The 82,271-nt window shown below is 73.0% G+C and carries 73 protein-coding genes and 1 riboswitch (1 of these 74 only partly in view); of the genes, 24 read left to right on the forward strand and 49 right to left on the reverse strand.

Translation table 11 applies throughout. The features are described from left to right. The 3 genes in view from hisB to hisD are tightly spaced (at most 23 nt apart) and all read right to left on the reverse strand, a layout consistent with a single transcriptional unit that may run on beyond the window. On the reverse strand, positions 1 to 325 hold the 5' portion of the coding sequence (gene hisB / locus ACZ6EM_RS21860; RefSeq protein ID WP_049650368.1) for an imidazoleglycerol-phosphate dehydratase HisB. It extends 269 nt beyond the left edge of the window; only the first 325 of its 594 coding nucleotides appear in the window; it begins with the start codon at positions 323 to 325; its stop codon lies beyond the left edge, outside the window. 5 nt (positions 326 to 330) lie between these two features. Beyond that, positions 331 to 1,467, reverse strand: a complete 1,137-nt coding sequence (locus tag ACZ6EM_RS21865) for a histidinol-phosphate transaminase (RefSeq protein WP_452178448.1) — start codon at positions 1,465 to 1,467, stop codon at positions 331 to 333. A 23-nt stretch (positions 1,468 to 1,490) separates the two neighbouring features. Further along, a complete protein-coding gene (hisD, locus tag ACZ6EM_RS21870) occupies positions 1,491 to 2,798 on the reverse strand; it encodes a histidinol dehydrogenase (protein WP_465773043.1) in 1,308 nt (435 codons plus the stop codon). A 91-nt stretch (positions 2,799 to 2,889) separates the two neighbouring features. Between hisD and ACZ6EM_RS21875 the strand changes: the two genes are divergently transcribed. The 3 genes from ACZ6EM_RS21875 (at position 2,890) to ybaK (ending at position 5,858) form a co-directional block, all read left to right on the forward strand. After that, positions 2,890 to 4,470, forward strand: coding sequence for an oxidoreductase (locus ACZ6EM_RS21875; RefSeq protein WP_401053547.1), 1,581 nt, complete (start codon positions 2,890 to 2,892; stop codon positions 4,468 to 4,470). Positions 4,471 to 4,612: 142 nt separating this feature from the next. Further along, positions 4,613 to 5,341, forward strand: coding sequence for an LON peptidase substrate-binding domain-containing protein (locus tag ACZ6EM_RS21880; protein WP_380548708.1), 729 nt, complete (start codon positions 4,613 to 4,615; stop codon positions 5,339 to 5,341). A gap of 22 nt (positions 5,342 to 5,363) precedes the next feature. Beyond that, complete coding sequence (gene ybaK, locus ACZ6EM_RS21885) at positions 5,364 to 5,858, forward strand: Cys-tRNA(Pro) deacylase (RefSeq protein ID WP_401053545.1); 495 nt, start codon at positions 5,364 to 5,366, stop codon at positions 5,856 to 5,858. Between the two features lie 102 nt (positions 5,859 to 5,960). Here the strand turns inward: ybaK and ACZ6EM_RS21890 are convergent, their stop codons facing one another. The 6 genes from ACZ6EM_RS21890 to ACZ6EM_RS21915 form a co-directional block, all read right to left on the reverse strand. After that, a complete protein-coding gene (locus tag ACZ6EM_RS21890; RefSeq protein ID WP_452178449.1) occupies positions 5,961 to 6,764 on the reverse strand; it encodes a P-loop NTPase family protein in 804 nt (267 codons plus the stop codon). A gap of 148 nt (positions 6,765 to 6,912) precedes the next feature. After that, the gene (locus ACZ6EM_RS21895) at positions 6,913 to 7,722 is read right to left on the reverse strand and encodes an ABC transporter permease (protein ID WP_380355618.1); all 810 of its coding nucleotides are present in this window, start codon (positions 7,720 to 7,722) and stop codon (positions 6,913 to 6,915) included. After that, positions 7,719 to 8,717: an ABC transporter ATP-binding protein gene (locus ACZ6EM_RS21900; RefSeq protein ID WP_401049655.1), complete on the reverse strand. Its 999-nt coding sequence runs from the start codon at positions 8,715 to 8,717 to the stop codon at positions 7,719 to 7,721. Before ACZ6EM_RS21900 ends, ACZ6EM_RS21895 begins: the two co-directional genes overlap by 4 nt. A 78-nt stretch (positions 8,718 to 8,795) precedes the next feature. Then, the gene (locus ACZ6EM_RS21905) at positions 8,796 to 10,145 is read right to left on the reverse strand and encodes an NYN domain-containing protein (RefSeq protein WP_465773044.1); all 1,350 of its coding nucleotides are present in this window, start codon (positions 10,143 to 10,145) and stop codon (positions 8,796 to 8,798) included. Positions 10,146 to 10,467: 322 nt separating this feature from the next. Continuing rightward, positions 10,468 to 11,517 carry an aspartate-semialdehyde dehydrogenase gene (locus tag ACZ6EM_RS21910; RefSeq protein ID WP_359908324.1) on the reverse strand — a complete coding sequence of 350 codons (1,050 nt, stop codon included), beginning with the start codon at positions 11,515 to 11,517 and terminating at the stop codon, positions 10,468 to 10,470. A gap of 114 nt (positions 11,518 to 11,631) precedes the next feature. Further along, the gene (locus tag ACZ6EM_RS21915) at positions 11,632 to 12,519 is read right to left on the reverse strand and encodes a dihydrodipicolinate synthase family protein (protein ID WP_465773045.1); all 888 of its coding nucleotides are present in this window, start codon (positions 12,517 to 12,519) and stop codon (positions 11,632 to 11,634) included. Between the two features lie 93 nt (positions 12,520 to 12,612). On the opposite strand from ACZ6EM_RS21915, the gene ACZ6EM_RS21920 reads away from it, so the two are divergent. Then, a complete protein-coding gene (locus tag ACZ6EM_RS21920) occupies positions 12,613 to 13,500 on the forward strand; it encodes a LysR family transcriptional regulator (RefSeq protein ID WP_465773046.1) in 888 nt (295 codons plus the stop codon). 88 nt (positions 13,501 to 13,588) lie between these two features. Here ACZ6EM_RS21920 and dnaE read toward each other — a convergent pair whose 3' ends face one another. The 4 genes from dnaE to ACZ6EM_RS21940 all read right to left on the reverse strand — a co-directional run bounded on the left by dnaE (position 13,589) and on the right by ACZ6EM_RS21940 (position 19,149). Continuing rightward, the gene (gene dnaE, locus ACZ6EM_RS21925) at positions 13,589 to 17,122 is read right to left on the reverse strand and encodes a DNA polymerase III subunit alpha (protein WP_465773047.1); all 3,534 of its coding nucleotides are present in this window, start codon (positions 17,120 to 17,122) and stop codon (positions 13,589 to 13,591) included. 184 nt (positions 17,123 to 17,306) lie between these two features. Continuing rightward, entirely contained in the window at positions 17,307 to 18,368 is a 1,062-nt protein-coding gene (locus ACZ6EM_RS21930; RefSeq protein WP_465773048.1) for a hypothetical protein, read from the reverse strand. Between the two features lie 155 nt (positions 18,369 to 18,523). Next, complete coding sequence (locus ACZ6EM_RS21935) at positions 18,524 to 18,784, reverse strand: hypothetical protein (RefSeq protein WP_465773049.1); 261 nt, start codon at positions 18,782 to 18,784, stop codon at positions 18,524 to 18,526. After that, on the reverse strand, positions 18,784 to 19,149 hold the full coding sequence (locus ACZ6EM_RS21940; RefSeq protein ID WP_465773050.1) for an ATP-binding protein: 366 nt from the start codon (positions 19,147 to 19,149) through the stop codon (positions 18,784 to 18,786). Before ACZ6EM_RS21940 ends, ACZ6EM_RS21935 begins: the two co-directional genes overlap by 1 nt. 197 nt (positions 19,150 to 19,346) lie before the next feature. Here ACZ6EM_RS21940 and ACZ6EM_RS21945 point away from each other — a divergent pair, with 197 nt between their 5' ends. From ACZ6EM_RS21945 to ACZ6EM_RS21955, 3 genes are all read left to right on the forward strand, one after another. Next, positions 19,347 to 20,207: a helix-turn-helix domain-containing protein gene (locus tag ACZ6EM_RS21945; RefSeq protein WP_452180031.1), complete on the forward strand. Its 861-nt coding sequence runs from the start codon at positions 19,347 to 19,349 to the stop codon at positions 20,205 to 20,207. A 1-nt stretch (position 20,208) separates the two neighbouring features. After that, positions 20,209 to 20,400 carry a DUF397 domain-containing protein gene (locus tag ACZ6EM_RS21950; RefSeq protein WP_452180030.1) on the forward strand — a complete coding sequence of 64 codons (192 nt, stop codon included), beginning with the start codon at positions 20,209 to 20,211 and terminating at the stop codon, positions 20,398 to 20,400. 148 nt (positions 20,401 to 20,548) lie between these two features. Continuing rightward, positions 20,549 to 20,968 (forward strand): I66 family serine proteinase inhibitor, encoded by a 420-nt coding sequence (locus ACZ6EM_RS21955; protein ID WP_452180029.1) that lies wholly within the window; start codon positions 20,549 to 20,551, stop codon positions 20,966 to 20,968. A gap of 41 nt (positions 20,969 to 21,009) precedes the next feature. Here the strand turns inward: ACZ6EM_RS21955 and ACZ6EM_RS21960 are convergent, their stop codons facing one another. Continuing rightward, on the reverse strand, positions 21,010 to 21,513 hold the full coding sequence (locus ACZ6EM_RS21960) for a DUF3592 domain-containing protein (RefSeq protein WP_401047782.1): 504 nt from the start codon (positions 21,511 to 21,513) through the stop codon (positions 21,010 to 21,012). 99 nt (positions 21,514 to 21,612) lie between these two features. Further along, positions 21,613 to 22,278: an MOSC domain-containing protein gene (locus ACZ6EM_RS21965; RefSeq protein WP_465773051.1), complete on the reverse strand. Its 666-nt coding sequence runs from the start codon at positions 22,276 to 22,278 to the stop codon at positions 21,613 to 21,615. A 160-nt stretch (positions 22,279 to 22,438) separates the two neighbouring features. Here ACZ6EM_RS21965 and ACZ6EM_RS21970 point away from each other — a divergent pair, with 160 nt between their 5' ends. Beyond that, complete coding sequence (locus ACZ6EM_RS21970) at positions 22,439 to 23,218, forward strand: VOC family protein (RefSeq protein ID WP_465773052.1); 780 nt, start codon at positions 22,439 to 22,441, stop codon at positions 23,216 to 23,218. Between the two features lie 132 nt (positions 23,219 to 23,350). Further along, positions 23,351 to 24,145, forward strand: a complete 795-nt coding sequence (locus ACZ6EM_RS21975) for a hypothetical protein (RefSeq protein WP_465773053.1) — start codon at positions 23,351 to 23,353, stop codon at positions 24,143 to 24,145. Positions 24,146 to 24,230: 85 nt separating this feature from the next. On the opposite strand, the gene ACZ6EM_RS21980 is transcribed toward ACZ6EM_RS21975, so the two are convergent. From ACZ6EM_RS21980 to ACZ6EM_RS21990, 3 genes are all read right to left on the reverse strand, one after another. After that, on the reverse strand, positions 24,231 to 24,809 hold the full coding sequence (locus ACZ6EM_RS21980) for a dienelactone hydrolase family protein (protein ID WP_380548667.1): 579 nt from the start codon (positions 24,807 to 24,809) through the stop codon (positions 24,231 to 24,233). A 75-nt stretch (positions 24,810 to 24,884) separates the two neighbouring features. Continuing rightward, a complete protein-coding gene (locus ACZ6EM_RS21985) occupies positions 24,885 to 25,775 on the reverse strand; it encodes an ABC transporter permease (protein ID WP_401047787.1) in 891 nt (296 codons plus the stop codon). Next, a complete protein-coding gene (locus tag ACZ6EM_RS21990) occupies positions 25,772 to 28,543 on the reverse strand; it encodes an alpha/beta fold hydrolase (protein ID WP_465773054.1) in 2,772 nt (923 codons plus the stop codon). The genes ACZ6EM_RS21985 and ACZ6EM_RS21990 overlap by 4 nt, the downstream gene beginning before the upstream one ends. Positions 28,544 to 28,640: 97 nt before the next feature. Here ACZ6EM_RS21990 and ACZ6EM_RS21995 point away from each other — a divergent pair, with 97 nt between their 5' ends. Continuing rightward, complete coding sequence (locus tag ACZ6EM_RS21995) at positions 28,641 to 29,660, forward strand: mechanosensitive ion channel family protein (protein WP_380548658.1); 1,020 nt, start codon at positions 28,641 to 28,643, stop codon at positions 29,658 to 29,660. 161 nt (positions 29,661 to 29,821) lie between these two features. Here the strand turns inward: ACZ6EM_RS21995 and ACZ6EM_RS22000 are convergent, their stop codons facing one another. From ACZ6EM_RS22000 to ACZ6EM_RS22015, 4 genes are all read right to left on the reverse strand, one after another. Further along, positions 29,822 to 30,286, reverse strand: a complete 465-nt coding sequence (locus tag ACZ6EM_RS22000; protein ID WP_401047791.1) for a GNAT family N-acetyltransferase — start codon at positions 30,284 to 30,286, stop codon at positions 29,822 to 29,824. A 1-nt stretch (position 30,287) separates the two neighbouring features. Beyond that, positions 30,288 to 31,226 carry an RluA family pseudouridine synthase gene (locus tag ACZ6EM_RS22005; RefSeq protein ID WP_359908359.1) on the reverse strand — a complete coding sequence of 313 codons (939 nt, stop codon included), beginning with the start codon at positions 31,224 to 31,226 and terminating at the stop codon, positions 30,288 to 30,290. A gap of 52 nt (positions 31,227 to 31,278) precedes the next feature. After that, positions 31,279 to 31,929, reverse strand: coding sequence for a signal peptidase II (gene lspA / locus ACZ6EM_RS22010; RefSeq protein ID WP_452180037.1), 651 nt, complete (start codon positions 31,927 to 31,929; stop codon positions 31,279 to 31,281). 166 nt (positions 31,930 to 32,095) lie between these two features. Beyond that, complete coding sequence (locus ACZ6EM_RS22015; protein ID WP_359908365.1) at positions 32,096 to 32,560, reverse strand: TraR/DksA family transcriptional regulator; 465 nt, start codon at positions 32,558 to 32,560, stop codon at positions 32,096 to 32,098. 660 nt (positions 32,561 to 33,220) lie between these two features. On the opposite strand from ACZ6EM_RS22015, the gene ileS reads away from it, so the two are divergent. Then, entirely contained in the window at positions 33,221 to 36,352 is a 3,132-nt protein-coding gene (gene ileS, locus ACZ6EM_RS22020) for an isoleucine--tRNA ligase (RefSeq protein WP_452180024.1), read from the forward strand. Between the two features lie 486 nt (positions 36,353 to 36,838). Here the strand turns inward: ileS and ACZ6EM_RS22025 are convergent, their stop codons facing one another. From ACZ6EM_RS22025 to rsmH, 16 genes are all read right to left on the reverse strand, one after another. Beyond that, positions 36,839 to 38,191 (reverse strand): DivIVA domain-containing protein, encoded by a 1,353-nt coding sequence (locus ACZ6EM_RS22025; protein WP_401045137.1) that lies wholly within the window; start codon positions 38,189 to 38,191, stop codon positions 36,839 to 36,841. 59 nt (positions 38,192 to 38,250) lie between these two features. After that, a complete protein-coding gene (locus tag ACZ6EM_RS22030; RefSeq protein ID WP_030060143.1) occupies positions 38,251 to 38,532 on the reverse strand; it encodes a YggT family protein in 282 nt (93 codons plus the stop codon). Positions 38,533 to 38,630: 98 nt separating this feature from the next. Next, entirely contained in the window at positions 38,631 to 39,248 is a 618-nt protein-coding gene (locus ACZ6EM_RS22035) for a cell division protein SepF (RefSeq protein WP_224276937.1), read from the reverse strand. Positions 39,249 to 39,540: 292 nt separating this feature from the next. Next, positions 39,541 to 40,329 carry a YggS family pyridoxal phosphate-dependent enzyme gene (locus ACZ6EM_RS22040; RefSeq protein WP_401045141.1) on the reverse strand — a complete coding sequence of 263 codons (789 nt, stop codon included), beginning with the start codon at positions 40,327 to 40,329 and terminating at the stop codon, positions 39,541 to 39,543. After that, positions 40,329 to 41,060: a peptidoglycan editing factor PgeF gene (gene pgeF, locus ACZ6EM_RS22045; protein ID WP_380551098.1), complete on the reverse strand. Its 732-nt coding sequence runs from the start codon at positions 41,058 to 41,060 to the stop codon at positions 40,329 to 40,331. Before pgeF ends, ACZ6EM_RS22040 begins: the two co-directional genes overlap by 1 nt. Further along, positions 41,057 to 42,289: a cell division protein FtsZ gene (gene ftsZ, locus ACZ6EM_RS22050; protein ID WP_359912807.1), complete on the reverse strand. Its 1,233-nt coding sequence runs from the start codon at positions 42,287 to 42,289 to the stop codon at positions 41,057 to 41,059. Before ftsZ ends, pgeF begins: the two co-directional genes overlap by 4 nt. Before the next feature lie 364 nt (positions 42,290 to 42,653). Further along, complete coding sequence (locus tag ACZ6EM_RS22055) at positions 42,654 to 43,430, reverse strand: cell division protein FtsQ/DivIB (protein ID WP_401045145.1); 777 nt, start codon at positions 43,428 to 43,430, stop codon at positions 42,654 to 42,656. Beyond that, positions 43,423 to 44,529 carry an undecaprenyldiphospho-muramoylpentapeptide beta-N-acetylglucosaminyltransferase gene (gene murG / locus ACZ6EM_RS22060; RefSeq protein ID WP_359912813.1) on the reverse strand — a complete coding sequence of 369 codons (1,107 nt, stop codon included), beginning with the start codon at positions 44,527 to 44,529 and terminating at the stop codon, positions 43,423 to 43,425. Before murG ends, ACZ6EM_RS22055 begins: the two co-directional genes overlap by 8 nt. Positions 44,530 to 44,535: 6 nt before the next feature. Then, positions 44,536 to 45,849, reverse strand: coding sequence for a putative lipid II flippase FtsW (gene ftsW, locus ACZ6EM_RS22065; RefSeq protein ID WP_359912816.1), 1,314 nt, complete (start codon positions 45,847 to 45,849; stop codon positions 44,536 to 44,538). A 102-nt stretch (positions 45,850 to 45,951) separates the two neighbouring features. After that, positions 45,952 to 47,400 (reverse strand): UDP-N-acetylmuramoyl-L-alanine--D-glutamate ligase, encoded by a 1,449-nt coding sequence (gene murD / locus ACZ6EM_RS22070; protein ID WP_465773055.1) that lies wholly within the window; start codon positions 47,398 to 47,400, stop codon positions 45,952 to 45,954. Further along, positions 47,397 to 48,458, reverse strand: coding sequence for a phospho-N-acetylmuramoyl-pentapeptide-transferase (gene mraY / locus ACZ6EM_RS22075; RefSeq protein ID WP_359827635.1), 1,062 nt, complete (start codon positions 48,456 to 48,458; stop codon positions 47,397 to 47,399). The genes murD and mraY overlap by 4 nt, the downstream gene beginning before the upstream one ends. Beyond that, positions 48,458 to 49,861: a UDP-N-acetylmuramoyl-tripeptide--D-alanyl-D-alanine ligase gene (locus tag ACZ6EM_RS22080; protein WP_401045153.1), complete on the reverse strand. Its 1,404-nt coding sequence runs from the start codon at positions 49,859 to 49,861 to the stop codon at positions 48,458 to 48,460. Before ACZ6EM_RS22080 ends, mraY begins: the two co-directional genes overlap by 1 nt. After that, positions 49,858 to 51,510: a UDP-N-acetylmuramoyl-L-alanyl-D-glutamate--2,6-diaminopimelate ligase gene (locus ACZ6EM_RS22085; protein ID WP_401045156.1), complete on the reverse strand. Its 1,653-nt coding sequence runs from the start codon at positions 51,508 to 51,510 to the stop codon at positions 49,858 to 49,860. The genes ACZ6EM_RS22080 and ACZ6EM_RS22085 overlap by 4 nt, the downstream gene beginning before the upstream one ends. Before the next feature lie 7 nt (positions 51,511 to 51,517). After that, positions 51,518 to 53,752 carry a peptidoglycan D,D-transpeptidase FtsI family protein gene (locus ACZ6EM_RS22090; RefSeq protein ID WP_465773056.1) on the reverse strand — a complete coding sequence of 745 codons (2,235 nt, stop codon included), beginning with the start codon at positions 53,750 to 53,752 and terminating at the stop codon, positions 51,518 to 51,520. A gap of 73 nt (positions 53,753 to 53,825) precedes the next feature. Next, positions 53,826 to 54,362, reverse strand: a complete 537-nt coding sequence (gene ftsL / locus ACZ6EM_RS22095) for a cell division protein FtsL (RefSeq protein ID WP_387729413.1) — start codon at positions 54,360 to 54,362, stop codon at positions 53,826 to 53,828. A gap of 132 nt (positions 54,363 to 54,494) precedes the next feature. Next, positions 54,495 to 55,469 (reverse strand): 16S rRNA (cytosine(1402)-N(4))-methyltransferase RsmH, encoded by a 975-nt coding sequence (gene rsmH / locus ACZ6EM_RS22100; RefSeq protein ID WP_401053826.1) that lies wholly within the window; start codon positions 55,467 to 55,469, stop codon positions 54,495 to 54,497. 537 nt (positions 55,470 to 56,006) lie between these two features. Between rsmH and ACZ6EM_RS22105 the strand changes: the two genes are divergently transcribed. From ACZ6EM_RS22105 to ACZ6EM_RS22120, 4 genes are all read left to right on the forward strand, one after another. Further along, a complete protein-coding gene (locus ACZ6EM_RS22105; RefSeq protein WP_401051566.1) occupies positions 56,007 to 56,549 on the forward strand; it encodes a beta-class carbonic anhydrase in 543 nt (180 codons plus the stop codon). A 289-nt stretch (positions 56,550 to 56,838) separates the two neighbouring features. Next, on the forward strand, positions 56,839 to 57,888 hold the full coding sequence (locus tag ACZ6EM_RS22110) for an AAA family ATPase (protein ID WP_380357231.1): 1,050 nt from the start codon (positions 56,839 to 56,841) through the stop codon (positions 57,886 to 57,888). Position 57,889: 1 nt separating this feature from the next. Next, a complete protein-coding gene (locus ACZ6EM_RS22115; protein WP_401051568.1) occupies positions 57,890 to 59,212 on the forward strand; it encodes a DUF58 domain-containing protein in 1,323 nt (440 codons plus the stop codon). Further along, the gene (locus ACZ6EM_RS22120) at positions 59,209 to 61,638 is read left to right on the forward strand and encodes a transglutaminase TgpA family protein (RefSeq protein ID WP_465773057.1); all 2,430 of its coding nucleotides are present in this window, start codon (positions 59,209 to 59,211) and stop codon (positions 61,636 to 61,638) included. Before ACZ6EM_RS22115 ends, ACZ6EM_RS22120 begins: the two co-directional genes overlap by 4 nt. A 93-nt stretch (positions 61,639 to 61,731) precedes the next feature. Here the strand turns inward: ACZ6EM_RS22120 and ACZ6EM_RS22125 are convergent, their stop codons facing one another. From ACZ6EM_RS22125 to ACZ6EM_RS22135, 3 genes are all read right to left on the reverse strand, one after another. Continuing rightward, positions 61,732 to 62,121 carry a DUF3040 domain-containing protein gene (locus ACZ6EM_RS22125; protein ID WP_465773058.1) on the reverse strand — a complete coding sequence of 130 codons (390 nt, stop codon included), beginning with the start codon at positions 62,119 to 62,121 and terminating at the stop codon, positions 61,732 to 61,734. A gap of 498 nt (positions 62,122 to 62,619) precedes the next feature. Further along, positions 62,620 to 63,372, reverse strand: a complete 753-nt coding sequence (locus ACZ6EM_RS22130) for a methyltransferase domain-containing protein (RefSeq protein WP_359897125.1) — start codon at positions 63,370 to 63,372, stop codon at positions 62,620 to 62,622. A 67-nt stretch (positions 63,373 to 63,439) separates the two neighbouring features. Beyond that, the gene (locus ACZ6EM_RS22135) at positions 63,440 to 63,988 is read right to left on the reverse strand and encodes an SAV_6107 family HEPN domain-containing protein (RefSeq protein WP_401055113.1); all 549 of its coding nucleotides are present in this window, start codon (positions 63,986 to 63,988) and stop codon (positions 63,440 to 63,442) included. 616 nt (positions 63,989 to 64,604) lie between these two features. Here ACZ6EM_RS22135 and ACZ6EM_RS22140 point away from each other — a divergent pair. Both ACZ6EM_RS22140 and ACZ6EM_RS22145 read left to right on the forward strand, forming a co-directional pair. Continuing rightward, complete coding sequence (locus ACZ6EM_RS22140; RefSeq protein ID WP_387694812.1) at positions 64,605 to 65,213, forward strand: DUF4126 domain-containing protein; 609 nt, start codon at positions 64,605 to 64,607, stop codon at positions 65,211 to 65,213. 22 nt (positions 65,214 to 65,235) lie between these two features. Further along, entirely contained in the window at positions 65,236 to 66,753 is a 1,518-nt protein-coding gene (locus ACZ6EM_RS22145) for a phytoene desaturase family protein (protein ID WP_465773059.1), read from the forward strand. A gap of 49 nt (positions 66,754 to 66,802) precedes the next feature. On the opposite strand, the gene ACZ6EM_RS22150 is transcribed toward ACZ6EM_RS22145, so the two are convergent. Both ACZ6EM_RS22150 and metF read right to left on the reverse strand, forming a co-directional pair. Beyond that, positions 66,803 to 67,678 carry an aromatic acid exporter family protein gene (locus ACZ6EM_RS22150; protein WP_465773060.1) on the reverse strand — a complete coding sequence of 292 codons (876 nt, stop codon included), beginning with the start codon at positions 67,676 to 67,678 and terminating at the stop codon, positions 66,803 to 66,805. A 204-nt stretch (positions 67,679 to 67,882) separates the two neighbouring features. After that, a complete protein-coding gene (metF, locus tag ACZ6EM_RS22155; protein ID WP_359897118.1) occupies positions 67,883 to 68,797 on the reverse strand; it encodes a methylenetetrahydrofolate reductase [NAD(P)H] in 915 nt (304 codons plus the stop codon). 196 nt (positions 68,798 to 68,993) lie between these two features. On the opposite strand from metF, the gene ACZ6EM_RS22160 reads away from it, so the two are divergent. Continuing rightward, positions 68,994 to 70,124 carry a polyprenyl synthetase family protein gene (locus ACZ6EM_RS22160; RefSeq protein WP_359897116.1) on the forward strand — a complete coding sequence of 377 codons (1,131 nt, stop codon included), beginning with the start codon at positions 68,994 to 68,996 and terminating at the stop codon, positions 70,122 to 70,124. Between the two features lie 57 nt (positions 70,125 to 70,181). On the opposite strand, the gene thiE is transcribed toward ACZ6EM_RS22160, so the two are convergent. The 3 genes from thiE to ACZ6EM_RS22175 are packed head-to-tail and all read right to left on the reverse strand — an operon-like array spanning position 70,182 to position 72,451. Then, positions 70,182 to 70,835 carry a thiamine phosphate synthase gene (thiE, locus tag ACZ6EM_RS22165; protein ID WP_401049175.1) on the reverse strand — a complete coding sequence of 218 codons (654 nt, stop codon included), beginning with the start codon at positions 70,833 to 70,835 and terminating at the stop codon, positions 70,182 to 70,184. Further along, a complete protein-coding gene (locus ACZ6EM_RS22170; protein ID WP_189915099.1) occupies positions 70,835 to 71,200 on the reverse strand; it encodes an Rv2175c family DNA-binding protein in 366 nt (121 codons plus the stop codon). Before ACZ6EM_RS22170 ends, thiE begins: the two co-directional genes overlap by 1 nt. Positions 71,201 to 71,242: 42 nt before the next feature. Then, positions 71,243 to 72,451, reverse strand: coding sequence for an NAD(P)/FAD-dependent oxidoreductase (locus ACZ6EM_RS22175; RefSeq protein WP_452180510.1), 1,209 nt, complete (start codon positions 72,449 to 72,451; stop codon positions 71,243 to 71,245). A gap of 83 nt (positions 72,452 to 72,534) precedes the next feature. Then, a riboswitch (TPP riboswitch) is annotated at positions 72,535 to 72,647 on the forward strand. A gap of 3 nt (positions 72,648 to 72,650) precedes the next feature. Here ACZ6EM_RS22175 and thiO point away from each other — a divergent pair. The 4 genes from thiO to pknB all read left to right on the forward strand — a co-directional run bounded on the left by thiO (position 72,651) and on the right by pknB (position 76,716). After that, complete coding sequence (gene thiO, locus ACZ6EM_RS22180) at positions 72,651 to 73,826, forward strand: glycine oxidase ThiO (protein WP_465773061.1); 1,176 nt, start codon at positions 72,651 to 72,653, stop codon at positions 73,824 to 73,826. Then, complete coding sequence (gene thiS, locus ACZ6EM_RS22185) at positions 73,823 to 74,047, forward strand: sulfur carrier protein ThiS (protein WP_465773062.1); 225 nt, start codon at positions 73,823 to 73,825, stop codon at positions 74,045 to 74,047. Before thiO ends, thiS begins: the two co-directional genes overlap by 4 nt. Positions 74,048 to 74,050: 3 nt before the next feature. Next, complete coding sequence (locus ACZ6EM_RS22190) at positions 74,051 to 74,848, forward strand: thiazole synthase (RefSeq protein ID WP_401049181.1); 798 nt, start codon at positions 74,051 to 74,053, stop codon at positions 74,846 to 74,848. 80 nt (positions 74,849 to 74,928) lie between these two features. Beyond that, positions 74,929 to 76,716 carry a Stk1 family PASTA domain-containing Ser/Thr kinase gene (gene pknB, locus ACZ6EM_RS22195; protein ID WP_465773063.1) on the forward strand — a complete coding sequence of 596 codons (1,788 nt, stop codon included), beginning with the start codon at positions 74,929 to 74,931 and terminating at the stop codon, positions 76,714 to 76,716. A gap of 34 nt (positions 76,717 to 76,750) precedes the next feature. Here the strand turns inward: pknB and ACZ6EM_RS22200 are convergent, their stop codons facing one another. Continuing rightward, on the reverse strand, positions 76,751 to 77,380 hold the full coding sequence (locus ACZ6EM_RS22200; RefSeq protein WP_359897107.1) for a sulfite oxidase-like oxidoreductase: 630 nt from the start codon (positions 77,378 to 77,380) through the stop codon (positions 76,751 to 76,753). Positions 77,381 to 77,621: 241 nt separating this feature from the next. On the opposite strand from ACZ6EM_RS22200, the gene bfr reads away from it, so the two are divergent. Beyond that, the gene (gene bfr, locus ACZ6EM_RS22205) at positions 77,622 to 78,101 is read left to right on the forward strand and encodes a bacterioferritin (protein ID WP_380551976.1); all 480 of its coding nucleotides are present in this window, start codon (positions 77,622 to 77,624) and stop codon (positions 78,099 to 78,101) included. Between the two features lie 37 nt (positions 78,102 to 78,138). Here the strand turns inward: bfr and ACZ6EM_RS22210 are convergent, their stop codons facing one another. Together ACZ6EM_RS22210 and ACZ6EM_RS22215 are read right to left on the reverse strand one after the other, a co-directional pair. After that, on the reverse strand, positions 78,139 to 78,417 hold the full coding sequence (locus ACZ6EM_RS22210) for a (2Fe-2S)-binding protein (protein WP_452180507.1): 279 nt from the start codon (positions 78,415 to 78,417) through the stop codon (positions 78,139 to 78,141). 160 nt (positions 78,418 to 78,577) lie between these two features. Further along, positions 78,578 to 79,987, reverse strand: a complete 1,410-nt coding sequence (locus tag ACZ6EM_RS22215; protein ID WP_380357613.1) for a class II 3-deoxy-7-phosphoheptulonate synthase — start codon at positions 79,985 to 79,987, stop codon at positions 78,578 to 78,580. Between the two features lie 242 nt (positions 79,988 to 80,229). Here ACZ6EM_RS22215 and ACZ6EM_RS22220 point away from each other — a divergent pair, with 242 nt between their 5' ends. Beyond that, the gene (locus ACZ6EM_RS22220; RefSeq protein ID WP_452181079.1) at positions 80,230 to 82,167 is read left to right on the forward strand and encodes an anthranilate synthase family protein; all 1,938 of its coding nucleotides are present in this window, start codon (positions 80,230 to 80,232) and stop codon (positions 82,165 to 82,167) included. The last annotated feature ends 104 nt before the right edge of the window (positions 82,168 to 82,271 follow it).

Here is an 82,271-nt window from a genome sequence, read left to right on the forward strand (position 1 = left end):
CCACGGTGACCTGGGCGAGCGACTCGTCCAGCGGCACCGTGCAGTTGCCGAAGCGGTAGATGCCCACCTTGTCGCCGAGCGCCTGCTTGAAGGCGGCGCCGAGCGCGAGGGCCGTGTCCTCGATGGTGTGGTGGGTGTCGATGTGCAGGTCGCCGTCGGTCTTGACGGTGAGGTCGAACAGGCCGTGCCGGCCGAGCTGGTCGAGCATGTGGTCGTAGAAGCCGACGCCCGTGGAGATGTCGGTCCTCCCGGTGCCGTCGAGGTCTATCTCGACCAGGACCGAGGTCTCCTTGGTGGTGCGCTCGACGCGTCCGATGCGGGACATGGGGGTTACAGCTCCTTGATCACAGTGCGGACGGCGTCCAGGAAGGCGTCGTTCTCGGCGGGCGTGCCGGCGGTGACGCGCAGCCACCCGGGGACGCCGTTGTCGCGGACCAGGACGCCCTGGTCGAGGATGGCCTGCCACACCGCGTGGGTGTCGGCGAAGCGGCCGAACTGGACGAAGTTGGCGTCCGAGTCGGTGACCTCCAGGCCCATTCCCCGCAGCGCGTCGACCAGCCGGTCGCGCTCCTCCTTGAGCCGCCCGACGTACCCCAGCAGGGTGTCGGTGTGCTCCAGGCAGGCCAGCGCGGTGGCCTGGGTGACGGCCGACAGGTGGTACGGCAGGCGCACCAGCTGCACCGCGTCCACCACGGCCGGGTCGGCGGCCAGGTAGCCCAGGCGCAGCCCGGCCGCGCCGAAGGCCTTGGACATGGTACGGCTGACCACCAGGTTGGGGCGGCCCTCGATCAGCGGCAGCAGCGAGGCGCGGTGCGAGAACTCGACGTACGCCTCGTCCACCACCACCAGGCTGGGCCGGGCGGCCTGCGCGGCCTCGTACAGCCGCAGCACGGTGTCGGCGTCCACGGCGGTGCCGGTCGGGTTGTTGGGCGAGCAGACGAAGACCACGTTCGGCCGGTGCTCCGCGATGGCGGCGACGGCGGCGTCCACGTCGATGGTGAAGTCCTCGTTGCGCGGCCCGGAGATCCAGGCCGTGCCGGTGCCCCGGGAGATCAGCGCGTGCATCGAGTACGAGGGCTCGAAGCCGAGCGCGCTGCGGCCGGGGCCGCCGAAGGTCTGCAGCAGCTGCTGGAGCACCTCGTTGGAGCCGTTGGCCGCCCACACCTGCTCACGCCGGACGGGGAAGCCGGTGGTCTTCCCGAGGTACGCGGCGAGGCCCTCGCGCAGCTCGACCGCGTCCCGGTCGGGGTAGCGGTTCAGCCCGCGGGCGGCCTCGGCGACGCGCTCGGCGATCCGGGCGACCAGTTCCTCGGGCAGCGGGTACGGGTTCTCGTTGGTGTTCAGCTGGACGGGCACGTCCAGCTGCGGCGCGCCGTACGGGGACTGGCCGCGCAGCTCGTCCCGGACCGGCAGGTCGTCGATGCGGGTCGTGCGGGCCGCCGCCGACTCGGGGGTCACGGCGGGCACGGGGGTCACAGGAGTCTCAGGAGTCACGAGCCGGGAACCGTCCAGTCGAAGCGGGCCTTGATCGCGTCCCCGTGCCCCGGCAGGTCCTCGGCGTTCGCCAGGGTGACCACGTGCGCGGCGACGTCCGCCAGCGCCTCCCGGTCGTACTCGACGACCTGGACGCCGCGCAGGAAGGTCTGCACCGACAGCCCGGAGGAGTGGCAGGCGCAGCCGCCGGTCGGCAGCACGTGGTTGGAGCCGGCCGCGTAGTCGCCCAGCGAGACCGGGGTCCAGCGGCCGATGAAGATCGCGCCGGCGTTGACCACCCGGGCCGCCACGGCGTGGGCGTCGCGGGTCTGGATCTCCAGGTGCTCGGCCGCGTACGCGTTGACCACGGCGAGGCCCTGCTCCAGGTCGTCGACCAGGATGATGCCGGACTGCCTGCCGCCCAGCGCCTCGGCCACCCGCTCGCCGTGCTTGGTCCTCGCGACCTGCACGGCCAGCTCGGCCTCGACCGCGTCGGCCAGTGCCGGGGAGTCGGTGACCAGCACCGAGCCGGAGGTCGGGCCGTGCTCGGCCTGGCTGATCAGGTCGGCGGCGACGTCGGACGCCAGCGCGCTGTCGTCGGCGAGGACGGCGATCTCGGTCGGGCCGGCCTCGGAGTCGATGCCGATCCGGCCGGCGAAGTAGCGCTTGGCGGCGGCCACGTAGATGTTGCCCGGGCCGGTGACCATGTTCACCGGCGCGCACTCCTCGGTGCCGAGGGCGAACATCGCGACCGCCTGGGCGCCGCCGACGGCGTACACCTCCTCCACGCCGAGCAGCGCGCAGGCCGCCAGGATGGTCGGGTGGACGCGGCCGCCGAACTCCTTCTGCGGCGGCGAGGTGACGGCGATGCCCCGGACGCCCGCCGCCTGGGCCGGCACCACGTTCATCACCACGGAGGACGGGTAGACCGCCAGCCCGCCCGGCACGTACAGGCCGACCCGCTCGACCGGCACCCAGCGCTGGGTGACCGTGCCGCCCGGCACCACCTGGGTGGTGTGCCCGGTGCGGCGCTGGTCCGCGTGCACGGCGCGGGCCCGGCGGATCGACTCCTCCAGCGCGGCCCGGACCTTCGGGTCCAGCGTCTCCAGTGCCGCGGTCAGCTGCTCGGCCGGGACCCGGGTCGACTCCAGCCGGACGCCGTCGAAGCGCTCGGTGATCTCGATCAGCGCCGTGACCCCGCGATGGCGTACGTCCTCGGCGATCGGCCGCACCTTCTCCAGGGCGGCCGCGACGTCGAACTCGGCACGGGGCAGCAGGTCACGCGGGTCGTCGAGCGAGCCGCGGAGGTCGATTCGAGAGATCACGCCACCCAGTGTAAGGAGTGGCCGGAACCGCTGGTCCCGCATTTCAGTCCGTGATACGAAGGGCGAGACGACCGGGGGGACGGGGGAAACCATGGCGGAGCGTGCTCCGGAGGGCTGGAACGGGGTCGAGCGGAGGCTCTGGGAGGCCTACCGCGAGGGCGAGATCCTGGACCTTCGTACGGGCGAGGCGGAGGCCGACGACCCCTTCGGCGACGCCGTCTGGGGCCCCGAGCGCACCGTCCGCGCCGAGGTGCTCGCCCACCTGCTGCTGGCCGGCCCGGAGCCCGCCGCCGGGCGGGTCGCCTCGCTGCGGCTCAGCGGCGTGCTGGTCACCGGGGCGCTCAAGCTGGCCGGCGCCGACATCGACCGCTACGTCGAGGTCCACGGCTGCCGCTTCGACCAGAAGATCCTGATGTCCGAGGCCGTGGCCTCGACGCTGCGCTTCGTGGGCTGCCTCATCCCCCGGCTGGAGGCCTCCCGGCTCTCCACCACCGGCGACCTCCACCTGGCCCGCTGCCGCGTCCCCGAGGGCATCCGGCTCACCGACTCCAAGATCGGCACCGACCTGCTGCTCAACCAGACGGTGGTCGGCGGCGACCGCTTCGCCCGTGCCGTCTCCGCCGACGGGATCACCGTCAACCAGGACTTCGAGGCCGAACGCCTGGAGACCACGGGCGAGTTGAGCATAAGGACGGCCCGGATAGGCGGCCGGCTCTCGCTGCGCGGCGCCCAGCTGCGCGCCGTCCCGGAGAAGAACCGCATCTGCTTCAACGCCGTCCGGGTCAGTGTCGGCCACACCCTGTACCTGACCGGCTCCGCCGACCGCGGCTGGTCCGGCTCCCGCGGCTACTACGGCTCCGGCTACGGCGAGTACCCGCCGCCGGACGGCCCGGTCACCCCGTTCCGCGCCTGGGGCCAGGTCCGCCTCTCCGACTCGCGCTTCGACAGCGCCTGCCTGATCTCCGGCGAGTTCCACCTGGCGGACACGGACGAACTCGCGCTGAGCCGCATCCAGACCCCCGAGCTGCGCTTCACCTGCAAGTTCCGCCCCACCGGCACCGTCTCGCTCTCCCGCGCCCGGGTCGGCAACCTGGTCGACGCCCCGGAGGCGTGGCCGCTCGGCAAGCACCTGCGCCTCACCGGCTTCGTGTACGAGAACCTGCGCCCGGCCCGCCCCTTCGCCGTCCAGCAGCGGATCGCCTGGCTGGAGGGCTCCTCGGTGGACTTCCAGCCGGAGTCCTACGAGCAGCTCGCCGCCGCCCTGCGCCGCGACGGCGCCGACGACGACGCCCGCGAGGTGCTGTACGCCAAGCAGCGCCGGCGCCGGCGCACCCTGCCGCTGCCCGCCCGGGTCTGGGGCGCGGTCCAGGACGTCACCGTCGGCTACGGCTACCGGCCCGGCCGGGCGGGTCTGTGGCTGCTGCTCGCCTGGATCCTCGGCAGCCTCTGGTTCGCCACCCACCCGCTGGCGCCGCTCAAGGCCGACGAGCGTCCGCACTGGAACCCGGTGCTGTACACCCTCAACCAGCTGCTGCCGATCGTGGACCTCAACCAGGGCGGCTGGAACCCCGGCGGCCTCGCCCAGTGGATCTCCGCCGGGCTGGTCGTGATCGGGTGGCTGCTCGCCTCCACGGTCGTCACCGGCGCCACCAGGATGCTCCAGCGCGGCTGAGCCGGCCGACGGCCGGTCCGTCGGCCGATCGGCCGTCGGAGGCCGGCGGTCGGCGATCGGCCCGTCGGCGGCCGCCTCGTCGACCGGCCGACCCCGCAGACCGTGCGACAAGGCCCCCGCCCGGGGAACTACGCTGTCCGCCGTGACAGAACGGCTGCCGCTCTTCCCGCTGAACACCGTGCTCTACCCGGGCCTGGTGCTGCCCCTGAACGTCTTCGAGGAGCGCTACCGCCGTCTCGTCGCCGACCTGCTCGAACAGTCCGAGGACACCCCCCGGCGGTTCGGCGTGCTCGCGATCAGGGACGGCCGGGAGGTCGCCCCGGTCAGACCCGAGGGCGGCCCGGCCGGCCCGCTCGACGGCCTCGGCACCGCCACCGGGGACCCCTTGGAGGCGATGTTCCACATCGGCTGCGTCGCCGACATCGCCTCGGTCGAGCACCAGCCGGACGGCCGCTACGAGCTGCTGGTCACCGGCACCACCCGGTTCCGGCTGCGCTCGGCGGACGTCTCCGGCCCGTACCTCACCGGTGAGATCGAGCCGATCGAGGAGCGCCCCGGCGAGGGCTCCGGCGCGCTGGCCTCCGAGGTCGAGCGGGCGTTCCGGGTCTACCAGAAGCGCCTGGCCGGCGCCCGCGAGGCCAGCACCGTCGGCCACCAGGAGCTCCCGGACGACCCGCAGGTGCTCTCCTACCTGGTCGCCGCCGCCTCGGTGTTCGAGACCCCGGTCAAGCAGCAGCTGCTCGCCTGCCCGGACAACGCCCAGCGGCTGCGCGCCGAACTCGACCTGCTGCGCCGCGAGAGCGCCGTCCTCAGCTGGCTGCCCTCGCTGCCCGCCGCCGACCTCACCCGCCAGCGCTTCAGCCCCAACTGACCGAGGACCCCGAGGACCCGACATGGCCAAGAAGCCCAGAAAGGGCGGCCAGGGCACGCCCGCCACCGTCGCCCTGGAAGCCGCCGCCGTCCCGTTCACCGTGCACGCCTACGACCACGACCCGGCCGCCGCCTCCTACGGCGGCGAGGCCGCCGAGGTCCTCGGCATCGCCCCCGAGCGGGTCTTCAAGACCCTCGTCGCCGACGTGGACGGCACCCTCACCGTCGGCGTGGTCCCGGTCGCCGGCCAGCTCGACCTCAAGGCCCTGGCGGCGGCCGTCGGCGGCAAGCGCGCCGCCATGGCCGACCCGGCCGCCGCCGAGCGCAGCAGCGGCTACGTCCTCGGCGGCATCTCCCCGCTGGGCCAGCGCCGCCCGCTGCGGACCGTCATCGACGCCAGCGCGCTCGGCCACCCCACCGTCTACGTCTCGGCGGGCCGCCGCGGCCTCGAAGTCGAACTGGCCCCCGGCGACCTCGTCAGCCTCACCAGGGCCAGCACCGCCCCCATCGCCCGCTGAGCGCCGCCGAGCACCTTCCGGGCCCTGCCGAGCGCCCCCGGAGCCCCTCCCCCGCGAAAGCGGGGGCTCCGGGGCTCGGTGGCTCCGGGGACGACGCGTACGTCAGTGCCCCGCACCGCTCCCCGTTCCCGGCCCCGGCTGCGACCCCGGTGCCGGGTACGGCCCGGCCCACGGCCCCGCCGGCGCCCCCGCCGGAGGCACCCCCAGCGGCGACTGCGCCACCGGCGCCCAGTACGGCGGCGGGTCCTCCTCGCGCTTCCCGAACGCCGCCGAGAGCAGGAGCAGCACCACCATCGCCGTCATCGGCCAGACCAGCAGCGCCCCCAGCGCCCCCAGGTCGATGCCCGCGTCGAAGTGCCCGCCGTTGCCGACCCGCCGGGCCTCGCCGATCAGGTCGTTGCCCGGCCCGAGCCAGCGCCCGATCCGCCAGGCCCCGATCGACCCGAGCAGCCCGCCGACGGTCAGCCCCAGCGCGACCGCGATGCCGCCGCCGCGCCTGCGGGTGATCAGGAAGGCGCCGAGCGCGGTCAGGATCCCCGCCCCCAGGCAGATGAGCACGAACACCGCGTCGGCGCCGGCCCGCTGCTCCCCCTCGGGGTCGGCGTAGAGGATGCGGTCCCCGTCCACCACCAGCGGCACCTTCGGCGCCAGCCAGGCCCACAGCCCGGCCACCACCAGACCGGCCACCAGGCAGGCGACCACGATCCCCGCCCCGACCCGGACCTCCGGCAGCAGCCGCTGCCCCAGCGGGGTCGTCCCGTGCCCGAGGGCGGTGGCCCCGTACGGCGGCGCGAACGGGTCGGACGCTGCGTCCGGCACCGCCTGCGCATCGCGCGCGTCGTGCACGCCGTGCGGGCCGTGCACGTCGGCGGGGGCGGGATCCGGAGGTGTGTTCGGTACGGTCACGGACCCCATCGTTTCACGACGGCCACTCGAACGACCCACCACCGTACCGACCGCCGTACCGACCGCCGCACCGGCCCGCACCGGCCCGCACCGGCCCGCACCGGCCCGCACCGGGCAGCAACCGCGGGACGGCCCGACGCGCAACGCCCTACCGCGAGACCGCCCGCCGGTACGCCCAGGTGGCGACGGCCAGCGACACCACGCCCACCCCCGCGCAGACCGCCAGGTCCCCGAGCACCAGCGCCCAGTCCGGATCCGGCGCGAACGTCCGCGCGAAGGCGTCCACCCCGTACGTGGACGGCAGCAGGTCCCGCAGCCACTGCACCGGCTGCGGCAGGTGGTTCACCGGCAGCACGCCCAGCAGCAGGGCCGCCGACATCCCGAGCTGCCCGAGCATCGTCGCGATCTCCTGGCGCGGCGCCAGCAGCCCGCAGGCCGCTCCCAGCCCGGACAGCGCGGCCCCGGCCAGCGGCACGACCGCCAGCAGCACCCACAGCTGCCCGAGCGGCAGCCCGAACATCACCGCCCCGAACACCGCCGTGACGAGCGTCCCGGGCAGGGTGAAGGAGGCGTACGCGGCGGCCGCCCCCAGCACCACCGAGGCGGCCGGCACCGGCAGCGTCGCGTAGTGGTCGAGCCCGCCGGTGGCCCGCAGCTTCCCGAAGTACTGGGCGAGCAGGTTCAGCGCGACGAAGGCCACCACCAGCACGCTCGACCCGGCGACCACCGACCGCGCCTCCGAGGACTGCCCGGCGTCCACCACGCCCCGCATCATCACCAGGATGCCCACGGACTGGAAGGTGGCCACGAACAGCAGCGGGATGCGCGCCACCCGTGCCCGGGCGAGCTGCGCCCGGTACACGGCCGCGAGCGCCGGCAGCAGCCTGGCCGCGGGGGCGAGCGGAGCGGGGGCGGCCGTGGACCGGTCGGTCCGCGGGGGCACCGAGAGCAGCGTCACTTGGCCAGTCCTCCGTGGCGGCCGCCCAGCTTGAGGTACGCGTCCTCAAGGCTCGGGGTGGCGAGGGTGAAGTCGTCGAGGGCGGCGAAGGCCGGGCCGGTGGTGACGGCGGCGACCAGCTCGCGGGCCTGCTCGGGGGTGGTGCGGACGGTCCAGCGGCGGCCGGTGCACTCGGCCCGCTCGCGCAGCGCGGCGACGGCGGGCACGCCGACCGGCGCCTCGTCCCGCCAGACCAGGTCGAGCCGGACGTCACCGTCCACCAGCGCCTTGAGCCCGCCGGGCGTGTCGCAGGCGATCACCCGGCCGTCGTCCACCACGGCGACCCGGTCGAGCACCGTCTCCGCCTCGATCACGTTGTGGGTGACCAGCAGCACCGTCGTCCCGTGCTCGGCGCGCCGCCGGTCCACGGCGCTCCACACGGCCCGCCGGGCGACGGGGTCCATGCCGGTGGTGGGCTCGTCCAGGACGAGCAGCGGCCGGTCCCCCACCAGGGTGGCCGCGAAGCAGGCGAGCCGCCGCTGTCCGCCGGACAGCTTGGCGAGCGGCCGGGTGGCGATCGGCTCCAGCCCGAGCTCCGTCAGCACGTCCGCGGCCGTACCGCGGGCCTGGGCCCGGGTGAGGCCGCGCAGCCGTCCGGTGGTCTCGGCGGCGAGCGCCACCGTCAGCTCGTCCAGCGCGGTGGATTCCTGCCCGAGGTAGCCGAGCAGCCGGGCGGCCCGCTCGGGGTGCCGCACGATGTCGTGGCCGAAGAGTTCGACGGATCCCGCGTCGGGGCGCAGCAGCCCGGTGAGCTGGCGCACCAGCGTCGACTTCCCGGCTCCGTTGGGCCCGAGCAGCCCGAAGATCTCGCCCCTGCGGACGGTGAGGGTGATCCCGTCGTTGGCCCGGATCTCGGTGGCGGCCGCGCCGCGCCCGCTGCGGTAGGTCCTGACCAGGTCGCGCACGACGGCGCACGGCTGGGGTTCCTCGGGTGCTCGCCCGGCCGTCTCGTTCACGACCGACGACTCTACGCGCTCGTACGGGCGAACCGGACAACGGGGCCCTGCCGACCCCCGGGCCGCCGACCGGCCGGCTCAGTCGTCGACGACCATCGACCCGCCCGGCACCCGGGCCGCCAGTTCCTTCCAGAACCCGGCCCGGATGGCGTAGCGGTCGTGCTCGTCGATCTGGTCGTCCTTGTGCGCCAGCAGCCCGAAGCGGGCGGCGTAGCGCAGCAGCTCGCCGTCCACCCGGTGCGGGATGCGCGGGTAGTCGGGCCAGAGCATGGTGAGTCTCTCGGTGTCGCCGACGCGGTCGCTCCAGCGGCGGGCGAAGACCTGCCCGACTTCGTGGGCGTCACCGCCGATGGAGGTGATGTCCTCCTCGCGGTCGGCCCAGCGCTGCTCGGCGGTGGTGAGCTGGGCGAGGGTGGGCAGGCTGTCGCCGGCGGTGACGGCGGGCTCCGGGGCGGGCCGGTCCACCCAGCCGCGGTCGGAGGACCAGCGCAGCACCGGCCCGGCCTGCGCGACGGCTCCGTGCCCGTTGACCCCGTGCCCGTTCGCGGCGTGCCCGTTCGCGGCGTGGCCGGTGGCCGCGGGGCCGTTGGTTCCGTTCGCCGACGGGGTGATCGCGGTGACGGAGGAGGCCCTGCCGGCGAGGTCCTTCGGCGTCGGGACGACCTTGAGCGCGGCCGCGGCCGGCTGCGGCCGGCCGTCGGCGTCGGGGTCCGCTCCCGCCGAGGCCGCGGCGGGGGCCGCGGCGGCCGAGGCGGCGGCCACCGGACGGACCACCGGCGGCACCACGGTGGGCAGGACGGCGGGCGGGGCGGCCGGCGGGGCGGCGAGGATCTTGGCGATCTCCTGCCGGGCCCCCGGGGCCGGGAACATGCTGGAGTGCTCCCGCAGCGAGAAGGACCCCTCGATCCACTCCCGGTCCAGCACCCGCCGCTCGTCCGCCTCGCCGACCAGGTCCTCGGACTGGTTGAAGTCGCCGTCGGCGGCCTGCAGGGCCCACAGGTGGACGGCCACCCCGTGTTCCTTGGCGGTCATCATGCCGGGCAGCAGGTCCCCGTCACCGGTGATCAGCACGACGTCGGCGCAGGCCCGGTTGCGGGCGAGTTCGGAGAGTTCGGCGTGCATCGCGGCGTCCACGCCCTTCTGCACCCAGCGCCCCTCGGCCCGGGTGAGCGCGCCGAGCCGTACGGTGACCCGGGGCAGTACCCGCAGCCGCCGGTGCTCGGGCATCGGGCGCCGGTCGGGCGCGGCGTCGAACCAGTAGATCCGCAGCAGCGGCAGCCCGGTCTCGGCCTCGGCGCGCTCGCGCAGTGCGGTGATCAGGGCGGTGTGGTTCACCGTGACCTTGGACCGGGACGGATCCCCGGCGAGCAGGCTGGCGGCGGCGCCCAGCAGATATCCGGCGTCCACCAGGACGACACAGCGGTCCATCGCGCACCTCTTTTCGCTCGCCCTCGGAATCAGTCGGGTGGGTCGATTCGGGAATGGGCGGTCCTCCCGCCGTCCGGGCGTGCCGAGGTGAGGGGCCCCCGTCGTCGCCCGATCGTTGGGTCACCTTTTACCCCCGGTTCGCCCGCCGAACCTCGCCGGTTGTCCCGGCACCGCAACAGCCGCCCCGGCGCGGAGCGGACGAAAGCGAAGGCGGGCCCCGTACAACGACGAGGCCCGCCCGAGGTCACGCGGCGGTGTTCCGACCCTGTGGACGCCGGTGGTCCGGCCCGGGGGTCCGGCCCCCGCGCGGGACCGGAGGCGCTCAGCCCCTGAGCTCGGCGGCGACCAGCTCGGCCAGCTGGACGGCGTTCAGCGCGGCGCCCTTGCGCAGGTTGTCGTTCGAGACGAACAGCGACAGTCCGTTGTCCACCGTCTCGTCCACCCGGATGCGGCCGACGTAGCTCGGGTCCCGGCCGGCGGCCTGGAGCGGGGTGGGGATGTCGGACAGCTCGACGCCGGGGGCGCCGCTGAGCAGCTCGACGGCGCGCTCGGGGCTGATCGGGCGCTCGAAGCGGGCGTTGATCTGCAGCGAGTGGCCGGAGAACACCGGGACGCGCACGCAGGTGCCGGCGACCTTCAGCTCCGGGATGCCGAGGATCTTGCGGCTCTCGTGGCGGAGCTTCTGCTCCTCGTCGGTCTCGTTGGAGCCGTCGTCGACGACGGAGCCGGCCAGCGGCACCACGTTGAAGGCGATCGGCCGCTGGTAGACCTTGGGCTCCGGGAACTCGACGGCGCCGCCGTCGTGGGCGAGCGCGGCGGCGCCCAGCTCGACGACCTTGGCGGCCTGGTCCTGGAGCTCGGCGACGCCGGCCACACCGCTGCCGGAGACGGCCTGGTAGGTGGAGACGACGAGCGCGGCCAGGCCGGCCTCCTCGTGCAGCGGGCGCAGCACGGGCATGGCGGCCATGGTGGTGCAGTTCGGGTTGGCGATGATGCCCTTGGGGCGGTCCGCGACGGCCTCCGGGTTGACCTCGGAGACGACCAGCGGGACCTCGGGGTCGCGGCGCCAGGCGGAGGAGTTGTCGATCACGACGGCACCGGCCGCGGCGACCTTGGGGGCCAGGGCCTTGGAGGTGGAGCCGCCGGCCGAGAAGATCACGATGTCCAGGCCGGTGTAGTCGGCCGTGGCCGCGTCCTCGACGGTGACCTCGGTGCCCTGCCAGGGCAGCGTGCGTCCGGCCGAGCGGGCCGAGGCGAACAGCCGCAGCTGCTCCACCGGGCCCAGTCCGCCTTCACGACCAGCGCGCTCCGCCAGGATCTCGCGGACCACGCCGCCGACCTGGCCGGTGGCACCGACAATGCCGATCTTCATCTCCGACTACTCCTCTGAATGGTGCTGTTCACAGCCGCACTCTGCCCATCATGCCTTGTCACGCGGGTGGGGCGGCCTGGTGTTCCACGGTGTGAGAGGCCGCCCGGACGGACCCTAATGGTCCAGACCACTGGCGAGGGTCAGCGCGGCGTCGACCTCCGCCCGCCCGGCCGGCAGCAGCGGCAGCCGCACGTCCGGAGTCGGGATGCGGCCCTGGGCGTGCAGCACGCCCTTGGTCACCGACGGGTTCGGCGCCGTGAAGGCGGACAGCGCCAGCCCGGTCAGCCGGTGCCCGAGCGCCCGCGCCCGCGCCACGTCCCCGGCCTGCCAGGCCTCGGCCAGCTCGACGAACCGGGCGGTCGCCAGGTGGGCGGAGGCGAGGATGCCGCCGGCCGCGCCCAGCGCCAGCATCGGCGAGAGGAACGCGTCCTCGCCGGTGAGGAAGGCGAATCCGGCGGGGGCGTCGGCGAGCAGCTCGGCGGCCGTCCGGTCCAACCCTCCGGTCGCGTACTTGACGCCCACCACGCCCTCGATCGCGGCGAGTTCGCGCAGCGCGGCGGTGGAGAGCTGCTGCCCGGTGCGGTACGGGATGTGGTAGACGATCAGCGGCAGCGGGCTGCTCGCGGCCAGCGCCCGGAAGTGCGCGACCGTCCCGGCCTCGCCGGCCCGGACGAAGGACGGCGTGGTGACCAGCGCCACCGCCCGCGGCACCCGCGCGCCGAGCACGGTCAGCGCCTCGCCGACGGCCCGGGTGTCGCCGCCGGAGGCTCCGACGGTCAGCTGCGCCCCGCGCGCGGCGCAGGTGGCCGCGGCGACGTCCACCACCGCGTCCCGCTCCTCGGCGGTCAGCGCGGCCGGCTCGCCGGTGGTGCCGAGCGCGACCAGCCCGGCCGCCCCGGCGTCCAGGACCTCGTGCGCCAGCTTCTCCAGCGCGTCGAGGGCGACGGAGCCGTCGGCGGCGAAAGGGGTGATCAGGGGGACGTGGATGCCCTTGAGTTCCATGTCCACGATCCTGCGGCCCGTCGATCGCCCAGGTCCAGTTCATATTTCCGACGCTTCTCGTAAGCTGAGCCGATGCTCGACTAGGCTGGCCCGATGCTGGACGTCCGACGCCTGCGCCTGCTGCGCGAACTCGCCCACCTCGGCACCATCGCGGCCGTCGCCGAGGCGCTCTCCTTCAGCCCTTCGGCGGTGTCCCAGCAGCTGTCCGTCCTGGAGAAGGAGGCGGGCGTCCCGCTGCTGGAGCGCACCGGGCGGCGGGTCACCCTCACCCCGGCCGGGCTGGGCCTCGTCCGGCACGCCGAGGCGGTGCTCGCCCTGCTGGAGCAGGCCGACGCCGAACTCGCCCACGCCAAGCGGGGATTGGCGGGACCACTGCGGATCGGCACCTACCCGTCGGCGGCCCGGGCGATCATCCCGGCGGTGCTCGCCGAGCTGGCCGGCTGGCACCCGCGGCTGGAACCGATGGTCACCGAGGTGGACCCGGCGGCCGTCGGCGCGGCCCTGCGGGCGGGCGAGCTGGACGTGGCGCTCGTGCACGAGTACGACCTCGTCCCGGCCGACCCGGAGCCGGGCCTCGCGGTGACCCGCCCGGTCTTCACCGAGCCCATGTACCTGGCCGCCCGCACCCCGGGCACCGTCGCCGAGCAGCGCGGCGCCCCGTGGATCATGTCCCCGCCCGACACGCTCTGCCACACCATGGCCGTCCGGGCCTGCGAGGCGGCGGGCTTCGCGCCGCGCATCCGGCACCAGATCGACGACTTCACCACCGTGCTGGCCCTGGTCGCGGCCGGCCAGGGCGTCGCCCTGGTCCCCCACCTGGGCACGGCCGGCCTCCCGCCCGGGGTCGTCCTCACCCGCCTGCCGATGTACCGCCGCACCCGCGCCGCCTTCCGCGCCGGCGCCGGCTCCCACCCGGCCATCTCCGCCTTCGTCTCCGCCCTGCACACGGCCGTCCCGCCGGGCCTGGGCGGCGGCACCTGAGCCAGAGCGCCCGGGAGGGGCTCCTCCCCGGACACGAAAGGCCCGGGGCGCCCACCGCGACGGGTGCCCCGGGCCTTTCGCCTCCGCGCTAACCCGCCAGACAGCTCGGCCCGAGCAGCTGCTTCAGGTCCCCGAACAGCGCCGGGTCCGACTTCACCCGGTGCCGGTCCAGTCGCAGCACCGTGGTCTTGTTGCGGCCCTCCAGCCGCACCCGCACCTCGGTGGTGCCGCGGTGGCTGCCCAGCACCTCGCCGAGCCGGGCCACCAGCGGCGGGGTGACCTTCCCGCTCGGGATGTTGATGACGATCGGCGCCTCGGCGTGCGCGTTCGACAGGTCGGGGACGGACAGCTCCATCCCCATCAGCCGCGGCACGTCCTCCCGCTTGTCCAGCTTGCCGCGCACGAAGACGACGGCGTCCTCGACGAGCTGCGAGGAGACCAGCTGGTAGCTGGCCGGGAAGAACATGCAGTCGATCGAGCCCGCGAGGTCCTCGACGGTCGCGATGGCCCAGGCGTTGCCCTGCTTGGTCATCTTCCGCTGGAGGCCCGAGATGATGCCACCGATGGTGATGATCGTCCCGTCCGGCCGCTCCGCGAGGTCCGCGACCGCGCAGTCCGCCTTGTCGGCGAGCACGTGCTCGATGCCGTGCAGCGGGTGCGAGGAGACGTACAGGCCGAGCATCTCCCGCTCCTGGGTGAGCAGGAAGGACTTCTCCCACTCCTCCTCGGAGAAGACGACGTCCAGGCCGAAGCTCGGCTCGTCCGCGGTGGCGTCGCCGCCGAAGAGGTCGAACTGTCCCTCGGCCTCCTTGCGCTTCACGCCGACGACGTTGTCGATCATCGGCTCGAACTGCGCGCTCAGGCCCTTGCGGGTGTGGCCGAGCGAGTCGAAGGCACCGGCCTTGATCAGCGATTCGACGGTCCGCTTGTTGCAGACCACCGACTCCACCTTGTCCAGGAAGTCGGGGAAGGACGAGAACTTCCCCTTCGCCTTCCGGGTCCGGATCATCGAATCGACCACCGGCCCGCCGACGTTGCGGATGGCGGTCAGGCCGAAGCGGACCAGGGTGTCACCGTGCGGGGTGAAGTCCGAGTCCGACTCGTTGACGTCCGGCGGCAGCACCTGGATGCCCATCTTGCGGCACTCGTTGAGGTAGACCGCGGACTTGTCCTTGTCGTCCTTGACGGAGGTGAGCAGGCCGGACATGTACTCGGCCGGGTAGTTGGCCTTGAGGTAGGCCGTCCAGTACGAGACCAGCCCGTAGCCGGCGGTGTGCGCCTTGTTGAACGCGTAGCCGGAGAAGGGGACGAGGACGTCCCACACGGCCTGGATGGCCGCGTCCGAGTAGCCGCGCTCGCGGCAGCCCTTCTGGAAGGGGACGAACTCCGCCTCCAGGATCTCCTTCTTCTTCTTGCCCATGGCCCGGCGCAGCAGGTCCGCCTGTCCGAGCGAGTAGCCGGCCAGGATCTGCGCGGCCTTCTGCACCTGCTCCTGGTAGACGATCAGGCCGTACGTCGGCCGGAGCACCTCCTCCAGGGGCTTCTCCAGCTCCGGGTGGATCGGGGTGATCTCCTGCTGGCCGTTCTTGCGCAGCGCGTAGTTGGTGTGGGAGTTGACGCCCATCGGGCCCGGACGGTACAGCGCCAGAACGGCGGAGATGTCCTCGAAGTTGTCGGGCTTCATCAGGCGCAGCAGCGAGCGCATCGGCCCGCCGTCGAGCTGGAAGACGCCGAGCGTGTCGCCGCGGGCGAGGAGTTCGTAGGTCGGCTTGTCGTCGAGCGGCAGCTTGAGCAGCTCGATCTTCTCGCCCTTGTTCTTCTCGATCGCCTTGACGGCGTCGTCCATGATCGTCAGGTTGCGCAGGCCGAGGAAGTCCATCTTGAGAAGGCCGAGGCCCTCACAGGTCGGATAGTCGAACTGCGTGATGGTGACGCCGTCGGTGTGCCGGGTCCAGACCGGGATGTGGTCGGTCAGCGGCTCGGCGGACATGATGACGCCGGCGGCGTGCACACCGGGCTGGCGGATCAGGCCCTCGATGCCGCGCGCGGTGTCGATGACCTTCCGGACGTCCGGGTCGGTCTCGTACAGCCCGCGGATCTCGCCGGCCTCGCTGTAGCGCGGGTGCGAGGAGTCGGTGATGCCGGAGAGCGGGATGCCCTTGCCCATGACGTCCGGCGGCATCGCCTTGGTGATCCGGTCACCCATCGCGTACGGGTAGCCGAGGACGCGCGAGGAGTCCTTGATGGCGGCCTTCGCCTTGATGGTGCCGTACGTGACGATCATGGCGACCTTGTCGGATCCCCACTTCTCCGTCACGTAGCGGATCACGTCACCGCGCCGGCGCTCGTCGAAGTCGATGTCGACATCGGGCATGGAGATGCGCTCGGGGTTGAGGAAGCGCTCGAAGATCAGGCCGTGCGGGATGGGGTCGAGGTCGGTGATGCCCATCGCGTACGCGACCAGCGAGCCGGCCGCCGAACCACGGCCGGGACCCACCGCGATGCCCTGGCTCTTGGCCCACATGATGAAGTCGGCGACCACGAGGAAGTACGCCGGGAACCCCATCTGGATGATGGTGTCCATCTCGTACTCGGCGAGCTTCTTGTGCTCCTCGTCGTACCCGTTCGGGAAGCGCCAGTCCATGCCCTTCCACACCTGGGACTTGAAGAAGTCCGCCTCGGACTCGAAGCCCTCCGGGATGGGGAAGCGGGGCATCAGGTTCTTGAACTTGAACATGCCCTCGGTGTCGACCCGGGAGGCGACGAGGAGCTGGCTGTTGCGGCAGCCCTCCTGCCAGGCGTCCGAGGAGTCGAGGGCGTACATCTCGGCGGCGGACTTGATGTAGTAGCCGGTGCCGTCGAAGCGGAAGCGGTCCGGGTCGGAGAGGTTCTTGCCGGTCTGGACGCAGAGGAGGAGGTCGTGCGCGCCGGCGTCGGCCTCGGTGGTGTAGTGCGAGTCGTTGGTGACGACCGGGGGGATGTTGAGCTTCCTGCTGATCTCCAGCAGCCCGTCGCGGACCCGCTTCTCGATGTCGAGGCCGTGGTCCATCAGCTCCAGGAAGTAGTTCTCCTTGCCGAAGATGTCCTGGTAGTCGGCGGCGGACTTCAGGGCCTCGTCGACCTGGCCGAGGCGCAGCCGGGTCTGCACCTCGCCGGAGGGGCAGCCGGTGGTGGCCATCAGGCCGCCGGACAGCTCCGCGATCAGCTCCTTGTCCATCCGGGGCCACTTCACCAGCCAGCCCTCGGCGTAGGAGCGCGAGGTCAGCTTGAAGAGGTTGTGCAGGCCCTCCTTGTTGCGGGCCCAGATGGTCTTGTGGGTGTACGCGCCGGACGCGGAGACGTCGTCCCGCTTCTGGTGCGGCTGGCCCCACAGGATGCGCTTGGTGTTGGAGCGGGACTCCGGGGCGACGTACGCCTCGATGCCGATGACGGGGGTGATGCCCGCGTCGGTCGCCTGCCGGTGGAACTCGGCGGCGCCGTACATGTTGCCGTGGTCGGTCATCGCCACGTGGGTCTGCCCGAGGCGCTCGACCTCCTTGAACATCTGCTTCAGCCGGGCGGCACCGTCCAGCATCGAGTACTCGGTGTGGACGTGCAGATGCGCGAACGGCTGATCGCTCAAGGCGGGGCCTCCGGAGGCTCTGGTGCTGGTCTGGTGGGCCGGCGAACGCGCAGGTCACAGGGGATGCCCTGGAAATGGATGTGGCCCGGAGCACCTCTCGGGGCCCGGACCACCACTCACGCGTTCACGCGTCTACTTTAGCCCCCTCGAACATCTTCACTGCCCGGCCGAAGGCGCGCGCAGGTCACCCGGCGAGTCGCGCCCCGGCGGCCTCACGGACCTCCGGCTCCTCCATCGGATCGTCCCGCAGACGGGCGAGGCGGTCCCGGACGTCGGGCCGGTCGGGGGCCCGCTCGACGCCCAGCAGACGGGCTCGCGCCTCGCAGTCCCACAGCGACTCGGTGTACGCCCCGGCCAGGCCGGCGGCTCCCATCGCCGCCAGCGCCTCCAGGTAGGCGGGGCGCTCGTACGAGTGCGGGGTCGCGAGCCAGAAGCGGCGCAGCAGGGAGACGGCACCGGCAGCCTCCGGCCCGAAGCGGGCGAGACCACGCGCGAGATCGTCCGGGCCGCACCAGGACCGGTCCACCCACCGCCGCTCCAGTTCGGCGATCAAGGTCGACACGTCACCCTCGCCACCGTGAGCGGCCAGCACCGCGTAGCCGATCTCGGCCAGCCACGCCTGCTCCGAAGCCGCCCACTCCCGGGCCGCCGGCACGGCCTGCTCGGCCAGCCGCTCGACGGCCTTGCCCAGCAGCGGCAGCGGTCGGGTTCCGTCGGAGGCGCCGAGGCCGGGAACCAGCAGGATCAGCTCGGGCTCGGGCGGGCGGAGCGAGAGGGCCACGAGAGCGGAGATCCTGGCTCCCTCGGGCGCCGCCGGATCGCGCAGCAGGGCCAGCAGGCTCGCACTGTCCCGCTCCGGGTACGGATCCGGCCGCCGCACCGGGCGGCACACGGGCGACTCGTCCTCCTCCGGAACGAAGTCCGGCAGCGCCGCCCGGGCGTCCGCCGAGCCGGCGAGCACCAGCAGTTCCAGCACGCTGGTGGCCCGGTTACGGGTGTCCTCGTCCTGGGCCGTCGCCATCTCGACCACGGGTCCGAGCGGGAGTTTCAGGTCCCGGATCAAGCGGGCGAGGTACAGGTGTCGGTCATCCACCTGCGAGTCCCAGCGCCAGTCCCAGCGGATACATCCGTAGACCAGGTCGGCGACCGAGGAGCGGTCCGCGGCGGCTACCAGTACGCCCTGCCCCCGGCCGCGCTGGAGGAGGCCGAGGAGGGTGGTCGGCGGCGCGTAGTGGTCGCTGTGCATGGGGTCCATCGTGCCGGAGCCCCCGGCGCGTGGGCGGCGGGGGCCGGCGGGTCAGGCGTCCTCGTCGGGCGGCGGGGCCGCGCGGAGGGCGGTGACGACGCCCAGGGCGACCGTGGAGATCGCGAGGGCGAGGAGGACGGCGAAGGCCGTCCCGATCAGGTATCGCACGAGGTCCTGCGCTCGGCGTCGAGGAGCAGGGTGAGGAGGTTGGGGAGGGTCGAGGCCGGAGCCGTGTTGAAGCGGACGAGGACGCGGCCGTCCATGGTCCGGTCGGTCTCGATCGAGGGGAAGATGAGGCCGAACTCGCGCCCCCGCTCCACGACTTCGTCCAGAAGGGCGCGGACGTGACCCTCGGCGTAGTAGCGGATCCGGGGGTCGGTCGGCAGCATCGGGTGACGGCCGGGGCGGTAGACCATCAGACGGCGTCCTTCCGCAGCTCGAACCAGACGGACTTGGCCCGCTCGTGCGGGTCGACGCCCCAGCAGTGGCTGAGGGCGGCAACCAGCTGGAGGCCCCGGCCGGACTCGGCGAGCAGGGACAGCGGCGGGCTGGAGGGCAGCACCGGGCTCTCGTCCGTGACGGAGACCCGGAGGGAGTCACCCTCGGAGATGATCTCGACCAGCGGCACAGGGGTGTCGGTGTGCCGCCACGCGTTGACGAGGAGCTCGCAGAGCGCGAGCTGCGCGTCGAAGATCGGAGAGGCGGACCAGCCGACGCGGGTCATGGTGTTGCGGAGGGTCTGCCGCGCGACGGCGATGGTGGGGGTGTTGATGAGACGCATGGGGGTTCTCCCGGGATGCGAAAGAAATGGCTTGACAGGAGCCAGAGCTGACGACCCATCGGATCGATGTGAGATCGACCATAGCGCGTATCGACCTAAGATTAGGTCGATACGTCAAAGTTCCCTCTCAAGGGGGACAGATGGCCCCATCGACTGGCGGCGCGGCACACTGGGCCCACATGATCTGAGAGGACTCCATGCCTGGTCGCCAGAACCCAACATTCCGTCAGCGCCGCCTCGGCGCCGAGCTGCGGAGGATGCGCGAGCAAGCCGGCCTCGGCGGCAACCAACTTGCCCACATGCTCGGAGTAAGCGCTCCCCAGGTCACGCAGATGGAGAACGGAAAGACCAGTGCCAGCGCTGACCGAATCCAGAGCATCGCCGAAGCCTGCAAGTGCGAGAACCTGCCACTCATCAAAGCCCTTTGCGGCCTCATCACTTCACGCAGAAAGTCCTGGTGGGATCAGTATCGCGATCACCTTCCTGACGCTCTGCTCAAAACCGCCGAACACGAAGACTTTGCTGCAGGCGTCATTCGGTCGTGGACGTCGGCCATCATCCCGGGCCCCTTGCAGACAGAGGACTACGCACGAGGAGTGTTCAGTCGGCGGATCCCCGCCCTCTCCGCTGATGAAATCAACCTGCGCACCGAGTTTCGCTTGGAGCGCAGGAGGAAAATTCTTCAACACCCGAGAAAGACCCATGAGGCCTATCTCCACGAGTCCAGCCTGGTCACACGCTTCGGGGGCACCGATGTGCTGCGGAAGCAGCTTCACTCCCTGATAGATGACTCCCTCAGAGAGGATGTGAGCATCCGCGTCGTTCCTTTCACCGCTCACACTTACCCAGGCCCGCTCGAGAACCTCGTCTACTCGTTCGGGGAGGTCCCCGAGCTTGACACGTTAGAGGTGGAGTTGTCGCGCGGCCCGATCTACCTCGATGACCCGACTGAGCTCGCGTCCTATCGCCAGGTCTTCGACCACATCGCGCAGGCCGCCCTCAGTGATGAGGACTCCCAGGAGCTAATCCGGCAGACGCTCAAGAACTTGAAAGGCTGAGATGTCTCAGAATCAATGGCAGAAGTCGTCCTTCAGTAGCTCCGGCGAGTTGTGCGTGGAAGTCCGTACAGCCAACGGGGCGGTCGAACTCCGTGAGTCCGACGAAGGCCACCTCATCCTCCGCACCACCCCCACCGCCTTCGCCGCCCTCCTCCAGGCCACCAAAGCCGGCGAATTCGACCACCAAGGCTGATAGTTCGCGCCCCCTACGCCCCCTCGCCCGCCCCGGGCGAGGGGGCGTCGCTCGTTCAGGTGACGGCACACCGAGGCCCCTCCCCCGGCTCCCTCCGAGCACATACAACTGACCTGCAGCTCGCCCGCATCGCGAAGGAATGACAGCCATGGCCCAGCTGGAGTCCGGCCTCTACACCATCCACAACGGCGACGCCAGGATCGGCCGAGCCCGTCACGAAGCCCTGGACCTTTCCCCCAAAGCCGTGTTCGCCCACACCGACGACCAGGACGCTGTCTGGGTCGTCGAGGCCTACCCCAACAATCACTACCGCCTCTACGCCAAGGGCGCCCCGACCGCCGTAGAAGACCTCAAGCCCGCCGGCCCGCTGGTCTCCCTCCTCCTCGACCAGGGCGACGCCCCGGAGTGGGAGCTGATCCCCGTCGACGGCGTCCCGGACACCTACCGGATCAAGTCCCCCCAGGGCTCCTCGTGGACCGTCCTCGAACCCGGCCGGCAGAGCAGGATCGAGGTCATCCCCGTCCTCGAAGGCTCCACCGCCTTCACCTTCGCCCGCATCGGCCGCTGACCCCGGCCTCCGCCCCCCTCCCTCTCCCCGGGCAGGGTCCGTCACGTCGCCCCCGGCCGGCTGCGCGCCCGGGTGAGCCATCGGTACGCGAGATGGACCGCGAGGCCCAGCAGGACCATGACCACCGACGCGACCAGCGCGACCACGTCGAGCGCGTTGCGGACCAGTGAGTCCCAGAAGCCGATACTCGAAGCGAGGGCGACGGTGTCGGTGTGCCGGGGGTCGTACACCACCGTCACGGTGTCACGGGCCTTGACGGTGCCGGTGACGTAGGCGAGTCGGGTCTCGACGGACGCCCCCTCGGACGTCGTGAACCGCACCCGGCACTCGGAGTTGCCCGCCGGGTTGTCCTGCGGCCCGCTCACCTCCACGCACTCGGTGACGACCGCCGGGACGTGAACGCCGCGACTGCGCAGGGCCGACGTCACCCCCATGTCGTGCGGTATCAGATAGACCAGGCTGAGGACGAACAGCAGGACCCCCAGGCCGATCATCGCGAGCGAACCGTTCCGTACGGTCCGGCCGTGGTCCGGCGCGTTCTCCATCGATCCCCCAGGTGTCAGCCCAGCTGCCCACGTGCGCTCACGCCAGCCGCACCCGCCGACACCGGCGGTGCCCCGCAGACACGAGCCTGAAGACAGGCCCTACGCCCGGACCCGGCGGCGCACCAGCTCCTTGATCTCCTCCGGGAACGCCTCCACCGCCAACAGGCTTGGCAGCAGCTCCGGTTCGGTCGTCACCGCGCGGAACGACCGGGCCACCGTGACGTCGTGGTCCGGGCGGTGCACCACCTCCACCGCGTCCCCGGCGTGCAGCTCGCCCGGTACGACCACCCGCAGGTAGGCGCCCGGCAGGGCCGCCTCGGTGAAGCGCCGGATCCAGCCCTCCCTCGCCAGCCAGCCCTGGAAGGTGCCGCAGGGGATGCGCGCGCAGGACACCTCCAGGACGACGTCCGGGCCGATCCGCCAGCGCTCCCCGATCAGCGCGCCGTTCACGTCCAGGCCGGTGGTGGTCAGGTTCTCGCCGAAGGAGCCGTCGGCCAGTTCCCGGCCCAGCTCGGTCTGCCAGCCGTCCAGGTCCTCCCGGGCGTAGGCGTAGACCGCCTGGTCGTCGCCGCCGTGGTGCTTCAGGTCGTACACCCGGTCCCCGGCCAGGGCGACCGCGCCCGTCCCCCGGGGGCCCGGCGCGGCCACCGCGACCGGGCCGTCCACCGGGCGCTTGTCGATGCCGGTGAGCCCGAGGTCCTTCTTCCACGGGTTCGGCCGGGGCCTGCCGACGTTGACGGAGAGCAGTCGCGCCTGTGCGTCCATGCGTCGACCGTACGCCGAACGGGCGCACCTGTACGGCCATCGGGGATCTCTCCGCCCCGGCCCCCGCCCGGTCCGACGGCCGCGGCGGTGTGTCGAGTGGCGGACCACCGTGCGCGAGGAGATGGTGACCGGCAGAGACCCCTCACCAGAAAGGGCGAGCATGCCCGAGGTCACCACCCCGTACGCGACCGGCACCCCGTGCTGGGTCGATCTGATGGCCAAGGACCAGCAGGCCGCACTGGACTTCTACCGCGACCTCCTCGGCTGGCAGGGCCAGGTCGGCGCCAAGGAGTTCGGCGGCTACGCCGTCTGCGAGCTCAACGGAAAGGCCGTGGCCGGCATCGGCTCGACGGCGGCCCCCGAAGGGATGCCGGAGCCGCCGACCGTCTGGACCGGTTACCTGGCCTCCACCGACGCCCAGGCCACCCAGGACGCGATCGTCGCCGCCGGCGGCACCCTGCTCGTCCCGGTCGTGGACGTCGGTTCCCTGGGCCGGATGCTGATCGCCGCCGACCCGCAGGGCGCGGTGTTCGGCGTCTGGCAGCCGGGCGACTTCTTCGGCGTCCAGGTTGTCAACGAGGCCGGCGCGCTGACCTGGAACGAGCTCCACACCAGTGACATCCCGGCCGCCACCGCCTTCTACGGCGAGGCCTTCGGCATCGAGATCGAGCCGATGGACGGCGCGGACTCGTACTGGGAGCTGCGGGTCGGCGGCCGCGCGGTGGGCGGCGCCACCCTGCTCGCCAACGACCCGCCCGGCACCCCGGCGCACTGGCTGAGCTACTTCTCGGTCGACGACGTCGACTTCACCGTGGATGCCCTGGTCAGGGCGGGGGGCACCGTCCTCGCCCCGCCCTTCGACATGGTGGCCGGCCGGATGACCGTGGTCGCCGACCCGCAGGGCGCCCCCTTCGCCATGATCAAGCCCCAGCCGATGTAGGCCGGCTTCCTCCGCCCGCCCGGAGCCCCGCCCAGTGGGCTCCGGACGGGCGGAACGATTCCGAGCTACCGTCAATTCTTCTACACTCCATCACTCTTGAGGTGGACCGTTCACCCTGCTTGACTGGCCGCCGTGACCGACACCGCCCTCACCCCCGACGCCCTCGGCGCCCGCGTCAGCCGCCACCCGGTCGCCAACCGCACCCGGTGGATCAACGCCGCCTGGGCCCTGCCGATCGGCGGGCTCCTCTCCTGGCTGGGCCTGTGGATCCTCCTCAGCAGCGGCGAGTCCGGCGGCCGGGCGCTGGGCGTGCTCATCGGCCTCGGCCTCAGTGGACTCTGGATCGGCACCACCCAGGCCGTACGGGCCCTGCGCGGCGGCACGGGGGAGTACTTCGAAGTCCGCGAGAACGGCCTGATCCACGGCAATGCCCGGGGAATCAAGGGAAGTTGGGCCTGGTCGCAGATCACCACGATCACCACCCGCCCCGGCGGCGGCGCGGTGGGGGCCCTCGCCCACCGGTTCGGCGGCGACTACCGTTGCGTCCTCGGTACGGCCGGCGGCGGCCGCGTCCGCGTGGACGGTCTGGCGGCCGGCGCCTCCACCCTCGGCAACGCGGTGATCGACCACTGCCGGCACGCCCGCATGGTCGACCCCGACGGGTGGACCCGCCGGGCCGGCGGCTGGCTGTTCCTGGGCTTCGTGGCCTGCGTCGGCGGCATCGTCGCCATGGTCCGCTACATCACCGGCCACCCGGACTACGAGAAGGTCACCGTGGAGGCCTCCGGCATGGTCGACCACGAGTTCGTCCGAGGCCTCGACGACGGCACGATCGAGGCGCTCGCCGCCGGTGTGGCGGCCTGCGGCCTCGGCGCCGTCATCCTGCTCGCCCTCTTCGTCCACGGCCGCCTGCACCGCCGCCGCTGACGGACCCGGGCCGTGGCCGCGTGGGAGGTCGGCCGGGCCGACTTCCCACGCGGGGCCCGGCACCGCGCCACCCGGCCCCGGGCCGTCAGCCGTCCAGCTCCGCGAGGAAGTCCAGCGACGCCGCCCAGGCCCGCTCGGCCGCCTCCTCGTCGTAGTCCGGCAGCTCCGGGTCGGTGAACAGGTGCCCGGCGCCCCGGTAGCGGTGCACCTCCACCTCGGCCCCGGCCCGCCGCATCCGCAGGTACCAGGCGTTCAGCCAGTCCTCCGGCTCGAACGGGTCCGGCTCCGCGATGTGCAGCTGCACCGGGATCTCGGTGGCCGCGTCCTCCCGCAGGTCCGAGGTGCCGTGCAGGAGCAGCAGCCCGCGGGCCTTCTCGTCGGCCAGTGCGAGGTTCTGCGCCACCGCGCCGCCGAGCGAGAAGCCGGCGTACACCAGCCCGCCCTCGGACACCGGCGCGGCCGCGGTCACCGCCCGCCGCAGCAGCTCGTCACGGCCGCCGAGCTCCTCCTGGAACTCCTGCGCCTCCTCGACGGACTCGAAGGTCCGCCCGTCGAACAGGTCCGGCGTGTGCACGGTGTGCCCGGCGGCGCGCAGCCGCTCGGCGGCGGCGCGCACGGCGGGGCGCAGCCCGTAGGCGGAGTGGAAGAGGACGATCTGGGCCACGGTTCGGGTCCTTCACCAGCGGGGTCAGCTACCCACCCATGATCCCGCATGCCCCGCCGGTGCCCCACCGCACGCCTACGACACCACGTCCTTGCGCGCGAACCCCCGGAACGCCAGCGCCAGCAGCACCGCCGCGTACGAGAGCGACAGCGAGACGCCCTGCACCATGCCGCCCCATTCCAGCTGCGGCTGCAGGGCGTCCGCCCAGGAGTACTGCCAGTGCGCCGGCAGCCACTCCCGCAGGTCGCCCAGCGCGGTGACGGCGTCCAGCACCCCGGTGATGATCGAGGCGAACACCGCGCCGCCGACGGCGCCCAGGGGCGCGTCCGTCGCGGTGGAGAGCCAGAAGGCGAGCGCCGCGATCACGGTCTCGCTCAGGAGGACGAAGGCCACCGCGATGGCGATCCGGGGCAGCGCCTGCCCGGCCGGCAGGCTGACCCCGGCGGGCAGTTCGAGGTCCCCCCAGCCGTACGCGGCCGTGCCGACGACCAGCCCGATCGCGGGCAGCATCACCACCGCCACCGCCGAGAACGCCAGGCCGACGGCGAACTTGCGGGCCAGCAGCCGGGCCCGGGGCACCGGCGCGGCCAGCAGGTAGCGCAGCGAGGACCAGCTGGCCTCGGAGGCGACGGTGTCCCCGCAGAACAGCGCGACGGGGATGACCAGCATGAAGCCGGTGCCGACGAACAGCATGGTGACCGCGAAGTTGGCCCCCGAGGCGGTGGCCAGCTCGATGAAACTGGTCCGGCCCGGACGGCCCGGGGTGCCGCCGATCTGGAATGCGGCCAGGAGGACGAACGGCATGGCGGCCAGTACCCCGCCGATCACCATCGTGCGGCGCCGGCGCAGCTGCCGCATCGCCTCCACCCGCAGCGGCAGCGTCCGGCTCGCCCGGTACCCCTCGGCGTGGTCCCTCGACCCGACGTGGCCCTCCGGCTCCGTGTGGTCCTTCGTCACGGCACTCACGCTCCACCTCCGATCAACGACAGGAACGCGTCCTCCAGGCGGCGCTGCGGCCCGGCGCTCTCCACCGGTACCTCCAGCCGCACCAGTTCGGCCAGCAGAGCGCTGGCCGCCAGTCCGTCCAGGCGCACCAGGAGGCCGCCGTCGACGGCCTCCACCGAGCCGACCCCGGCGAGCGCGGCGACCTTCTCGACCACCGGCACCGGGTCGTACGGGCCGGCGATGCCGATCATCAGCAGCTCGCCGGCGCCCACGATGTCCCCGACCGGGCCGGCCGTGACCAGCTGCCCGCGGTCCATCACCACCAGGTCCGTACAGCTCTGCTCGACCTCGGACAGCAGGTGGCTCGACACGATCACGGTCCGCCCGCCGGCCGCGTACCGGATCATCACCTCGCGCATCTCACGGATCTGCGGCGGGTCCAGCCCGTTGGTCGGCTCGTCCAGGATCAGCAGGTCCGGCATCCCGAGCATCGCCTGCGCGATCGCCAGCCGCTGCCGCATGCCCTGCGAGTACGTCCGCACCGCGCGGTCCAGCGCCTCGCCGAGCCCGGCGATGGCCAGCGCCTCGTCGAAGCGGGCGTCGGCCTCCGGCCGTCCGGTCGCCTGCCAGTACAGCCGCAGGTTGGCCCGCCCGGTGAGGTGCGGCAGGAAGCCCGCGCCCTCCACGAACGCCCCGACCCGCGAGAGCACGGGCGCGCCGGGCCGCACCAGGTGACCGAAGATCCGGATCTCCCCGGCGTCCGGCCGGATGAGTCCCATCAGCATCCGCAAGGTGGTGGTCTTGCCGGCACCGTTCGGCCCGAGCAGGCCGAGCACCTGTCCCTGCTCCACCCGGAAGCCCAGCTCCCGTACGGCGTAGCGGTCCTGGGCGCCCTTGTAGCGCTTGCTCAGCCCGCTGATCCGCAGCGGCACCGCGGCCAGCTCCGGGTCGAAGGCGGGCCCGGCGGCCCGGCGGCGGCGCAGCCGCGGCGCCAGCACCAGGGCCGCGGCCACCAGGGCGGCGATCACCGGCAGCAGCCAGGTGCGCGAGGGCAGCGGAGCCGCCTCGGTGACCAGCTCGGCGACGGTCGGCGCGGTGAGCGCCCCGGCCGGTGCCACCCGGTAGGTGGCCGGCTCGACCGGCGAGGCGTAGGCGAGGTCGGTGGCGGCCAGCACCAGTCGCACCCGGTGCCCGGCGGGGAAGGTGTGGTCCACGGTCGGCAGCGCGACCGTGACGGTCTGCCCGGCGTCCGCGCCGGTGACCCGCAGCGGGGCGGCGAGTTGCTGCGGCAGCACCGCCTTGCCGTCCGGCCCGACGTCGTACAGCTTCGCGAACAGGACCGCGTCCGGCCGGTCCGCCGTCACCCGCACCGGCACGGTGGGCTGCCCGGTCAGGTGCAGCGGCGAGTCCAGCGGCGCCGAGTCGAAGGCGGCGTTCTGCCCGGGGAAGTCCAGTGAGAGCCCGGCGCCCAACGAGGCCGCCTGGCTGAGCGCGCCGACGCCCGGCAGGGTCGAGATCCCGGGCGGCGCGCCGCCGGGAGGGTTGGCGAGGGTCTGCTCGCCGCCCGTCAGCTCGACGGTGCGCGAGCCGGTTCCGCCCAGCCCCGGGTACCGGTCGGCGGTGGCTCCGCGCAGCACGGCCTGGAAGCCGGTCGAGTCGACCCCGCCGGTGCGGGTCACCCGGAAGGCGGCGCCGGTGTCGTTGCCGTCCCCCTTCAGGTAGTGGTCGAACCAGGCCGTCACCCGGTCGTCGACCCGCGCGCTGGTGTCCGTCCCGCCGTCGTGGCCGCCGGCGAACCAGTCCACCGCGACCGGCGCGCCGTTGGCGGCCACCGCCTTGGCGATGCGGTCGCCCTGGTCCAGCGGGAACAGCGAGTCCTGCTGCCCCTGCACCACCAGCGTGGGCGCCTTGAGCTGCGCCGCCACCGAGGACGGGCTGGAGCGCTCCAGCAGCGCGACGGCCTCCGGATCGGCGTGCCCGGCGGTGGCGACCCGGTCGTACATCTGGCAGAGCGAGTCCAGGAACCGCCCGCAGCCGACCGGCCCGTCCGCCGTCGGCTCCGGCCCGCCGCCCTCCCGCGGCACCTCCCCGGAGGGCCCGAGGTCCCCGGCCGAGCCGGTGGTGAAGAAGATCCCGGCCCACAGCTTCTTGAACACGCCGTCCGCCGCGCCCGAGCCCTGGACGCCCTGCGGGAACAGCGCGTCGGCCAGGTTCCACCAGGTGATCCGGGTGGCGACGGCGTCGATCCGGTGGTCGTAGGCGGAGGCCAGCAGCGAGACCGCGCCGCCGTACGAGGCGCCGGTGATGCCGACCTTCGGGTCGCCGGCGGCGTCCAGCTGCACCTCGGGCCGCTGGGCCAGCCAGTCCACCAGGTGCTTGACGTCCTCGACCTCGCGGTCCGGCGCGTTCAGCCCGATCCTGCCGCCCGAGTGGCCGAAGCCGCGCGCCGACCAGGTCAGTACCGCGTACCCCTGCCGGGCCAGCTGCTCGGCGCGCTCGCGCTCGCCCTCCTTGGAACCGCCGAAGCCGTGCGCCAGGAGCACCGCCGGGCGCGGACCGCCGCCGGTGGTGAAGAAGGAGGTGTCCAGCTGGACCTGCTGGGTGCTGCCGGGCGTCTCCGGCATGCTGAGGAAACGGTCCTCCTGGTGGACCGCCCGCTCACCGCCGGACGCCACCGTCGCGGTGCCGGCCGCGGCCACCGCCACCAGGGCCACCGCCCCGGCCAGCAGCCTGCGTCCAACCGTTGTTCCCCGGGCGCGCCAGCGACGCCATGCCCCACCGAACTCCATGGGCGCTGATCGTATCCGCCGTCCGGGTAGGTGTCCGATAAAGCCGCCACACCCTTTCGCCCGGTTCGCCCCACCGTGCCCGAGTATCGTACGGCGCATGCCCTGGCCGCTGATCTCGCTGCTCGCCACCGTCGCCGCCACCCTGGCGATCGGCTGGATCGTCGACCAGGCCCTCCAGCGGATCGCCGCCCGCAACCCCTCGGCACCGGTCTGGCCGCTGCTGCGCCGCTGCCGGATCCCGCTCCAGCTCTCCGTCGTGTCGGCCCTGCTGCTCGCGGCCAGACCGCTCCAGCGGATCTTCCACCTGAAGGGCGACGCCGGCGCCCAGCACCTGCTCCTGCTGTTCCTGCTCGCCTCGCTGGGCTGGCTCACCGTCCGCGTGGTGGCCGCCCTCCTGGAGGCGCTGCTCAGCCGCTACGAGACCCGCGTCGACGACCCGGCCCGGGTCCAGCGGGTGCGCACCCAGATCGGCATGCTCCGCCGGGTGGCCGGCGCGCTGATCGTCGTGGTCACGGTGGCCGTGATGCTGCTGACCTTCTCCGCCATGCGCACCGTCGGCGCCAGCCTGCTCGCCTCGGCGGGCGTCATCGGCATCGTGGCAGGCATCGCCGCCCAGAGCACCCTGGGCAACTTCTTCGCCGGCCTCCAGATCGCCTTCAGCGACACCGTCCGGATCGGCGACACCGTGGTGGTGGACGGCCAGCAGGGCACCGTCGAGGAAATCACCCTCACCTACCTGGTGGTCCGGCTCTGGGACTACCGCCGGCTGGTCGTCCCGGTCTCGTACTTCGTCAACAAGCCCTTCGAGAACTGGACCCGCCGCGACCCCGGCCTGCTCGCCGCCGTGCTGCTCCACCTCGACCACACCACCCCGATGGAAGAGCTGCGCGCCGTCCTGCGCGCCCGCCTGGACCGGCACCCGCTGTGGGACGGCGACGAGTGGGCCCTGCACGTCACCGACACCACGCCCAGCACCATCGTCGTCCGCGCCACCATGACGGCCCGCACCCCGGACGACGCCGCCCGGCTCCGCTTCGACATCCGCGAACAGCTCATCGCCCACCTGCGCGACGAGCACCCCCACGCCCTCCCCCGCCTGCGCACCACCGAAGGCTGAGCCGCGCCCGCGACCGCGCCGGAAGCAGCCACCCCCGCCCCGCCCCGAAAGCAAGAGTTCCCCGCACCCCGGCCGGGGCACGGGGAACCGCGCGAAGCGAAGGGCGACCAGCGGGAACCCGCCCCCGGAGGTGCGGCGGCGTTCGCCCGGAACGCCTACAGCTACAGCATCCGCGTCATCGTCCGGTGCGGAATGCCCGCGGAGTCGTACACGGGCCCCTCGGCCACGTACCCCAGCCGCTCGTAGAACCCGAGCGCCCGCACCTGCGCGTGCAGCTCGACCTCCACGGCGCCGCGCTCGGCCCCCGCGGCCTCGACCGCCCGTACGAGCACCGCCCCGAGGCCCGTCCCCCGGGCCGCCGCGACGACCGCGAGCCGCCCGAGCAGCACGCGCCCCTCGACACCGCCGGTGAGCTCGCGCGCCTGCTCCCCGAAGATCAGCCGCGCCGTCCCCAGCGCGGCCCCGTCGACCCCGAGGGCCAGCAGGTGCACCGAGGTCGCGTCGTACTCGTCGTACTCCAGCTCCTCCGGCACGTTCTGCTCGACGACGAAGACCTCGCGCCGGACGGCCCGCACGAGCTCCAGGTCCGCCTCCCCCTCGGCGATCCGGACGGTGGCAGCTGCCACCTCAGCTCTCCGCCGCGATGATGTCCAGCGACTTCCTGAGGTCCTCCGGGTACTCGCTGGAGAACTCGACCCACTGCCCGTCCGCCGGGTGCTCGAAGCCGAGCGACACCGCGTGCAGCCACTGCCGGGTCAGGCCCAGCCGCTTGGCCAGCGTCGGGTCGGCGCCGTACGTCAGGTCGCCCACGCAGGGGTGCCGCAGCGCGGACATGTGGACGCGGATCTGGTGGGTGCGCCCGGTCTCCAGCTTGATCGCCAGCAGCGACGCGGCCCGGTACGCCTCGATCAGGTCGTAGTGGGTGACGGACGGCTTGCCGTCCCGGGTGACGGCCCACTTCCAGTCCGAGCTGGGGTGCCGGCCGATCGGCGCGTCCACCGTCCCGCTCATCGGGTCCGGGTGGCCCTGCACCAGGGTGTGGTAGCGCTTCTCGGTGATCCGGTCGTGGAACTGCCGCTTGAGGTCGGTGTAGGCGCGCTCGGACTTGGCGACCACCATCAGCCCGGAGGTGCCGACGTCCAGCCGGTGCACGATGCCCTGGCGCTCGGCGGCGCCCGAGGTGGAGATCCGGTACCCGGCCGCGGCCAGCCCGCCGATCACGGTGGGGCCGGTCCAGCCCGGGCTGGGGTGCGCGGCGACGCCGACCGGCTTGTCGACCAGCACGATGTCCTCGTCGTCGTGGACGATGCGCATGCCCTCGACCGCCTCGGCGACGATCCGCACGGGCGCGGCCGGGGCCGGGATCTCGACCTCCAGCCAGGAGCCGGCGGTCACCCGGTCCGACTTGCCGGCCGCGGCGCCGTCGAGCGTCACCTTGCCGTCGGCGGCCAGCTCGGCGGCCTTGGTCCGGGAGAAGCCGAACATCCGGGCCAGGGCGGCGTCGAGGCGCTCGCCCTCCAGGCCGTCGGGAACGGGGAGGCTGCGGATCTGCGCTGCGGTACTCACCCGTACGAGTATGCCGGAAACGCGGCCCTCCCCCGCCCGCCGGTGGCCGGGGCTACTTCTCGGCCTGCTCCGTCTTCTCCGCCTTGTCGGCCTGCTGGTGGAGCGTCCCGTCCGGGTTGCTGCCCCGGAAGGAGAGCAGCACCACCAGGATTCCGCCGCAGACGATCGCCGAGTCCGCGAGGTTGAAGACCGCGAAGTGCTGGACGGAGATGAAGTCCACCACATGCCCGCGGAAGACGCCGGGCGCGCGGAACAGCCGGTCGGTGAGGTTGCCGAGCGCCCCGCCGAGCAGCAGCCCGAGCGCGATCGCCCAGGGCAGGCTGTACAGGCGGCGCGCGATCCGCCAGATCACCACGATGACGGCGGAGGCGATCATCGTGAAGACGACGGTCAGCGCCTGCCCCATCCCGAAGGCCGCGCCCGAGTTACGGATCACCTGGAAGGTGACCACGTCCCCGATCACCTTGATCGCCGCGTGGTTCTCCAGCCGGGCGACCACCAGCAGCTTGCTGCCCAGGTCGATCAGGAAGGCGAGCACCGCCACGACCAGCAGCACCCCGACCCGGCGCCGGCCCTTGGGGTTCTCGGTCCCCGCGTCGTCCACGGACGCCCCGGTCGGCTCCGCCACGGGCACCTCCACGGCATCGGCGGGGGACGGGACGGCGTCGTCCCGGGTCTGGGGGGAACCTTGCGTGCTGATGATCCGCTCCGCTGCCGATGGAGCTCCCCCGGTCCGCAGGAGGGGGAGGGTGGTGGGCCGGTGACAGCCTGCCCGCGTTCACGAACGCGTCAGGCGACGTTACTCGGGCGACGTTACGGGGTCGAGCGTACGGCAAGCCCGACCCCGCGCGTCGCTCCGGTCGCCCGGTTCAGCGGCGTTCCTGCTTGGCCTTGCACTGCACGCAGAGCGTCGCCCTGGGGAAGGCCTGCATCCGGGCCTTGCCGATGGCCTGCCCGCAGGACTCGCAGGTGCCGAAGCCGACGCCCTCCAGCCGATCCAGCGCGCGCTCGGTCTGGGCCAGGCTGTCCCGCGCGTTGTTGGCCAGCGCCAGCTCGCTCTCCCGCGAGATGTTCTTCGTACCGGCGTCCACCTGGTCGTCGCCGGCTCCGTCGTTGGAGTCGCGCATCAGGCCGGAGATGGCCGCCTCGGCGGCGCCGATCTCGGTCCGGAGCCGGTCCAGGTCGCTGATCAGCTCGTCGTGCAGCTCGTGGACCTCCTCGGCGGTCCACGGGTCCTCGCCGGGCCGGACCGGCAGCGTGGCCGGGTCCACCGACTCGGCGCCGCGCGGCGCGGTGACGGTGTCGGTGCTGCTCTTCGGTGCGGTAGTGGTCACGGGCCCCTCCCCTGGGTCGACCGCCACGGCCTTGCGTGCCCGCTTGGTGGCGGTGCCCGCGCCGGTTCCCTTCTCAGCCATGGCTTTCGACCCCATCTACGAACGAATCGAGCCGCCGGTTCCCGGCGGCTTCCAGTGCCGGAACGATAATCCCGATCAAAACCGGTCACAACATGACATACCGACGCCTCATAACGTTCCCACCCAGGCAGCCGTCCCAACCGTCACGCCCCGTGCGCTCAGAGATTTGTGCCCAGATCGACTCCGGCTAACCTCCCTCGGCGAACGCCCCCGGAACGCTCCCGGAGCGCCCCCGGAGTGCTCCGGACCGCCCACCGGGAAACGGTTTGGACAAACCGCCGCGCCCGGCCGATACACTGGCGGGGCAAGGCGCAGATGGGACGAGTACCGACGTACGCAGCCACCAGCGACCCGGGGACGGTGCGAGCCCGGGGGTGTGCACGACGGGAAGATCACCCCGGAGCCGCCGGAAGAACGGCCGCCGCGATGCCGCGGTGGCCCACTAGACCCGGCAGCAAGCCCAAACAAGAGGGCCGCGAACGCAGCACCGCGGCCAAGGAGGGTGGTACCGCGGGACGGCCGGGCCGTCTCGTCCCTCCGGAGGATCCAGTCCCGCATCCACCGGAGGTAGACGCCGCGATGGCCAGCTCCTACAACCCCGTCCCCGCGCAGGTGGATCTGCCTGCCCTGGAGCACCAGATCCTGTCCTTCTGGCAGGACAACAAGATCTTCCAGCGCAGCCTGGAGCAGTCCGAGGGCCGCCCCGAGTGGGTGTTCTACGAGGGCCCGCCCACCGCCAACGGCATGCCCGGCGCCCACCACATCGAGGCCCGCGTCTTCAAGGACGTCTTCCCGCGCTTCCGGACCATGAAGGGCTACCACGTCGCCCGCAAGGCCGGCTGGGACTGCCACGGCCTGCCGGTCGAGCTCGCCGTCGAGAAGGAGCTGGGCTTCTCCGGCAAGCAGGACATCGAGGCGTACGGCATCGCCGAGTTCAACGCCAAGTGCCGCGACTCGGTGACCCGCCACACCGACGCCTTCGCCGAGCTGACCACCCGCATGGGCTACTGGGTCGACCTCGACGAGGCCTACCGGACGATGGACCCGTCGTACGTCCAGTCCGTCTGGTGGTCGCTCCAGCAGATCTTCGACAAGGGCCTGCTGGTCCAGGACCACCGGGTCGCCCCCTGGTGCCCGCGCTGCGGCACCGGCCTGTCGGACCACGAGCTGGCCCAGGGCTACGAGACCGTGGTCGACCCCTCGGTCTTCGTCCGCTTCCCGCTCACCAGCGGCCCGCTGGCCGGTCGGGCCGCCCTGCTGGTGTGGACCACCACCCCGTGGACCCTGGTCTCCAACACCGCCGCCGCCGTCCACCCGGAGGTCACCTACGTGGTGGCCACCGACGGCGAGGAGCAGTTGGTCGTCGCCGAGCCGCTGGTCGCCAAGGCGCTCGGCGAGGGCTGGGAGACCACCGGCGAGTCCTTCACCGGCGCCGAGATGGAGCGCTGGGCCTACCGCCGCCCCTTCGACCTGGTCGAGATCGAGAACGCCCACTACGTCCTCAACGCCGACTACGTCACCACCGAGGACGGCACCGGCATCGTCCACCAGTCCCCCGCCTTCGGCGCGGACGACCTCGCGACCTGCCGCAAGTACGGCCTGCCGGTGGTCAACCCGGTGCTCGGCGACGGCACCTTCGCCCCCGAGGTCCCGCTGGTCGGCGGCCAGTTCTTCAAGAAGGCCGACGAGGCCCTGGTCGCGGACCTCAAGGAGCGCGGCCTGCTCTTCCGTCACCTGCCGTACGAGCACAGCTACCCGCACTGCTGGCGCTGCCACACCGCGCTGCTCTACTACGCGCAGCCGTCCTGGTACATCCGGACCACCGCCGTCAAGGACGCGATGATCCGCGAGAACGAGGCCACCAACTGGTTCCCGGACACGGTCAAGCACGGCCGTTTCGGCGACTGGCTGAACAACAACATCGACTGGGCACTCAGCCGCAACCGCTACTGGGGCACCCCGCTGCCGATCTGGCGCTGCGAGGAGGGCCACCTCACCTGCGTCGGCTCGCTGGCCGAGCTGTCCGAGCTCACCGGCACCGACCAGAGCGGCCTCGACCCGCACCGCCCGTACATCGACGCGGTGACCTTCGCCTGCCGCGACTGCGGCGGCACCGCCACCCGCGTGCCCGAGGTCATCGACGCCTGGTACGACTCGGGCTCGATGCCCTTCGCCCAGTACGGCTACCCGTACCAGAACAAGGAGCTGTTCGAGAAGCGCTACCCGGCGCAGTTCATCTCCGAGGCGATCGACCAGACCCGCGGCTGGTTCTACACGCTGATGGCGGTCGGCACCCTGGTGTTCGACAGGAACAGCTACGAGAACGTCGTCTGCCTGGGCCACATCCTGGCCGAGGACGGCCGCAAGATGTCCAAGCACCTGGGCAACATCCTCCAGCCGATCCCGCTGATGGACCAGCACGGCGCCGACGCCGTCCGCTGGTTCATGGCGGCCGGCGGCTCGCCCTGGTCGGCCCGCCGGGTCGGCCACGGCACCATCCAGGAGGTGGTCCGCAAGACCCTCCTCACCTACTGGAACACCGTCGCCTTCCAGGCCCTGTACGCCCGCACCTCGAACTGGGCGCCCTCGGCGAGCGACCCGGCCCCGGCCGACCGCCCGCAGCTGGACCGCTGGGTGCTCTCCGAGCTGAACACCCTGGTCCGCGAGGTCGACGCGGCCTACGAGGCGTACGACACCCAGCGCGCCGGCAAGCTGCTGTCGGGCTTCGTCGACGACCTGTCCAACTGGTACGTCCGCCGCGGCCGCCGCCGCTTCTGGCAGGGCGACGCCGCCGCGCTCGCCACGCTGCACGAGGCGCTGGAGACGGTCACCCGCCTGATGGCCCCGCTCACCCCGTTCATCACCGAGCGGGTCTGGCAGGACCTGGTCGTCCCGGTCGCCCCGGAGGCCCCGGCCTCGGTGCACCTGGCCACCTGGCCGGAGGCCGACGAGTCGCTGATCGACACCGAGCTCTCCCGGCACATGGCGCTGGTCCGCCGCCTGGTCGAGCTGGGCCGGGCCACCCGCGCCGAGTCCGGCGTGAAGACCCGTCAGCCGCTCTCGCGCGCGCTGGTCGCCGCCCAGGGCTGGGAGGAGCTGCCGGCCGACCTGCGCGCGCAGATCGCCGAGGAGCTCAACGTCTCCACCCTGGAGTCGCTGGCGGAGGTCGGCGGTTCGCTGGTCGACACCAGCGCCAAGGCCAACTTCCGCGCGCTGGGCAAGCGTTTCGGCAAGGGCGTCCAGGACGTCGCCAAGGCGGTCGCCGCCACCGACGCCGCCCGCCTGGCCGCCGAACTGCGCGCCTCGGGCACCACCTCCGTCGAACTGAACGGTGAACCGATCACCCTCTCCCCCGACGAGGTGATCATCACCGAGACCCCGCGCGAGGGCTGGGCCGTCGCCAACGAGTCCGGCGCCACCGTCGCCCTCGACCTGGCCATCACCCCGGAGCTCAAGCGGCTCGGCATCGCCCGCGACGCCATCCGCCAGATCCAGGAGGCCCGCAAGAACTCCGGCCTGGACGTCGCCGACCGCATCGTCCTGCGCTGGCGCGCCACCTCGGAGGAGACCGCCGAAGCCATCGCCGAACACGGCCCCCTCGTCGCCGAGGAGGTCCTCGCCACCGACTTCGCCGCCGGTGCCGCCGACTGGGACTCCGAGACCTTCGCGGACGACTCCCTCGGCCTCGCCTTCCAACTCCGCAAGGCCTGACCCGCACCACCCCCGAACCGCCGCCCGGCTCCCCGCCGGGCGGCGGTTCCGCATTCCCCCCGCCCCACCCCCATCTCCAGCGCCCACCCACCTGCCTCCCTCCCCTCTCCCTCCTCCTCCCCACCGAGAGGAGCACCCCCGAGAGCGCCCCCTCCTCCCCAGCGAGAGGAGCACCCCCCGAGAACGCCCCCTCCCCCCCAGCGAGAGGGACGCGCTGCGGAAGGGGGCGGCGCAGGGGGTGGGTGCGGAGAGGGGCGTGACGGGTGATTTTCAGACTGCCAACGGTCTCAACGCCCCACCCCTCGGAGCGGGCAGTCTGAAAATCATCCAGCCCCCGGAGCACCCACCCCCGGAGCCGCCCCCGGCCCCCACCCTCCCGAAAGCCCCCGCCCTCCCGAAAGCCACCCACCCCACCACAAACAAGGGCGCCCCCTCCCCGACCCGGAGGTCGAGAAGGGGGCGCCCTCAAAAGGCTCTGCTACAACCTCAGTTGTCGCCGTCCTCGTCGATCAGGAAGCCCCGCATCGGCGCCGGAGCCTGCTGCATCGGCTGCGGCGGCTGCGGTCGGACGGCCGCCATCGGCTGGGTCATCCCGGCCGGCTGCATCTGCGGCGCACCGCTGTTGCCACCGGTCGACTGCCCGCCGAAGCTCGGCGCCGAGGAGTTGCCGCCGAAGGCGCTGTTCCCGCCGAAGGACGGCGAGTTGCCTCCGAAGGACGGCTGGTTGCCGCCGAAGCTCGGCGCGCCGCTGCTCATCGCACCGGCACCGGCCGGGGCCATCGACGAGGCCGCCGGCGGCAGCGACGCGGTGGCGGGGATCCGCGGCGGGGCGAGCGAGTCGTCGGCCTGCGACTCCAGCTGGCGCAGCTGGGTCTCCAGGTACGACTTCAGTCGCGTGCGGTACTCACGCTCGAACGCCCGCAGGTCTTCGACCTTGCGCTCCAGCGTGGCCCGCGCCGACTCCAGCGATCCCATCGCGACGCGGTGCTTCTCCTGCGCGTCCCGCTCCAGCGCGTCGGCCTTCGCACGGGCGTCGCGCTCCAGGCCCTCGGCCCGGCTGCGCGCCTCGCCGACGATCTTGTTGGCCTCGGAACGGGCCTCGGAGATCGCCTGGTCGGCGGTCTGCTGAGCGAGCGCCAGCACGCGGGCGGCACTGTCGCCGCCGGGGCCCTGCTGCTGCATCGGGCCGCCCATGGGGCCGCCCATCTGCTGCGGGCCGCCCATGGGGCCACCCATCGGCTGCATCTGCTGCTGGCCCATGCCCTGGCCCATCGGGTTGCCCATCTGCTGCGGGCCACCGGGACCGCCCATGGGCTGCAGCATCTGACCGCCCATCGGCTGGACCAGCTGCTGCTGGCCGCCCATGGTCTGGTTCATCTGCTGCTGCTGCTGCGGACCGCCGGCGGGAAGCTGCGGCGCGGATCCGGCGGGCAGGCCGAGGGGCTGGTTGCCCATCTGCTGCTGCTGCTGCGGGCCGGGGCCCATCTGCTGGGGACCACCCGGGCCCATCTGCTGCGGGCCGCCGGGGCCCATCTGCTGCGGACCACCCGGACCCTGCTGGCCGGGGACCGGCGGGCCGGATATGGCGGCCGGCACCGGAGCGCCGCCCTGTCGGGGCGCGTCCTGCTGCGGCTCCTTGCGCAGGTTGGCCTGGTTCTGCGCGGCGGCACGAGTCGCGGCGGCCAGCTTGGCGCGCAGGTCCTCGTTTTCCCGGAGGAGGCGGGTCAGCTCCCCCTCGACCTCGTCGAGGAAGGCATCGACCTCGTCCTCGTCATAGCCTTCACGCAGGCGGACGGTCGTGAACTGCTTGTTCCGAACGTCCTCGGGGGTCAATGGCATCTCTTCACCTCAACGTGATCGTCGGCACACCGGCATCCTGTCGCATCGCTCACCTACGACTAGGGGTGCACAAGCGAGATCAGGACATACACAATGATCATCAGTACGAAGAAGGACAGGTCGAGCGCCACGCCCCCGAAACGCAACGGCGGAATGAGCCGCCGAAGAAGCTTGAGCGGCGGATCCGTGACAGTGTACGTGGCCTCCAGGACCAGGACCATGGCCTTGCCGGGCCGCCACGAACGCGCGAACTGGAAGACCCAGTCCATGACCAGTCGTACGAGCAGGAACACCAGGAAGACGGTCAGGGCGTAGTAGAGCACCGCCCACACGATGTCCATCGCGTATCCCTCTCCCCGGTCCCGATCCCTCGGGCCTGCCGCTCGTCACCTGTCGCCAACCACTGTTGATCAGATCCACACGTAAAGTCGTGGCCGGGTCAGCTCTGGTTGAAGAACCCACCCTCGGCGATCCGAGCCTTGTCCTCCGCCGTGACATCGACGTTAGCAGGCGACAGCAGGAACACCTTCTGTGTCACGCGCTCGATACTGCCGTGCAGACCGAAGACGAGTCCAGCCGCGAAGTCTACGAGGCGCTTCGCGTCGGTGTCGTCCATCTCGGTCAGATTCATGATCACGGGGGTCCCGCCACGGAACTGTTCCCCGATGGTACGGGCCTCGTTGTAGGTCCGGGGGTGCAGCGTGGTGATGCGGTAGGGCTCTCGTTCGTTCACGACCTTGGGCATGATCACCGGTGCGCTCTTCTCCAGGTTGTGGCGACGTTCGGGTGTGATGGACGACACGGGGGCCATCCTCGGAGTCTCCTGGCGGATCGGCACCGCCGCGGGCACCGGCTGCGGGGTGATCGAGGAGACCGGGGCGGGCGCGGCGGCCGCGGGAGCCGGGGCCGGCCGGGGGATGTCCTCGGTCCGCTGGCCCGTCCGGATCGGTTCGGGGTCCGCGTCGTAGTCGTCGTCGGGGTCGTACCCCTGGCCGTCGTACGTCTCGTCCTCCACGAGGCCGAGGTAGACCGCCATCTTGCGCATTGCGCCGGCCATGCTCCTGTCTCCTCCGCTCATAGCCACCTCGCTCGCGCTCGGTGGCGGCTTCGCGATGCGCGCACCTTCTGATGGTCGCTTCGCTCGTTCCGTACGGACCGGCTCCGGCCCGGGCCGTACGGCCCCGCCTGCGGATTCCGCGGTCCCTCCACGACGGCGTGTCAGCCCGACGGCCGGTCAGATGCGTGGAGTGGGGGCCGCGGAGCTGCGATCCACGGTTCGCTAGCGCTCCGAAGAGCTGCTAGATTCTGTCCTATTTTGTCCTGCTGTCTGATCTACTTACCCGGTGACGTTACCTGAGGGGTGACCTCACTCCGAGTACCGCCGTTCCGACGCGCACATGTGTCGCTCCGGCGGCAATCGCCTGCTCAAGGTCACCGCTCATCCCTGCGGAGACCATGGTGGCAGCCGGATGGGCCGCCCGTACGGCGGTTGCGATTTCCGCCAGCCGATCGAAGGCCCGGGCCGGGTCTCCGGCCAGCGGGCCGGCCAGCGGAGCGACGGTCATCACACCGTCCAGCCGCAGCCCGGGCGTGTCGGCGATCGCGTCGGCCAGTTGCGCGACGTCCTCCGGCGCGACCCCCGCCCGGTGCTCACCCTCCCCGTGCGCCTTGTCCAGCGCCACCTGCACCAGGCAGCCCAGCTCCGGGCGCTCCGCCTTGAACACCGCCGCGGAGAGCGACTCGACCAGCCGGAGCCGGTCCACCGAGTGCACGTGGTTCGCGTAGCGGACGACCGAACGGACCTTGTTGGTCTGCAGCTGGCCGACGAAGTGCCAGTCAAGAGGAAGGTTTCTGCACTGCTCCGCCTTGGGAGCGGCGTCCTGGTCACGGTTCTCCGCGACGTCCGTCACCCCGAGACCGGCCAGCAGCGCGGTGTCCTCGGCGGGGTAGGTCTTGGTGACGACGACCAGGGTGACCTCCTCCCGGGCGCGCCCGGCGGCCGCGCACGCGTCCGCGATCCGGCGCTCGACCACGTCGAGGTTGGTGCCGAGTTCCTCGTACCGGGCCCGCTGGCCCTCCGTCAGCGCCGCGGTGAACTCGGGGCTTCCCGGGAACGGTCCGTAGATGTCGTTCGTCATCAGTGATCAGAGCCCAACCAGACGTAGCTCGCGAGCCGGCCGGTGCGCTGCTCGCGGCGATAGGAGTAGTGATCGGCGGATTCAAGGGTGCAGACCGGTGATCTCACCAGCTCCTTGACCCCCACCGCGGCCAGCTGGGCCGCGACTCCCTCCGGCACGTCCAGCGCCGGAGTCCCCCAGGAGGTCTCGGCGAAGGCCTCCGGCACCACCGCGGCGACCTCGGCGCGCAGCTGCGCCGGCACTTCGTAGCAGCGGCCGCAGACCGCGGGCCCGGTGGCGGCGGTGATCCGCGAGGGCTCCGCGCCCAGTTCGACCATCGCCCGGACGGCCGCGGGCACCACCCCGGCCGCCAGCCCGGGCCGGCCCGCGTGGGCCGCGCCCACCACGCCCGCCACCGGATCGGCCAGCAGCACCGGAGTGCAGTCGGCGGTCAGCACCGCCAGCGCGAGCGGCCGGTCGGAGACCACCGCGTCCACCGTCGGGGCCTGACCGGGCGGCTGGCGCCCGGTCACCACGGCGACCTCGGCGCCGTGCACCTGGTTCATCCACACCACGTCGGCCGGGTCGAGACCCAGCTGCCGGGCGGCCAGCGCCCGGTTCTCCCGCACGGCCTCCGGGTCGTCCCCCACCGCGCCGCCGAGGTTGAGCTCCCCGTACGGCGAAGTGCTCACCCCGCCCCACCGGGAGGTGAAGGCGAAGTGAGCACCCGCGCGGATCGAGTGATCGATCACTTAAGGAAGTCCGGGACGTCGAGCTCCTCTGCCGGGCTCTCCACGAACGGCTGCCGGGCCGGCTGCACCTGCGGCGGCACCGGGGCGGCGGTCGTGGTGGCCGAGGTCTCGGCGGTCCGGCTCGACGACGCGGTCGAGGACTCGCCCTCCGACCGGGACGTCACCGAGCCGATGCTCCCGTAGGACGGGCGGCCGGCCGGACGCTCCGGGGCGGCCGGCGGGGTGGCCGGGCGCTCCGGGGCGGTGGACTTGACCACCGGGTCGCGGACGATCGCCGGCGGCTGCCCGCCGTCGAAGCCGGCCGCGATGACGGTGACCCGGACCTCGTCGCCGAGCGCGTCGTCGATGACCGCACCGAAGATGATGTTCGCCTCGGGGTGGGCGGCCTCGCTGACCAGCTGGGCCGACTCGTTGATCTCGAACAGACCGAGGTCGGAGCCGCCCGAGATGGACAGCAGCACGCCGCGGGCGCCGTCGATCGAGGCCTCCAGCAGCGGCGAGGAGATCGCCATCACGGCGGCGGCCTTGGCGCGGTCCTCACCGCGGGCCGAGCCGATGCCCATGAGCGCCGAACCGGCCTCCGACATGACGGACTTGACGTCGGCGAAGTCGAGGTTGATCAGACCCGGGGTGGTGATCAGGTCGGTGATGCCCTGGACACCGGAGAGCAGGACCTGGTCGGCCGAGCGGAAAGCGTCGAGCACGCTGACCTGGCGGTCCGAAATGGACAGCAGTCGGTCGTTGGGGATCACGATGAGGGTGTCGACCTCTTCGCGCAGGGAGGCGATTCCGTCCTCGGCCTGGTTGGCCCGGCGCCGTCCCTCGAAGGTGAACGGACGGGTGACCACGCCGATGGTCAGGGCGCCCAGGGAGCGCGCGATGTTGGCGACGACGGGCGCGCCGCCCGTGCCCGTGCCACCGCCCTCACCGGCGGTCACGAAGACCATGTCGGCCCCCTTGAGGACCTCCTCGATCTCCTCGCGGTGGTCCTCGGCGGCCTTCCGGCCGACCTCGGGGTTGGCGCCGGCGCCGAGGCCCCGGGTGAGTTCACGGCCCACATCGAGCTTGACGTCGGCGTCGCTCATCAGGAGGGCCTGCGCATCGGTGTTGATCGCGATGAACTCGACGCCCTTGAGACCGACCTCGATCATCCGGTTGATGGCGTTGACACCACCGCCGCCGATTCCGACGACCTTGATGACTGCGAGGTAGTTCTGCGGTGCTGCCACGTCGAAGGCCTCTCGCCTCGAATTTCCGGGTCGGCCCGACCCGGGGCGGGGCCGTACCGACGGATGTCGATGGGTAGGGAGCCTGGTTTCTGACTGAATGTCCGAAATGCCGACCGCCGACCCCAACCCTAAACTTGACCTTTAGGGTTAGTTCTGTGTCTCCGTCACATCACCAGGAAACACAGTCTGGTGACACAGGACACTAGGTGGCTCCGGGCACGCGTTTCAACGAACACGCCGAGCTTCCCTTTTTCTTTTGAGCCTATGTGATCATCGGCCGGCATAGGAAACCGGGGGTGACCACCAAGAGTCGGGCCGACACTTCAAGGCGTCAACCCCTCCCTCAGGCAGAGAACCTACCGGATCATCCCGACACCGCCGGCGCCTCCGGCGCCGTCACGTCGAAGTTCGTGCCCTTCTGGTTCATCAGTGCGACCAGCACCCTGGCCTTCCGGTCGATCTGCTCCGGGCTCCCCCAGCGCACCGTCGCACCCCCGCTGAGCTGCAACTCGATGTCGTCGTAGGAGTGGACCAGCACCGAGCCGGCCCGCTTGGCGACCTCCGGCGGCAGCCCGGCGGCCACCGCCACCGCGCCCTGCACCAATTGCGGACGGGAGATCACCCCGTCCACGTCGTTCGCCTGCTGACTGAGTCGCAGCTCGACCACCGGAACGCCCTCCGGCGGAGCCGGTTCGGTGGCGAAGCTCACGCCCCCGGCATCCACCTGGGTGAACTGGCCGTCATCCCCCTTGACGGCGGCCACCGCCTTGCGCTGGACGACCTTCACCCGCAGGGTGTGCGGCCAGCCCCGCCACACCTCGGCCTCGGCCACCCGGGGGATCCCCTCCACCCGGTGCCGGACGTCGTCCAGGTCCACGCGCGCCAGCGGGCCGTCACCGAGCCCGCCGACCGCCGCGCGGACCTGGTCCGCCGTCAACTTGTCGTCACTCATGCCCTGGACCGCGACGCTGCGCACGTCCAGGACCGAGGAGAAGAACACCAGCCAGGCCAGCACGCCGAGCACCGTGGCGCCGAGCACGCCCAGCACCACGATGCCCCGCCGGGAGAGCCGGAGGCGGGGAGCGGACTCCTCCACCTCCAACTCCTCCTCCAACGGGTCGGCGAGCCGGCCGTCAGCCACGGCGGCGGCCGCCGCGGTGGGCCTGGATCGCCTCGTAGACCATGCCGACCAGCAGGTCGTCGGCGTCCCGGCGGCCGAACTCGGCGGCCGACCGGCTCATGTCCCACAGCCGCTGCGGGTCGGTGAGCACCGGCAGCACGTTCTGGAGCACCCAGTCCGGGGTCAGCTCGGCGTCGTCCACCAGCAGGCCGCCGCCGGCCTTGACCATCGGCTGGGCGTTCAGCCGCTGCTCGCCGTTGCCGATCGGCAGCGGGACGAAGGCGGCGGGCAGGCCGACGGCCGCCAGCTCGGCCACCGTCATGGCGCCGGCCCGGCAGAGCATCATGTCGGCGGCCGCGTAGGCCAGGTCCATCCGGTCCAGGTACGGCACCGGGCGGTACGGCGGCATCCCGGGGACGTCCGCCACCTGCGGCAGCTCGTTCTTCGGGCCGACCGCGTGCAGGATCTGCACGCCGTACTGCTGGAGCCGCGGGGCGATCGCGGTGATCGTCTCGTTGAGCCGGCGCGCGCCCTGGGAGCCGCCGGAGACCAGCAGGGTGGGCAGCCGCTGGTCGAGGCCGAAGTAGTGGCGGGCCTCGGGGCGGGCCGCGGCGCGGTCCAGGGTGGCGATGGTCCGGCGCAGCGGGATGCCGATGTACCGGGAGTCGCGCAGCTTGCTGTCCGGCGTGGAGACCGCCACGAAGTCGCTGTAGCGGGCGCCGATCTTGTTGGCCAGGCCCGGGCGGGCGTTCGCCTCGTGCACCACGATCGGCACGCCGGCCCGCTTGGCGGCCAGGTAGGCGGGCATCGCGACGTAGCCGCCGAAGCCGACCACGGCGTCCGCGTTGACCCGCTCGATGATCTCCTGGGCGGCCCGGACGGTGCCGCGCAGCCGGCCGGGGACGGTGATCAGCTCCGGGGTGGGCTTGCGGGGCAGCGGCACGGCCGGGATGAGCTCCAGCTGGTAGCCGCGCTCGGGGACCAGCCGGGTCTCCAGTCCGCGCTCGGTGCCCAGGGCGGTGATCCCGACGGACGGGTCGTGCCTGCGGAGGGCATCCGCGAGGGCCATGGCCGGCTCGATGTGACCGGCGGTCCCCCCGCCGGCGAGTACGACATGCACCGAAATTCACCGCTCCCTGCGTGCCGGCCCCGGGGCCGGGCGCGCTGTGGTTCGTCGTCGTGGCAGCACCCGGGCCAGTTGTCTCCTGATCCGGGAGTTCTTGCTCCGGGCGGCCAGGGCCGCCTTCGCGCCCGAGGTGCTGCGCGCCAGGCACAGCAGCACTCCGATCGCGGACATGGCCGACAGCATGGCGGAACCGCCGTAGGAGAACAGCGGGAGCGGGACGCCCGCGATGGGCAGCAGTCCCAGCGCCGACCCCAGGTTGATCATGGCCTGCGCCATGATCCAGGTGGTGGCGGCTCCCGCGGCGTACCTGACGAAGGGGTCCTTCGTACCGATGGCCACACGGATACCCGCGTAGCCTAGTGCCGAGAAGAGACCGAGGACCGACAGCGTCCCCACCAGACCGAGTTCCTCGCCGGTCGCGGCGAAGATGAAGTCGGTGTGCGCCTCGGGCAGCTGGCCCCATTTCTCCACGCCGGCGCCGAGGCCGGTGCCGAAGCCGCCGCCGTTGGCGAACGCGAAGACGCCGTGCAGGGCCTGGAAGCAGGCGCCCTCCGGGTCGAGCTTGGTGACGCCGATGCAGCTCAGCCGCTCCGCCCGGTGCGGCACGGTGACCACCAGGGCGGTGCAGACCACCACCGCCACCCCGAGGGTGGCCACGAACAGCCGCAGCGGCGCGCCGACCATCCAGAGCAGCGCGAACACCATGGCCACCAGGATCATCGAGGTGCCCATGTCGCCGCCGAACATGATCAGCGCGAGCAGCAGCAGGGCCCCCGGCACCAGCGGCACCAGCAGGTGCTTCCACGAGTTGAGGGTGCCGGCCTTCTGCTTGCGGGCGAGCAGGTCGGCGCCCCAGAGCACCAGCGCGAGCTTGGCGAACTCCGAGGGCTGGAACTGGAAGAAGCCGAAGTCCAGCCAGTTCTGGTTGCCGTTGATCCGCACCCCGATGCCGGGGATGGCCACCAGCGTGAGGGCGCCGATCACAGCGATCATCACCGGGTAGGTGATCACCCGTAGCACCGCCACCGGGACGGAGGCGAAGCCGATCAGCAGGACCAGGCCGAGGATGGCCGCGATCAACTGCTTGAGGAAGTAGTACTGCGCCGTGTGGTGCTGGTTCAGGGCGAGGATCTGCGAGGCCGAGAAGACCATCATCAGACCGAGCACGACCAGCAGCAGGGTGCTGCCGACGACCAGCAGGTACGGGGTGAGCGGCCGGTCCAGCCAGTACCGGACCCGGGCCCGGAAGGCCTGGACGCGGGCCAGTGGACCGGCCGACTTGTACTTGGTCGTGGTGGCGGAGATCACTCTCATCGGCTCGGCGGCGTCCCGCTTCTCAACGCCGGAATCCGCTCTGCCCTGCCCCGCCACCGCTCCCCGCTCACTGTTCTCCGTCCGACGCCCGCGCCGGACCGCCTACTCGCCCGCCAGCTCCCGGACGGCCGCCGCGAAGAGGTCGCCGCGCTCGCCGTAGTTGGTGAACATGTCCATCGAGGCGCAGGCCGGTGCCAGCAGCACCGTGTCACCCGATCGGGCGAGCGACGCGGCCGTTCGAACGACCTCGGCCATCGCCACCGCGCCAGTCTGGCCCTCGGCCGCCTCGATCACCGGCACATCCGGAGCGTGTCGCTCCAGCGCCTCCCGGATCAGCGCCCGGTCCTCGCCGATCAGCACCACCGCGCGCAGCCGCTCGACCGCGCCCTGCACCAGGTCGTCGAAGGTCGCGCCCTTGGCCAGGCCCCCGGCGATCCAGACGATCGGCCGGTAGGCGGCCAGCGAGGCGGCCGCCGCGTGGGTGTTGGTGGCCTTGGAGTCGTCGATGTACGCGACCTCGCGGACCACGCCGACCTCGGCGATCCGGTGGGCGTCCGGGCGGAAGGCCCGCAGGCCCTCCCGGACGGCCTTCGGGTCGACGCCGTACGACCGGGCCAGCGCCGCCGCGGCGAGCGCGTTGGCGATGTTGTGCGGGGCCGGCGGGTTGACGTCCTCGACGGCGCCCAGCTCGGCCGCGTTCTTGGCCCGGTCCTCGACGAAGGCCCGGTCCACCAGCAGTCCGTCCACCACGCCGAAGTTCGACGGGCCGGGCGCGCCGAGGCCGAAGCCGATCGCCCGGCAGCCCTCCTCGACGTCGGCCTCGCGGACCAGCGCCTCGGTGGCCGGGTCGGCCAGGTTGTACACGCAGGCGACGACGTTGCCCTCGTAGATCCGGCCCTTGTCGGCGGCGTACGCCTCCATCGAGCCGTGCCAGTCGAGGTGGTCGGGTGCCAGGTTGAGCACCACCGCCGAGTACGGGCGCAGCGAGGGCGCCCAGTGCAGCTGGTAGCTGGAGAGCTCGACGGCGAGCACGTCGTACGGCTCCTCGGCGAGCACCGCGTCCAGCACCGAGACCCCCACGTTGCCGACCGCGGCGGTGCGCCGGCCGGCGGCGGTGAGGATCGAGGCGAGCATCTGGACGGTGGTGGTCTTGCCGTTGGTGCCGGTGACGGCCAGCCAGGGGGCGGGCTCGCCGGTGCCGGGCAGCGGCCTGCGCAGCCGCCAGGCCAGCTCGACGTCGCCCCAGACCGGCACCCCGGCCGCCTCGGCGGCGGCGAACAGCGGGCTGTCCGGCGCCCAGCCGGGCGAGGTGACGATCAGTTCGGTGCCCTCGGGCAGGCTCGCCCCGTCGCCGAGCCGCACGGTGACGCCCAGCGCCTCCAGCTCGGCGGCCCGGGCGACCAGGCCGGGCCCGCTGCCGCCGTCCACCACGGTGACCCGGGCGCCGAGGCCGCGCAGGACGCGCGCGGCGCTGATGCCCGAGACGCCGAGCCCCGCGACGGCGACCGGCAGGCCGCCGAACTCCGGGTTGGTCAGGTCGGGGTCGGTCATCCGGTCACCCATCCCGCGTAGAACAGTCCGAGGCCGACGGCGACGCACAGACCCTGGATGATCCAGAACCGGACCACGATCAGGACCTCGGTCCAGCCCTTGAGTTCGAAGTGGTGCTGCAGTGGCGCCATCTTGAAGACGCGCTTGCCGGTCATCCGGAAGGAGCCGACCTGGATGATCACCGAGAGGGTGATGATCACGTAGAGGCCGCCGAGCAGGGCGAGCAGCAGCTCGGTGCGGGAGCAGATCGCCAGACCGGCCAGGGCGCCGCCGAGGGCGAGCGAGCCGGTGTCACCCATGAAGATCTTGGCGGGCGAGGTGTTCCACCACAGGAAGCCGAAGCAGGAGCCCATCAGGGCGGAGGCCACGACGGCGAGGTCCAGGGGGTCGCGGATGTCGTAGCAGTTGGCGGTCGCGGTGATGGCGTAGGCGCAGCTCTGGGTGTGCTCCCAGATGCCGATGAAGGTGTAGGCGCCGAAGACCATCACCGAGGCACCGGTGGCGAGGCCGTCCAGACCGTCCGTCAGGTTCACGCCGTTCGACATCGCGGCGATCATGAAGTACGCGAAGATGACGAACAGGACGGGGCCGATCGCCCACTTGAAGTCCCGGACGAAGGACAGGCTCTGGGACGCCGGGTTGAGACCGCGGTCGTCCGGGAACTGCATCGCCAGGACGGCGAACCCGAGGCCGACGATCGACTGGCCGGCCAGCTTCGCCTTGGCCCGCAGGCCCAGCGAGCGACGCTTGACCACCTTGATGTAGTCGTCCAGGAAGCCGACCAGGCCGAGACCCGCGGTCAGGAAGAGCACCAGCAGCCCGGAGGCCGTCGGGCTCTCGCCCGTTATCGCCTTCGTGGCGAAGTACGCGATCAGGGTCGCCAGGATGAAGGCGATGCCGCCCATGGTGGGCGTGCCCTTCTTGCTGTGGTGCGCCTTGGGACCGTCGTCACGGATGTACTGGCCGTAGCCGTGCTTCGCGAGCACCTTGATCAGGGCCGGGGTGCCGAGCAGCGACAGGATGAGACCGATCATCCCGGAGAAAAGGATCTGCTTCATTATTCGGCCACACCGTCCGCCAGGAGAGCCTCGGCCACCTTCTCCAGCCCCACCGAACGGGAAGCCTTCACCAGGACCACATCCCCCGGCCGCAGCTGACTGCGCAGCAGCTCGACCGCCGCGTCCGCGTCGGACACCAGCACCGACTCCTCACCCCACGAACCTTCGTTCCTCGCGCCGAGTTCCATGCAGGCCGCCTCGCGTCCGCCGACCGCCACCAGCTTGGTGACGTCGAGCCGGACCGCGAGCCGCCCGATGGCGTCGTGCTCGGCCAGGCTCTCCTCGCCGAGCTCCCGCATCTCGCCGAGCACCGCCCAGGTGCGGCGGCGCTCCGGGCCCCGGCCGCCCATCGAGACGAGCGCCCGCAGCGCGGCCCGCATCGAGTCGGGGTTCGCGTTGTAGGCGTCGTTCACGACGGTGACACCGTCGGCCCGGTCGACAACCTCCATGCGCCAGCGGGACAGCGCACCCGCTTCGCCCAGGGCTGCCGCGGTGTCGTCGACGGACATCCCGAGCTCCACCGCCACCGCGGCGGCGGCGAGGGCGTTCGAGACGTGGTGCTCACCGTACAGGCGCAGCTGCACGGGCGCGGAACCGGCCGGGGTGGTGAGCGTGAAGGATGGCCGCCCGGTGGCGTCCAGGCGAACGTCGGTGGCCCGTACGTGGGCGTCCGGTGATTCCCCGAACAGGACCACCTTCGCCTTGGTGCGGGAGGCCATCGCGCGCACCAGCCGGTCGTCCGCGTTGAGGATCGCGGCACCGTCGGCGGGCAGCGACTCCACCAGTTCGCCCTTGGCCTCGGCGATCGCCTCCTGGGAGCCGAACTCGCCGACGTGGGCGGTGCCGACGTTGAGGACCAGGCCGATCCGGGGTGGGGTGATCGAGGTGAGGTACTCGATGTCGCCCTTGTGCCGGGCGCCCATCTCCATCACCAGGTGCCGGGTGCCGGCCTCGACCCGCAGCGCGGTCATCGGGTGGCCGATCTCGTTGTTGAGCGAGCCGGGCGGGTAGACCGTCTCGCCGTGGCGCTGGAGCAGCTGGGCGATCAGGTCCTTGGTGCTGGTCTTGCCGGCCGAGCCGGTCAGCGCGACCACGGCGGTGCCCTCGGCACGGGCTACCACGGCGCGCGCCAGCCTGCCGAGCGCCTCCACCACACTGTCGACCAGGACGGCGGGCACGCCGACCGGACGGGAGGCCAGCACCGCGACGGCGCCGTCCCCGACCGCCTTGGCCGCGTAGTCGTGGCCGTCCACGTGCTCGCCGACGAAGGCCGCGAACAGGCCGCCGGGGACCACCTTCCGCGAGTCGACCTCGACCGGGCCGGTGACCAGGGCGTCCGGGTCGGCGCCGTCCAGCGTGCCTCCGACGGCGGCGGCCACCTCGGCGAGGGTCAGTGCGATCACTGCTGCTCTACTCCTCGGTCGCCCCGTGCGGCCGCGGTCCGCGCGATGGACTCGCGCAGCACCTCCCGGTCGTCGAAGGGGCGGATCTCGTCTCGTACGTACTGGCCGAGCTCGTGGCCCTTGCCGGCCACCAGCACGGTGTCCCCCGCCTGGGCGCGGGCGACGGCGAGTGCGATCGCCTCGGCCCGGTCGGGGACGACCAGGACGGCCCCGCGCTCGGCCTCGGGCACCGCGGCGGCGCCGGTCAGCATGGTGGCGAGGATCGCCAACGGGTCCTCGCTGCGCGGGTTGTCGCTGGTCAGCAGGGCGGTGTCGGCCAGGCGGGCGGCAATGGCGCCCATCGGGCCGCGCTTGTGCGGATCGCGGTCGCCGCCGCAGCCGACCACGACGTGCAGCCGGCCCTCGGTGACCTGGCGCAGCGAGGCGAGGACGGCCTGGAGGGCGTCCGGCTTGTGGGCGTAGTCGACGACGGCGACGAACGGCTGTCCGGCGTCCACCCGCTCCAGCCGGCCGGGCACGCCGGGGACGGCGGCGACGCCGGCCACGGCCCGCTCCAGCGGCAGCCCGGCGGCGACCAGCACGGTGATCGCGGCGAGCGCGTTGGCGACGTTGAACGGACCGGGCAGCGGGACGGAGGCGTCGGCCTCGGCGCCGTCCGGGCCCAGCACCCTGAAGGTGGAGCCGACCGGCCCGAGTCGGACGTCCACGGCCCGCCAGTCGGCCCCGGCGGCGCCGGTGGCGGAGAAGGTGGTCACCGGGATCTCGGCCTCGGCGGCGAGCCGGCGGCCGTACTCGTCGTCCAGGTTGACCACGCCCCGGCGGGACTTGCCGGGCTGGAAGAGCCGGGCCTTCGCCTGGAAGTAGTCCTCCATGTCCGGGTGGAAGTCGAGGTGCTCGGGGGTCAGGTTGTTGAACAGCGCGACGTCGTACGCGACGCCGTCGGTGCGGCCGAAGACCAGGGCGTGGCTGGAGACCTCCATGGTCACCGCGTCGGCGCCGCGCTCGGCCATCACGCCGAGGATCGCGTGCAGGTCGGTGGCCTCGGGGGTGGTGCGCTCGCTCTTGATCCGCTCCTCGCCGACCCGCATCTCGACGGTGCCGATCACGCCCGGGCTGCGCCCGGCGCCGCGCAGGCCGCCCTCGACCAGGTAGGAGGTGGTGGTCTTGCCGTTGGTGCCGGTCAGCCCGAGCATCAGCAGCCGCCGGGAGGGGCGGCCGTAGACGATCGCGGCCAGCTCGCCCATGACGGCCCGCGGCCGGTCGACGACCAGCAGCGGCAGGCCGGTGGCGGCCGCCTGCTCGACGCCGGCCGGGTCGGTGAGCACCGCCACCGCGCCGGACTCCGCGGCCTTGGCCGCGAAGGCCGCGCCGTGGTGGTTGGCGCCCGGGAAGGCCACGTACACGTCGCCCGGGCGGACCGCGCGGGAGTCGTGGGTGACACCGCTGACGGCGCCGCCCTCGACGGGCGGCAGGCCCAGTTCGGCGGCCAGCTCGGCGAGCGGCAGGGCGGTGGTCCCGGTCGGGCGGGGCGGACTCACGGTGGTTTGATCGGGTTTCGGCACGGCGGGAAGGCTATCCGCCGAAGGGTGTCCAGGGCCAAACCGGCCCTTCGCCGCGCCGTGCTCCGGCCCGGCCGGTTCGTTGCTCATCGCTCGTTCACGGCTTCCAGTCGACGGTGAGGTTGGGCGCCTGGCTGCCGCTCGGCGGGACCTGCATGGTCTTCAGGGTGAACTCCATCACCTGCTTGAACACCGGGCCGCACAGCTGGCCGCCGAAGTGGCCGTTGACCGGGCCCTGGAGGGTGCAGGAGACGGTGTACCGGGGGGCGTCGGCGGGGGCGAAGCCGATGAAGGAGGCGGTGTAGCCGTCGTAGCCGACGCCGTTGGCGGCGCCCCGGTTGGCGGTGCCGGTCTTGCCCGCGACCCGGTAGCCGGAGATGGCGGCCTTGCCGCCGGTGCCCTGCTCGTCGTCGACGACCGACTCCAGCATCGAGGTGAGGGTCTTGGCCGTCTCCGGGCTGACCACCCGGGTCTGCTCCCCCGGCGCGCTCGGCGTGTACTTGCCGTTCGGGTCGGTGACGCCCTGGACGATGCTGGGCGCGACCCTCACCCCGCCGTTGGCGATGGTGGAGTAGACCGAGGTGGCCTGCAGCGCGTTCATCTGCAGCGGGCCCTGGCCGAAGGAGATGTTGTACTTCTCCGAGGCGACCAGGTCCTCCGGCTTCTTGAGCATCCCGGGGGTCTCCCCGGGGAAGCCCAGGCCGGTCGGCCGGGCCACGCCGAACTTGCGCATGTAGCCGTCCAGCACCTGGTTGGCCTTCAGCTGGTCGCCGTCGCCGAGGGTCTCGACCGCCTCGATGGTGCCGATGTTGGACGACTTGGCGAGCACCCCGGCCAGGGTCAGGTACCAGGGGTCGTGGTCGATGTCGTCCTTGAACTGCTGCCCGGCCCGGACCAGCCGGTTGGGCACGGTGACCTTGGTGTCCCAGGTGGCCTTGCCGGAGTCCAGCACGGCGGCCAGGCTCATCAGCTTGGCGGTGCTGCCCGGCTCGTACGCGTCGGCCAGGGCGGGGTTGCCCAGCTGCGCCTGCTTGGACAGGCTCAGGTCGTTCGGGTTGAAGCCGGGCGCGGTGGCCATCGCGAGGACCTGACCGGTCTTCACGTCCTGGACCACCACGTAGCCCTTCTCCGCGCCGGAGTTGGCCAGCTGGTCGGTGATCGCCCGCTGGGCGGCCCACTGGATGTCCCGGTTGATGGTCAGCTTCACGTCGTCGCCCGGCACGGCCGGCTCCATCGAGCCCCCCGCGGTGGGCACCAGCCGCCCGCCCGACTGGGCGTAGCTGCTGTGGCCGTCCTTGCCGGCCAGCAGCTTCTGGTACTGGAGCTCCAGGCCGCCGGCACCCTCGCCCTCGGCGTTGACGAAGCCGACCAGGTTGGCCGCCAACCCGTCCGCGGGGTAGATCCGCTTCTGGGTCTCCCGGTTGAACACCCCGGCCAGCGGGTTGGCGCACTCGTTGTCCACCCGGGTGCGTCCGCCCTGGTCGGCGGGCTTGCCGAGCAGCCTCTTCTGGGCCTGGCAGGCCCGCGAGCCGGCCTGCTTCTCCAGGCCCGACTTGAGGTCGCTGATCTGCTTCTTGGCGGCCGGGGTCTGCTGGGCCGCGAGCCGCTTGTAACGGCTCTTGGGGGTGTGCAGGTCGGCGGCGATCTTCTCCTTGGGCACGCCGAGGATCGGCGACAGCAGCGCGGCCGCCTGCTCCGGCGCGTCCGGGATGCCGGTCGCCTCCGGGGTGAACATCGCCGGGTCGGCGGTGATGTCGTACGCGTCGACGGTGGCCGCCAGCGAGACCCCGTCGGAGGACGTTATCGAGCCGCGTTCGGCGGTGATCGGGATGTTCAGGTAGCGGTTGGTGTTGGCGTCGGCGGCCAGCGCGTCGGCGTCCACCAGCTGGAGCTGCACCAGGCGGCCCGCGAAGACGGAGAACACCAGCGACAGCACCACGCTGATCACCCGCAGCCGGCGCTTCGGCTCGGCCAGTTTGAGCGCCTTGGGGCGCAGCGACGGACGGCTCCGCGGGCGCACCGCCGCCTGGCTGCGGGCCGGCGGGCGTCCCTCGGGGCCGCGCTGCTGCGGCGCCCGCGGGGTACGGCCGACGGAGGCCGACCTGGCGGGCTGGGCCTTGGCCGACTGGCTGCGGGCGGGCTGACCCTTCGCCGGCTGGCTCCTGGCCGGTTGGCCCTTCGCGGGCTGACCCTTCGCGGGCTGACCCTTGACCGGCTGGCCGCGGCCGGAGCCGGACTGCGCGCGCGGCGCGCCGCCGCGGGGCACCGGACGGCGGCCGTTGCCGCCACCGGACCCGCTGGACCCACTGGTGGGTTGACGTGGAGTGCTCATGCGACCACCTCGCTGCGCTCGGCGGACGCTTCGCACCATTCGTACCTGTTGACGGTTCGCCCGTTCCGCCCGCTCACCGGCCGGCACCCCCGCTCGGCTTCGCGCCCGCGGCGGGCGGGACCGGGTTGAGCTGGATCACCGAGTCACCGGCGGACGCCGCCGGGGTCGGCGCCGGCGGCGGGGCGGCCGGCGACGGGGCACCGCCCGGCTGCGGCGCGGCCGGCGACGGTCCGGCACCGGGCTGGGCGGCACTCGGCTGGGCCCTGGTCGGCCACGGCTCGGCCGTGGACCGCTTGACCGGCGGGCTGTCCTGCGCCGGGCCCGGGGTTCCGATCACCTTGCCGCCGTTCGGAACGTCCAGGAAGGCCATGCCGCCGGCCGGGACCATGCCGAGCTCGGCCGCGCGCCGCGACAGCGCGTCCGGCGCCGAGCTCTGGTCGATCTCGTGCTGGAGGCCCTGCTGCTCGTCGGTCGCCGTCGTGGTCTGCTTCTGCAGCCGGGACAGCTCGAAGGAGCCCTCGTTGAGCGCGGTGTTCAGCGTGAGCAGGCCGAGCAGCCCGGCCGCCAGCAGCACCACGATGAGCACCGCGAACGGCGTGCGCCTCCGCACCGGGCGCCTGCCCGGCCGGACCGTGATCCGTGCCCTGCCCTGCCTCGGGAGTCCTCCCCGCCCCGCCCGGACCTCACCGGCCACCGGCCCCACCGCTCTCCTCCGCCCTTCGGACCCGCCGGGACCGGTTCGTCAGCCCCGCTTGCTACGGTCCCTGATCCTCTCCGCCACCCGCAGCCGCACGGGCGCGGCACGCCGGTTCTCCTCGATCTCCTCCTCGGTGGCCAGCTCGGCACCGCGAGTGATCAGTTTGAGCCAGGGCTGGTGCTCCTCCGGGATGAACGGCAGGCCCGGCGGAGCGGTGGTGGTCGCACCGGCGGCGAAGCACTGCTTGACCAGGCGGTCCTCCAGCGACTGGTAGGACATCACCGCGATCCGGCCGCCCACCGCGAGGACGTCCAGCGCGCCCGGGATCGCCCGGTCCAGGACCTCCAGCTCGCCGTTGACCTCGATCCGCAGCGCCTGGAACGTCCGCTTGGCCGGGTTCCCGCCGGTCCGACGGGTCGCCGCCGGGATGGCGTTGCGCACCAACTCGACCAGACGCGCGCTGTTGGTGAACGGTTCCTTCTCCCGCTCCCGCAGGATCACCGAGGCGATCTTCCCGGCGAACCGCTCCTCGCCGTACACCTTGAGGATCCTGGCCAGGTCGCCGTGGCTGTAGGTGTTCAGCACCTCCGCCGCGCTGATCCCCCGGGTCTGGTCCATCCGCATGTCCAGCGGCGCGTCCTGCGCGTACGCGAAGCCGCGCTCGGCCTCGTCCAGCTGCATCGAGGAGACGCCGAGGTCGAACAGGACGCCGTCCACCTCGTCGATGCCCAGGCGCTCCAGCACCTCGGGGATCTCGTCGTAGACCGCGTGCACCAGGGTGGCCCGGTCGCCGAACGGGGCCAGCCGCTCGCCGGACAGCTTCAGCGCCACCGGGTCGCGGTCCACCGCGACCAGCCGCACCTGCGGGAACTGGGTCAGCAGCGCCTCGCTGTGCCCGCCGAGGCCGAGGGTGGCGTCGACCACGACGGCACCGGGGCGCGAGATCGCCGGGGCCAGGGCGTCCATGCACCGCTGGAGCATCACCGGAACGTGCTTGGGGCCCGGTTCGTTGGTGGTCATGCGCGGTGGCGCCCTTCCTCGGTGCGGAGCAGCCCGACGTCCGGGAGCTGCGACCATTCTCGCCCACCGCGCCCCGGCACGACGAAGCGGCCCGTGGTCCCCGCCCGCTCAAGGGGAAGGTCGTGACCGCCCGGCGCCGGGGAAGGTGCGCCAGGTGGGCACGGAGCGGGAGGAGGCCACGGACCGCGTCGACCGGGCCGCACCGGCCGGGAAGGCCCGGTTGACGGGCCCCGGCGGGTGTGCTCCACTGCGCCGCAAACTCTATCGCGCGGGCCTTGCCAGTCAATGGTCCGCTCCGGCGCACCACCCGGGCGGCGGTACGGATCACCGCAGGTCGCGGGCGTGCGGGTGGACCGGTGGCGGCACGGATCGGGGGCCTTCGGCGGCCGGCGCGCGCCCCCTCCCCGCCCCGCGTGCGGGTCACCCCGTACCAGCCCGGGCGAACCCTCCGGTTGTGGCGATGCACCCGATCGCGGCGCCCGGTTCTGTAGCTCCCCGCCCCACCGCGCGGTCCCGATCCGCACTAACGTCGCCACCATGACAGTGACACCCGACCGGCCCTCGCCGAACGCCGCTGCCGCCCCTGCCAGACCCACCGTCATCGACCGCTTCGTCACGGCCAACCGCACCTACGCCGTGACCTTCCAGGACGGCGGGATGGACGCCCGCCCGGTGCAGAAGATCGCCGTGGTCGCCTGCATGGACGCCCGCCTCGACCTGTTCGCGGCGCTCGGCCTCGAACTCGGCGACGCGCACGTCGTCCGCAACGCCGGAGGCGTCGTCACCGACGACACCATCCGCTCCCTGACCATCAGCCAGCGCGCCCTCGGCACCCGCTCGATCGCGCTGATCCACCACACCGGCTGCGGCCTGCTCGGGCTCACCGAGGACTTCCGCCGCGAGCTGGAGCTGGAGGTCGGCCAGCGCCCGCAGTGGGCGGTGGAGGCCTTCGTCGACCTGGACGGCGACGTCCGCCAGTCCATGCAGCGCGTCCGCACCTCTCCCTTCCTGCTGCACACCGACGACGTCCGCGGCTTCGTCTTCGACGTCCACACCGGCCTGCTGCGCGAGATCGACTGAGTTCTCCGTCCGCTCGTCCCCGGGCCCGCCACAGCCGCCCGGAGACGAGCGGACGGGCCACCCGCGGTCCAGGCATTCGGGAACCGCCGAATGGTGACTTCTGGCCATCCCGCGGGGGAGAATGCGCCTGCCGGTCGGACCCCGAACCACCTGGGGCGGCCAGGCCGCAGGCCGCCTTTCCCGGCGCCGGATCCTTGTTCGGAACCGCCCCCGGGACGGCCGCGTCAAGCATGGGGTGGGGCCCGGCCTCGGGACGGGGCGGGCACAGGGTGCCAGGGAGCGTAAACGGGTGACGAGCTACAACGATCAGGCCGGACTCGGCAGTCCTGCGGGGGGCGAGCAGCAGAGGGCGAACGGGTACCAGCCGGTCGGGCTCCCCGAGCTCGCCGCGGTCGTCGACCGCGTCCGTGCCAACGTCGAGAGCGTGATCGAGGGCAAGCCGGAGGCCGTCCGGATCGCCCTGACCGTCCTGCTCGCCGAGGGCCACCTGCTGCTGGAGGACGTGCCCGGCGTCGGCAAGACCATGCTGGCCAAGGCGCTCGCCCGCTCGCTCGACTGCACCGTGCGCCGCATCCAGTTCACGCCCGACCTGCTGCCCTCGGACGTCACCGGCACCAACATCTACGACCAGCAGCGGCACGACTTCGAGTTCCGCCCGGGCGCGATCTTCGCCCAGGTCGTGGTCGGCGACGAGATCAACCGCGCCTCGCCCAAGACCCAGTCCGCGCTGCTGGAGTCCATGGAGGAGCGCCAGGTCACCATCGACGGCACCAGCTACGAGCTGCCCTCGCCGTTCATGGTCGTGGCCACCCAGAACCCGGTCGAGATGGAGGGCACGTACCCGCTGCCGGAGGCCCAGCGCGACCGCTTCATGGCCCGGATCTCGATCGGCTACCCCAGCCCCGAGGCCGAGCTCGCGATGCTGGACGTGCACGCCGGCGCCAGCCCGCTGGAGGACCTCCAGCCGGTCGCGCACGCCTCCGACATCCTCAAGCTGATCGACCTGGTCCGCGGCGTGCACATCGCCGACCCGGTCCGCCGCTACGCCGTCGACCTGGTCGGCGCCACCCGCACCAGCCCGGAACTGCGCCTGGGCGCCTCCCCGCGCGCCACCCTGCACCTGGTCCGGGCCGCCCGCGCCGCCGCCGCGCTGGACGGGCGCGACTACGTCACCCCGGACGACATCCAGCGCCTCGCCGTCCCGGTCCTGGCGCACCGTCTGATGCCGACCGCCGAGACCCAGCTCAGCCGCCGCACCTCCGAGCAGATCGTGACCGACCTGGTCGCCCGGCTGCCGCTGCCGCGCCCGCAGGGCGGCCCGGCCGTCCGGAGGGGCTGAGGTGACCCAGTCCGACTCCGCTTCGGGACTGCGGGCCGGGTTCCGCGGTCTCACCACCCGGGGGCGGTCCTTCCTCGCCGCCGGGGTCACCGCGGTGGTCTGTTCCTACCTGCTCGACCAGGACGCCCTGCTGCGCGTCGGCGTCCTGCTCGCCGCCCTGCCGCTGGTCGCCGTGGTGGTGGTCGCCAACACCCGCTACCGGGTGGCCAGCGGACGCCGGCTCAGCCCGCGCCGGGCCGTCGCCGGCCAGGAGGCCCGGGTCCACCTGCGGGTCGACAACGTGTCCCGGGTGCCCACCGGCGTGCTGCTGCTGGAGGACAAGGTCCCGTACGTGCTCGGGCCGCGCCCGCGCTTCGTGCTGGACCGGGTCGAGCCGCGCGGCCACCGCGAGGTCTCCTACCGGGTCCGCTCCGATCTGCGCGGCCGCTACCCGCTCGGGCCGCTCCAGCTGCGGCTGTCCGACCCGTTCGGGATGTGCGAGGTGACCCGCGCCTTCACCGCCTCCGACGTCCTCACCGTCGTCCCCCAGGTCCAGGCGCTGCCGTCGGTACGGCTCAGCGGCGAGTGGATCGGCCAGGGCGAGAGCCACAGCCGCACCCTGGCGCTGGCCGGCGACGACGACGTGATCCTGCGCGAGTACCGGCCCGGCGACGACCTGCGCCGGGTGCACTGGCGCTCCACCGCCCGGTACGGCGAGCTGATGGTGCGCCGCGAGGAGCAGCCCCGGCAGGCCCGGGCCACCGTCGTGCTGGACACCCGGGAGATCGCCCACCGGGGCAGCGGCCCCGCCTCCTCCTTCGAGTGGGCGGTCGGCTGCGCCGCCTCGGTCTGCGCGCACCTGCTGGAGCGCGGCTACCAGACCCGGCTGCTCACCGACACCGGGCTGTCCGTGCCCGCGCCCGGCACGGGCGGCGGCCACGGCAGCGCCGCCACCTCCGGGCTGATCCTGGACGCCCTCGCCGTCGCCGACCTGTCCGACGGCGGCACCCTCTCCCGCGCCGAGGATCCGCTGCGTGCCGGCGGCGAGGGCCTGCTGGTCGCCGTCCTCGGCGACCTGGACGACGCCCAGGCCACCCGGCTGGGCCGGCTGCGCAGCCGCGCCGGCGGGGCGATCGCCCTCCTGCTGGACACCGGCACCTGGGCCGGCCTGCGGATGCTCGCCCCGGACACCGGCGGCGACGACTTCCGGGCCCGGGTCCGGCAACTGCGCGAGTCCGGGTGGACGGTGATCCCGGTGCGGGCCGGGGACTCCGTACCGGACCTGTGGCGGGCCGCCGACGGCAGCAGGACGACCGCCCCCTACCGAGAAGAGGCCGGCGCGTGACCACCCGGGCCAAACTGACCGCGTACTCGGCGCTGGCCACCGCCCTCGCCTCGCTGTGCATGATGCCGCTGCTCACCACCCGCAGCTGGTTCACCCACGCCGTCCTGGTGATCGCCGTGATCTCCGCGGTCGGCGCGGGCCTGCGCCGCTCCCCGCTGTACCGCTGGACGGTGCCGGTCGGGCAGCTGCTGGTGCTGCTCCTGCTGCTGCTGCTCGGCTTCGCGGGCGCCGGCGGGGTACTGCCCGGGCCGGCCACGATGCGGGTCCTGGACCAGGTCCTCACCGCCGGCCTGGACGACATACAGCAGTACGCCATCCCGGCTCCGCCCACCGCCGGACTGCGGCTGATCCTGGTCTCGGCGATCGGCCTGATCGCCGTCGCGGTGGACACCGTCGCGGTGACCTACCGGCGATCGGCGCTGGCCGGGCTGCCGCTGCTGGCCCTGTACTCGGTCGGCAACGGCCTGGCCGGGGAGCACGGCAGCTGGGTCTGGTTCGCCGTCGCCGCGGCCGGCTACCTGCTGCTGCTGTTCGCCGAGGGCCAGGACCGGGTCTCCCGCTGGGGCCGGGTCTTCTACGGGGGCGCGCGCGGCTCGGTGGAGTCCGGCCGGGTCAGCCCGGCCGGCCGGCAGGTCGGCGTGCTGGCCCTGGCGGTGGCGCTGCTGCTGCCGGTGGTCCTGCCGCACTGGAGCTCCGGACTGCTGAACTCCGGCTCCGGCGGGTCGAAGGGCAAGGGCGTCGGCGGGAGCCTGTCGACCAGCCTCGACCCGCTGGTCAGCCTGGAGGCCGCGGTCACCAAGCCGACCGACGCGGAGCTGCTCACCTACACCCTGGACAGCTCGCTGGCCGATCAGACCTATCTGCGGACCGGCTCGCTCGACCAGTTCGACGGCACCAACTGGAAGCTCGGCAGCACCACGGTCACCGACCTTCCGGCGACGCTGCCCACCCCCGAGGGCCTGCGCAACGCCCAGCTCCCCCGGATCGAGGGCGACTTCAAGATCGGCGACCGGCTGGAGGGCAGCTGGCTGCCGATGCCCTACCCGGCCGCCTCCGTCCAGGTCCCCAAGCCCGGCGACTGGAAGCTCGACCCGCTGACCCGCACCGTCCTGCCGGCCAACGACAAGGCGATCCGCGGCCTGAACTACCACGTCAGCGCCCTGGACCTGCGGCCCGGCGCCAACGACCTGCGCCTGGCGGCCACCGCGCCGCAGGACATCAGGGAGCACTACACCGCCGTCCCGGCCGACCTGCCGCCGGTGGTCGCCGAGAAGGCCAGGGCCGTCACCGCCGGCGCCCGGAACGACTACGACCGGGCGACGGCGCTGGTCAACTGGTTCACCGGGCCGGACTTCACGTACGACACCGCGGTCAACGGCGGCACCGGCAGCGACGCCATCGCCGTCTTCCTGCGCGACCGCCGCGGCTTCTGCGTGCACTTCGCCTCCACCATGGCGGCGATGGCCCGGGTGCTGAAGATCCCGGCCCGGGTGGCCGTCGGCTTCACCCCCGGTGACAGCAAGGGCGGCGGCGTCTACTCGGTGACCGGCCGGATGTACCACGCCTGGCCCGAGCTGTACTTCTCGGGCTACGGCTGGCTGCGCTTCGAGCCGACCCCGAGCCGCGGCGTCCCGGCCCGCTACACCGAGGCGTCCAGCGCCCCGACCAGCGCGCCGACCCAGCAGGCGACCGCCGCCCCGCAGAGCGCCTCGGCCGCCCCCGCGCCGACCTCCAGCTCGGACTGCACCCCCAAGCAGCGCCAGCTGGGCGAGTGCGACACCAAGGGCAAGGCCGTCGCCACGGCCGCCGAGGAGTCCTGGCTGCTCTCCCCACAGGTGCTCGGCACCCTGGCCGCGGTGCTCGTGCTGATCGCACTGCTGCTCGCCCCGATGCTCTGGCGCGCCGCCGTGCGCCGCCGCCGACTGGGCGGCGGGGGCCGGCGCGGGCCCGGCGGGAGCGGGCCCGCGGAGCTGACCGACGCCCAGGTGCTGGCCGCCTGGGACGAGCTGATCGACTCCGCCTGGGACCTCGGAATTCCCCCGGACGAGTCACGCACCCCGCGTTCGGCGGCCCGCCGGATCACCGAGAAGGCGCAGCTGGACGCGGACTCCTCGGCCGCCACCGGCCGGCTGGCGCTGGCCACCGAGCGGGTGCTCTACGCCCCGCCCGGGCGGCCCACCACGGAGCCGCTGGCTTCCGACGTCCGCACCGTCCGGCGCGGGCTGCGGGCGAGCGCCGGCCGGGCCGGGCGGACCAGGGCGCTGCTGCTGCCGCCGTCCTCGGCCCAGCTGTGGTGGCGGATCTCCGACGCGGTGCGGGCGGCCCGGGCGGCGGTCGGCAGCCGGGCCGGCCGGGCGGTCGAGGCGGTCCGCGCACCGGTGCGGCGGGTCTTCACCCGGCGCAAGCGGTCCACGCCGGGGTCCTGATCCGGACACGAAGCCGGGGCGGGCAGTCGATCGACTGCCCGCCCCGGCTTCGTCTGTTTCGTACCCATCGGCTCCGGCCATCGGCCGGGCGGCTCAGAAGCCCCCGGTCTGCTCGTCCCGACGGCGCTGCCAGCGCTGCTCCACCCGGTCCATCATCCCGGCCTTGCGACGCGGGGCGGCGGCCGGGCCGGCCCCGGCGCCCTGGCCCGCGGGCCCCCGGCGCCAGCCGGTCACGGCGAACACCGCACATCCGAGCATCACCAGGAAGCCCACGACGCTGACCCAGATCTGATCCGGCACGACCATGCCGCCCATCAGCAGGCCGATGCCCACCACGAAGCCGGCGACGGCCAGGTAGACCCGCCGACGGGTGTAGGTGCGCAGCCCGGTTCCCTCAAGCGCAGACGCGAATTTGGGATCTTCGGCATACAGCGCTCGCTCCATCTGGTCGAGCAGTCGCTGCTCGTGCTCCGAGAGCGGCACGGAGTCCTCCTACTCGTCGGTCGCGCGTGCGACCGGTCCGCCCACCCCGGTCGGGGAGGCAAGTCCAATCAGCCTTGGGGCACACGGTCGGACGCCCGTGCGGGGGACCCGGCCCGTGTCGTCCATATGCCCCACGCGTCCGGCTGTCATGCTTTCCGGCTTTACCCAGATCATACGGTCCGTGGGCCCGTTACGGAGTGGTCTGCGCCGCGTGGGACGGGCCACTTCGAGCGGGGACGGCCGCATCGGAGTCAACGCGCCACGCCCCGGACAAGTGCCCGATCGGATGGAATCGTCCCGGACCTGGGCAGGTTTGCCACCGGGCGGCGCGGAGCAACCGGGGGCCGACCGGCTCACTGACGGGCTACGGGCGGGGAACCGCCAGGCCTCCGGGACGCGAACCGCCGCCGTACGGTGTGCGAAAAAACCGTACGACGGTGGCAGGGTTCGTGAAGGGGCGCACGCGCCCTGAGAGGAGCGCGTGCCGGTCGGAACGCCTCAGGCCAGGGTGGCCAGCAGGTGCAGCTGGGTCGCCACGGCGTGGAACGCGGGCTGCTCGGCGGCGGCCTCCTCCAGCTTCAGCAGCGCGTCCAGGGCACCCGGCTCGGCGTCCACCAGCACCCCGGGGACGAGGTCGGCGAAGACCCGTACGCCGTGCACCGACTCCACCCGCAGGCCGGCGGCCTCGGCCAGCCGGCCCAGCTCCTCGCCGGTGAAGCGGCGCGGCATCGGGTCCTGCGCGCCCCAGCGGCCGTCCGTGGCGGAGAGCACGGTGCGGGCCTCGTTGAAGTGGCCGGCCAGCGCGCGGGCCAGCACGGCGCCGTTGCGGTTGGCCGCCAGCAGGCTGACCACACCGCCCGCGCGCAGGGTGCCGGCCAGGCTGCCGAGCGCCTCGGCCGGGTCGTCCACGACCTCCAGCACGCCGTGGCAGAGCACCGCGTCCACGCTGCCGGGAGCGACCAGCTCGGGCAGGGTCTGGGTGTCGCCCTGGACGGCCCGCACCAGGTCCGTCACCCCGGCCTCGGCGGCCCGGCGCTCCAGGGCGAACAGGGCGTCCGGGCTCGGGTCGACCACGGTGACGCGGTGGCCGAGCTTGGCGACCGGCACGGCGAAGTTCCCGGTGCCGCCGCCGGTGTCGACCACGTCGAGCACCGGCTGGTCCAGCTCGGCCGCCCGCTTCTCCAGGGCTGCCCGGACCACCTCCCACACCACGGCGGTACGCAGGGCACTGCGGGGACGCGTCGGGTACAAGGTGGGGCTCCTTGGCACGTGCAGTTCGATCAGGATGCCTCCACCTTAGAGCCTGGCGGGGACCCTGTTAGGCCGGCGGCTCGTCGGCTTCCAGTGGCAGCCGGGGCGGGGGCGGCGCGGCTGGCAGGCCGAGCAGCCGCTCGACCAGGCGCAGGAAGAGGGCGGAGTTGCGGATCAGGTCGTCGGCGTCGCGGGCCGAGGCGGCGCCCCTGATCCCGGCCTCGGCGGCGGCCCGGCGGCGGGCGCCGGCGCCGTAGTAGAGCGCCCATTCGGCGAGTTCCGGGGCCACCTCGGGCAGCACCTCCCAGGCGCTGCGGATGGCCTTGCGGCGGCGCGGACTCTTCTCCGGGCGGCCGCGCACCGCCAGGACGGCCGCCACCGTGCGCAGCGCGGCCAGGTGGGCGGTGGCGTAGCGCTCCAGCGGGTCCTCCAGGGCGCCGGCCCGGACGAGGGTGCGGTGGGCGTCGGCGAGCAGGTCGAGGGCGGCCGGCGGCGCGGCGGTCCGGCGCAGCACGGGGTGGACGTCCGCTCCGGCGGGGCGTCGGGCGGACGGACCCGGGAGCTGCGGCGGGGCGGCGGAGTGGAGGCGGGCGGTGACGGGCTCAGGACGACTGATGGTCATGGTCTCCCCCGTTCCGAGGCAGCGCGCGGACCGGGTGGTCCGTGCCCTTCCATCGTGAACGGCACCACTGACAATCCGGCCCGGAAGGCCGCTCCTGCGGCGCGAAGGTGCCGTTGGGAGTCCGGAAACGGGGTAGCGGCGGCGGGCGCGGCCCTCCCCCGGTTCCGCGCCGCCGCCGTGTCGTCGCTCCGCCGGTCCACCCCCTGGCCGGCGGCGGCGAACTCCCCCTCGCGGCCGGTCTCCCCCCGGCCCGCTCCGCCGCCCCGTGTCGGCGGTGCGGGGACCACGACCAGCCCCGTGGCGGTCCGTCCGCCGCCTCCCCCGGCCTGCGCGGCCGGGAGACGGACGGATCCGCCGCCCGGGCGGGCCGGGCGCCCGACGCGCCGCCCTCCCGGGTGCCACCACTCTCCCGTCCGCGCAGGTCGTCGGCCATCCGCTGACGTACTCAACCGCGAATCTGAGTATCCGTACTCAGTCCGTCCCGGCCCGCCGTCCGCCGGAACCGCGACGTGCGTCCACGGCGTCCCGGGTGCCGGTACGGTACGGCGGGGCCGGGCGGAACCGGCCCCGCCGGACGAGGAGCGGACGCGATGACGAGGAGGGGGACGCGATGACGGTCCTGCCGCTGATCTTCACCAGCGGGCTGGCCAGCGGCATCAACGCCTACGCGGTGGTGCTGCTGCTGGGCCTGCTGGGCAGGTTCGGTGACGCGGACTCGGTGCCGCAGGCGCTGGAGCGCACGGACGTGCTGGTGGTGGCGGGCGTGCTGTTCGCGCTGGAGGCGGTGGCCGACAAGATCCCGTACGTGGACAGCGTCTGGGACGTCGTGCACACGGTGATCCGGCCGATCGCCGGTGCCACCGTCGGCGTGCTGATCGCGAGCAACGACCCCGGTTCGCTCAGCGAGGTCGCGGCCGGCGCGATGGGCGGCACCTCGGCGCTGGTCAGCCACCTGGTGAAGTCCTCGCTGCGGATGGCCGTCAACACCTCCCCGGAACCGGTCAGCAACATCGTGGTCAGCATGGCCGAGGACCTCTCGGTGGCCGGCCTGGTCACGCTGGCGATCTTCCACCCCTGGCTGGCCGCCTCGGTCGCCGCCGCGGTCCTGGTCGCCGGCCTGCTGCTGGTCCGGCTGGCGATCACGAAGATCCGCGCCTTCCGGGCCCGCCGCCGCGAGCGCAGGGCCGCCCGGGCGGCGGGCGCTGCGGGCACGGCGTAAACCTCGTCCTAGGATCGGGGCCATGGCAAAGATCGTCGTCATCGGCGCAGGAATGAGCGGGCTCGCGGCGGCCTCCCGGCTGGCGACCCTCGGCCACCGGGTGACGGTCTGCGAGGCGGGCGGCACGTACGGGGGCATGGTCGGGCGGTACGAGCGCGACGGCTTCGCCTTCGACACCGGCCCCGGCCTGCTCTCCCTCCCGGCCGTCTACCGCGACCTCGCGCTGAAGACCGGCAAGGAGCCGCTGGAGCAGCTGGTCGAGCTGGCCCCGGTCGACCCGGAGAGCCGGCACCTGTTCCCCGACGGCACCGCCGTCACCCTGCCCAACGCCTCCCGCGGCGGTGTCAGCCAGGCCCTGGACGCCGCCTTCGGCGCCGGCTCCGGCGCCCGCTGGAGCGAGGTGATGAACCACGGCCGGACGGTCTGGGAGGCCACCCGCCGACCGCTGCTGGAGGAGGCGCTCCCGGCCGACCTCGGTGTCCTGTCCCCGGCCGGCCGGGCCCGGGTGGACACCGACCCGTACCCCGTGCCGCCGCGCACCGGCCTGGCCCGGCTGCGCCGCCCGCAGCCGTGGAGCCTCGCCGACGTGGCGCGGCGGCAGCTCGGCGGCCACCCCGGCCTGACCGCCCTGCTGGGCGAGCCCGCGCTGCGGTACGGCCTCCTGCCCGGGCAGGCCCCGGCGGGGGCCGCCGTGCTGCCGTACATGGAGCAGTCCTTCGGCGTCTGGTACGTCCGGGGCGGCCTGCGCGCGCTCGCGGACGCCGTGTACCGGCGCTGCGAGCTGCGCGGGGTCGAGTTCCGCTTCGACACCCCGGTCACCCGGGTGGTCGTGGAGAACGGCCGGGCGTGCGGGGTCGGGACGGCGGACGGCCGGATCGACGCGGACCTGGTGATCTCCGCGATGGACACCCGCGCGCTGTTCCGCCACGGCATCGCCGAGTGGCCGGGGGTGCCGGCCGACGACTGGGAGCCGTTCGAGGTGCCCGGCCGGTTCAGCGTGCTGCTCGCCCTGCGCGGGCCCCGGCCCGAGGGCACCGCGCACCGGACGGTGGTCCACGCGGTGGACCCGGCCGCCGAGGAGAACGCCCTCACCCTGTCCGCGCCGCTGTGCGAGCGTCCCACCGTGCAGGTGCTCCGCCCGGACGACCCGGCGCTGCGCCCCGACGACGCCCACGAGGCCGTGGTGCTGACCGCGACCGTCCCGGCCCAGGAGGAGGACGTCGACTGGACCGCCCCCGGTGTCGCCGACCGCTACGCCGACCAGTTGCTCGCCCACGTCGACGCGGCCGGCCTGGGACTGCGCGAGCGGGTGCTGTGGCGGGCCGTGCGCACCCCGGAGGACACCCGCCGGGAGACCGGCGCGCTGTTCGGCTCGGTCGCCCGCCCGGTGCTCGCGGGTTCGTACGCGGGGCTGCACGCCGCCAACGATTCGCCCGTCCCGGGCCTCTACCTGGTCGGTGGCAACGCCCACCCCGGCGGCGGCCTCGCCCGTGTCGGCATGTCGGCCTGCATCACCGCCGGGCTGATCGGCCCGGCGTAGGGCCCGGCGGCCCGGCCCGGTCGGCCTCGACTGCCGGGCCCCTGCCGGGTCAGCCCTGGTGCCAGGTGTTCTGCTGCTGGTAGCCGTAGTTCTGGTCGTACGCCGGCTGCTGCGGGATGCCCTGGGCCTGCGGGTCGGGCTGCGGCTGCCACTGCTGCTGGGGCTGGGCGTTCGGGTCCCAGGTCTGCTGGTGCTGCGGCTGCTGGTAGCCCGCGTACGGGTCCTGCTGCTGGTCCTGCTGCTGCGGGTAGCCGCCGTACGGGTCCTGCTGCTGGGGGTAGCCGCCGTAGGACTGCTGCTGGTCGTAGGCGTAGGCGGGCTGCTGCTGGGTCTGCCACTGCTGCTGGTCGTAGCCGGACTGGTAGGCGGCGGCGTACGGGTCCTGGTGCTGCTGCTGGACCTGCGGCTGCTGCTGCTCGTAGTACCCGGGGGCGTAGACGCCGTCCTGGGCGAGTTCCTGCATCTCGAAGGCGGCGGTCTGCTCGACCTCGGGCACCTCGTCGGGCACCTCGACGGGGACCGGCGCGGAGGCCCGGGTCTCCTCGACGGCGCTGACCTCGCCGACCCGCTTCCTGGCGACGGCGACGGCCGCCACCGCGGCGGCGCCGCCGGTCAGGGCGCCCAGCAGCGGCACCTTGGCGAGCGGGCCGGGCAGGCTGCCGTCGGCCTTCCGCAGGGACCAGCCGGCCTGGTGGCCGCGCTTGACCGCGAGGGTGACGAAGGTCTGGCCGACCGCGAACAGCGCGGCGCCGGCCCCGATCACCACGACCGAGCCGAGGACCATCCCGGCGGCCACGCCCAGGAAGCCGGCCAGGGCCAGGGCCCGCCAGTGCAGCGGCGCCCGGTTCTGCAGCAGCACCTCGGCGACCAACCAGAGCGCCACCACCGCCAACGCGGTGTACAGCAGCAGGTATCCGATGCCCATCCGCCCGCTACCTCCAGTCGCGTACCCGCGCTCGTGCGCCGCGCGTGTGCGGCGACTGTACCGGTTCAACGGCCGGGGTACCGCATCGCGTTCCCGCCGCCCCGGACGACGGCCGCACACGACCGGGCCCGTCAACGTCGGTGCGGTGACGGGCTCGTGAACACCCGGCGTCGGCGCTGCGCGGGCGCGGGCCCGGCCCGCCGGTCAACGCTGGTGCAGCCCCAGGTTCTGGTAGATCTCCAGCGTCGCCGTCGAGTGGTTCAGCGTGATGAAGTGCAGACCGGGCGCGCCCTCGGCGAGGAGGCGCTCGGCCATCGCCGTGGCGTGCTCCATGCCGATGGCCCGCAGCGCCGCCGGGTCGTCGATGGCCGCCCGCAGGCGGGCCTCCAGGTCGGCGGGGAAGGCCGAGCCGCTGAGCTGGGGGAAGCGCTCCAGCTGCTTGGCGTTGGTGACCGGCATGATCTCCGGGATGATCGGCGTCTCGCAGCCGGCGGCCGTGACCCGGTCGCGCAGCCGCAGGTAGTCGTCCACCTCGAAGAACATCTGGGTGATCGCGTAGTCGGCCCCGGAGCGGATCTTCGCCACGAAGTGCCGGATGTCCTCGTCCCAGTCGGTCGAGCGCGGGTGCATGTTCGGCGAGGCCGCGACACCGACGCAGAAGTCGCCGATGCCCTTGATCAGCTCCACCAGCTCGTACGCGTAGGTGACGCCCTCGGGGTGGCTGACCCACTCGCCCATCGGGTCGCCGGGCGGGTCGCCCCGGACCGCCAGGACGTTCCGCACGCCCTGGTCGGCGTACTGGCCGATGATGTTGCGCAGCTCCGCGATCGAGTGGTCCACCGCGGTGAGGTGGGCGACCGGGGTCAGGGTGGTCTCGGTGGCGATCCGGCCGACCATGTTGACGGTGCGCTCGCGCGAGGAGCCGCCGGCGCCGTAGGTCATACAGACGAAGTTCGGGTCGAGCGGTTCGAGCCGACGGATGGCGTCCCAGAGTTTCTGCTCGCCGACCTCGGTGCGCGGCGGCATGAATTCGAAGGAGAAGGAGCGCTTTCCGGCCGCCAGGAGGTCGCGCACCGTCAGTGCGCGATCCGTTCTCGTGGAAGCGATACCGAGTGCCATGCTGGCAGGCTATCCGGCGTTCGAAGGGGCCGGACAACCGTATTCCACCTATTGAGACAAGAGATGGAAGACGTTCCGGTTCGCCCCGGCCCCGTCCCGCGGCGCCTCCTCCGAGCCCCCGCGGGGCCGCTCGCACACCCGTTCCCAGCCGCACCGTTACGCTTGCTGCACCCCAGAGAACCAGCGGAGCCCCATCGTGACCTCGTCCAGCACCCGGCCGGCCAACCCCAGTGCGGCCAACCCCATTGACGTGGAGGACGTCCGCACCCGCGTCAACGCGGCGCTCGCCGCGTTCATGGACGGCCAGTCCGTGCTGCTCGACAAGATCTCGCCCCGGCTGGCCCCCGCCGCCGACGCGCTGCGCGACTTCCTGCTGGACGGCGGCAAGCGCCTGCGCCCGGCCTTCTGCTACTGGGGCTGGCGCGGCGCCGGCGGCCCGGCCGGGGGCGCCACCGGTGAGGCGATCGCCAACGCCGCCGCCGCCCTGGAGCTGCTCCAGGCGAGCGCCCTGGTGCACGACGACCTGATGGACCGCAGCGACACCCGCCGCGGCCTGCCCTCGGTCCACCGCCGCTTCGAGGCGCTGCACCGGGACAGCGGCTGGCGCGGCGACCGCGAGCAGTACGGCACCTCGGCCGCGGTGCTGCTCGGCGACCTGCTGCTGATCTGGTGCGACGAGCTGTTCCTGCGCTCCGGCCTGGAGCCGGCCGCCGTCCTCGCCGCCAAGCCGGTGTTCGACCTGATGCGCACCGAGGTCATGCTCGGCCAGTACCTGGACGTCCTGGAGCCGGTGGCCGGCGACTCGACCGACGAGGGCGCGCTGGACCGGGCGCGGACGGTGCTGCACTACAAGTCCGCGAAGTACACCATCGAGCGGCCGCTGCAGGTGGGTGCGCTGCTGGCCGGTGCCGGGCCGGAACTGGTCGAGGCCTACGGGGCGTTCGGGTTGCCGCTGGGCGAGGCCTTCCAGCTGCGCGACGACCTGCTCGGCGTCTTCGGGGACCCGGCCGTCACCGGCAAGCCGGCCGGGGACGACCTGCGCGAGGGCAAGCGCACCCTGCTGGTCGCGCACGCGATGCGGGGCCTGCCGGCCGCCGACGCCCGGCACCTGGACGAGCGGCTCGGCGCGCCGGACCTGGCGGCCCCGGAGGTCGCCGAGCTGCGCGCGCTGGTCGCCCGCAGCGGCGCGCCCGAGCTGGTGGAGCACCGGATCGAGGAGCTGATGCGGCAGTCGCTGGCCGCGCTGGAGGCCGCTCCGCTCGCCGACGACCGGGCCCGTACGGTGCTGCTGGCCCTGGCCGAGGCCGCCACCGTCCGCAAGTACTGACGGACGGCGACGGCCCCGGGGGCCTGCGGGCCCCCGGATCCCGCTGATCCGGGCCGGTCAGAGCGCGGCGCGCACCCGGCGGGACAGCTCGGCGGCGGCCGCCCGCGGATCCGCCGCGGCGGTGACGGCCCGCACCACGACGATCCTGCGGGCACCGGCGGCCAGCACCTCGTCCAGGTGGCCGAGGTCGATCCCGCCGATCGCGAACCACGGCCGGTCGGTGTCCTGCTTCGCCGCGTACGAGACCAGGCCGAGGCCCGGGGCCGGGCGGCCCGGCTTGGTCGGGGTCGGCCAGACCGGGCCGGTGCAGAAGTAGTCCGTACCGGGTTCGGCGATCGCCGCGTCCACCTCGGACTCGGCGTGGCAGGAACGGCCGATCAGCACGTCCTCGCCGAGGATCGCCCGGGCGGCCTGCACCGGCAGGTCGTCCTGGCCGAGGTGCAGGACGTCCGGCCGGGCCGCGTGGGCGACGTCGGCACGGTCGTTGACGGCCAGCAGCTTGCCGTGCCGGCGGCAGGCGTCGGCGAAGACCTCCAGGGCCTCCAGCTCCTGCTTGGCCTCCAGGCCCTTGTCCCGCAACTGGACGATGTCCACCCCGCCCGCCAGCGCCGCGTCCAGGAACTCGGCGAGGTCGCCCTGCTCCCGGCGGGCGTCGGTGCACAGGTAGAGCCGGGCGTCGGCCAGCCGGGTACGCAGCGTGTCCGCCGCCATCAGATCAGCATCGCCTGGGCGCGGCGCTTCACCTCGGTGCCGCGGTTCTCCCGCAGCGCCTGGATCGGGCTACCGGGCAGCGACGGGTCCTCGGTGAAGAGCCACTCCAGGATCTCCACGTCGTTGTACCCGCAGTCCCGCAGGACGGTCAGGGTGCCGGACAGGTGCTTGACCAGGCCCGGGCCGTCGATGAACGCCGCCGGGACCTGCAGCGACTTGTTCGGCCCGCGCCGGACGGCGATCAGGCCGCCGTTCTTGACCAGGTCACGTACCTCGGTGACCCGGACCCCCCACTGCTCCGAGATGTCGGGCAGGTACATCCAGTCGGTGACCAGGGCTTCAATCTTGCTTTCGATCTCACTCACGCCACCAGACTGCCACCTCCGCGGCCCACCGCGCACCAGGCACTACCCCGCGACGGCCGACTTCAGCGGCACCGCCGGGTCGCCCGCCCGGGCCGGATCCAGGGCCGTACCGCGCTCGATCAGCCTCCGCCCCTGGGTGAGGTCGCGCGGCCGGTCCACGGCCAGCAGCGCGCTCGGCACGCCGTCGCGCAGCCAGAGCACCGACCAGTCGCCGTCCCTCGGGGAGCCGCGCCACAGCAGCTCGTCGCCCTCGGCGTGCCGGCCGGCGTACTGGACCATCCGGCCGAACTGCTCGGACCAGAAGTACGGCACCGGGTCGTAGGCCGGCGCGTCCGCGCCCAGGACGGCTGCGGCCACCGCCTCGCCGGACTGCAGGGCGTGGTCCCAGTGCTGGACGGCCAGCCGGGCCCCGGCCCGGGCCGAGGGGTAGCTGACGCAGTCGCCGGCCGCGAACACCCCGGGCACCGAGGTGCGCAGCCGCCCGTCCACCACGACGGCGCCGGCCGCGTCCAGCTCGACCCCGGATCCGGCCAGCCATCCGGTCGCGGGGCGGGCCCCGATGCCGACCACCACCTCGTCGGCGGGCAGGTGCGAGCCGTCCGCCAGCAGCACCGCGCCGGGCTGGACGGCGGCCACGCCGACCCCGCAGCGCAGGTCGACCCCGGCCCCGGCGTACCAGGCGGCCATCGCCGAGCCGACCTCGGTCGGCAGCGCGCCGGGCAGCGGCGCCGGGCCGGCCTCGACCACGGTCACCTCGCAGCCCGCCGCGCGGGCCGCGGTGGACACCTCGGCGCCGATCCAGCCCGCGCCGACCAGCACCAGCCGCAGCCCGGGGCGCAGCAGCGCGCGCAGCGCCAGGGCGTCGTCCAGGGTGTGCAGCAGGTGCGCGCGCTCGGCGCCGGGCAGGGCCCGCGGGACGGCGCCGGTGGCGATCACCAGCGAGCCGTACGGGAGGTCGCCGCCGTCGGTGTGCAGCACGCCGGGGGTCAGGCCGGTGGCCCGGCGGCCGGTGAGCAGCTCGATGCCGAGCGGCCCGTAGTCGATGTCCAGGGCGGTGGAGTCGGCCTTGCCGAGCAGCACGTCCTTGGAGAGCGGCGGCCGGTCGTACGGCGCGTGCGGCTCCTCGCCGACCAGCACGATCGGCCCCTGCCGGCCGCCCTGCCGCAGCTTGAGGGCGCACTGCGCCCCGGCCAGCCCGGCTCCGACGACGACCACCTGATCCGTTCCGCTCAGCTCTGCCACGCCCGTCACTGTACTCAGCGCGACGCGGCGGCCTGCGGGCCGTCCGCCCGCTGTACGGGCCTTCGGCCGGGCCGACCCCCGGCGTTAAGGTGGGGGCACCACACGGGAGCCCGGCGCACCGGGCTGAGAGGCGGGCTGGCACGGCCTGCGACCGTCCGAACCTGATCCGGGTCATACCGGCGAAGGGAGAAGAGCAGCTTTGTCACGCTTGCCATCAGGCGCCCACGCCGACGTGCTGGTGATCGGCGGGGGCGTCATCGGCCTCACCGTCGCCTGGCGCGCCGCGCAGCGCGGGCTGCGGAACGTGATCGTGGTCGACCCCTCCCCCGGCGGCGGGGCCGCCGGGGTCGCGGCCGGGATGCTCGCCCCGGTCACCGAGCTGCAGTACGGCGAGGAGCCGCTGCTCCGCCTCGGGATGGCCTCGAACGAGCGGTACGCGGCCTTCGCCGCCGAGCTCTCCGAGGCGAGCGGCGGCCGGGACACCGGCTACCGCCGCTGCGGCACCGTCGCCGTGGCGCTGGACTCCGACGACCGCGAGGAACTGCGCGAGCTGCACGCCTTCCACCAGCGGCTCGGTCTGGACTCGACCTGGCTGACCGGCCGGGAGGCCCGCAGGCTGGAGCCGATGCTCGCCCCCGGCGTGCGCGGCGGCCTGCACGTCGCGGACGACCACCAGGTGGACCCCCGGCGCCTGCTCACCGCCCTGGCCGCCGCCTGCGAGAACGCGAACGTCCTGCTGCACCGCGCCGAGGCCGTCGAGCTGCTGGTCGAGGGCGGCCGCGCGACCGGCGCCCGGCTCTCGACCGGGGAACGGGTGGGCGCCGGGCAGGTCGTCCTCGCCGCCGGCCCGCACAGCCACCGGCTGCCCGGCCTGCCCGACGGTGTGCTGCCCGCGATCCGCCCGGTGAAGGGGCAGGTGCTGCGGCTGCACGTCCCGGACGCCTACCGCCCGTTCCTGTCCCGCAACGTCCGCGCCGTCGTCCGCGGCCGGCACCTGTACCTGGTGCCCCGGGAGAACGGCGAGCTGGTGGTCGGCGCGACCACCGAGGAGCAGGGCTACGACACCACCGTCACCGCTGGCGGGGTGTACGAACTCCTGCGCGACGCCCACGAGTTGGTCCCGGGAATCACCGAACTCCCGCTGCTGGAGACCTCCGCCGGGCTGCGCCCCGGATCGCCGGACAACGCCCCGCTGCTCGGCCCGACGTCACTGCCCGGGCTGGTCGCCGCCACCGGCCACTACCGCAACGGCGTGCTGCTCACCCCGGTGACCGCCGACCTGGTCTCCGAGTACCTGGCCACCGGTGAAGTCCCCGAAACGGCAAGGCCGTTCACGCCCCTGCGCTTCTCCCCCGAACCCCCCGCTGCGAAGGCCTCCGCATGACCGAGATCGCCCCGAACGAGATCACCCTGACCGTCAACGGCGAGCCCCGCCGGGTGTCCGCCACGACCACCCTCGCCGAGGTGGTGGCCGCCGTCAGCGCCGCCAACACCGGTGTCGCCGCCGCGCTCAACGAGGCCGTGGTGCCCCGCGGTTCGTGGCCCGGGACGGCGCTGGCCGGCGGCGACCGGATCGAGATCCTCACCGCCGTGCAGGGAGGCTGAACCATGGCCGACGACCTTCTGACCATCGCCGGGACGGCCTTCTCCTCCCGGCTGATCATGGGCACCGGGGGCGCCCCCAGCCTGGAGGTCCTGGAGCGCGCGCTGCTCGCCTCCGGCACCGAGCTGACCACCGTCGCCATGCGCCGGGTCGACGCCACCACCCAGGGCTCCGTGCTCGACGTGCTGACCCGCAACGGCATCCGGGTGCTGCCCAACACGGCCGGCTGCTTCACCGCCGGCGAGGCCGTGCTGACCGCCCGACTGGCCCGCGAGGCGCTCGGCACCGACTGGGTCAAGCTGGAGGTGATCGCCGACGAGCGCACCCTGCTGCCCGACCCGATCGAGCTGCTGGACGCCGCCGAGACGCTGGTCGACGACGGCTTCACCGTCCTGCCGTACACCAACGACGACCCGGTGCTGGCCCGCAAGCTGGAGGACGTCGGCTGCGCGGCCATCATGCCGCTGGGCTCGCCGATCGGTTCGGGCCTGGGCATCCGCAACCCGCACAACTTCCAGCTGATCGTGGAGGGTGCGGGCGTCCCGGTGATCCTGGACGCGGGCGCCGGCACCGCCTCCGACGTGGCGCTGGCGATGGAGCTGGGCTGCGCCGCGGTGATGCTCGCCTCTGCGGTGACCAGGGCTCAGGACCCGGTGCTGATGGCCGAGGCGATGCGGCACGCCGCCGAGGCGGGCCGGCTCGCCCACCGGGCCGGCCGGATCCCGCGCCGCTTCCACGCCGAGGCCTCCTCCGCGATGGCCGGCCGGGCCGACCTGGACAGCCGCGAGCGCCCCGCGTTCTGAACCGTCGCGCATGTCACAAGCCGGTCCCGGAGGCGGTGTCCTCCGGGACCGGCCGTCCCGGGCGGCTCTAGACTCTCCGAGTGGACATGGCACTGCACGACCCCTTGATCGGCGCCCTGCTCGACAACCGGTACCGGGTCGAGCAGCGCGTCGCGACCGGCGGGATGTCCACCGTCTACAAGGGCACCGACACCCGTCTGGACCGCGTGGTCGCACTCAAGGTGATGCACCCTTCGCTGGCCGGCGACGCGGGTTTCACCGCCCGCTTCATCCGCGAGGCCAAGGCCGTCGCCAAGCTCACCCACCCCAACGTGGTCACCGTCTTCGACCAGGGCGCGGACGGCGGTCACGTCTTCCTCGCCATGGAGTACGTGCCCGGCCGCACCCTGCGCGACCTGCTGCGCGACCGCGGCGCGCTGTCCGTCCGGGCCGCTCTGGACGTGCTGGAGCCGGTACTGGCCGCGCTCGGCGCCGCCCACCGGGCCGGGCTGGTCCACCGCGACGTCAAGCCCGAGAACGTGCTGATCACCGACGGCGGCCTGGTCAAGGTCGCCGACTTCGGCCTGGTCCGGGTGCTCGGCACCGCCGACGGCGCGCCCACCTCGACCACCACCGCCACCGGCGGCACGGTCATGGGCACCGTCTCCTACCTGGCCCCCGAGCAGATCCTCCCGGACGCCCCGACCGACCAGCGGGTGGACGTCTACGCGGCCGGCATCCTGCTGTACGAGATGCTCACCGGCCGCCGCCCGCACACCGGCGACAATCCCGTCCAGGTCATGTACAAGCACCTGCACGAGGACGTCCCGGCCCCCTCCCTGGTCGCCCCCGCCATCGGCCCCGAACTGGACGCGATAGTGGCCGGCGCCTGCGCCCGGTCCGCCGACGCGCGCCCGTACGACGCGGTCGAGCTGCTCGCCGCCCTCCAGCGGGTGCGCCGCACCCTCACCCCGGCCGAGCTGGACGCCGAGCCGCCGGCCTCCACCCGGCCCGGCTCTCGCTACCCGACCACTGAGCCGACCTCGGTGGTCCAGCCGCTGCCGCGGCCCGCCGACGCCCCGCCGACCGAGCGCACCAGCGTGCTGGACATGCCGCCGGAGCTGATGGACGAGCTGCTCGCCGAGCCCCGCCCGTACGACGAGCCGACCCCGGTGCAGCGGCGCCGGCCGGCCACGCCGCGCCGCCGTCTCCCCCGTGGGCCGCTGATCTGGACGGCCGCGGTGGCCGCCCTGGTCCTGGCGATCGGCGGCGCCACCTACGGGATCTCCGAGGGGCTGTACGGCGCGGTGCCGGGCGTGCTCGGCAAGGACCGGGCCGAGGCGCAGCGGGTCCTGGACAAGGAGGGCCTGCACGGCAGGTTCGTCGAGGTGTTCAGCGAGTCCGTGCCGTCCGGGCAGGTGATCTCCGTGGATCCCGGGGTGGGTGCGCGCACCCGCAAGAGCGACAGCGTCACCGTCACCGTCTCCCGGGGCCCCAAACGGATCGCGGTGCCGGACCTCGCCGGCAAGAGCTCCGCCGACGCCGCCTCGGCCCTGGCCGGCGCCCAGCTGACCAGGGGCGGTGTGACCGAGACCTACGACGACACCGTGCCCGAGGGCTCGGTGATCAGCAGCTCGCCGGCGGCCGGGCAGCTGCTGCAGGAGAACTCCGCGGTCTCGCTGGTGGTCAGCAAGGGCATGGTGCCGGTCCCGAACGTCACGGGGATGGGCAAGGACGAGGCGCAGAAGGCGCTCCAGGCGGCGGGCTTCACCATGCAGACCAGCGGCTGGGACGTGTTCGGCGCGGTCACCTCCTCCGGCCAGAGCCCGGCGGCGGGCGAGCGGCGCCCGCAGCGCAGCGTGGTGACGGTCAAGTTCTCGCTGTTCTAGGGCGCGTCCGACCCGCCCGGCCGCCGCGAGGGGTTCAGCGCAGCGGCCCGTCGCCGGGCTCCTCCTGGTAGGAGTAGCGCTGCTCGCGCCAGGGGTCGGCGAGGTTGTGGTAGCCGCGCTCCTCCCAGAAGCCGCGCCGGTCGGCCCGCATGTACTCCACCGCGCGCACCCACTTGGGGCCCTTCCAGGCGTACAGCCGCGGCACCACCAGCCGCACCGGGAAGCCGTGCTCGGCGGTGAGCGCCTCGCCGTTGCGGTGGGTGGCGAGCAGGGTGCGGGGGTCGGCGAAGTCGGCCAGCCGCAGGTTGGCGCTGTAGCCGTACTCGGCCCAGACCATGACGTGGGTGACGCCCGGTGCCGGGGGCACCAGGTCGAGCACGGCGGCGGCCGACACGCCCGTCCATTCGTTGCCGAGCACCGAGAACTTGGTCACGCAGTGCATGTCCCCGACGACGGTGGTGCGCGGGAGGGCGCAGAAGGCCTCGAAGTCCCAGCTGTGCTTCTCCGCCGAGGCGGTGGCGCCGAACACCTGGAGGTCCCAGGTCAGGGGCTTGAAGCGGGGCACCGGCCCGTAGTGCAGGGCGGGCCAGCCGCGCTGCGCGCGCTGGCCCGGGGGGAGCCTCGGGTCAGACGGCGGAAGCGGTTCGTGTTTCGACTGACCCATGGATCCATGGTGACAGACGGCGGACGAGCCTCGGCGCGCGCCCCTTTGCGCGGATTCGCGCTCCGGCCCGTACAGAGCAACGGTCGAGCCCTCACCAGCACGTTCCGTGATGAATCGGATATTCCGCCACATCTCCTAGTGAGTGTGAACTTACTGGAATTTCCTCCCGAAGCGGTGCCAGGATGCGCAGCGCAGGACCCAGCACAGGACGCAGGACAGGACTCACGCAGGAGGCATCACCATGCAGGGCGATCCCGAGGTCATCGAGTTCCTCAACGAGCAGCTCACCGCCGAGCTGACCGCGATCAACCAGTACTTCCTGCATGCCAAGATGCAGGAGAACTTCGGCTGGACGAAGCTCGCCAAGTACACCCGGCACGAGTCCTTCGACGAGATGAAGCACGCCGAGACGCTCACCGACCGGATCCTGTTCCTGGATGGGCTGCCCAACTACCAGCGGCTGTTCCACGTCCGGATCGGCCAGACGGTCAAGGAGATGTTCGAGGCGGACCGCCAGGTCGAGGTCGAGGCGATCGACCGGCTCAAGCGCGGGATCGTGGTGATGCGGGCCAAGAACGACGTCACCTCGGCGAACATCTTCGAGGACATCCTGGCCGACGAGGAGCAGCACATCGACTACCTCGACACCCAGCTGGAGCTGCTGGACAAGCTCGGCGAGGCGCTCTACCTCGCTCAGGTCATCGAGCAGCCGGAGTCCTGAGGCGGTCCTCCCGGGCGGCCCGGACGGCCCGGGCCGTTCAGGCCGCCCGCAGTGGGACCACCGGTGCGGCCTTCGGGGCGGGGGCCGGGGCGGCCGGGGCCTCCGGGTCCGCGAGGCCGAGCTTCGCGGCCAGCCGGGCGGTCGGGCAGGGGCGGGCGCCGTGCTCGCCGAGCAGCGCCTGGATGCGGCGCACGCAGGACCCGCAGTCGGTGCCGGCCCGGCAGCCCTTCGCTATCTGGCGCGGGGTGCCGGCGCCGCCGTCGATCGCCTTCTTCACCTGGTCCTCGGTGACCGCATGGCACATGCACACGTACATCGCGGTCTCTCCCGGGGGTGGAGCGGAATGGATCTTGACTAAGGTCCGCCTTAGTTCACTGAGGCTTACCTTACCCGGGCAAACGGGTACGAAAAAGCCCCTCCGGGCTCGGGAACACCGAATCCGGAGGGGCCTTCGTCACATCCGACGGACGCCGGACCTACTGGCCGCGGTACATCTCCGCCACCAGGAACGCCAGGTCCAGCGACTGGCTGCGGTTGAGGCGCGGGTCGCAGGCCGTCTCGTAGCGCTGGTGCAGGTCGTCCACCAGGACCTCGTCGCCGCCGCCGACGCACTCGGTGACGTCGTCGCCGGTCAGCTCCACGTGGATGCCGCCCGGGTGGGTGCCGAGCGCGCGGTGCACCTCGAAGAAGCCCTTGACCTCGTCCAGGACGTCGTCGAAGCGGCGGGTCTTGTGCCCGCTGGAGGCCTCGAAGGTGTTGCCGTGCATCGGGTCGCAGATCCACACCGGCTTGGCGCCGGAGGCGGTGACCTTCTCCACCAGGGTGGGCAGGTGCTCGCGGATCTTGCCCGCGCCCATCCGGGTGATGAAGGTCAGGCGGCCGGGCTCGCGCTCCGGGTCCAGCTTCTCGATCAGGGCCAGCGCGTCGTCCACCGAGGTGGTCGGGCCGAGCTTGACGCCGATCGGGTTGCGGATCTTGGAGGCGAACTCGATGTGCGCGTGGTCCAGCTGCCGGGTGCGCTCGCCGATCCACACCATGTGGCCGGAGACGTCGTACAGCTCGCCGGTGCGCGAGTCCACGCGGGTCAGCGCGGTCTCGTAGTCGAGGACCAGCGCCTCGTGCGAGGAGAAGAACTCGACCGCCTTGAACTCCTCCGGCACCACGCCGCAGGCGCTCATGAACGCCAGGGCGTTGTCGATCTCCCGGGCGAGCTGCTCGTAGCGCTGGCCGGCCGGCGAGTTGCGGACGAAGTCCTGGTTCCAGGCGTGCACCTGGCGCAGGTCCGCGTAACCACCGGTGGTGAACGCGCGCACCAGGTTGAGCGTCGCGGCGGACGCGTTGTACATCCGCTTCAGGCGCTCCGGGTCCGGGATGCGGGACTCGGGGGTGAACTCGAAGCCGTTCACCGAGTCGCCGCGGTAGACCGGCAGGGTCACGCCGTCGCGGGTCTCGGTCGACTTGGAGCGCGGCTTGGAGTACTGGCCGGCGATGCGGCCGACCTTCACCACCGGCACCGAGGCCGCGTACGTCAGCACGGCGGCCATCTGGAGCAGCGTCTTCAGCTTGTTGCGGATGTGCTCCGCCGAGACGCCGTCGAAGGCCTCGGCACAGTCACCACCCTGGAGGAGGAAGGCCTCCCCGCGCGCCACGGCCCCGAGCCGGGCGCGCAGCTGGTCGCACTCGCCGGCGAAGACGAGCGGCGGATAGGAGGCGAGCTCGGCAAGGGTCTTGCGCAGAGCCTCTTGGTCCGGCCATTCAGGCTGCTGCGCCGCGGGCAGGGACTGCCAGGAGTGGGCAGCCCTCGAAGTCTCAGTCGTAGCGGTCACATCGCCAAGGCTACGGGGTGACAGGAGTGACTCGTGACTATTGCCCGAGGGATGAGACATATCTCGGACAAAGACGTGACGGCCCTCACCCGCCCCGGCGCATCCGCTAGGGTCGAACCATGCACGCGCCCCACACCCACTCCTGGTGGTGGGCCTCCCCCAAGGGTGGCCCACGAACGACGCGTTCCTAGACGAACACGACGGCCGCCCCTCGGGGCGGCCGTCGGCGTCTGCGCAGACGGCCCTCCGGGAGCGGACCTTGCACCGCCTCTCACCAGCCCACCCGGAAGGAAGCCGTTCCCGTGACCACCGCCGTCGACCTGCTCACCCGCCTCACCGGCCCGGACGCCCCCGCGTTCGCCCTGCTGCACCGCCGCACCCCCCGGCTCAGCCCGGACACCGTCGAGGTGCTGCTGGGCACCGTCGACCGCTACGAGCACCTCGCCGACCTGCCCGTGCGCAGCGGCCCGCCGGCCGGCGGCGGCCCGGTGCACGATCTGCTCGCGCTCGTCCCGTACCGCCAGATCCGCGAGCGCGGCTTCGAGGCGCACGACGACGACACCCCCCTGCAGGCCCTCTCGGTGACCGAGCAGCACACCCTGCCGTTGGCCGAATTCACCTATGCCCTACCGAAATTGCCGGTCTCACTTGCCGGTGGCGGGTTCGATGTGGACGACGATTCGTACGCGTCGATCGTCCGCAAGGTCATCCGGGACGAGATCGGCAACGGCGAGGGCGCCAACTTCGTGATCCGGCGCGACTTCCACGCGACGCTGGAAGACTTCTCGCCGGAGCTCGCGCTGACGCTCTTCCGCCGGCTGCTGGAGCAGGAGCGCGGCGCGTACTGGACCTTCCTGGTGCACACCGGTGACCGGGTGCTGGTCGGCGCCTCCCCCGAGGTGCACGTCCGGCAGAGCGGCGGCACCGTCGTGATGAACCCGATCTCCGGCACCTACCGCTACCCGGCCGGCGGCTCCGACCTCGACTCGCTGCTCCAGTTCCTGCACGACCCCAAGGAGCTGGAGGAGCTCACCATGGTCGTGGACGAGGAGCTCAAGATGATGTGCACGGTCGGCGACCTCGGCGGCCAGGTGCTCGGGCCCCGGCTCAAGGAGATGGCCCACCTCGCCCACACCGAGTACGAGCTGCGCGGACGCACCTCGCTGGACGTCCGCGAGGTGCTCCGCGAGACGATGTTCGCCGCGACCGTCACGGGCAGCCCGGTCGAGAACGCCACCCGGGTGATCAAGCGCTACGAGACCACCGGGCGCGGCTACTACTCCGGCGCGCTCGCCCTGATCGGCCGTTCCGCCAGCGGCGGGCAGCTGCTGGACTCGCCGATCTGCATCCGCACCGCCGACATCGACCCGGCCACCGGCCGGCTGGTCGTCCGGGTCGGCGCCACCCTGGTACGCCACTCCGTCCCGGAGTCCGAGGTCGCCGAGACCCACGCCAAGGCCGCCGGAGTACTCACCGCGATCGGCGCCCGGCCCACGCCCGCCCGGCTGCCCCACCCGGTCGGGCCCCGGCTCGCCGACGACCACCGGGTGCAGGCCGCCCTGGACTCCCGCCGGGCCGACCTCGCGCCGTTCTGGCTGCGGATGCAGCAGCCCGCCGAGATCACCGAGACCGAGCCGGCCCTGGTCGTGGACGGCGAGGACACCTTCACCTCGATGCTCTCCCACCTGCTCGGCTCGCTCGGCCACCGGGTGACGGTGGCCCGGTACGACGAGCCGGGGCTGCGCGAGCGGGTCGCGGCGCACCGGGGCGCACTGGTGCTCGGCCCCGGCCCGGGCGACCCGGCGCTCGCGGACGACCCCAAGATGATGCTGCTGCGGCCGATCGTCGCGGACGCGCTGGCCGCCGTCCGCTCCGGCGCCCGCACCTCGCCGCTGCTCGCGGTCTGCCTGAGCCACCAGCTGCTGGCCGCCGAACTCGGGCTCGCGCTGGGCCGCAAGGCCGTCCCCTACCAGGGGGCGCAGGAGCGCATCGACCTGTTCGGCGGCAAGCAGACGGTCGGCTTCTACAACACCTTCACCGCGCGCTGCTCGGAGGCCGACGCGGCACGGCTCGCCACCGAGGGCGTCGAGGTCTCCCGGGACGCCGTCACCGGCGACGTGCACGCCCTGCGCGGGCACGGCTTCGCGGGGCTCCAGTTCCACCCGGAGTCGGTGCTCACCCGCGACGGGGTCGGCATCGTGGCGGGCCTGCTGCGCGGGGCGACGGCCGCACTGCGCTGAGCCGACGGCGCGGCCCCGGGCGGACGTACCCGCCCGGGGCCGCGCCGCAGCCGCTGCCGGACCCTCAGACCTCCTCGTCCCCGCCCCCCTCTCCTGCGTACCCG

The organism is Kitasatospora sp. NPDC041917 (assembly GCF_055589745.1).

Coding starts and splice junctions, on each gene's coding strand:
- ileS (WP_452180024.1), top strand. CDS start 33,221: ATGGCCAGCTCCTACAACCCCGTCCCCGCGCAGGTGGATCTGCCTGCC.
- thiS (WP_465773062.1), top strand. CDS start 73,823: ATGACCGAGATCGCCCCGAACGAGATCACCCTGACCGTCAACGGCGAG.
- ACZ6EM_RS22105 (WP_401051566.1), top strand. CDS start 56,007: ATGACAGTGACACCCGACCGGCCCTCGCCGAACGCCGCTGCCGCCCCT.
- murD (WP_465773055.1), bottom strand. CDS start 47,400: ATGACCGACCCCGACCTGACCAACCCGGAGTTCGGCGGCCTGCCGGTC.
- ACZ6EM_RS21910 (WP_359908324.1), bottom strand. CDS start 11,517: ATGAAGATCGGCATTGTCGGTGCCACCGGCCAGGTCGGCGGCGTGGTC.
- ACZ6EM_RS22035 (WP_224276937.1), bottom strand. CDS start 39,248: ATGGCCGGCGCAATGCGCAAGATGGCGGTCTACCTCGGCCTCGTGGAG.
- ACZ6EM_RS22090 (WP_465773056.1), bottom strand. CDS start 53,752: ATGAGCACTCCACGTCAACCCACCAGTGGGTCCAGCGGGTCCGGTGGC.
- ACZ6EM_RS21920 (WP_465773046.1), top strand. CDS start 12,613: ATGCTGGACGTCCGACGCCTGCGCCTGCTGCGCGAACTCGCCCACCTC.
- ACZ6EM_RS22030 (WP_030060143.1), bottom strand. CDS start 38,532: ATGGACATCGTGTGGGCGGTGCTCTACTACGCCCTGACCGTCTTCCTG.
- ybaK (WP_401053545.1), top strand. CDS start 5,364: ATGGCCAAGAAGCCCAGAAAGGGCGGCCAGGGCACGCCCGCCACCGTC.
- rsmH (WP_401053826.1), bottom strand. CDS start 55,469: ATGACCACCAACGAACCGGGCCCCAAGCACGTTCCGGTGATGCTCCAG.
- ACZ6EM_RS21945 (WP_452180031.1), top strand. CDS start 19,347: ATGCCTGGTCGCCAGAACCCAACATTCCGTCAGCGCCGCCTCGGCGCC.
- ACZ6EM_RS22200 (WP_359897107.1), bottom strand. CDS start 77,380: ATGGGTCAGTCGAAACACGAACCGCTTCCGCCGTCTGACCCGAGGCTC.
- ACZ6EM_RS22025 (WP_401045137.1), bottom strand. CDS start 38,191: ATGCCATTGACCCCCGAGGACGTTCGGAACAAGCAGTTCACGACCGTC.
- thiE (WP_401049175.1), bottom strand. CDS start 70,835: ATGGCGGCGGACACGCTGCGTACCCGGCTGGCCGACGCCCGGCTCTAC.
- ACZ6EM_RS21915 (WP_465773045.1), bottom strand. CDS start 12,519: ATGGAACTCAAGGGCATCCACGTCCCCCTGATCACCCCTTTCGCCGCC.
- ftsW (WP_359912816.1), bottom strand. CDS start 45,849: ATGAGAGTGATCTCCGCCACCACGACCAAGTACAAGTCGGCCGGTCCA.
- ACZ6EM_RS21935 (WP_465773049.1), bottom strand. CDS start 18,784: ATGGTCTACCGCCCCGGCCGTCACCCGATGCTGCCGACCGACCCCCGG.
- ACZ6EM_RS21875 (WP_401053547.1), top strand. CDS start 2,890: ATGGCGGAGCGTGCTCCGGAGGGCTGGAACGGGGTCGAGCGGAGGCTC.
- ACZ6EM_RS21950 (WP_452180030.1), top strand. CDS start 20,209: ATGTCTCAGAATCAATGGCAGAAGTCGTCCTTCAGTAGCTCCGGCGAG.
- ACZ6EM_RS22190 (WP_401049181.1), top strand. CDS start 74,051: ATGGCCGACGACCTTCTGACCATCGCCGGGACGGCCTTCTCCTCCCGG.
- metF (WP_359897118.1), bottom strand. CDS start 68,797: ATGGCACTCGGTATCGCTTCCACGAGAACGGATCGCGCACTGACGGTG.
- ACZ6EM_RS22040 (WP_401045141.1), bottom strand. CDS start 40,329: ATGACGAACGACATCTACGGACCGTTCCCGGGAAGCCCCGAGTTCACC.
- ACZ6EM_RS21930 (WP_465773048.1), bottom strand. CDS start 18,368: ATGCACAGCGACCACTACGCGCCGCCGACCACCCTCCTCGGCCTCCTC.
- ACZ6EM_RS22210 (WP_452180507.1), bottom strand. CDS start 78,417: ATGTACGTGTGCATGTGCCATGCGGTCACCGAGGACCAGGTGAAGAAG.
- ACZ6EM_RS21995 (WP_380548658.1), top strand. CDS start 28,641: ATGCCCTGGCCGCTGATCTCGCTGCTCGCCACCGTCGCCGCCACCCTG.
- ACZ6EM_RS22140 (WP_387694812.1), top strand. CDS start 64,605: ATGACGGTCCTGCCGCTGATCTTCACCAGCGGGCTGGCCAGCGGCATC.
- ACZ6EM_RS22215 (WP_380357613.1), bottom strand. CDS start 79,987: ATGTCTCATCCCTCGGGCAATAGTCACGAGTCACTCCTGTCACCCCGT.
- ACZ6EM_RS21990 (WP_465773054.1), bottom strand. CDS start 28,543: ATGGAGTTCGGTGGGGCATGGCGTCGCTGGCGCGCCCGGGGAACAACG.
- ACZ6EM_RS22085 (WP_401045156.1), bottom strand. CDS start 51,510: ATGAGCAACGAACCGGCCGGGCCGGAGCACGGCGCGGCGAAGGGCCGG.
- ACZ6EM_RS21970 (WP_465773052.1), top strand. CDS start 22,439: ATGCCCGAGGTCACCACCCCGTACGCGACCGGCACCCCGTGCTGGGTC.
- ACZ6EM_RS21955 (WP_452180029.1), top strand. CDS start 20,549: ATGGCCCAGCTGGAGTCCGGCCTCTACACCATCCACAACGGCGACGCC.
- ACZ6EM_RS22150 (WP_465773060.1), bottom strand. CDS start 67,678: ATGGGCATCGGATACCTGCTGCTGTACACCGCGTTGGCGGTGGTGGCG.
- ACZ6EM_RS21960 (WP_401047782.1), bottom strand. CDS start 21,513: ATGGAGAACGCGCCGGACCACGGCCGGACCGTACGGAACGGTTCGCTC.
- ACZ6EM_RS21940 (WP_465773050.1), bottom strand. CDS start 19,149: ATGCGTCTCATCAACACCCCCACCATCGCCGTCGCGCGGCAGACCCTC.
- bfr (WP_380551976.1), top strand. CDS start 77,622: ATGCAGGGCGATCCCGAGGTCATCGAGTTCCTCAACGAGCAGCTCACC.
- ACZ6EM_RS22145 (WP_465773059.1), top strand. CDS start 65,236: ATGGCAAAGATCGTCGTCATCGGCGCAGGAATGAGCGGGCTCGCGGCG.
- mraY (WP_359827635.1), bottom strand. CDS start 48,458: ATGAAGCAGATCCTTTTCTCCGGGATGATCGGTCTCATCCTGTCGCTG.
- ACZ6EM_RS21965 (WP_465773051.1), bottom strand. CDS start 22,278: ATGGACGCACAGGCGCGACTGCTCTCCGTCAACGTCGGCAGGCCCCGG.
- ACZ6EM_RS21905 (WP_465773044.1), bottom strand. CDS start 10,145: ATGGACCGCTGTGTCGTCCTGGTGGACGCCGGATATCTGCTGGGCGCC.